The sequence below is a fragment of the Symbiopectobacterium purcellii genome, from assembly GCF_019797845.1.
GTDB classification, from domain to species: Bacteria; Pseudomonadota; Gammaproteobacteria; order Enterobacterales; family Enterobacteriaceae; genus Symbiopectobacterium; species Symbiopectobacterium purcellii.
Genome location: NZ_CP081864.1, coordinates 3,567,508 through 3,682,850, shown reverse-complemented (window position 1 = coordinate 3,682,850; position 115,343 = coordinate 3,567,508). Strand labels below are relative to the sequence as shown.

Below are 115,343 nucleotides of genomic sequence, written 5' to 3'. Positions count from 1 at the left end.
TGACCGGTATAGATAAGCGTAAGCACACCATTGTCATTCACGGCGCAACCGGAAAAACAACCGTCTCTGTCGAAAGCGTCCCCAGGTACCAACGCAATGGGTTGATGCTGCCAGTGCACCAGATCGTGGCTTGTCATGTGCCCCCAATGCATGGGGCCCCAGTGTTCATCATAAGGATGGTGTTGATAAAACACATGATAACGGCCATCACAGTACGCCAACCCGTTTGGATCGTTCATCCAGCCCGTGGGGGGCGCGAGATGGAAAGCCGGGTAAAAACGCGCTTTTCGCTGCTTTTCCAGCAGGCGCTGGGCCTGACTCGCATCGTGAAGCGTTTGGTTTTTTATCATGGCATGCACCTGTCATCGCTGCTGAACAACGGTTCCGCTGGAGAGAGACGCCCGGATTGGATGATAAAAATTGTCGACGTTGACGCTGAGACTGGCAAACAGTCGTGTCGGGTAACTGAGAGATATATCACGATTATTGGCGCTAACTCGTTAATAATACGTTATTTGTATTGTTTTTTGTAAGTTTGGTTTCCCAAAAGCGGCGCAGACGCCCATGACTAAACGGTGAGGGAATGCCTTGCGCTTATTAACAGGGGTAAGTATACTGACGCGTCATTTTTTCAGCCGCATACACACACGTTCCTTGCTTCCATGGGCCGCGGCTGACCCTGACAGGAGGCTGAAAAATCCGTAAGGAGCTATTCGATGCGTCATTACGAAATCGTATTTATGGTCCATCCTGACCAAAGCGAACAGGTTCCGGGCATGATCGAGCGCTACACTGGTGCTATCACTGGTGCAGAAGGCAAGATCCACCGTCTGGAAGACTGGGGCCGCCGTCAGCTGGCTTACCCGATCAACAAACTGCACAAGGCTCACTACGTTCTGCTGAACGTTGAAGCACCGCAGGAAGTGATCGATGAGCTGGAAACTAACTTCCGCTTCAACGATGCCGTTATCCGCAGCATGGTTATGCGTACCAAACACGCTGTAACTGAAGCATCTCCGATGGTGAAAGCGAAAGACGAACGCCGTGAGCGTCGTGATGAATACGCTGAAGCCGGTGATGATGCTGAAGCTGGGGATTCTGAAGAGTAATTGCCGTGGCGACCGCTAATCGTCTGGAACTGTCTGGCATGATATGCAAGGCACCGGTACGAAAGGTCAGCCCGTCGGGCATTCCTCACTGCCAGTTTGTGCTTGAGCACCGCTCGGTACAGGAGGAAGCCGGACTTCGTCGGCAAGCATGGTGCCGTATGCCCGTGATTGTCAGCGGACGTGAGTCGCAAGCAATTACCCACAGTATAACGGTCGGTATGCACATCAGAGTTCAGGGCTTTATTTGCAGCCATCAAGGGCGCAATGGGCTGAACAAACTGGTGTTACATGCCGAGCAGATTGAATTGATAGATTCTGGAGACTAGCCAAATGGCACGTTATTTCCGTCGTCGCAAGTTCTGCCGTTTCACCGCGGAAGGCGTTCAAGAGATCGACTATAAAGATATCGCAACGCTGAAAAACTACATCACTGAAAGTGGTAAAATTGTACCGAGCCGTATCACCGGTACTCGTGCCAAGTATCAGCGTCAACTGGCCCGTGCTATCAAGCGCGCGCGCTACCTGTCTTTGTTGCCGTACACTGATCGTCATCAGTAATCGGCCACAGTCCACTAACGAGACTTTGAGAGGATAAGGTAATGCAAGTTATTCTGCTTGATAAAGTAGCAAACCTGGGCAGCCTGGGTGATCAGGTAAACGTTAAAGCGGGCTATGCTCGTAACTTCCTGGTTCCGCAGGGCAAAGCTGTGCCGGCAACCAAGAAAAACGTTGAGTTCTTCGAAGCGCGTCGCGCAGAACTGGAAGCCAAACTGGCTGACGTTCTGGCTGCTGCTCAAGCGCGTGCTGCGCAACTGACTGAACTGGGCACCGTTACCCTGGCGTCCAAAGCGGGCGACGAAGGCAAACTGTTCGGTTCTATCGGTACGCGTGACATCGCTGATGCTGTCACTGCTGCTGGCGTTGCTATCGCAAAAAGCGAAGTTCGCCTGCCGAACGGCGTACTGCGTACGCTGGGCGACCACGAAGTGAGCTTCCAGGTTCACAGCGATGTGTTCGCTACGCTGAACGTGCTGGTTGTTGCTGAATAAGCAATGCCACGGTGCCTTCGGGCGCTGAGCGTTATGCGTGAAACGCCGACCTTAGGGTCGGCGTTTTGCGTTTTAGGGGCGATCAGTCAGCACGGCAAAGGGAATTGGGCGTATGCTAACCCGGTTTATGACGGGAGGTTCTCGCTATGTCCGCAGCCATTGATGCACCGCGTATTCATTTACAGCGGGTTTATGATGTGCACTCGCCTTTTGCTCACCCCACGTTTCTGGTGGATCGGCTTTGGCCACGCGGTGTTCGAAAAGTGCGACTGGAAGGCGCTCAGTGGCTTAAAGCAGTTGCGCCCAGCACGGCACTGCGTCAGGCATTCCACGCAGCGCCAGACGCGTGGGACACTTTTGTTACGCAGTATTGCACCGAACTGGCACAACAACGGCATTGGCAAGTCATTACGTCGGCGTTAACGTGCTCGGGTGAAGTCACATTGCTCTATGCCAGCAAAGAGCTGCAGTGTAATCATGCGCAGGTACTGCGGGATTTTCTGCTCGCACAGTGTAGCGCCTGAACCAACCTTAACGCGTGCGAAGAAATACGCCATCGGATTGGCGGGTGAAATGCACCTGCTGGCCATCCGCAGTTTCAATCTCCAGTTCAGACACCATTCCCTGTGGATTGAGCCGCAGTTTGACTTGTTGCCCGGCACGCAGGTTGCTCAGCGGCTTGTCTCTTCCTTCCACCTGAGCCATTGCAAAAACATCGTTGACGGGCAGGTTATTATCCCTGAACAACTGCGCCAGCGTTTGTCCTGCGGCAATCGGATACGTCTGCCAGGCCGGCGCAGCGTGCTCTACCGGCGCGGACGTGCTATCAGCGAGGTTGGCGTGCATCGGGGCTGATTCATTAAGGGTGATGGGGGTCGCTGATGGCGGAGTGCGCGACGTTGACGGCGAATAGGGCCACAGCAGTGCGATCAGCAGCAGTGCGAAGGCAATCAGAATCGCACGGCGGTGGAAGGCAGGCAACGGATCCATCCAGTGGTAGCTGTCAGGGTGATGCCACAGCCCTCTCAAGGCGTCACGCACGCGCTCACGCAGTGCTGACAGGGGGAGAGAGGACGCATTACGCTGTTTTTCAGCCCGAGCCAAAGGCAAACGCGGAAGAACGCGTAGAACGCTGCGAATCAGCGCTTGATAATCCCTTGCGGGGGCTACTCGTTTCCTGGGCGCGATTCTGCCCATGGTGACCTCTCTTGCAACGATAGCAACCTGTAAAGCTGCCCAGTATATAGGTAACGCGCCAACGAAAGTAATACAAGAGTCATAATCGCTAACGTGTTGATGCTTAAGGTAACAAATTTGAGAGAAAGTGGAACCCTTAGTATAGAATAGGGCATGGTATTCGCTCGCCTTTCATACTGACAGGGCCGATTTTTTTGGCTGTGCTCCGATTTTCACAGTCCTGCGCCCTGCCAACGCCTCGGTAACGTGCAAGTATGACGGGTATAACGATCGCACAGAAGATTTTACCCTGCCGTCCAGCGCTGTTATGCTGCGTTTTCATTTTTTTACACAATGAGGAACATCCATGAGTACCCCTTCTTATGAGAGCGTTGAGGCGCAGGCCAGTTACGGTATTGGTTTGCAGGTTGGCCAACAGTTGCAAGAATCTGGCCTGGAAGGGCTGATCCCTGAAGCCCTGGTGGCAGGTCTGCGTGATGCACTGGCAGGTAATGCGCCCGCCGTTCCTGTGGATGTTGTACATCGCGCGCTGCGTGAAATTCATGAACGTGCTGACGCAGTGCGCCGTGAAAACCAGCAAGCGTTGGCTGTTGAAGGGCAAAATTTCCTGGCAGACAATGCCGGTAAAAACGGCGTTAACCAGACGGAGTCCGGTTTGCAATTCCGCGTGCTGACCCAAGGTGAAGGGGCGATCCCCGCACGTCAAGATCGTGTGCGTGTACACTACACGGGTCGCCTGATCGATGGCAGCGTGTTCGACAGCTCCGTGCAGCGCGGACAACCGGCAGAATTTCCGGTGAGCGGCGTTATTCCTGGCTGGATTGAAGCGCTGACGCTGATGCCGGTCGGTTCCAAATGGGAACTTTATATTCCGCATAACCTGGCATATGGCGAACGCGGTGCCGGTGCATCCATTCCGCCGTTCAGCGCGCTGATTTTTGAAGTCGAACTGCTGGAAATCCTCTAATGCAGGCGCAGGGGGCGTTGCATAATGCTCCCTGCGCATCCTGAGAAAGCCTGTTCAACTGGACGGGGTCAACGCCCACTGTGACACGATATCGCTTACGGCTTCGTCAACGGTGCTTTCATTGATGATGTGGATGACAGGGCAGGGGAGCTTCTCCAACCACTGTTGGTGCCGGAGTGCGTTTCGACTGACATCCATCGTAGTTTCGTAACCCGCTGCCCATTTAATAAACGCCTGATACCGCTCATGCTGCTTGCCTCCGGGCAAAATATCGTCCCCAAATCGCATTAGTTCTCTTCGCTTGAGCCGTTCAAGGCGTTTTTCATTGTTAACATAGACATACATAGATAACGAGTTCAAAACTCGGGATAAAGATATCACCCCAGCCACACAGTGAGCCGCTAAGAATCCATTGTTCGTGTGCTTTTAGTGTGTCAGCGAGTTGTAACTGCCTTTCTTGTGGTTGGTTTGCCACCGTATAGGGAGGGAATGTGTCGCGCCAATAAAAATCATCGGTATCGAGATGTTGATAACCCACCCGCTCGGCTAGGCATTTGGCAATGGACGTAGCGCCGGCGCCTGAGGCGCCTAAGATATGAATTCTGTTTTTTGGCGACATTTGATCTCCTTCGAAGGAGAAAGAGGAGCGAATACTTTACGCCGGTACTGAGCAAAGGGAAGAGGTCAATAACAATTCGACAAGATGGTTGCAGGATAGCCTGTTTTATCCTGCAACCTGCGGTGCTATTCGCCGCGTAGCGCGCGGGGGAACAGGATGTTGTTCTCCAGATGGATATGCTCCATCAGATCGCTGATAAAAACATTGATACCGGCGTACAGCGCGCGCCAGGTGTTGCAGGCGTTTTCCGGTGGTGTCACGTTGTTGGTCAGACTTTTCACCACTTCCAGTTGTTGTCCTGCGTCATCATGCTCATGTTCCATGACTGAGATCGGACCCGAGGCTTGTGCGCCCATACCCGCTTGGATCATGGGGAACAGAATGCGTTCTTCTTTCATCATGTGTTGGGACAAATCGTCAAGGATCAATGCTAACTGCGCGGCCAGTCCTTGTGGGCATGCCGATTTTTCATGATGAACACGCTCCACTTTTTCAGCCATCAGGATCAATTCCGGCAACTGCTCGCGGTGACGATCGTGATAACGCTGGATGATGTGGGGAATGATGTCGCCCAATGGGGCTGAAGGCCAGTGGGTTTCCGTTGAAGGCTGCTCCGCCAGCGCGCTCAGGCGTGCTTCCAGTGCCTCGATATTCAGTTCCAGCTTGTTGGCAGCACGCAGCAGCGTTTGTTTGCCGCCACAGCAAAAATCGAGATTACATTCACGGAAAAGTACAGTAGCGCCAGGAATGGCGATAGCCAATTCCCCCAGTGTGCGTTCGCGGTATTGCATGATAAGGCCCTCAGCGATAAACATTATAAGATTTATTTTAAATGCATCTTATTGTAATGGATATACTTAAAAAGAGGTACGCTGAGGGGGGCACTCAGGTTTGAATTTAACCGGGTGATACCCAGACCAGCGTTGCTGCTTTTCCGGTTCCTTCGGTCGCGTTTTTCGCACAGAACTCCTGCCCGTATTGGTCAGTAAGCGGTTCAGGTCAATGGGGGTATTGCCATCGCTTTTGAACGCGTGGTTAAACTTTTTTTCTTCAATCGATTCTGGACATAACGAATCGACATAACCAGAAAACGCTTTTGTCTCCCGTTTAAACGCGTTGGCAATTTGCTGACCCAAAGGGTTCGATCCGTCGGCCGAGCAACAAGAAATGACTCTGATGTACTGATAACGCGCCAGAGTTTCTGCTCGATAATGATAGTCATACATGTACTTTAGATCTGCACCATCAACCTTATCCGGTTTTCCCTCGAGCAACAGACTCATTTCTCCCTTGCCGCTGGCATTAATGCTGCCATGGCCAAGGATGTTTAATCGCTTAGTGCCTTTGTAGGTATCGTCGAACCAATAAAGGTGAAGTTCATTTGGATTGGTTTTTAAGTCACGAAAATCATGGCCCCAGCGGACATAGCGATCGTCCGACTTATCAGGGCTGAGCAGCGTAATGCCCGAGTCATGAGCAATGGCGGTTAACTTTTGCAAAAAAGGAGATGTAACGCGTTCTTTGGTCGCTGATGGACGCATGCCAGAGGGCTTGTTCGTTGGCTGCGTGGGGGGGAATGACGTAATCGGCATCGTTGGTCAATGGTAATCACCTGATGTAAACATGTGTACATTTTGACAGGAGGGCCGTTAGTTGATCATTCATAAACAGATTGCTGGGCGACCGCGCCGCACTTCCTTGTCGTCACGGGTCAGCAATCTGATCGCTGACGTTGTCAGCAGGTTGAGAACGCCGCATTGAGCGGCGTTCTGTAGCCGATTACTGTTTTTGCAGGTCGAGGCGGTATAACGCAAAGCCCACGTCATCATGGCCGAGGGATGTCATTGGATATTGCGCTTTCTCTTTGATAAACGCCGCGGCCTTAGCCGAAGGTGCCGTTTCCACGCGGATATCCAGTGGCGTGTCGCTCTTGATCGGCGCCAAACGCCAATTGTTGTCCGCTTGAGGTTTCACCTCGCCCTGTTTTTGCGTTTCCGCGCTGATATAGGCGGCCAGCACTGAACGGTTTTCATCCGGCGAGGCAAAGGCGACGTACTTTTCTCCGGTACCGGCAAATTTCTCGCCGTAGGCGCGGTAGTTGTTGGTGGCTATCAGGAACGTCATCTTGGGATCGATGGGTTTGCCCTGGTAGGTCAAATTAACGATACGCTCGGCGGTGGGGTTACGCGGTGCGCACTCCCCGTCGTAACGGGCAGGCTGCGTCACATCGATCTGGTAGCTAACACCGTCAATCACATCAAAGTTATAGGTGCGGAAACCGTCCCAGTTGATCAGGGATTGCGGTGCCTTGCTGTGTATATCGATTTGATTGAACTGGCCCGCAGAGCACTCCAGCCACTCTTTCACCTGCTGCCCGTTCACCTTCACCACCACCAGAGTGTTGGGGTAGAAATAGAGATCGGCGGCGTTACGGAATGTCAGCTCACCCTTTTCCACTTCCACATAGCTGTTGGGATCGTTCTTTCGACCGCCCGCTTTAAACGGTGCGGCGGCGGAAAGCACCGGAATATCCGCCAGATCGGGGTCGCCTTGAATAAAGTGCTGCACATAGGCGCGCTGCGCGTTATTGACGATCTGTACGGTGGGGTCATCCTGCACCAGTGACAAATAGCTGTACATGTTGTCAGCGGCTTTACCGATGGGTTTGCCGACAAAGGTGCGCGTTTGCTGATGCGCGTCGGACAGCACGTTCACCAACTCTTTATCCGCGTCGGCACGCGATTGTTTTTGCGCCTTGTCGAAAATGGGGCGTGCTTGTGCTTTCCCCTGCGTCACCTGCCATTGGCCATTATCATTGTTGACCACTAAATCGACGATGCCGAGATGATCACCCCATTGGCCGGGCATCACAGCGGGAACACCGTTCAAGGTGCCCTGCGCGATATCCGTGCCAGGAATGGCGGCAAAATCTTTGCTAGGGAAAACGGCGTGAGCATGGCCGAACAGAATGGCATTAATGCCTGGTATTTGGCTCAGGTAGTACACTGAGTTCTCTGCCATGGCCTTATACGGCTCGCCAGAAAGACCGGAGTGGGGAATGGCAACCACAATATCCGCCCCTTTCTGCCGCATTTCAGGCACCCACTTCTTGGCGGTTTCGGTGATGTCGGCCACGGTGACCTTGCCACTCAGGTTGGCCTTATCCCACACCATGATCTGCGGCGGTACAAAACCGATATAGCCGATGCGTAATGTGTGGGTCTTGCCATCGCGATCTTTTACCGGCGTGTCCTTGATCAGATAAGGCGTGAACAGCGGTTTGCCGGTTTTCGCATCGATCACGTTGGCGTTTACGTATGGGAAAGCGGCACCAGACAGCGCTTTGTGCAGATAATCCAGACCGTAGTTGAATTCATGGTTACCGATGTTGCCCACCGCATAGTCGAGCCGGTTCATGGCGAGATAAACCGGGTGTACCTCGCCCTGTTGCAGCCCCTTGGCCGCCATGTAATCGCCCAGCGGGCTACCCTGAATCAGGTCGCCGTTATCCACCAGAACGCTGTTGGTGGCCTCCTGACGCGCGCCGTGAATCAAGCTGGCGGTGCGTACCAGACCGAATTTATCGGTGGGGGTATCTTTGTAATAATCAAAATCCATCATATTGCTGTGCAGATCGGTCGTTTCCAAAATGCGCAGATCGACGGTGGCAGCGTGCAGTGTGGTGGTAACAAACAGGGCCACTAAACCTGGCGCGAGCGCGTGCTTCATATTGCCTGACTCCTTCATGTTGGCGTTGCACTTTGATTTGATACTCGTAAAGTATCCTACCAAAGGAAGTAAATTGGCATAGAATCATGACAGGTCAGTGGCGCATCTCACTCTTTTGACAAAGAATAGGTCCGTTACTGCGTTGTATTGTATACATAGCGGGCACCAGAAGGACGAGGTTCATTATGTTGGAACAAATTTGTCAGTTGGCGCGCGACGCCGGTGCCGCCATCATGCAGGTGTATGATGGTGAACGCCCTGTCGATGTCGCGCATAAAAAAGATGCGTCTCCGGTGACCGCCGCGGATTTGGCGGCGCATCACATCATCAAGCAGGGGCTGGCCCAGATGTTTGCCGATATTCCCCTGTTGTCGGAAGAAGATCCGCCTGCCTGGGAGGTTCGCCAGCACTGGCAGCGCTACTGGCTGGTGGATCCGCTGGATGGCACCAAAGAGTTTCTTAACCGTAACGGCGAGTTCACCGTCAATATCGCGCTGATTGAAAATGGCGCGCCGGTGTTAGGCGTAGTGTATGTGCCGGTTACCGGTGTCATGTACGCGGCATCGGGGGGGAAAGCGTGGAAAGAGGTGGACGGTGTGCGTCGTTTGATTCGTGTTAACCATGCGCATCCACCGCTGGTGGTGGTGAGCCGTTCTCATCTGGACGCAGAGTTAAAAGACTATTTACTTCAACTGGGTGAACACCAAACGGTAGCGATTGGGTCTTCGCTTAAATTTTGTCTGGTAGCGGAAGGCAAGGCCCAACTGTATCCACGTTTCGGGCCGACTAACGTGTGGGACACCGCCGCCGGGCACGCTGTCGCTGCGGCTGCCGGTGCACAGGTGCATGACTGGCAGGGCAAAACCCTCAATTATGTACCGCGTGAATCCTTTCTCAATCCCGGGTTCCGTGTGTCGTTGTTTTGATGTGTGCAGCGGTGTGAGCGAGACAGGCGTGGTGAGACGATCGTCCACGCCAGTTCTTTGCTGGGAATTACTCTTTCAACAACAGTGGCAGCAGGTTCATCACTTGCTGCACGTCTTGCGCATTGAGCGCCCCGTCTTTGACATAGCGCACCTGACCGCGCTTATCCAGCACCACAATCGCTGAACTTTTCTGTTCTAGCTGCCAGGCTTTGCGGACGTTGCCGTTGCTGTCGACAATAAACTGCGACCAGGGAAAGGTTTTTTTACTCTCTTCAAGGCTGCTGCGAACAAACGGGCCTGTGCCGATGATGGCGTCGTCGGTATTGACGATTGTCGTCGTTTGGTAATATTCACGCGCTAGATTAGCGGCCTTGATGGCACTGATCAGCGGATCGTTCATCGCTTTGGCCGATGTCCTACCGGCAATATGCTGGATGACGCGCACCTTTCCTACGAGCTGTGCGCTGTTCCAGTTCTGGTAGCTAAACTGTTGGTTTTGATACATCAGCTCCCCTTTATCGGCAACGCCGGTCGGGGGCAGGGTGCTGTTTAGCGTAAGGTTGTGTGCCATGCAGGGTAACGTCAACAGGGTGCACAGGCTAAACAGGGTTATTCGCAGACGCAGCGTCGAGGTGTGGCAGGCGGTCATAACGTGTCCTCTGGTAGAAAGCGGCGAAGGTAACGCGAAACCGTTGCTTAAGCGTAGAGGAAGTTATCTGGTCTGTCCTGTTTGAAATGTGATCGATCTTCACAATTTTTGTTACGCAAAGGTAAAAATAAAACTATGCTGATCGATAACGGAACTATCTTATAACAGTCTGAAAACCCCGTGAATTGTGCTGCTTTTTTGTGTGGAACTAAATGCCATCTGGCGACACTAATAGTTAGGCGTTCTATTAACGCGTGATTTTATACCCCAGCGTGGGGCCAAAGAGAAAAATGAAAACGGGAGGAGAGATACAATGCGGATCTTCGAACGTTACAACCCGTTAAAAGTCGCGAAGTACGTGAAAACGCTGTTTCGCGGCAGGTTGTATATCAGAGGCATCGGTGCTTTCGAGTTTGATTACGGCAAAATATTATTGCCGAAAACCCAAGACAAACAGCATTTGCTGGTAATGTCTGAGGTGAACCGTCAAGTGCTGCGGCTGCAAGCCGACATGGGTTAACGGTTCAAGAGGAACGCTGCTGCCGCCAATGATGGGCAGCAGCAATGGGCCAGCGGTTCAAGCTGGCACAGGTTGAAGACTAGCTTTTGGGTTCTGCCGTGGATGCTGCATAAGCAATGGCCGTTGACGCGGGGTTCTTCTCTTCAAGGCGCGTGACCAGCAACTGGTCAATCTTGTAGCTATCAATATCCACCACTTCAAATTTATAGCCTGCAAAGCGGACATAATCGGTGCGTTTCGGGATCTTACGCAGCGTATACATCATAAAGCCGCCGATGGTTTCGTAATTGTCCGAATGGGGGAAATCGTCGATATCCAGCGCCCGCATCACATCTTCAATCGGCGTGCCGCCATCGATGAGCCACGAGTTTTCATCACGCGCCACAATCTGTTCTTCCATGCCCTGACCAACCAGATCGCCCATCAGCGTGGTCATCACGTCGTTCAGGGTGATAATGCCTACCACCAGCGCATATTCGTTCAGGATCACCGCGAAATCTTCGCCCGCCGCTTTAAAGCTTTCCAGCGCTTCCGAGAGTGTCAGCGTATCGGGCACAATCAGTGCAGTACGGATTTGAATGCCGCCATTGAGCGCCAGACTCTGGTTGCCCAAAACGCGGTTGAGCAGATCCTTGGAGTCAACATAACCGACGACCTGGTCGATGTTGCCGTTGCACACCAGAAACTTGGAATGCGGCTGCTGGGCAATCTTCTCTTTGATTTGCGCTTCGTCTTCGTGCAGATCGAAAAACACCACGCTTTCTCGCGATGTCATCGACGAGGGCACTGTGCGTGATTCCAGCTCAAAGACGTTTTCAATCAATTCATGTTCCTGCTTACGCAGCACGCCCGCCAGCGCCCCGGCTTCCACCACGGCATAAATATCATCGGAGGTGATGTCGTCGTTGCGTACCATAGGCAGTTTGAGTAAACGAAAGATCACATTCGACAGGCCATTAAAAAACCACACCAACGGACGGAAAAAAAACAAGCAGAAGCGCATGGGATTGATAATCCGGATAGCAACGGCTTCCGGCGTCGTCATGCCAATGCGTTTCGGCGTCAAATCGCCTAACAGAATAAACAGGCTGGTCACCAGCACAAAGGAACAGGCAAAGCTGACGGTATCGGCCATTTCTGGCGTCATAAAACGTTGGAAAAATACGGTGAAATAGGGGGAGAACGCTTGATCGCCGATAATACCGGCCAGAATGGCCACGGCGTTAATGCCGATTTGAATAACAGTAAAAAAGATACCGGGCGTTTCTTGGAGTTTTAGCACCATGGCGGCGTTGAGATTGCCCTCATCGGCCATCTGTTTAAGTTTTATTTTGCGTGAAGCGGCCAGCGATATCTCGGACAACGAGAAAAACGCACTGAGCGCGATCAGAAGAACTATCAGTAATAAACTGTTTAACATATGTTTTCCAGCCGTCGTGGCCGGATCCTCTGGAAGGTCATGAATGCATGAATAGTAATAGCCGCATTATATCCTAAATATTTCGCGTTGCAGGAAGACGGAAAGTGAAGGACAAATCTGTCTGGAACAGATTTGAACAGCGCTTGCGCTGGCCCGTAGGGTGAATCTCAGGGATGAGATTCATTAATCCCGATGAACTTACTCAAGTAAGTGATTCGGGTGACTGAGCGCAGCCAACACACCTGCAACGTGAAGTATGACGGGTATAGATAACAAAATGAATAACGCCGCCATGACGGATGTCAGGCGGCGCAAGCATTATAACGGTGTTGATGGGTCATTTGGCAAGCATGGCGTAAAATATGAGCAATTTATCAGGTGTTGGGTGGTAAACACAGGCCGATGCCCGCCAATCCGCAATAGCCGCCGGGATTCTTGTGCAGGTATTGCTGGTGTTCATCTTCCGCGTAATAAAAGGGGCCCGCCTGGACGATTTCTGTGCTGATGGTGCGTGCATCACCGCTGGTATGCATGGCTTGCTGGAAACGTACCAGACTTGCTTGTGCCAACGTCATCTGTTCTGCGGTGAGCGTGTAGATGGCTGAACGATACTGCGTGCCGAGATCGTTACCCTTTCGCATGCCTTGTGCCGGATCGTGATTTTCCCAAAACAGTTGTAGCAGGCGTTCGTAGCTGATGACGGCAGGATCGTAGACGATGCGTACCGCTTCGGCGTGATCGGTAAGCCCACTACAGACTTCACGGTAGGTTGGATTGGGCGTAAAGCCGCCGGTGTAGCCTGCTGCGGTGCTGTATACGCCTGCCTGCTGCCAGAACAAACGCTCCACGCCCCAAAAACAGCCCATGGCGAACAGCGCAACGTCCATATTGTCAGGAACGTGAGTCATGGAATGTTGGCTGACAACGTTCAGGCGTGCCAGCGGCATTGGCGTGCCTCGTCCTGGCAGCGCTTCTGATTGACGGATACGTTGGTTTTTATCACTGTGCTGTACCACGTTGTTACTCCCGCGATAACCCATGTTATTCATAGGTAACAGAATAACTAAGAAAGTTCACGCTGTCTTTATCGTTCAAGGCCGTTTAAGGTTAAGGCGTTGCGCAACCTGCATTTTTGAAATTATTCATTACACTTTAGAGTGAGTGTAGATGAGGATGTTAAGTGGGATTGTTTTTGACATGATTTTCAAAACACGCCTGTGTAGAACAATATAAACGAACGTGGGGAGTTGTCGTGTCACGATACCGTACTTGGCTTTTTGTGTGCCTGCTTGCAACTGCATCGTCCTATGCAGAGAACGTGCGTTTGCAAGTGGTAGGATTGGAAGGGGAATTACAGCGCAACGTGCGTGCGCGCTTGTCTACCATTGGCCCTGATGAAATCAGCGCCGACGGGCGCTTTCGTGCCCGGGTTGATGATGCGATCCGGCGCGGGTTACGGGCGCTGGGGTATTACGATCCGCAAATCAATTTTGAGTACCGCCCGGCAGAAAACGGCGGACGTCCGCTGCTGTTGGTGACGGTGACGCCGGGTGAGCCGGTCAACATCGCGGGTACCGATGTTCTGCTGCGGGGCGATGCCAGCAGCGACAGTGATTTCCTCCAACTGCGGCGCCGCAGCCTGCCTGCAATAGGCAGCGTGCTGAACCACGGGGACTATGATGATTTTAAGCGTTCATTAAATAACCTGGCGCTGCGTAAAGGGTACTTTGATGCGCACTACAACAAAAGCCAGTTGGGCGTGATCCGCGAAACGCGGGAAGCCTTCTGGGATATCGATTATGACGGCGGTACCCGTTACCGTTTCGGTGATGTGCACTTCCAGGGCAGTCAAATTGATGAAGCCTATCTGCGCAATTTGATCCCGTTTGAACGGGGCGATGAGTATACCAGCGAAGATCTGGGCGAATTAAACCGGCGTTTGTCCGCCACTGGATGGTTCACCTCGGCAGTGGTCTCCCCCAATTTCGCGGCGGGAAAAACCGATAAAATGCTGCCGCTGGATGCGGTGGTTACACCGCGTGCGCGCAATTTACTGGAAACCGGGGTGGGATACTCCACTGACGTGGGGCCGCGCTTTCAGACCACGTGGCGCAGGCCGTGGATCAACGAGCGTGGGCACAGTCTGGAAAGCAGTCTGAGAGTCTCGGCACCGGAACAGTCGTTGGATTTCAGTTACAAAATCCCCTTGCTGAGAAGCCCGCTGGAGCAGTTCTACTTGCTGCAAGCCGGTTTTAAACGCGAAGACCTGAATGACACCAAATCAGACGGCACCATGCTCAACGTGGCGCGCTTCTGGACGCTTAATCGCGGTTGGCAGCGCTCGATTAACCTGCGCTGGAGTCTCGATCACTTTACCCAGGGCAGTGTCACCGATACCACCATGCTGCTCTATCCCGGCCTGACGCTGAATCGCACGCGACAGCGCGGCGGGACCATGCCCACCTGGGGGGATTCACAGCGTTATTCGCTGGATATCTCGGATACCACTTGGGGTTCGTATATTGATTTTGCGGTGATACAGGCGCAGAACGTCTGGATCCGCACGTTGGAGGATAAGCACCGTTTTGTCGCACGTGGCAACGTCGGTTGGATTGAAACCAACAGCTTCTCTCGCGTGCCGCCGTCTCTGCGTTTCTTTGCCGGGGGCGATCGCAGCATTCGCGGCTATAAGTTCCGTTCTATCTCACCGCGTGATGACGAAGGCAAACTGACCGGTGCGTCAAAATTGCTGACCGGTTCTTTGGAATACCAGTACAACTTTACCGGACGCTGGTGGGGGGCGGTGTTTGTCGATACCGGTGATGCGGTAAACGATCTCAAGATCAACGACCTGAAAACCGGTGCCGGTGTCGGGATCCGCTGGGCCTCGCCGGTGGGGCCGGTCAAATTTGATTTTGCCGTCCCGGTCAATGATTCCGAGAGGCGTAACGATCTCCAGTTCTATATTGGTTTGGGGCCTGAGCTATGAGCCTGATAAAGAAAATAGCCATTGGGGCCATCGCATTTTTGTTGCTGTTGCTCATCACGCTGGCGGGATTACTGTTTACCACGCCGGGGTTGCATCTGCTGCTTAATGGCGCGGCGCGCTGGGTGCCAGGGTTGGAGATCGCCGAGGTGCAAGGCGGTTGGCGCGATCTGACTCTGCGCGGTGTCGGTTATCAAACGCCGGGTATCACGCTCAACGCCGGTGAACTCCACCTTTCGCTGGCGCTGGGCTGCCTGACGCGTAGCCAGATTTGCATCGATGATATTGCGCTACGCGATCTTGATGTCGTCATCGACAGCAGCGCCATGCCGCCGCCTGCGCAGACGCCTGCCCCCAGTGCACCGGTGGGCGAGTTGACGGCGCCGTTCCCGATACGTCTTAGCCAGCTGACACTCAACAATATCCGCGTCACGCTGGATGATACCGCTGTCTCGTTGGGTGAACTGCACACTGGCATGCACTGGGAAGGACGCGCGTTGACCTTGCTGCCAACGCAAATCAATGCACTGCTGGTGGCACTGCCGAAAACCAAACCGACAGCGACTGTCGCGGAAAGTACGCTGGCGGCCACCGAAGATGGCAAGGTCACCGCGTCGGAAGTGGGTGATATCGCCTCCGCCACGGCGCAGGCTGCTGTTACACCGCAACCTGAAGCAATGCCACCCGCAGCGGAAAACGTGGCGATGCCACCTGCGTTGGGCGAGCAGCTACAGGCGCTGTTTGCCAAGCCGCTGCTGCCGGCGTTGCCCGCGTTCACGCTGCCACTTGATATAAACATCAGCGATTTGCGCGGCGAACAACTGCGGCTGACCGGCGATCAAGACATCACGCTCACCACGTTGCAATTGAAAGCCGCTACCCAACAACAACATATTCAGTTGGAAAAACTCGCGATCCAGTCGCCGCAAGGTGCCCTGCATGCGGCGGGCGAGGCTACGCTGAGCGATAACTGGCCGCTGTCTTTTGTTCTGAACGGGGTGGTAAATACCGCGCCGTTGAAAGGCGAGAAGGTCAAACTGACGGTGGAGGGCAGCCTGCATGACTGGCTGAACACCACGCTTAACCTGTCCGGGCCGCAGCGTGCGCTGCTCACCCTGAAAGCGCAGTTGGCCCAGCCTGAACTGCCGTTGGCGCTGACCGTGCAGTCTGAGCGTCTTGCCTGGCCGCTAACGGGAGACGCCGAGTATCAGGTTAATAATCTGGCGTTAAGCCTCAACGGGAAGGCCACGGATTATACCTTGAAGGTCAATGGTGATATTCGCGGTAGCGCCGTGCCGCCTGCAACGCTGGCGTTGGAAGGCAAAGGCAATCTGCAGCAGTTTGATATAAGCCCACTACGGCTCTCTGCGTTGCAAGGCTACGCTGAGTTGCGCGCACTGGTGGACTGGAGTAAAGCCATCAGTTGGCGCAGCGAACTGGTGCTCGATGGCATTAACACGGCGAAGCAATGGCCGGAATGGCCTGCGCGTATCGATGGCAAAATCAGTACGCGCGGCAGCCTGTACGGTGGTAACTGGCAGGTGGCGGTGACTGAACTGCGCCTGAACGGCAATATCAAGCAAAACAAACTGACGGCGCAAGGTTCGCTGAACGGCAATGCGGCAGGCCAGTGGCATATTCCCGGCATCAACCTGGCGTTGGGGCGTAATCAGATTGATGTCAAAGGCGATTTGGGTCAGCAATGGAAACTGGACGGCGTCATTGATGCGCCTGCGTTAAACGGCGCCTTGCCGGGACTGGCAGGGCGCGTCACTGGCACGGTGCGGCTGCGCGGTAACCACACCGCACCGCAGCTGTTGGCGGATCTCAATGGCACAGGGCTGCGCTGGCAGGGGTTATCAGTCAATCGCCTGACGTTGGAAAGCGATGTGCGCTCGGATGCGCAAGTGAATGGCCGAATGGCGTTGCGCGTTGAGCAATTGCAACAGGAAGGCGTGAAGGTTTCTCTGCTGACACTGAATGCGCAAGGCAATGAACAGCAGCATCAGCTGCGCTTGAACGTAGAAGGAGAACCGGTCGCCGGACAACTGACCCTGACCGGGCACTTCGACAGAGCACAGCAGCGTTGGCGCGGTACGCTCGATCAAACTCAGTTCACTACTCCGGTGGGGGAATGGCGTTTGTCGCCTTCCCTGTCGCTGGATTATCAGCAAGCGCTGGCGCGCATCACACTCGGTGCGCACTGTTGGCAAAACCCGAATGCGGAGCTGTGCGTGCCGCGTGCCGTCGACATTGGCCCGAGCGGCCAAGCCAGCGTGGTGTTGAACCGCTTTGATTTGAAGATGCTGGAACCGTTTTTGGGCGCAGATACTGCGCTGAGCGGCGTCTTTACCGGGCGTGCTGACGTCGCCTGGCAGCCGGGGGGTGGGTTGCCGCAGGCAAAAATCGCGCTTACCGGGAACAAGGTTGCACTGCGTCAGCAGATGAACGGCAACACGCTGCCTGTCGATTTTGACACTTTTACGCTGAATGCGGGTGTCGATCGCGGCCGCGCGACGCTGGGGTGGCTCGTCGCTATTCACAATAATGGCCAGTTCCGCGGTGATATCCAGGTGAAGGATCCGCAGGGACGACGCAAACTGGGGGGGGATATTGCCATCGACAAAATCTCCCTTGCGCTGCTGAATCCGGCGTTAAGCCGGGGTGAGAAAGCGGCGGGTATGCTGAACGGCGCGTTGCGCGTTGGCGGTAATGTGCGTCAGCCGCAGTTGAACGGACAACTGGCGCTGGAAGGGCTGGATATCGACGGTCACTGGATGCCTGTCGATCTGACCGATGGTCGGTTGGCGGTGAGCTTCAATGGCATGAGTTCTACGCTACAGGGTTTTCTGAAAACCACGCAAGGCCAGCTTAATCTTAACGGGGATGCGGATTGGCATCAGCCGGAAGCATGGCGGGCGCGTATTGCGGCGAAGGGGGACCGCGTTCGTGTCACGCTGCCGCCGACGGTGCGGCTCGATGTTTCCCCGGATATTGAGTTTGTCGCTACGCCGCAGCTCTTTACCCTCAATGGGGCGGTCAGGGTGCCATGGGCGCGTATTACCGTACAACAGATGCCGGAAAATGCGGTGGATGTTTCCTCGGATGAAGTGCTGTTGGACGAACAACGCCAGCCGCTAGCGCGTAACAACGCTGCGATACCGATCAACAGTAACCTGACCATTCGCGTGGGTGACGATGTGCGCCTTGATGCCTTTGGCCTGCGTGCCAGTTTGCAAGGCGACCTGAAAATGGTGCAGGACGAGCGCGGTTTGGGACTGAACGGCCAGATCAACATCCCTACCGGGTGTTTCAAGGCTTACGGGCAGGATTTGATCGTGCAAAAAGGGATTCTGGTGTTCTCTGGGCCACCCGCCGAGCCGAATCTGAACATCGAAGCGGTGCGCAATCCTGATAATACGGCGGATGGTGTGACGGCGGGGGTGCGCATCACTGGCGCGGCCAGCGCGCCCCATATCGAGGTGTTTTCCACACCGACATTATCGCAGCAAGAAGCATTATCTTACCTGTTACGGGGTCAAGGACTGGACAGCACCGGTTCAGACAGTAATATGATGACCTCGGCCTTAGTAGGGTTAGGGGTTGCGCAAAGTGGTCAAGTTGTGGGTAGAATCGGCGAGGCCTTTGGCGTAAGTGATTTAGCTCTGGATACACAGGGCGCTGGCGACGACTCTCAGGTTGTGGTCAGCGGTTACGTCCTCCCAGGCCTTCAGGTCAGATACGGCATTGGCATATTTGACTCTTTAGCAACGTTGACGTTGCGTTATCGGTTAATGCCAAGACTCTATTTGGAAGCGGTGTCTGGTCTCGATCAGGCACTGAATGTGCTCTATCAGTTCGAGTTTTAGCGATGCGAATTATTGTTTATGGCAGTTTACGACGCAAACAGGGAAACAGTCACTGGATGACGAACGCACAGTGGCTAGGGGATTGTCAGCTCGGTGGTTACGAGATGTATGACCTTGGCCATTATCCTGCGGTGGTAGTCGGGGAAGGGGAAATTCTTTGCGAAGTTTATCGCATAAGCTCATCTATCCTGACAGAACTCGATGCGCTAAAGCGTGATGGTCACGAATACAAGCGCGAGTTAATCAACACCCCGCTCGGGAGTGCGTGGATCTATCTGTATCAACACTCGGTAACAGGGTTGCCGCGTATCGACGATGGCGATTGGCTGACGCGCGAGCAGTAATGATACTGGGTAGTTGGTAAATAACAGCGTAACCGGCGCGGTGTCGGTTACGATTCATCTCTCTTTTCCTTGCCCCTCCTATACCACACCGTTCTGTTATCCTTTCATTAACAATAATGTTTCTCATTATCAATCACGAGTGCTAAGGTGAACGCCCCTTTGGGCCCGATGTGGGGCCATTCTGGCTGCCCCTGCGGGATAAGATGAGAAAGGTCATGGCAGAAAAACAGAAATACCGCATTTTTAACGTTGTGCTGGCGCATAAAACTTACCTGACGCCTTCCCTGATGCGCTGTGTGTTCTCCGGTGAGTCGGTACGCCAGATGAAAATGGACGCACCGGACCAACGCATCAAGCTGCTGCTTCCTCCCGCCGATGGCGTTTTCCCCGAATTGCCTGACAGTGATGAGTGGTATCGTCAGTGGCTGGCGCTGCCCAAGGCGCAGCGGCCGGTGATGCGCACCTACACCCTGCGCGATGTGGATGTGGCTAACGCTGAAATGGCGGTAGAGTTTGTGGTTCATGGCACTGAAGGGCCAGCGTCTGCCTGGGCAATACAGGCGCAACCGGGGGAGGCATTGCGCATTGTTGCGCCGTGCGCCGGTGATTATGAAGGCGATAGCGGTGGCTATGAGTGGCTGCCGCCAGCGGAAATGGCCCATGCCTTGCTAATTGGTGATGAAACTGCGCTGCCTGCTATCAAGGGTATTCTGGAACAGCTGGCGCAGCAGTCGAGCATCGTACAGGTGCAGGCGTTTATCGAAGTGCCGCTGGAAGCCGACTGCGTGGATATGAGCGCCTTTGCCTTTGCCGAGGTACACTGGCTACCGCGTAAGCCGCAGGGTGCCTCTTACGGTGAACGACTGTTGCATAGCGTGCGAGCGCATGTGCGTTTGCCGGAGATACGTGCGGAAGCAGAAGCCACCGAATTGCATGAAGTTGCAGAAGGTGAGTTGCTGTGGGAGTCGGCCAGTCAGACGCACGGCCAATTCTTTGGCTGGGTGGCGGCGGAGTCTTCGGTGGTGAAAAACCTGCGGCGTTACTTATCCGGTGAACGTCAGGTGCCACGCGATATCATCACGTTTATGGCTTACTGGAGCCGCGAACGGCAGCGCGATCTTTAACCGCGCGCGGAAAAGAAAACGGCGAGGAAATCCTCGCCGTAACATAGGTTGCGCAGTGCGCTACACGCTTATTTTTTCGCGCGTTCGAAGGAGGCAACGATCTCGGCTTTGGCCGCTTCCACGTCTTCCCAACCTTCAACTTTCACCCATTTGCCTTTTTCCAGCGCTTTGTATTGCTCGAAGAAGTGGGCGATTTGGCCACGCAGCAGTTCCGGCAGATCGTTCACGTCTTTGATGTGATCGTATTCTTTGCTCAGTTTGGTGTGCGGCACGGCAACCACTTTGGCATCTTCACCGGATTCGTCGGTCATTTTCAGCACGCCAACCGGACGGCAACGGATCACTGAACCGGGTTGCAGCGGATACGGCGTCGGTACCAGTACGTCAACCGGGTCACCGTCCAGAGACAGCGTGTTGTTGATGTAGCCGTAGTTGCACGGGTAGAACATCGCCGTTGCCATGAAACGGTCTACAAACAGGGCGCCAGTCTCTTTATCGACTTCGTACTTGATGGGGTCAGCGTTGGCCGGGATCTCAATAACTACATAGATATCATCTGGCAGTGATTTGCCCGCCGGGACGTTAATCAAACTCATGTCTGTTTCCTTTTTTCTAACGTCAGAAATGGAGTGGCGGCCATTATAGCCAACCCATTGGTAAAGTGCTGTGGTTTTTCACTCTCAGTGGCGTTTAGTCAGCATCATCGTTCGGCGGGGTTTCTTCTTTGCTACGGCGCTTCCAAATCTTGCTTTCCTGCCCGCGCCACAGACGTTGAATATTGTCGTGATGCCGCATCAGGATCAGGCAAGAGAGCATGGCCACCGGAAAGGTGAATTGCGGTTTGAACCACCACACATAAAAGGGCGCAATCAGTGCGCTTACAATGGCACCGAGGGAGGAATAGCCGCTCAGCAGTACGGTAAGCAGCCAGGTGACGGTCATGACACCGGTCAGATCCCAGCCGACAGGCGCGATAGCACCAAACGCGGTTGCCACGCCTTTCCCGCCGCGAAAACGGAAAAATACTGGGTAGATATGGCCCAAACAGGCGGCAATCGCGGTAATACCAAGATAAAGCGGTGTAACGCCGAGCGCGTAAGCGCCCCAAACCGGTAACATGCCTTTCAGCACGTCAAACACCAACACCGTAGCGGCGGCGGTTTTGCCTCCGATACGCAATACGTTAGTCGCGCCGGGGTTTCCTGAGCCATGCTGACGTGGATCGGGCAGACCCGCGATGCGGCACACCAGAATAGCACTGGAGATGGAGCCGCACAGATACGCGAAAATTATCATGCCAAGCGCGGTAGCACTCATAACGCGGTTCCGTTGAATAAAGGTCGTTTTACAGTTGCCATCCGTGGATAATACGCATATTCCGGCGGAAGTGATACCAAACAGCGCCAAAATCAGAGAACGACGTGATGGATATTGTATTTATAGAAGAACTTACCGTGATTGCCACTATCGGCGTTTACGACTGGGAACAAACTATTTCGCAAAAGCTGGTGCTCGATATCGAAATGGGCTGGGATAACCGTAAGGCCGCCGCAAGCGACGATGTCAACGACTGCCTCAGCTATGCCGATGTCAGCGACGCGGTGATTGCCCATGTCTCCAGTCAGCCGTTTGCGCTGGTCGAGCGCGTGGCGGAAGAGGTGGCGCAATTGCTGATGCAGAGCTTTGCCATCCCCTGGCTGCGGATCAAAGTGAGCAAGCCGGGGGCGGTCGCGCAAGCGCGTCAGGTGGGCGTTGTGATTGAGCGTGGCACCCGATAACCGAATTTTTTTATGAATCTTTTTTGTCAGTGAAACTAACACCCCGTTTTTTAGTCTATTGTGGTGGTGTTTAAAGTGGCGCACGCGGACAGCGTAGCCACTTTTTTTATGGGTGCTTCTTTTATTTCGGTTCGGAAAGGCAGGGCGCGAGCATGGCAGATCTCCACACGTTGGTGGTGGCATTTATTCTTGGGGTTGTTGAAGGGTTGACGGAGTTTTTGCCCGTGTCATCGACGGGGCACATGATTATCGTTGGCAGTTGGTTGGGGTTTGATGATGAGAAGGCGAAAACCTTTGAAGTCATTATCCAACTGGGCTCTATTTTGGCGGTCGTTGTGATGTTTTGGCGTCGTCTGTTTGGGCTGATCGGTATCCATTTTGGTGCCGTTCCTCATGAAGGGCGCGGTAAAGATCGTCTGAAGCTGGGGCATATTCTGCTGGCGATGATCCCGGCGGTGGTGTTGGGGCTGGTGTTTCACAGCACCATCAAATCACTGTTTACACCGCAGAATGTGATGTTTGCTCTGATTGTTGGTGGTTTCCTGCTGCTGGCCGCAGAGTGGCTGAAGCCGAAGACGCCGCGTGCCAACGGGCTGGATGATATCACTTATCGCCAGGCATTTATGATTGGCTGTTTTCAATGTCTGGCGCTGTGGCCGGGGTTCTCCCGTTCGGGCGCGACCATTTCCGGCGGGATGCTGATGGGCGTCAGCCGCTACGCCGCCTCTGAGTTCTCCTTTATTTTGGCGGTGCCGATGATGATGGGCGCAACGGTGCTGGACCTGTATAAAAGCTGGCATTTTCTGTCGCTGGCCGATGTACCGATGTTCGCCGTGGGCTTTATCACCGCGTTTCTGGTTGCGCTGGTCGCTATCAAAACCTTCCTGAAACTGATCAAACGCATTTCGTTTGTCCCGTTTGCGATTTACCGCTTCTTCGTGGCGGGCGTCGTCTATCTGGTATTCTTCTAACTCAGAAGGGGCGCTGTGCCTGCGCGGCCAGCGCGCGCAGGTAGTCCAGATGGCATAACGTGATGTAACTGGCACGGCAGGTGATGTAACCCTGCCGCTGCCACTCCGCCATCAGACGGCTCAAGGTCTCTGGGCGAATACCCAACTGTGTGGCCAACTGTCCGCGATTGAGCGGTAGCCGAACCTGCGCGTTTGGCTGGGTGTCTTGCTGGGAGCGGTGCAGGCGCAGCAGGTAATCCGCCAGCCGTTCCCCCGCCAAACTGGAGGTGAGCCAGTCGATCTGGTTGATGGTGGCGTAAAGCTTTTGACTGAGGTTGCCCAGCAGTTGCAGCGCCAGCGTCGGGCGTTGCAGACAAAATTGGTGCAGTGTCTCCCGTGGGATCAACATTGCTTGTCCTGCGCTGAGTGCCCGAATGTTCATCGGGAAGCGGCCGTGCTCCATAAACACGGCGGCGAGTGCTACCCATTCGCCGCGTACAAACTGCCCGAAGACCTTGTCATCCCCCTGATAGGTGTGACGAAACGCCTGTAGTTCACCCTGTTCCACCAGCGGACAGTAACGCATCTTATCCCCTTCGCGAAACAGCGTTTCCCCTGCCTGAAAGCGGATACGACAGCATGCTCGCTGTAAGGCGAGCACCACGTTTTCAGGCTCGTTGCGTAGCCACTGATGGGAAAACAGCACCTCGCAATGTTCCTCTGTCGGTAGGGGTATTTTGACAAACGTCATTGGCGTCTCACTCACGGGGTTCTACAGTGTGTGGCAATCAAAAAGAAATAATAATCATTTGCTTGTTTTCGGCAAGCACCTGAGCACGGTAATCGCGAAGAGGATGCAAGCATGTCAGAGAAACTGGCGGGACATAAATTTCTGGCGCGGTTGGGAAAAAAACGCCTGCGCCCGGGTGGGCGTGCGGCTACCGAGTGGTTGATACAGCAGGGCGCGTTGACGCCATCGACCCGTGTTCTGGAGGTGGCGTGCAATATGGGCACCACCGCCATTGAGATGGCGCAGCGTTACGGATGCGCCATCGTCGGGGTGGATATGGACAAGGTGGCATTACAGCAAGCACGGCACAACATTCTGGCTGCGGGTGTTGAGGGGCGGGTGACGGTGATGGAAGCGAACGCATTGGCGTTACCGTTTCCCGATAATCACTTCGATGTGGTGATTAACGAAGCGATGCTCACCATGTACGCCGACAAAGCCAAGCGTCCACTGATTCAGGAATACTTGCGCGTGCTAAAACCCGGAGGGCGGCTGCTGACCCATGACATTATGCTGTTGCCGCAGGCGTCGGATGACGTCACGGCGCAGATGCGCGCGGCCATCAATGTCAACGTTCAGCCGTTAACGCTGGCGGGATGGCGCAGCCTGTTTCTTGACAGCGGTTTCAGCCAGGTGGAGAACGCCCAAGGGGCAATGACGTTGATGACGCCGTCTGGCATGATTTACGATGAAGGCTGGGGCGGCGCGGCAAAGATTGTGCGCAATGCGTTGAAGGCGGAAAACCGCGCAACCTTCCTTCAGCTGTTTCGCACTTTCCGCCGCTACCGGCACCAGCTTAACTATATTGCGGTTTGTAGTACTAAATAAGCGGCTTACAGGGTTGAGGCGGGAATTTTCTGCGCTTTCCACGCGGTAAGCGCAGCAATACGTCGCTGGTGCAGCTCATCGCGCACGCCAATACCCTGAAAACCGTCGGCCACGACGGCGCTACTGGTGACCGCACTGGCAACGGTAAATGCCTCGCGCAGGTAGTCGCCTTGCGGATAGGGCGATTCCTCGAAACCGGTGCGGCCACGGGCATCCGCTTCACTGGTGAGCACCAGCTTCTCCAGTCGTTCCGGCTTGCGCCATACGTCCAGCGCATCAAACAGTTTCATCAACGTTTTGGGCTGCAAAACCGTTACGGTATGCGCCAGGTCATGATATTCCGCCACCAGCTTAGCCAGGTCGCGCAGCGCATTAGGCACGTGCAAGCGCTGGCACAGTTGCTCCACCAGTTTCACCCCCGCCGGGCCGTGTCCGTGGTGGCGCGGCCAGAGCGCCGGCGGCGTCAGCGCTTTTCCCACATCGTGGCACAGCGTGGCAAAACGCACATCAATCTCGGGGGTGAGGCGAGCGGCAATCATCAGTGTCATCAGCGTGTGAACGCCGCTGTCGATTTCTGGGTGCCACTGTGCCGGGGCGGGTACGCCGTACAGATTGTCGATTTCAGGAAACAGCACCGCCAGCGCACCGCAGTCGCGCAGTACCTGAAAATAGACGTGAGGTGAGCGGGTTGCCAGCGCCTTTTCCGTCTCTTTCCACACCCGTTCGGGCGTCAGAAAAGCCAACTCGCCCTCGCGCGTCATAAATTGCATCAGCGCCAGCGTTTCCTCCGCGATGTGAAAACCGAGATGGGCAAAACGCGCGGCAAAGCGCGCCACGCGCAGTACGCGTAGCGGATCTTCCTGAAAGGCCGGAGAAACGTGGCGCAGCAAACGCTGTTGCAGATCGTACCGACCGTGGTAGGGATCAACCAGCTCACCCTCTGCGGTTTGGGCGATGGCGTTGATGGTCAGATCGCGCCGCAGCAGATCCGCTTCCAGCGTAACATCGGGTGCCGCATGGCAAATAAAGCCGGTGTAGCCGTTTCCGGATTTGCGTTCAGTACGCGTCAGCGCATACTCTTCTTTGCTTTCCGGGTGCAAAAAGACGGGGAAATCCCGCCCGACCTGCTGGTAGCCAAGCGCTAACATTTGTCCCGGCGTGGCCCCCACCACTACCCAGTCACGCTCTGACACCGGAAGATCGAGTAAGGAGTCCCGCACTGCGCCGCCAACCAGATAACTCTTCAATACAAACTCCAGGCCGTCAAAGATGACTGACATTCTTTACTCATCCAACCATTCCTGCGTCGACGGGGATCGCTTACCGGTCAAATGCATGCCTTTGGCAAGAGATCCTCTGCCTGCGTCGAGGATGGTGGAAACACGACGTTAACATAAGGTTAATAGTTACATACCTATCGGCCTGCCGCAATCTATGCTGCAGGCCAATGTGATGCGTTATGTGGCCTACGCCTCAACGCATCCAGCGATCGTTTTTCTTTCTGCTGGGTATCAGGTGCGGTAGCAGCAAACCGATCAGCAAGCCGATACCCGCCACGCCGCCGCCGTACAGGAACCATTGCAAAATGATTTCCCGTTGCTTGTCATCCAGTTGCACATTGGCTGCATCGACCTTCTTTTGCGCGACAATCAGCTGATTTTTTAAATCCTGATTTTCGTTACGCAGCGCGGTGATGATATTGTCGCTGGCAGACACTTTTTGCTGCATATCGGCGGTACGCTGGTTCCATTCCTGATCGATATTGCCTAATCGCGCGGTGAGATCGGAAACCTGCTTTTCCAGTTCCGGCACGCGCAGGCGCAGGCTCGGCGTTTGGCTCAGTTGATTGAGCGGCAACCAACTGGTGCGATCTTTGCTATCGCGAATTTGGGCATAGCCGGCATTTTCATTCACGCTGAGTACGGTGACTTCCTCACCCGCATTGAGCGTGCCAATGATTCGATATTGGGTGCCAGGGCCGGTATGAATATAGGTCGACAGCTCATCGGAGATGTAGCGTTTATCTTCTGCATGACTCGCCCAACTCAGTGTGAGGCTGACAAAGGTGAAACAAACGAGGCCTAATTTCTTCATAATTTCATCATGTTGCGCGAATGGTTGGGTGATAGTAGAGGCATAAGTCTGACGAGGCAATGGGTAAACCGAAATGAGAACACTCCTATTACCCACGCCGCGTGACCTGTTATTGCCACCCGTTCGGTGTTTTTCTACCGCAGATGTTAGGGGTAAGGTGGTGTAATATAGCAAACATCCCTATTTTTCGTCGCTGATGAATGGCTGTCAGCATCCTGAATACAATGTGCCGCTGGCGAATGCCACTTTGGATATCCGCTTGCTACCCGCAGACGTCTGGCCGCCAGAGTGCGATGTCGACGCGCTTGCGCAGGCGCTACATCCGCTGTTTAGCACTCATTTTCAGCGTGAGCAATGGGTTATCGCTTATCACCAAAGCTTGATTGAAATTGCTTTCGATCAGGGAGAGGTGGCTGCCGGTGAATTGAGCGAGCCTATTCTGGAATTGGAGATGGAACTGAAAGCCGGGCAAACCGATGATTTGCTGGCACTGTCGCAAGAACTGGCGGAGTGGGGCGGAATTGCGCTCCGTATTCAGTCACCCGCTGGATGCGGATCACTATCAACAACAGTTGGCGCGTTTGCAACGTAACATCAATGCGTTCCTGCTGCTCTCCAGTGCCTATCCAGAAGCTGCCGTCGAGTCCTTTATCGCGCAGTGGCGTGCAGTAGAGCACGCTATCAAACACCTTCCCGCTTCGGGCGTGGACAGCGTGGTGGAAAGTGCGCGCCGCCAGGCAGTAGATCAAACGCCGTACTGGTTAAGCAGCGCCAGCGTGTAACGTATTATTGTTCCCCGGCGCGCCGGGATTCTCAGGGAGTTGCCATGTCGAATTCGCCATTCTCCACTGCGTTGCCGCCGCTGCTGGCGGAGCAGGCGCAGCGTGTGTTATCCCGCTTGCAAGAGAGCATGACGCTCCCTGCGTCCATCGCACCCGAGGATCTGGCGGTGCTGGCCTCCAGTGACTTTGTCAGTGAGGCGCTGGCGCGCTATCCCGAGTGGTGGGAGACATTGCATCAGCAGCCACCTCAGCCGGAGGAGTGGCAGCACTACGGGATCTGGTTGGCGCAGGCGCTGGAAGCGGTAAGCGATGAGGCGGCGCTGATGCGCGTGCTGCGTGAGTTTCGCCGTCGGATGCTGGTGCGTATTGCCTGGTCGCAATCACTTGCCACCAGCACTACGCCGCAAACGTTGCGTCAACTCAGCGAATTGGCTGAGACACTGATTGTGGCGGCGCGCGGCTGGCTGTATGACGCCTGCTGCCGCGAGTGGGGCACGCCGAGTAATGCGCAAGGGGAGCCGCAGCCATTGCTGATATTGGGCATGGGCAAACTGGGGGGTGGAGAACTGAATTTCTCCTCTGATATCGACCTGATTTTCGTCTATCCGGAAAACGGCCAAACCCGCGGGGGACGGCGCGAATTGGATAATGCGCAATTCTTTACCCGACTGGGGCAGCGCCTGATTAAAGCGCTGGATCAGATGACGGTGGACGGCTTTGTCTACCGTGTCGATATGCGTTTACGCCCGTTTGGTGATAGCGGTCCGTTGGTGCTCAGCTTTGCTGCGATGGAAGAGTATTATCAGGAGCAGGGGCGCGATTGGGAACGCTACGCGATGGTGAAAGCGCGTCTGATGGGCGGTATGGAGGATGCCTACAGTCAGGAACTGCGCGCGCTGTTGCGTCCGTTTGTGTTCCGCCGCTATATCGATTTCAGTGTGATCCAATCGCTGCGTAACATGAAGGGCATGATTGCCCGTGAAGTACGGCGGCGCGATCTGCGTAACAACATCAAGCTGGGCGCAGGCGGTATTCGCGAAATTGAGTTTATCACCCAGGTTTTTCAACTGATTCGCGGTGGACGTGAACCGGGGTTACAAGGCCGGGAACTGCTGCCGACGTTGCAGCACACCGGTAGCCTGGGCCTGCTCTCGCCGCAGCAAGTGGACGAACTGAGCAATGCCTATCTGTTTTTGCGGCGGCTGGAAAACCTGTTGCAGGCGATTGCTGATGAGCAGACGCAAACTCTGCCGCAAGAGGCGTTGAATCAGCAGCGTCTGGCGTGGGGCATGGGGTTTGACGGCTGGGAGGCGTTGAATGACGCCTTACAAAACCATATGCTGGCGGTGCGCCGGGTGTTTAATGACCTGATTGGCGATGATGCGCAAGACGGGCAGGATGCGCCGGAGTGCAGCGGTTACAACAGCGTATGGCTGGATGCGCCCGACGAAGTGGATATGGGGGCGTTGATGCCCCACCTCAGCGAAGACGCACGTAACGCATTGCTGCGCGCCATCACCGATTTTCGTCATGATTTGGTCAAACGCACCATTGGTCCCCGCGGGCGTGACGTGCTCGATCACCTTATGCCACTGCTGCTGGCCGAAGTGTGTGCTCACCAGCAGGCTGAGCTTATTTTGCCGCGCCTGACGCCGTTATTGCTCGGTATCGTGACGCGCACCACCTATCTGGAACTGCTGCTGGAATCGCGCCCGGCGTTGATTCAACTGGTGCGACTGTGCGCAGCCTCGCCGATGGTGGCAAGTCAGTTGGCGCGTTATCCGCTGCTGTTGGATGAACTGCTCGATCCGGCGACGCTCTATCATCCGCTGGCACCGGAAGCCTATCACGATGAACTGCGCCAATACCTGATGCGCGTGCCTGAGGACGATGAAGAGCAGCAACTGGAAGCGGTGCGGCAGTTCAAACAGGCGCAGCAGTTGCGCATTGCCGCAGGTGACATCGCGGGCGTGCTACCGGTAATGAAAGTGAGCGATCACTTAACCTATCTGGCGGAAGCCATTATCTCGGCCGTAGTGCAGCAGGCCTGGACGCAAATGGCGGCGCGCTATGGGCAACCGACACACCTGCAACAGCGCGAAGGACGCGGCTTTGCGGTAATTGGTTATGGCAAGCTGGGCGGCTGGGAACTGGGCTACAGTTCGGATCTCGATCTGGTGTTCCTGCTGGACTGCCCGGATGAAGTAGTAACCGACGGTGAGCGCAGTATTGATGGTCGCCAGTTCTATCTCCGTCTGGCGCAGCGTGTGATGCACCTGTTCAGCACGCGTACCTCATCGGGCATCCTTTACGAGGTCGATGCCCGCCTGCGCCCGTCCGGGGCGGCGGGAATGCTGGTCAGTACCGTCGGGGCTTTTGGCGACTATCAACAACATGAAGCCTGGACCTGGGAACATCAGGCGCTGGTGCGTGCGCGCATGGTCTACGGTGAGCAAGGCGTGCAGTCGCAGTTTGAGGCGATACGGCGTCAGATTTTATGTCAGGAACGCGAGCCTGAGACGCTGCGTGCACAAGTGCGCGAAATGCGCGAGAAAATGCGCCAGCATCTGGCCAATAAAGACCCTGCGCTGTTCGATCTCAAAACCGATGAGGGCGGTATCACCGATATCGAATTTATCGTGCAATATCTGGTGCTGCGTTATGCGGCACAGGAACCGCGCCTGACGCGCTGGTCTGATAACGTGCGCATTCTGGAACTGATGGCCCAATGTGGCGTGATGGACGAGGACGAAGCGCGGGCGCTGACGCTCGCTTACATCACCCTGCGCGATGAGTTGCATCATTTGGCGTTGCAGGAACAGTCGGCACGTGTCAATGCTGAACGCTTTTTGACCGAGCGCCAACAGGTGAAAACCAGCTGGGAAAAATGGCTGGGGGCCGGGGCGCAGTAGGCAAAGAATGTTGTTTCGAAGGGCTGCGGAGGCTGTGCTATTATCGCGGCCAACTGTATGACAAAAAACATCTTGGAGTGGGTGCATGAAAGTTTCATTACCTGATTTTCGTCAGGCTGGCGTGCTGGTGGTAGGGGATGTGATGCTGGATCGCTACTGGTACGGTCCTACCAGCCGTATTTCGCCAGAAGCGCCTGTGCCGGTCGTCACAGTCGATACCATTGAAGAACGTCCCGGCGGTGCAGCCAACGTGGCCATGAACATTGCGGCGCTGGGTGCCAACTCCCGCCTGGTCGGGCTGACGGGCATCGATGACGCTGCGCGTGCGCTGAGCGCCAAACTGAGCGATGTGAACGTCAAGTGCGATTTTGTTTCCGTCCCGACGCACCCCACTATCACCAAGCTGCGCGTGTTGTCGCGCAACCAGCAGTTGATTCGCCTGGATTTTGAAGAAGGTTTTGACGGGGTTGATCCGCAGCCTATGTTGGAGCGCATCGCGCAGGCGCTGCCGAAAATCGGCGCATTGGTGCTGTCAGACTACGCGAAAGGTGCTCTGGCGCATGTGCAGGCGATGATCCAAACCGCCAATGCGGCGGGGGTGCCGGTGCTGATTGATCCGAAAGGGACCGATTTCGCTCGCTATCGCGGTGCCACCTTGCTGACCCCGAACCTGTCTGAGTTCGAAGCGGTTGCCGGGCGCAGCAAAACCGAAGAGGAGCTGGTCGCGCGCGGTGAGAAAATGATTGCCGATTTTGACCTGTCCGCTCTGCTGATCACCCGTTCCGAGCAGGGCATGACGCTGCTTCAGCCGGGCAAAGCGCCGCTGAATCTGCCGACACAGGCGCAGGAAGTCTACGATGTGACCGGCGCGGGCGATACCGTGATTGGCGTATTGGCAGCAGCACTGGCGGCGGGAAACTCACTGGAAGATGCCTGTTTCTTAGCGAACGCCGCAGCCGGTGTGGTGGTGGGCAAGCTGGGAACCTCGACCGTCACGCCTATCGAACTGGAAAATGCCATTCGCGGTCGCGCTGACAGCTGTTTTGGCGCGATGGATGAAGCGCAACTGAAAGCGGCCGTGGCGCAGGCGCGTCTGCGCGGTGAAAAAATTGTTATGACCAACGGGGTGTTCGATATTTTGCACGCCGGTCACGTTTCTTATCTGGCGAACGCGCGCAAGCTGGGCGATCGCTTGATTGTAGCGGTGAACAGCGATGATTCCACCAGCCGCTTAAAGGGCCCTACGCGTCCGGTCAATGCTCTGGCACAACGTATGGCGGTGTTAAGCGCTCTCGGCGCGGTGGACTGGGTGGTACCGTTTGAAGAAGACACGCCGCAGCGCCTGATTGCTGGCATTCTGCCGGATATTCTGGTCAAAGGCGGTGACTACAAGCCGGAAGATATCGCAGGCAGTAAAGAGGTGTGGGCCAACGGCGGTGACGTACAGGTGCTGAACTTTGAAGATGGCTGTTCTACCACTAACATTATTAATGCCATCAAAGCGAATACGCCGCGATAAACCAAAAGAGTACGGGTAACCTCCAGTGACAGTTGAACATCTGACATCGCGTGTGGCTGAGCTGCACGCGCAATTGCGTCACCACGAATATAAATATCACGTTGAAGATGCGCCTGAAATTCCTGACGTGGAATATGACCGCCTGATGAATGAGCTTAAGGCGATCGAAGCGGAGCATCCTGAACTGATCACGCCGGATTCGCCCACCCAGCGCGTTGGTGCGGCACCCCTGTCGGCGTTTGAGTCCGTGCGCCATGAAGTGCCGATGCTGTCGCTGGATAACGTGTTTGATGATGAAAGCTATCTGGCGTTCTACAAACGCGTGCAGGATCGCTTGAAAAGCGGTGAAGAACTGACCTTCTGCTGTGAGCTGAAGCTCGATGGTTTGGCGGTAAGCCTGCTGTATGAAAACGGTCTGTTAGTGCAGGCCGCTACGCGCGGCGATGGCTCGACGGGGGAAAACATTACCGCCAATATCCGCACCATCGGTGCCATTCCGCTGCGCTTGCAGGGGGATAACATTCCTGCGCGCGTGGAAGTGCGCGGCGAAGTGTTTATGAAGCACCGTGGCTTTGAAAAGATGAATGACGACGCGCGACGTACCGGTGGCAAGATATTTGCCAATCCGCGCAATGCGGCGGCGGGGTCGTTACGCCAGCTTGATCCGCGTATTACGGCCAAACGCCCCCTGACCTTTTTTTGCTACGGCGTTGGTCTGTTGGAAGGCGGCACCTTGCCAGCCAGCCATTTGGCGCGCCTGAAGCAGTTTAAAGCCTGGGGATTGCCGGTCAGCGATCGTATTCGTTTATGTACTGGCAGTGCAGATGTGCTGGCATTTTATCGGCAGGTGGAGCAGGAACGCGCTACGCTCGGCTTCGATATAGACGGCGTGGTGGTCAAAGTTGACGACCTGGCATTGCAAGAGCGACTCGGGTTTGTGGCGCGCGCGCCGCGCTGGGCAGTGGCCTTTAAATTCCCGGCGCAGGAACAGCTGACCTGGCTGCACGGCGTTGATTTTCAGGTAGGCCGCACCGGGGCTATTACGCCGGTGGCACGCCTCGAGCCGGTTGCCGTTGCGGGCGTGATGGTGAGCAATGCCACCTTGCACAATCGCGATGAAATTGAACGTCTCGGCATACAGATAGGCGATCGCGTTATCGTGCGTCGCGCAGGCGATGTCATTCCGCAGATCGTTGGCGTAGTGGAAGCGGAGCGCCCTGCGGATGCCCGTGCTATCGATTTTCCGGAACAGTGTCCGGTATGCGGTTCCGAGGTGGAGCGCATTGAGGGTGAGGCCGTGACGCGTTGTACTGGCGGGTTGATCTGCGGCGCACAGCGTAAGGAAGCGTTAAAACACTTTGTCTCGCGCCGTGCGCTGGACGTGGAAGGCATGGGCGACAAGGTTATCGATCAACTGGTGGAAAAAGAGTACGTTAAAACCCCTGCCGACCTGTTTACCCTTACCGCAGGTATCCTGACCGGGCTTGATCGTATGGGACCGAAATCGGCGCAGAATCTGGTCAATGCGCTGGAAAAAGCCAAATTCACCACCTTTGCCCGCTTCTTGTTTGCGCTGGGTATCCGTGACGTGGGCGAAGCGACCGCAAGCAACCTGGCGCAGCATTTTGCCACGCTGGATAACCTGCTGGCGGCGGATGAAGATGCGCTGCTGGAAGTGGCGGATGTGGGGCCTATCGTGGCGAAGCACGTGCGCCATTTCCTGCAAGAAGCGCACAATCAGCAAGTGATTCGCGAGCTTATCGATCCTGAAGGCATCAATATCCATTGGCCGGAAATCGAAAGGGTGGATGTCGCCACGCTGGATAACCCGTTTGCCGGCAAGACCATTGTGCTGACCGGTTCGTTGAGCCAGCTATCCCGTGATGAAGCCAAGGATCGCCTGACGGCACTGGGTGCGAAAGTGAGCGGCAGCGTGTCCAAGAAAACCGATATGGTGATTGCAGGGGAAGCGGCGGGCTCCAAGTTGGCCAAAGCACAAGAACTGAACATCCCGGTGATTGATGAAGCCGAGATGATCCGCCTGCTCGGAGCCTAATCGATGGAAAAAGAGGATTTGATCGCCATCGCTACCCAGCAGATGCCGTTTGGCAAGTATCAGGGTCGTGTGCTGATCGATTTGCCCGAGGAGTATTTGCTGTGGTTTGCCCGCAAGGATTCATTTCCCAAAGGGCGACTGGGTGATTTGATGCAACTGACGCTGACCATCAAGATAGAAGGGCTGCAAGGGTTGGTGACGCCGCTCAAGCAGCGTTAGAAGCAGCACCGCGTTTGCGGTGCTGCGCGTGTGACTCAACGGCTACACGTAGATGTTAATTTTATTCTCTTCAGTTGGCTTGTTAACGCCTTCCTCTTGTGCAGTAGACGTGGATGCCGCCTGCTGCTGTTTACTCTCCGATGACTCGTTCTGCAACCGGGCGATTTGGGCCTGAAGCGCTTGAATCTGCGCCTGAATTAACTGCTGTTGCTCCTGAATACTGGCCTTTTCTTCATCCGTGGTGGCTTTCTCCAGAGAGGAGGTGAGCGATTTGTTCTGTTGCGTTAGCGTTTTAATCTGCTGATTAAGACGAGCAATTTGCTGCTCATTGCTGGTCCCTGAGCTCGCGCTGCTGCCTGAAGAAGACGTCACTGCGCTGATGCTGGTCATTTTTTCTCCTTTTCATTACGGCACTGGTTGTGCTTATAGAGTATCGACGTTTATTCCCTCTCGCTTGACAGGGATTTTGTTGGGATACAGAACGATAGAATCAGGTTTCTTACAGTAGATGTAACAATATGTGTCATTTGCCAATGCGAGGAGAAAACAGAGGAAATTTCGCGGGGCACACGGCGAGGGAATTATCCTTATTCCCAGCCGTATCGTGCGTTGAAAGGGGGGTTAATCAACTGCCATACACGTTGATGGCACTCGTGAGTCGTTGAGCCTGCCGGTTTAAACTTTCAGCCGTATCGGTTGATTGCACCACCATTTCGGTATTGCTTTGGGTCATGATCTCGATTTGGGCGATGGATTGGTTAATCAATCCCAATGCCTGCGTCTGCTCTTGTGTGGCGTTGCTGATCTCTTTGATCATGGTCGAGACTTGCAGCACTTCGCTGACGATATCCGCGATGTGTTTACCCGCATTTTCCACCATTTTACCGCCTGACTCCACGCTTGCGACGTTGGCGTCGATCAGCGTTTTAATCTCTTTGGCGGCAGAGGCCGAGTGCTGGGCCAGGTTACGTACTTCAGCAGCGACCACGGCAAAACCGCGCCCTTGCAAACCCGCTCTGGCGGCTTCTACCGCAGCGTTGAGTGCGAGGATGTTGGTTTGAAACGCAATGCTATCGATCACGCCGATAATATCGACGATCTTATCGCTCGCCTTGGAGATGGATTCCATCATACCAATGGTCTCCCCCATGATATCTCCACCTTTTTGCGCCGTCTGGCTGGCGGCTTCCGCCGTGCTGGTGGCCTGAATCGCGGTTTCAGAACTTTGCTGTACCGCAACGGTGATTTCTTCGATGGCGGCGGCAGTTTGTTGCAGGTTGGCTGAGGTTTCTTCAGTACGGGCATTGAGCGACGTATTGTTCTCCGTCAGACGCTGACTCACGTCAGTCATGCCTTGCACCTGAGCGCCGACGTCATCCACCAACGAGTGGAGATTCAGGCCAAACTGGTTGATGGAGCGCATCAGCAAGCCTATCTCATCCACACGGTTAAAGTGAACATGTGACGTTTTGCGTCCTGAAACCACGCTCTGTGCGTGTTTTTGCATGGTTTTCAGCGGGCGACTGATTTGGCTTTGCAAAAAGGTATCCAGCAAAAGAAACAGGATGACCGCTGCCAGAGCTGACCAGACCGGATCGAGGCCGAAATAGGTAAGCAGAACGGGGGCCAGCGCAGCGATAAACAGCGGACAACGGATACGCCAGCGCACGGAGATTTTTTGCAGCACAGAAAGCGGTGCAAATAACCCGGTGCGAACCACCAATCCTTTATAGAAAGCGCGGCTGCCTGCCTGTTTTTGTTGTACGGCTTCGTACAGGGGTTCGACAAATTTGATCTCTTCCGCACTCGGCGTATTGCGCACGGAAATATAGCCGCTCAACTGATCGTTATGATAAACCGGCGTGACGTTGGCGCGGACCCAGTAATGGTCGCCATTTTTACGTCGATTTTTTACCAGCCCTGTCCAGCTATCACCTTGTTGCAGGGTGTACCACATATCTGCAAACGCTTCGACGGGCATATCAGGATGGCGCACCACGTTGTGGGGCTGAGTGATAAGTTCATCTTCGGCGTAGCCGCTGACGCGGATGAAAGCGGAGTTGGCGTAGGTAATGTAACTTTGAGTATCGGTGGTGGACATCAAGGTTGTGTCCACGTCCAACAGATACTCCTGTTGCGTAACAGGCGTATTGACCCTCATTTGTAACCCCTGGTGCAATTATGGTGCGGTGTTAATAAATTCATGCCCGGTTAAAGGCATGCAAAATTAAAGGTTATTAATTTATGTCACTGCTCTAATGAGCATAAAAATGTAATAACTTCACACTGATGACGTTTGCCACGTCACTGTGGGCACGGGGTGCAACAATCCCGCGTTCGAATTTGAACACGCAGACATCAGAGCGTGTAAATTTATGATGTTGCTAAGGATGCTGTCAATTAATTCGTTTTTAAATAGCACTTTTTAAAATATAAAACCCAGTGAATATAATGAGTTAAAACATCCAGTTATAATAATTTCATGTGAAACTACAGGATGGAATGAAACGCTCAATTGTTACTGCGGTTTGCAAGTTTGTTCAAATTTGTAAATAAAATGAGGGGCGTTATTCGTGGGAAAAATCTTATAATCCCAACAAAGGGTTACGGGATAAACAGAAAATATTAATCGGTAATAGAATAAAAAAATAAACGCCAGCCAACGAGACGTTGGCTGGCGAAATATAAAAAAGGTTTATTTATCAAGTTACAGGCGCAGGGTTGAATACCGCCAGTGCGTTATGCAGGCCCCATTGATCTGACCAGGTTTTCTTCCTTCCGCTGGCAATATCAAGGATAAAATGGAACAGCTCCCAGCCTACCTGTTCGATGGTGGCATCGCCGGTGGCAATTGTGCCAGCATTGATGTCCATCAAATCGTGCCATCTTTCTGCTAATGCGGTGCGGGTCGCCATTTTGATCACGGGCACGGCTAACAGACCATAAGGGGTGCCGCGACCGGTAGTGAAGACCTGTACGGTAATCCCCGAGGCTAACTGCTGGGTGCCACACACAAAATCGCTGGCGGGCGTTGCCGCATAAATCAACCCACGTTTGGTCGGACGCTGCCCCGGAGAGAGCACTTCGGAAATGGCGCTTTGGCCTGATTTGGCAATCGAGCCGAGCGCCTTTTCTACCACGTTCGCCAGCCCACCCTTTTTATTGCCGGGAGACGGGTTAGCGCTGCGATCGGTTTTTCCGGTATCCAGATAGTTGTCATACCAGGCCATCTCTTCGAGCAGGCGGCGACCCACTTCTTCGGTCGCGGCGCGCGGCGTGAGAAGATGGATGGCATCACGCACTTCGGTGACCTCCGAGAACATCACGGTTGCGCCGCAGCGCACCAGCAAATCTGAGGCATACCCCACTGCCGGGTTGGCCGTCACCCCGGAGAAAGCATCGCTGCCCCCGCATTGCATCCCTACCACCAACTCAGAAGCCGGGCAGGTTTCGCGACGGCGTAGGTTAAGACGTTGCAGGTGGCGATCCGCCATGGTGAGAATGTCATCGACCATCGATTGGAACCCCACATGGTGCTCATCTTGCAAACGCACAATGCTAGTGTCGTCCAGCGAGATGGCGTGTACATCAGGGGTACCTTCCAGCAGGCGTTCAGGTTGCAGTTTTTCACAACCCAGGCCGACAACCAGCACTTCTCCACCAAAATTGGGGTTCAATGCCAGGTTGTGAATGGTACGAATGGGAACCACGGCAGCAGGCGCGTTAATAGCAACGCCGCAGCCGTAGAGGTGGTTCAGCGCCACCACGCCATCGACATTCGGATAACGGGGCAGCAGATCGCGTTCGATCAGTTTCACCACGTAATCCACCACGCCTGCAACACAGTGCACGCTGGTAGTAATACCGAGCAGGTTTTTGCTGCCCACGCTGCCGTCTGGATTGCGATAGCCTTCGAAGGTATAGCCTTCCAGCGGGGGTAACGGCGCGGGCACTTTGGTTGCCAGCGGCAGGGTGTCCAGCGGTGGCGCATCCGGTAATTCAACCAGAGACTCATCGATCCAACTGCCACGGGCAATCGGTCTTACCGCATAACCAATAATTTCGCCGTAACGAATAATGGCCTCTGCGACATTAATGTCACTCAGCGCAACTTTATGCCCTTGAGGGACATGTTCAATTAATTCAAGCCCGTCCGAAAAACGGGTGCCAGCACGCAATCCATTATTATTGACGACAATAGCAACATTATCGGATTCGTGGACTTTAATATAAAGCGGTTTTTCCAGTGTGGAATCTGTCACTTTTTTTTCTGACATGATGTAAGCCTTTATTCTCGATCTGTAAAATAACGTTCGTTACTATCGTTGTCGGCTAATTCTTCATTGCTCGTGGACGAGTATAAAGCCCAGACTCTGTGGGTGCATTATGCAAGTGACCTATTTTTTGCTGTTAATCCCGTTTTTTCTGTGGCGTTAGGACAATGAGAGGTGAGTGCTATCACACATCGCCCGGTGTGGGTTATCGGGGGGGCGCGAGGGGGTTATCAGCGATGTGACGCACCGCGCGAATCGCTGATTTTCGTGAAATACCTCCCAGTCGATAGGGCAACTGCACCAACATATTTAAAAATCGATTTTCAATGTTGTGCCTTTCGCTAGTGAGCCCGCAATTGACGGAATTTATAATCTTCTGGCGAGTGAATGATTCGGGTAACTATTTCAAAGTGACAACACTGAAGCGTTCGCAATATAAAGCTTAATAGCTAAACAATTAGTGATTTACCACACTTTCATTCTGATAACCCTACGGCATTCTGTTTCCAGGAATGTGTTATTGAGAATGAATGAACTAACCGTGATCGACAGCAGGAGTTCATCATGAATACAGTAAGCTCAGCAGCTGGCGCTATACAAAAGAGAACAAACGCCCGCTACTGGATTGTCGTGATGTTATTTATAGTCACGTCATTTAACTATGGCGACCGCGCCACCATCTCGATTGCTGGCTCCGCCATGTCAAAGGAAATTGGCCTGGACGCCGTGGGGATGGGGTATATTTTCTCTGCATTCTCTTGGGCCTATGTGATCGGCCAGATCCCGGGCTGTTGGCTGCTTGACCGTTTTGGTTCCAAACGCGTTTACTTCTGGAGTATTTTCACCTGGTCATTGTTCACCTTGCTGCAAGGCTTTGTTGACTTGTTCCAGGGCTCGGCCATCGTGGTGTCCTTGTTTGCACTGCGCTTTATGGTTGGTCTGTGCGAATCGCCCTCTTTCCCCGGTAACAGTCGTATCGTTGCTGCCTGGTTCCCGGCGCAAGAGCGTGGCACTGCCGTGGCGATCTTTAACTCTGCGCAGTACTTTGCAACCGTGATCTTCGCCCCCATTATGGGCTGGCTGGTGCATGCGGTGGGCTGGGCGCACGTGTTCTGGTTCATGGGCGGTTTCGGTATTCTGATAAGCTTCCTGTGGCTGAAAGTGATCCACGATCCGAAAGATCACCCCAGTATGAATCAGGCCGAACTGGATTACATCGAAGCCGGTGGTGCGCTGATCAATATGGATGCGGCGGCCAACAAAGCTAAAGTGCCAGGTAAAGAGAAGTGGTTCCAGATCAAACAGTTGCTGACTTCGCGTATGATGATGGGGGTCTATCTCGGCCAATACTGCATTAACGCATTGACCTACTTCTTTATCACCTGGTTCCCAGTGTATTTGGTACAGGCCAGGGGCATGTCCATCCTCAAAGCCGGTTTTGTTGCCTCGGTGCCAGCCATTTGTGGTTTCATCGGCGGGGTATTAGGCGGTGTGATTTCCGACTACCTGATGCGTCGTACCCAAAACCTGACGCTGGCGCGTAAAACGCCTATCGTATTGGGGATGTTGCTCTCTATGTCGATGGTTATCTGTAACTACGTGTCGACGGAATGGGTGGTTATCGCGGTGATGGCGTTGGCGTTCTTCGGTAAAGGCATCGGTGCGCTGGGTTGGGCAGTGATGGCGGATACGGCACCGAAAGAGATCAGCGGTTTGAGCGGCGGTCTGTTTAATATGTTTGGTAATATTTCCGGTATCGTTACCCCGATTGCCATTGGCTATATTATTGGCATGACCGGTTCCTTTAACGCTGGCTTGATTTATGTGGGTATCCATGCGGCAGTGGCTATTATCAGCTACCTGTTTATTGTACAAGATATCAAACGTATCGAATTAAAACCTTTCAAAGGGTAATAGCATCAACAGGTCAGGCGGATAACGCCTGACCTGTACCCGTTCAGGCGCAATGCCCACTCCCCGCACTTTTATCACGCGTCGTATGCTCGGCAGGGTCATGTACATTCCCCTATTCCTGTTATCATTTTTGTTATTTTCACGCCTCGCTTTTGTTTCCTCTGGTTTCACTGTTTTTTGTTTTAGAAAAAATGAAATAATAACGATGGCAGCCATTGATATATTCACTCGCGCTATTTTTTATGCGCGTTGATCATCGGCTGCGTGCCATTTTTCATTTCCACTTCACATAAACGCTAATTTCGTGAATGACTTCGCAATACGTTGTGCCGAGTTACCATTTAATCATTATCCTGAGACAAAATGTTGTGCACTCGCCCAATGAGCCAGCGCATGTCAGTCATTATAATTTGATGCAGTAGAGCAACGAAGGTACGCGGAGATACGTTGCCCTGTAGTAAGAATCTGTCTCTTCCGCGCTGACACTGACCTCGGCTGGAATATACGATGATAAATAATACCCAGAGTACCCCGGTCATTACCGACATGAAGGTTATCCCGGTTGCCGGCTATGACAGTATGCTGTTGAACATTGGCGGTGCACACGGCGCCTACTTCACGCGCAATCTGGTGGTGTTAACCGACAGCGCAGGCCACACCGGTGTGGGCGAAGCCCCGGGTGGCGAGGTGATTTATCGCACGCTGGTCGATGCGATCCCCCGTGTGAAAGGTGAACAGATTGCGCGAATGAACCGTCTGGTGCATGACGTGCATACCGGTAACCAATCCTCCGATTTTGACGCCTTCGGCAAAGGGGCCTGGACGTTTGAACTGCGGGTTAACGCCGTGGCGGCGCTGGAAGCCGCGTTGCTGGATTTACAGGGCCAGTTCCTGGGCGTACCGGTTGCCGAACTGCTCGGGCCGGGCAAACAGCGTGATGAAGTCACGGTGCTGGGCTACCTGTTTTACATCGGCGATCGCACCAAAACGGATCTGCCGTATCTGCCGGGGGAAACCGGCAAGCACGAGTGGTATCACCTGCGTCATCAGGCAGCCATGGACAGCGACGCCGTCGTGCGGTTGGCTGAAGCCTCTGCCGATCGTTACGGTTTCAAAGATTTCAAACTGAAAGGTGGGGTACTGCCGGGCGAACAAGAGATTGAATCGGTGAAAGCGTTGAAGAAACGTTTTCCGGATGCCCGCATCACCGTCGATCCCAACGGGGCCTGGTTGCTGGATGAGGCCATCCGTTTGTGCAAAGGCATGAACGGCATTCTGACCTATGCCGAAGACCCCTGTGGGGCAGAACAAGGCTTCTCGGGTCGTGAGGTCATGGCGGAGTTCCGTCGTGCCACGGGCCTGCCGGTGGCAACCAATATGATCGCTACCAACTGGCGTGAAATGAACCATGCCGTGATGTTGCAATCCGTCGATATCCCGTTGGCGGACCCACATTTTTGGACCATGCACGGCGCGGTGCGCGTCGCACAACTGTGCAACGACTGGGGCCTGACCTGGGGCTGCCACTCCAATAACCATTTTGATGTGTCACTGGCCATGTTCACCCATGTGGGCGCGGCGGCGCCGGGCAATCCTACTGCGATTGATACCCACTGGATCTGGCAGGAAGGGCAGCACCTGACCAAAGAACCGTTACAGATCGTCAACGGCAAGATTGCCGTACCCGATCGTCCGGGGTTGGGGGTTGAGCTGGACATGGCGCAAGTGATGAAGGCCCATGAGTTACACAAAAAACTGCCCAGCGGCGCGCGTAATGACGCCGCGGCCATGCAGTACCTGATTCCCGGCTGGACATTCGATCGCAAGCGTCCCGTTTTCGGTCGTCAATAAACGGGCAGGCAAACGCTTTAGTAAAGCAAGCGTCATAACGACAGCTACCGAAAGACAGACTAAAAGGATAACAACATGACCCTACAACAATCCACACCGGTTATTACCCACATGCAAGTCATTCCCGTCGCGGGATACGACAGCATGCTGTTGAACCTGAGCGGGGCGCATGCGCCTTACTTCACACGTAATATCGTGATTCTGAAAGATAACTCAGGTCATACCGGTGTGGGTGAAATCCCTGGTGGCGAGAAAATTCGCCAAACGCTGGAAGATGCATCGGTGTTGGTGATCGGTAAAACGCTGGGCGAATATAAGAACGTGATGAATGCCGTGCGTAACCAGTTTGCCGATCGCGATGCCTCCGGGCGTGGGCTGCAAACCTTCGATCTGCGTACCACCATCCACGTAGTGACGGGCATCTAAGCCGCGATGCTGGACCTGCTGGGCCAGTTCCTCAACGTGCCGGTTGCTGCCCTGCTGGGTGATGGTCAACAGCGTGACGCCGTGGAAATGCTCGGTTATCTGTTCTATGTCGGCGATCGTACCAAAACGGACCTGCCGTATCAGAGCCAACCGGATGAGAAATGCGACTGGTATCGTCTGCGTCATGAAGAGGCACTGACGTCCGAATCGGTAGTGCGTTTGGCAGAAGCCGCCTATGAAAAATACGGTTTTAACGATTTCAAACTGAAGGGCGGCGTGCTGGCGTATGCCGAAGATCCGTGCGGCGCAGAACAAGGATTCTCGGGCCGCGAAGTGATGGCAGAGTTCCGTCGTGCGACGGGCTTGCCGACCGCCACCAACATGATCGCCACTGACTGGCGTCAGATGGGCCACACCATTTCGCTACAATCGGTCGATATCCCGCTGGCCGACCCGCACTTCTGGACCATGCAGGGCTCGGTGCGCGTGGCGCAGATGTGCCACGAGTGGGGCTTAACCTGGGGTTCACACTCCAACAACCATTTCGACGTGTCGCTCGCCATGTTTACCCACGTTGGTGCTGCGGCGCCGGGCAAAATTGCCGCGCTTGATACGCACTGGATTTGGCAGGAAGGCAACCAACGCATTACCAAAGAGCCGCTGAAAATTGTCGGTGGTATGGTTGAAGTGCCGAAGAAACCGGGTCTGGGCATTGAGCTTGATATGGATCAGGTGATGAAAGCGCACGAGCTGTACAAAAATATGGGGCTGGGCGCACGTGATGATGCGGTTGGCATGCAGTATCTCATTCCTGGCTGGACGTTCGATAACAAACGCCCCTGCCTGGTTCGTTAATTCACGCTGTACGCCGCCTCATCCGGGGCGGCGCGATAAAGAGTAAGGATAAAACATGAAGACGCCATTGTTGCCAAATCAGTTTCGCCAGGAGTTGACTGAGGGAAAAAACCTGATCGGTTGCTGGTGTGCGTTGGCTAACCCCATTTCTACCGAAGTGCTGGGACTGGCCGGGTTTGACTGGTTGGTGCTGGACTGAGAGCATGCACCGAACGACATCAGCACCTTTATTCCTCAGCTGATGGCGCTTAAAGGCAGCCACAGCGCGCCGGTGGTGCGCCCGCCCTGCAATGAACCCGTCATCATCAAACGTCTGCTGGATATCGGTTTCTATAACTTCCTGATCCCGTTTGTGGAAACCGAAGAAGAAGCGGTGCGCGCAGTGGCGTCTACACGTTATCCCCCTGCCGGTATTCGCGGTGTCTCTGTCGGTCATCGCAGCAATGCGTTCGGTACCGAACCTAACTATTTCGCCACCATCAACGACAACATCACGGTGTTGGTGCAGATCGAAACCCAGGAAGGCGTCGACAACCTGGATGCTATCGCGGCGGTTGACGGTGTGGACGGTATTTTTGTTGGACCGGGCGATCTCTCTGCGGCACTGGGCTATCTGGGGCAACCGAATCACCCGGAAGTGCAGAAAGTCATCCGTCATATTTTTGAGCGTGCCGCCGCGCACGGCAAACCGAGCGGCATTTTGGCACCGGTTGAAGCGGATGCGCGTCGTTATCTGGAGTGGGGTGCCAGCTTTGTTGCCGTCGGCAGCGATCTGGGCGTGTTCCGCGGTGCCACAGCGGCACTGTGTGACAAATTCAAAAAGTCATTTGAATAAATCCGGGCCAGTCAGGCCATTACCGCATTTAACGATCGGACTACGGGGTTAACGTAATGAAAATTGGTTTTATTGGGCTGGGCATTATGGGTAAACCGATGAGTAAAAACCTGATTAAAGCAGGTTACTCATTGGTGGTTTCCGACAGAAACAGCGCAGTGGTAGCGGAAGTGAGCCGAAAGCCATCGACGGTACCCTGTCCGTGATGGTGGGCGGTGATAAGGCGGTATTCGATCGCTGTTACGACGTGATGAAAGCGATGGCGGGTTCGGTGGTACACACCGGCGACATCGGTGCGGGCAACGTGACCAAACTGGCGAATCAGGTGATCGTGGCGTTGAATATCGCCGCTATGTCTGAAGCGCTGGTGCTGGCAACCAAAGCAGGCGTAAACCCGGATCTGGTCTATCAGGCAATCCGCGGCGGGTTGGCGGGCAGCACGGTGCTGGATGCCAAAGCCCCGATGGTGATGGATCGTAATTTCAAACCGGGCTTCCGTATCGATCTGCACATCAAGGATCTGGCGAATGCGCTGGATACGTCACACGGCGTTGGCGCGCAGTTGCCGTTAACGGCGGCGGTGATGGAAATGATGCAGGCGCTGAAAGCGGACGAACTGGGAACGGCAGATCACTGTGCATTAGCACGGTACTACGAAAAGCTGGCCAAAGTTGAAGTGACGCGCTAAGGCAACAGGTCGGTACGACGACTATTCGATACCGACCTGACATACTGACCCGTAACGACTCCGCGGCCCGTTGATACTGGTGGATCGTTTATGAAATCGGATCGTTTATGAAAATAGTTATCGCACCGGATTCTTATAAAGAAAGCCTGTCAGCACAGGAAGTAGCTACACAGATTGAAGCCGGTTTTCGGGAAATTTTTCCTGACGCCAGCTACGTCAAGCTGCCCGTGGCGGATGGCGGCGAAGGTACGGTTGAAGCCATGGTGGCGGCCACGCAAGGGCGTATTGTCGAGGTTCAGGTTACCGGCCCGTTGGGAGACAAGATCGACGCCTTTTTCGGTCTGTCGGGTGATGAAAAAACCGCTTTTATCGAAATGGCGGCGGCCAGCGGGTTGGAGCGAGTGCCTCCCGCGCAGCGTAATCCGCTGCTGACCACCAGCTATGGCACAGGAGAGCTGATTCGTAGCGCCCTGGACCATGGCGTAAAACACTGCATTATCGGTATCGGCGGCAGCGCCACCAATGACGGCGGCGCGGGCATGGCGCAGGCGTTAGGGGCAAAACTGCTGGATGCGCAAGGCGAATCGATCGGTTTTGGCGGCGGCGCGCTGGATGCACTTAAACATGTTGATGTCAGCGAACTGGATCATCGTATCAAGACCTGCCGTTTTGAGGTGGCGTGCGATGTGACGAACCCGCTGACTGGTAAGCTGGGGGCTTCTGCTGTGTTCGGACCGCAAAAAGGCGCGACGCCGGCGATGATTGTGCAGTTAGACAATGCGCTCAAGCAGTACGCAGAAGTGATCCGTCACAGCCTGGATATCGATGTGGATCAGGTGCCGGGCTCCGGGGCGGCCGGTGGCATGGGCGCCGCGTTATTGGCGTTTTGCGGCGCGGAATTGCGTCAGGGCATTGAGATTGTCACCGAAGCGCTGGGATTGGATGAGCTGGTGCGGGACGCATCGCTGGTGATCACCGGTGAAGGGCGTATCGATAGCCAGACCGTGCACGGTAAAGTGCCGATTGGCGTGGCGCGTGTGGCGAAGCGTTACAACAAACCGGTGATCGGGATTGCAGGCAGCCTGACAGCGGATGTCGGCGTGGTGCACCAACACGGCCTGGATGCAGTATTCAGCGTGCTTTACAACATCTGTTCTCTGGAGGAAGCGTTGGACAACGCGGCAGCCAACGTGCGCATGACGGCACGTAACGTTGCGGCAACCATCAAGCTGGCGCAAACGCTCCAATAATGCTCTCTTTGCCGATTTTTTCTGGCGGCTCCTTTCTTCGTCGTCCCCGCGCCGGTGCCGGGGGCGACGCGCCATCAAAGATCCAAAATCCATTCATTTTGCTATCACTGACGCTAACCCCCACGGCGCTATTGGACTCGAAGCACTAAGATTCAGGTCTATCGACAATATCTGACGTTACCGTCCGTTCAGTGAGGGTATATGAATAACTTCGTCGCACTACTCCTTTCGATGGCTGCCGCCTTGTCGGGCTGTGCCTCCCCGGTAAACACACAGCAACCCACTACGCACCTCTACATTGTTCACGGTTACGGCGCTTCACCGTCAGAGCATTGGTTCGCGTGGTTGAAAAGCGAGATGGAGAAAACGGGAGCCACGGTATCGATCATTAATTTACCCACCCCTGACGATCCCCAACCGCAGGCGTGGCAGCGAGCCCTCGAGACACAGGTAACATCGCTAGATAACCGCACCTATTTTGTTGCGCACAGTCTGGGCAGCATTACGTTGTTGAGATTTCTTGAGAAACACCTGACCAACGCGCCCATCGGTGGCTATATTCTGGTTTCCGGTTTCAATGAGCGTCTGCCGACGCTTCCGCAGCTCGACCGCTTCATAAAACCTGATATTGATTATGGCAAACTGGCGCAGAGGGCAAGCTCCCGCGTTGTCATTGCTGCGCCTGATGATGCGGTGGTTCCTTACCGATTCAGTCAGGCGTTGGCGAAATCCCTCGACGCCAGGTTCATTACGGTTGAGCAGGGTAACCACTTTCTGGCAAGTGACGGCTTCACCGAATTCCCTCTGGTGCTGGCCGAGCTACAAAAGGCCATCGCCGTATCAGGGCGGTGAGTCGCTAGCGTCAGCAAAGCGCCGGTCGCCACACCGCAAACGGATCACTGCAAGTGCGCCTGTGCCGCCCGTCGTACATTGGCGATTTCGTCGAGCAGTTCCAGCCATTCCGGCTCCAGTTCCAGCTCGTCCGTTCCCTTACGCAGTGCGGTTTCCAGCGTGTAACACAGTTGCTTTAAGAGTGGCACGCCGCTGTAGCCGCAACTGCCGTGCAGTTTATGAATCAGTGACAGTGTGTCTGCCACGGGGTGGCCCGCTAACAGCCTTTCGATGTGTTGCTGTACGTCCGGCAGGGAGTCCAGCAGCATTTGCAGCAAGTCGCGCGCCAGATCGGGTTTATTCGCTGCCTGACGCGTTGCCAGCGACCAGTCGAGTGAGAGCTGGCTGTCGTCATGTTCCGCCAGCAACTGCACTATGCTGCCGTTCTCGTGCTCAGCCTGTATCACCGGTTGTTGGGTATAACGCGCCAATACCGATGCCAGCATCTGCTCATCAATAGGCTTGGCCAGATAACCATCCATTCCCGCTTGCAGCAATGATTTGCGCTCGTCACTCAGTGAATGGGCACTGACCGCTATAATCGGCGTGGTGGCGTGGCGGGAAAGCTGGCGGATGTGCTCGCTGGCGCGAATGCCATCCATGCCGGGCATCTGGATATCCATCAGGATGACGTCGATATCCTGCATGGCCGCCTGCCCGATAGCGTCTTCACCGCTGTCGCACAGTAGGGTGTTTTCCACCTGCTCTTCCAGCAAGGTGCCGATCAGTTTCAGGTTGGCCGGATTGTCATCCACCGCCATTACACACAGCGGCAAGCGCGGTGTGGGCTGCGTTGTCGCGTGCGTCACTGGCAGTAGGGATAACTGCTGAATCAACAACCCTTCCTGTATTAAGGGCAGCAGGCGTACCGAGGACAGGGGTTTGCTCAGACAAGCGTGGATACCGAAGGATTTCAACTGTTCTGCATCCATTTGCGCCAGACTGGGCAAAGCTAAAATTACACAGTCTGCTTTACGGCCCATATCGCGCAACTGCGAGGTGTAATCCTGCAAGGTATTACGATGCCGGACCGGGACGCCGAGCAGCAAAATATCAAAATGTTGCGGCGGTAGCTGTTCAAGGGTAGGGCTAAAGTGCACCTGCAACGGTGTTTGCCCCAGAATATCGAGCCCGGCCTGTGCGGCGGAGGCGTTGGCTTCCACATAGGCAATGCTGTGTCCTTGCAGTACGGCGGGATTACTCTCTGCCACACTGCTGTGCGGATCGCAGGTTAGCGCGATGTGGAACCAAAAGGTGGAGCCTTGGTTTACCGTGCTTTGGAAGCGAATATCGCCGCCCATCTCCCGGTGCCGCCGTGGCGGCGGGAGATGCTGTTATCCGCCTGCCGAAATGCTTGGAACAACTGTGCCTGCTGCCCTTCGGCGATGCCAATACCGGTATCTCGGATCTGAATTTCCAACTCCAGCCGTTTATGGCTCTGGCGGTGACGTTCAACGCGGATATCAATATTGCCCTTTTCGGTGAATTTGATGGCATTGCCCAGCAGGTTGGTGATCACCTGTTGCAGACGCATCGGGTCGCCGATAAAACGCTCGGGCACGCCGGGTTGAATGTTGAGCGTCAGCTCTAACCCTTTCTCATGGGCGGTGTGCGCTAACAGCGTGATGACATCATCCAGCGTGTTATGCAGTGAGAACGGGATGTTTTCCAACACCAGCTTGCCCGCTTCGAGCTTGGAGAAATCCAGCACGTCATTGATGATGGTCAGCAAGTTGTTGGCAGAACGCTCGATGGTGCGCAAATAGTCGGTCTGGGTGGCGGTTAGTGTGGTTTTCAGCGTTTGACGGGTGAAACCGATCACGCCGTTAAGCGGGGTGCGCAGCTCATGCGACATGTTGGCCAAAAACTCGGATTTGATGCGCGCGGCCTCTTGCGCCCGCTTTTTCGCCAAATCCAACTCGACGTTCTGGATCTCCATTTGTTCCAGCGTTTCTCTGAGATCGTAAGTGGCCTGATCGATATTTTGCTGCATCTCTTCGTGGTAGGCCGTCAGGGACATCGCCATGGCGTTGATGCCGTTTTTCAGCATATCCAGTTCGCCCAGCATGCACCCTTCCGCACGGCTGTCCAATTGACCGCGCCGGATACGATCGACGGTATCCACCATATTGCGTATCGGCATGGTGACATCGCGCACCAGACGATAGGCGAACAGACCAGCAATCCCCATACACAGCAGCATCAACAGCGTGGCGATAAAGCTGTTGCAGCATGACGGAGTCGGTATCCAGCTCCAGCAACACATACCCTATGGTCGCGCCGGGACGATCGACCTTGCCCGCATGACGGGTAAATTCCGGGCCGATGGTGATAGGCATATGCAATAACAGCATGTTATCAACCTGGTGAGAATGAAGCCCTGACGGCATCTGCTGCTGTTTTACCGCATCAATCAGTTGGGTGATATGGCGCGAATCGGTGCTGAACAACACCTGATGTTGTGCGTTAGTGATGATAATGGCGCGTACAATGTCGGAATGACGCCGATGCAGCATATTGATCAGCGGCTGAATCATCTCCTGCTGGTTCGATACCATCGAAAAGGCGGAAACGGCGGAAAGCGGCTCAATAATACTGGCCCCCGCGCTGGCAAGCTGGTCTTGCAACTGATTGCTGCGGTGAATAACGAAGAACGTACTGAGCAGCAATCCGATAATCAATGTCGGGGCCAGAATCAGTATCATCATGCGAGCACGCAGACTGTATTTGGTCATGAGGTTCCAATGTGGGAGAATTAGGCCCAGACGTTCAGCTTAAAGACACAATAGCAAACTATGGCGCAATTCTACTCTCCAAACCGGCGTGTGACGACCCGGCAAACCATTAACGTGAACGTGACCGATCTCGATCCCTTCGGGCAGGGTGTCGCGCGTCATCAAGGCAAAACCGTTTTCGTGCCCGGCGTGCTGCCGGAGGAGCAGGCGGAAGTCCGGCTGACCGAGGATAAACGCCAGTATGCGCGTGCTGAACTTAAACGGCTGCTGACGCGCAGTGCGCAGCGTGTGGAACCGCGCTGTCCGCACTTTGGCGTGTGCGGCGGTTGCCAGCAGCAGCATGCCGATGTTGCGTTGCAACAGCGCAGTAAATCGGCCGCGCTGCAAAAGCTGATGACGCGAGAAACCGGACAAACGCTGACGGATATCGGACTGATTGCGGGACCGGCCTATGGTTACCGTCGGCGTGCGCGTCTTGCGTTATACTTTTTGACGGGAGACAAACCTGCCTCGGTGGGCGGGAAGGCGTCAGCCCACGCTAAATCAGAGCTTCAACCTGCGCCGGGTTTACGCATGGGATACCGCCAGGGGCAATCGCACGATGTGGTGGATATCGCGACCTGCCCGGTGTTGGTGCCGGAACTGGATGCCCTGTTAGCGCCGTTGCGTCAGTGCCTCAGCCAGTTGCAAGGGGTGAAACGGCTTGGTCATGTGGAACTGGTGCTGGCGGATAACGGTCCGCTGCTGGTGTTGCGCCATCTTGATGCCCTGAGTGCCGCGGACACCGATGCGTTGCGCGCGTTTTCCGTCGCGCAGCAGGTGGCTATCTATCTGGCACCGGAGGCCGATGTCGTCACCTCCCTGACGGGCGATACGCCGGTTTATCGCGTGAGCGACATGACGCTTGCCTTCAGCCCGCGCGACTTTATTCAGGTCAATGATGCGGTAAATCAGCTGATGGTGGCACAGGCGTTGGCGTGGCTGGATGTGCAGCCGCAAGACCGCATTCTCGATCTGTTTTGCGGCATGGGCAATTTCACGCTGCCGCTGGCCACGCGTGCGGCAGAGGTGGTCGGCGTTGGTGGAGAAGGGGCGAGAGAATGCGCGCCGTAACGGCTTGTCTAACGTCACATTTTCTCACCAAAATCTCGACGAGGATGTTGCGCAACAGTCCTGGAGCGCCCAGGGATTTGATAAGATACTGCTAGACCCGGCACGCGCCGGGGCGGCGGAAGTGATGCCTCAAATTGTTAAACTTGCACCACAGCGTGTGGTCTATGTTTCGTGTAACCCCACGACATTGGCGCGGGACAGTAAAGTGCTGTTGGCCGCAGGTTACACGTTGGCGCAGGTCGCCATGTTGGATATGTTTCCTCACACCGGCCACCTTGAATCGATGGCACTGTTTTTGCAGCGTTCTGGTAAGGCGGCACGCTCTGGCAAAGCGGCATTGTAGGGAGAATTTATGGTTGCGGTAAGAAGTGCGCATTTGAATACGGACGGCGAGTTTGTGCCAGATGCCTGGATTGCATCGTTGGGCATCAATAATCAGCAGTCGTGTGAACGCTTAGCCGAGACCTGGCGCTATTGTGAACAGCATACGCAGGGCCATCCCGATGCGATGTTGCTGTTATGGCGCGGTATTGAAATGGTGGAGATCCTCTCCACCCTCAGCATGGATAACGACAGCATGCGCGCGGCGATGCTGTTCCCGCTGGCAGACTCCGGTGTGGTGGATGAAGACACGCTGCGCGAAGCCTTTGGCAAGAATATCGTCGATTTGGTGCACGGCGTGCGCGATATGGATGCGATTCGTCAACTGAAGGCGACGCAACACGATTCTGTCGCCTCCGAGCAGGTGGACAATATTCGCCGTATGCTGTTGGCGATGGTGGAAGATTTCCGCTGCGTGGTGATCAAACTGGCGGAGCGCATTGCACACCTGCGTGAAGTGAAAGACGCGCCGGAAGAAGAGCGCGTGCTGGCGGCCAAAGAGTGTACCAATATCTACGCGCCCTTAGCGAACCGCCTCGGCATCGGCCAGCTCAAATGGGAGCTGGAAGATTTCTGCTTCCGGTATCTGCACCCGGATGAATACAAAAAAATCGCCAAACTGTTGCACGAGCGCCGTATTGATCGTGAACAGTACATTGACGATTTTGTCAAAACGCTGCGCACCGCGATGGCGGGCGAGGGCGTTAAGGCCGATATCTATGGCCGGCCCAAGCATATCTACAGCATCTGGCGCAAGATGCAGAAAAAATCCCTGTCGTTCGATGAGCTGTTTGATGTGCGCGCCGTGCGCATCGTGGTTGAACGCTTGCAGGATTGCTATGCGGCGCTCGGTATCGTTCACACGCACTATCGTCATCTGCCTGACGAGTTCGACGACTACGTGGCGAACCCCAAACCCAACGGCTATCAGTCCATCCACACGGTGGTGTTGGGGCCGAGGGGCAAAACCCTTGAAATCCAGATTCGCACCAAACAGATGCATGAAGATGCCGAACTGGGTGTGGCAGCGCACTGGAAATACAAGGAGGGTGCTGTCGCCGGGGGGCGTTCCGGTTACGAAGGGCGCATTGCCTGGCTGCGTAAGTTGCTCACCTGGCAAGAGGAAATGGCCGATTCAGACGAAATGCTGGACGAAGTGCGCAGCCAGGTCTTCGACGATCGCGTCTATGTGTTTACACCAAAAGGCGACGTGGTCGATCTGCCGACCGGCTCCACGCCGCTGGATTTCGCCTACCACATTCACAGCGATATCGGGCATCGTTGCATCGGGGCCAAAATTGGCGGGCGCATTGTGCCCTTTACCTACCAGTTGCAGATGGGCGATCAGATTGAAATCATCACGCAGAAGCAGCCGAACCCGAGTCGTGATTGGCTAAACCCGAACCTGGGCTATATCACCACCAGCCGTGGCCGCTCCAAGATCCATAACTGGTTCCGCAAGCAAGATCGTGACAAGAATATTCTGGCCGGGCGCCAGATTCTGGATAACGAGCTGGAACATTTGGGGATCAGCCTCAAAGCTGCAGAGAAGCTGCTGCTGCCGCGCTATAACATCAACTCGCTTGATGAACTGCTGGCCGGTATTGGCGGCGGGGATATCCGCCTTAACCAGATGGTGAACTTCCTTCAGGCCCAGCTCAATCAGCCCAGTGCTGAGGAGCAGGATCGCGAAGCGCTGCGTCAGCTCACCCAGCAGAAAGCGCCGCCGCAGAACAGCCGCAAAGACAGCGGCCGCATTGTGGTAGAAGGGGTTGGCAATCTGATGCATCATATCGCGCGGTGCTGCCTGCCGATCCCGGGCGATGAGATCATCGGTTTCATCACGCGCGGACGCGGTATCTCTATCCATCGCGCCGACTGTGAGCAGTTAGACGATCTGCGCAGCCATGCGCCGGAGCGGATTGTCGATGCCGTCTGGGGCGAAAGCTATTCCAGCGGCTACTCGCTGACGGTGCGCGTAACCGCCAACGATCGCAGTGGGTTGCTGCGCGATATTACCACCATTCTGGCGAACGAAAAGGTGAACGTGCTGGGCGTGTCCAGCCGCAGTGATACCAAGCAGCAGATCGCGGTGATCGACATGGAGATCGAGATCTACAACCTTCAGGTATTAGGACGGGTGCTGGCGAAGCTTAACCAACTGCCGGATGTCATTGACGCACGTCGCCAGCAAGGGGCGTAATCGCGAAAAAGGCGTCGTTTCCGGTCAGCGCAGGGAGCGGCGCTTTTTTATCATCTACTTTAGGAATCAGGCATGACAGCAGCGGCTATTGAACGTCTTCTTTCCATTATGAACACACTGCGCGATCCGGAAAACGGTTGCCCGTGGGATCGCAAGCAAACCTTTGACACCATCGCGCCCTACACGTTGGAAGAGACCTACGAAGTGCTGGATGCGATTGCACGCCAGGATTTCGACGATCTGCGCAGCGAATTGGGCGATCTGCTGTTTCAGGTGGTGTTTTACGCCCAGATGGCGCAAGAGCAGGGATTGTTTGATTTTTCTGCGGTGTGCGATGCGATAAGCGACAAGCTTGAACGGCGACATCCGCATATCTTTGGCGATGCAACGCTCACCGACAGTGACGCGGTGCTTGCCAACTGGGAGCAAACTAAAGCCCAGGAGCGCGCTGAAAAAGCCCATTATTCGGCGTTGGATGATATCCCTGATGCCTTGCCCGCCTTAATGAAAGCGCACAAAATCCAGCAGCGCTGCGCGTCGGTAGGTTTCGACTGGAACAGCCTGGGACCTGTCGTTGATAAAGTGTATGAAGAGATTGATGAAGTGATGCACGAAGCCCGACAGGCGGTGGTGGATGAAGAGAAGCTGGCTGAAGAAGTGGGCGATTTATTATTCGCTACGGTCAATCTTTCGCGCCACCTTGGCCAGAAAGCCGAAAACGCGCTTCAGGCAGCAAACCGCAAATTCAGCCGCCGTTTCCGTCAGGTAGAACAGATTGTTATCGCCTCGGGAAAAACAGTCGAACAGGCGACGCTTGAGGAAATGGACGCGGCCTGGGAACAGGTAAAACGTCAAGAAAAGGACGATTAAGCGATTTTAATCGTACTGCTGCACTTTTCTATCTGTTTCGTTATTTATCTTTATGATTTTTAATACGATGTTTCATGCCATTTGTGCGTGATACATCGGTTTAGTCGCACCCTTACGATCGCCACAATGATGAAAAGCAACATTTGTAGCCTTCATCAGGTTCAGGTATACTACTTTCCCGTCCTGGTACTCCACATCGTTTTAAACCTAAACTCTCAGGTTCAGCATGACAACTAATTATATTTTTGTGACCGGCGGGGTCGTATCCTCTCTGGGTAAAGGCATTGCCGCAGCCTCTCTGGCGGCTATTCTCGAAGCCCGTGGCCTCAACGTTACCATCATGAAACTGGACCCGTACATCAACGTGGATCCGGGCACGATGAGCCCGACGCAGCACGGTGAAGTCTTTGTCACCGAAGACGGCGCGGAAACCGATCTCGACTTAGGCCACTACGAGCGCTTTATTCGCACCAAAATGACGCGCCGCAACAACTTCACCACTGGCCGTATCTACTCCGATGTGCTGCGCAAAGAGCGTCGCGGCGACTATCTGGGGGCGACCATTCAGGTGATTCCGCACATTACCAATGCCATCAAAGAACGCATCATTGAAGGCGGCGAAGGCCATGACGTGGTGTTGGTGGAAATTGGCGGCACCGTTGGTGATATCGAGTCTCTGCCGTTCCTTGAAGCGATTCGGCAGATGGCGGTGCAAGTCGGTCGTGAGCATACCCTGTTTATGCACCTGACGCTGGTGCCATACCTGGCGGCAGCGGGCGAAGTGAAAACCAAGCCGACTCAGCACTCGGTAAAAGAGCTGCTTTCTATCGGTATTCAGCCGGACGTGCTGATTTGCCGTTCTGACCGCACCGTGCCTGCCAACGAGCGTGCGAAGATTGCTTTATTCTGTAATGTGCCGGAAAAAGCAGTAATCTCCTTAAAAGATATTGATTCGATTTATAAAATCCCGGCGCTCTTGAAATCGCAGGGATTAGACGATTATATTTGTAAACGATTCAGCTTGAATTGCGCCGAGGCAGACCTGTCCGAATGGGAACAGGTTGTCTATCAGGAAGCCAATCCGGGTGGCGAAGTTACCATCGGCATGGTGGGTAAATATGTCGCACTGCCAGATGCCTACAAATCGGTGATCGAAGCCCTGAAGCACGGCGGGTTGAAAAATCGCCTGACCGTCAACATCAAGCTGATCGATTCGCAGGATGTAGAAACGAGCGGCGTTGAAGTTCTCAAAGATCTTGATGCTATCTTGATCCCAGGGGGGTTCGGCTACCGGGGTGTTGAGGGTAAAATCATGGCGGCGCGTTATGCCCGTGAGAATAACATCCCTTATCTGGGCATTTGCCTGGGAATGCAGGTCGCATTGATGGAATTTGCCCGTAACGTTGTGGGCATGGAAGCGGCAAACTCAACGGAATTTGTGCCAGACTGTAAGTACCCGGTCGTTGCGCTGATCACCGAATGGCGTGATGAAGAGGGTAACCTCGAAGTGCGTAGCGAAGAGAGCGATCTGGGTGGCACCATGCGCGTGGGCGGTCAACCGTGCCACCTGGCGGAAGGTAGCCTGGTGCGCGGGATGTACGGTGAAGCGACCATTATTGAACGTCACCGTCACCGCTATGAAGTGAACAACATGCTGTTGAAACAAATTGAAGCGGCGGGATTGCGTGTTGCTGGTCTCTCCGCCGACCGCAAACTGGTGGAGATTGTTGAACTCCCTGAGCATCCGTGGTTCGTGGCCTGTCAGTTCCATCCGGAATTTACATCGACACCGCGAGATGGGCATCCCCTGTTTGCCGGTTTCGTTAAAGCCGCTGGCGCTTATCAAAAGCGTCAGGTGAAGTAAGGGTTTTTCAGCAACGCGCGGTCCAGTACCGCGCGTTGTTCGTCTAAGGTTTTAGTTTAACTTGTACTGAGGAAAATCTAATGTCCAAAATCGTTAAAGTCATCGGCCGTGAAATCATCGACTCACGCGGAAACCCGACCGTTGAAGCCGAAGTTCACCTGGAAGGGGGCTTTGTAGGTCTGGCCGCTGCACCGTCAGGCGCATCTACTGGTTCTCGCGAAGCGCTGGAACTGCGTGATGGCGACAAATCCCGCTTCCTGGGCAAAGGCGTGACCAAGGCTGTTGGCGCGGTGAATGGCCCGCTGGCGCAGGCTATTCTGGGCAAAGATGCCAAAGATCAGGCTGCCATCGACCAGATCATGATCGACCTGGACGGTACTGACAACAAATCCAACTTTGGTGCTAACGCCATTCTGGCGGTGTCTCTGGCTAACGCCAAAGCAGCAGCAGCATCCAAAGGCCAACCGCTGTACGAACACATTGCTGAACTGAACGGTACCCCGGGCAAATTCTCTATGCCTTTGCCGATGATGAACATCATCAACGGTGGCGAACATGCTGACAACAACGTTGATATTCAAGAGTTCATGATTCAGCCGGTTGGCGCGAAAACGGTGAAAGAAGCGATCCGTATCGGTTCTGAAGTGTTCCATCACCTGGCGAAAGTGCTGAAAGGCAAAGGCCTGAACACTGCCGTTGGCGACGAAGGCGGCTACGCGCCGAACCTGGGTTCCAACGCAGAAGCACTGGCTGTTATCGCTGAAGCGGTAAAAAATGCCGGTTATGTGCTGGGCAAAGACGTTACGCTGGCGATGGACTGTGCGGCTTCTGAGTTCTACAACAAAGAAACTGGCAACTACGAACTGAAAGGCGAAGGCAAAACTTTCACTTCTCAAGAGTTCACCCACTATCTGGAAGGCCTGACCAAAGAATACCCGATCGTTTCTATCGAAGACGGTCTGGACGAATCTGATTGGGACGGTTTTGCTTACCAGACCAAAGTGCTGGGCGACAAAATCCAGCTGGTGGGCGACGACCTGTTCGTTACCAACACCAAGATCCTGAAAGAAGGCATTGAGAAAGGTATCGCTAACTCCATCCTGATCAAATTCAACCAGATCGGCTCTCTGTCCGAAACCCTGGCTGCTATCAAGATGGCGAAAGATGCGGGCTACACTGCCGTTATCTCTCACCGTTCTGGCGAAACCGAAGATGCTACTATCGCCGATCTGGCGGTAGGTACTGCTGCTGGTCAGATCAAAACCGGTTCCATGAGCCGCTCTGATCGCGTTGCCAAGTACAACCAACTGATCCGTATCGAAGAAGCACTGGCTGGCCGTGCTGCATTCAACGGTCTGAAAGAAGTGAAAGGCCAGGCCTAATCGCCTGTCTGCTGCCGGGCCTTTTCGCCCGGCTACCGAAGCCCGGAAACGCGTAAGCGTCTCTGGGTTTTTTTATTTTTGTTCCCTGATTATCCCTTCCACGTCCGTATCCCCCTCCACTCCTGTGCTTACCACCCTGTGATCGCCATAAACGAACCGCCGGTTTCATTGGTTTAAAATATCTTTTTATAAAAACCTTGAGGTCGATCGTCGCGTTCTTCCCTGGGATGCCAATCCCGTTCGGGGCGTGGCAACGGTGCAAAGGTTTTCCCAACGTCCCGGCAGTAGTTTAGCTATCACGGCAGTAAAGGGGTTGTACCCTGCCGCATTACCTTCATAAAAACAATGACACAGGAAGGATGGCAAATGAAAACGCGTAAAATTGGGCTGGCCAACTATTTGGCTTACGGCTCAGGTGATTTTCTCGGTGCGGGCACCACGGCGCTAACGGCGGCGTGGTTGCTCTATTTTTACACCACGTTTTGTGGTCTGACGCCCATTGAAGCCACGTTTATTTTCGCGATGGCCAGAGTACTGGATGCTGTCGTCAGCCCACTGATGGGGTTCCTGACGGACAACTTTGGTTCTACCCGATTGGGTAAACGCTTTGGTCGCCGTAAATTCTTTATTTTGCTGGGTATTCCCTGTGTGTTCAGCTACAGCTTTATGTGGGTGGGCGATATGGGGTACTGGTACTATCTGCTGACCTATCTGGTATTTGACGTCGTCTACACCATGATTCTGGTACCGTATGAAACGCTGGTACCGGAAATGACCGATGATTTTAAACAGAAAACCAAATTCTCCGGCGCGCGTATCGCGCTGGCGCAGCTTTCTGCCATTCTGGCGGCGTTCCTGCCGGGTATTCTGCTCAGCCACTTTGGCAAAGACAACTCGATTTCTTTCTTCTATTCAAGCCTGGTGTTCTCGGTGATTTGCGCCGCGGTGTTGACGCTGGTCTATTTCTTTACCTGGGAACGGCAGGTGGGTGCCCGCCACCAGATAACCTTCACTGGCAGCCTGAGCAAACAGGGTTTCACGCGTTTTGGTGGCCTGATCCATATCTGAATCGAAGCTGATGGTCGTTTCCGGTATCGGCATTTGCACTGCTTCGGCGTGTACGATATCGCCCCATGCCAGCAATTTATGGCCGTCACTGACGATGCTATAGGCGGTATGCTCCGGCGTGTGGCCGGGTGCAAACACCGGCGTAATACCCGGCAGCAGCGCAGCATCTCCGGTGAATGTTTTTACTTTATTTGCCGCTGCCAGGATCTTAAAGACATCCTGAACCCGTTGGAAGGCGGGCTTGCGTTCAGGGGCCGCTTGCGCCAGGTGCTGCGGATCCAACCAGAAATCATACTCTTTTTGCGAAACGTAAACGGTCGCATTCGGGTAGGCGAGCTTACCGTTTTGCACCAGACCGCCAAAATGGTCACCGTGCAGGTGGGTCATCAGGATGGTATCGACCTGTTCGGGGCGATAGCCCGCCGCCAATAGGTTTTTCTGCACTTTTCCGACGTTGCTGTTGGCTTGGGTGCCGTTGCCGGTATCAATCAACACCAGATTTTTCCCCGTGTTGACCAGAAATGCATTGATGGAGGTTTCAACGGTGGGGGTCAAGGATTTCTCGGCCAGCAACTGGCGAATGGTGTTGGGATCGGTGCGCGTGAGCAGCTTATCCATCGGCATGGCGTTGGTGCCATCTGAAAGCGCGGTGATTTCATATTGACCCAGTAACTGCCGGTAGTGGCCGGGTTGGGTTTTGACTTGCGTCGTGGCTTCGGCCACGGCGACATCGGGGAGGCCGAAGGCTGTCATCGCTATCAGGCACGCCGCTTTCAGAGGTTTCATCGTATCGTTCCTTGTCGTAAACACCGTGAAAAATAAATGGGCAATCCCTTTGATTATTAACCGAACTGCAACATTCCTCAAATGTTATCACCCCCTATCGTAACGTTGTCGTGCATCTGTTATCTGGCGCTGTCGCGCAATGTGGGGTTTGGCGCACCGCAGGCAATCTGCGATAATGGGGGTTTACCAGCCTGACCGGGCTGGCACCCGATAGTTAAGTGATAGGATGTTATGCTGTACCCGATAAATGAGATGTTTCAAACCCTGCAAGGCGAAGGCTTTTTTACCGGTGTTCCGGCGATTTTTGTACGCCTGCAAGGGTGTCCGGTGGGTTGCAGTTGGTGCGATACCAAACACACCTGGGATAAGTTTGCTGAGCGTGAAACTACGCTGGAGCATATTCTGGTAAAGACGCAGGAGAGCGATGCCTGGGCACCCGCCAGCCCGCCAGCGATTCTGGCGCGCATCCAGCAAGAGGGGTATAGCGCCAGGCATATCGTTATCACCGGGGGGGAGCCTTGTATCCACGACTTGACGCCGTTGACCGCCTATCTCGAGCACAACGGCTATCGCTGCCAGATAGAAACCAGCGGCACCCATGAGGTGCGCTGTTCGCCGCAAACCTGGGTCACGGTCTCACCCAAAGTGAATATGCGCGGCGGCATGGTGGTGCTCGATCAGGCATTAGTGCGCGCTGATGAAATCAAGCATCCGGTGGCGCGAGAGAAAGATATTGAGGCGTTGGATACCCTGCTGGCGCGTTTACACGATGACAAAGCACGGATTATCGCTTTGCAGCCCATTAGCCAGAAAGATGCGGCGACCAAACTCTGCATCGAAACCTGTATCGCGCGTAACTGGCGTCTGTCGATGCAGACGCACAAGTATCTGAATATCGCCTGATAGCAGGCCGATCCTTTTACTCCCCGCGATAAACGCAGCCCGCCGTGCAGGTTTCTTTCACCATCACGGCGCTCAGCAGAGGCAATGTGGGTTTTAACTGCTGCCAGATCCAATGTGCCAGCACCTCGCTGGTGGGATTTTCCAAGCCGGGGATTTCATTGAGGTAGTGGTGATCCAACTGCTGCCAGACCGGATTGAATACCGCTTTCAAGTCTGCGAAATCCATCACCCAGCCGGTATGCGGGTCGACTTCACCGGTGATCTCCAGTCTCACCATAAAGGAATGCCCGTGCAAACGACCGCATTTGTGCCCTTCCGGCACGTGCGGCAGGTGGTGGGCGGCTTCAAACTGAAAATCTTTAAATAGGGTAGTGACCATAACAACGTTCCTGAAGGGATAACCGAGCGTAAACAAAAGCCGTCGCATACTACCGGAAAGTCGTCCTTGAAGCACGTTTGGTCGAAGAATAATCTGAATGATCGGGGGGTACCTGATCGGGCGACCTATAACGCTTTAAGCGTTAAGGGTTATCAGAAAAACCATTTAGGCATTTTGGTTATTAAATATTGCCATCGCGTCTTTAATTGTTGCGCGCTAGATAGGTAACCTTATATTTCATACAACTTTGTATTGTAGAAATATCGCTATACCTTAAATAATTCGAGTTGCAGGACAAAACGTTTACGTTTTGAACAGCGCTTGCGCTGGCCCTTTAGGGCGAGGCTCATTTATGCGTCTCGTAACGCGGCAAGGGAGAGAATCCCAATGAGCTTACATAAGTAAGTGATTCGGGTGAACGAGTGCAGCCAACGCACCAGCAACGTGAAGTATGACGGGTATATCTGGCGGGACGACTTAAAAGGACACTGAAATCACGATGACCACTCCGGTTTCGTTGCTGCCGCTTAGTGCCGAGCAGCTCGCGCGTTTGCAAAGCGCCACGGGGGATTTCTCTCCAGCGCAGTTGGCCTGGCTGTCAGGCTATTTTTGGGGCGTCGCGCAGGGCAATGGGGCTCAGAGCGGTGCCGTGTCGGCCGTGTCGCTCCCGGTCAGTGCCGCTGCGCCAGCCCAAAGCATCACCCTTATCTCCGCGTCGCAAACGGGCAATGCCCGCCGTGTCGCGGAACAATTACGCGACGATTTGTTGGCTGCCAAGCTTGCGGTCACGCTGGTGAATGCAGGCGATTATAAATTTAAGCAAATCGCGCAGGAAACGCTGCTGCTGCTGCTGGTGACCTCCACGCAAGGGGAGGGGGAACCGCCGGAAGAGGCCGTGGCGCTGCATAAGTTCCTGTTCTCCAAGAAAGCCCCCGCGCTAAAAACCACGTCGTTTGCGGTGTTCGGATTGGGGGATACTTCTTACGAATTCTTCTGCAAAGCCGGTAAAGATGTTGATGGTCGATTGGCCGAACTGGGCGCAGAGCGCCTGCTCGATCGCGTGGATGCCGATGTTGACTATCAGGCGGCCGCTGAGCAGTGGCGTCGGCAGATTGTTGATATCCTTCAGGCGCGCGTACCGGCACAAGGCGCAGCAACAGTTCAGGCGAGCGCCAGCGGCGCGCGGGATGAAATTTCCAGCAGTCCGTACAGTAAAACCGCCCCTTACACGGCAAGTTTCGCCGTGAATCAGAAAATTACGGGGCGTGCGTCCGACAAAGATGTACGCCATATTGAGATCGACCTCGGGGATTCCGGGTTGCGCTATCAGCCGGGTGATTCGCTCGGCGTGTGGTATCACAACGATCCGGCGCTGGTGCAAGAGTTGCTGGAACTGCTGTGGCTGAAAGGGGATGAACCTGTGACCGTAGCGGGTGATACACAACCTTTGTCACAGGCGCTGCAACGGCATTTTGAACTGACGCAAAACACGGCGCCGCTGGTGGAGAAGTACGCCGCGTTGTCACGTAATGAGACATTGTTGGGGTTGGTGGCCGAAAAACCTGCGCTGCAACAGTTTGCCCAGCGCACGCCGCTGGTGGATATGGTGCGCCAGGCACCGACGGAACTGACGCCGGAGCAGCTGATTGGCTGGTTGCGCCCGTTGACGCCGCGCCTCTATTCCATTGCCTCTTCTCAGGCTGACGCTGAAAGCGAGGTGCATATTACCGTTGGTGTGGTGCGCTACGACTATGAGGGACGTGCGCGAACGGGCGGTGCATCAGGTTATCTGGCGGATCGTTTGCAGGAAGACGATGAGATCCAGGTCTTTATCGAACATAACGATCACTTCCGCCTGCCTGCCGATCCTTCGACGTCCGTCATCATGATCGGACCGGGTACCGGTATTGCCCCGTTCCGTGCCTTTATGCAACAGCGCGAAGCGGACGGTGCCGAAGGCAAAAACTGGCTGTTTTTCGGCAACCCGCACTTTACCGAAGATTTTCTCTATCAGGTGGAATGGCAGCGCTACGTGAAAGACGGGCTGCTGACGCATATCGATCTGGCCTGGTCGCGCGATCAGGCACACAAGATCTATGTGCAGGACAAACTGCGCGAGAAGGGTGAACAGGTGTGGCGCTGGATCCAGGATGGCGCCCATCTTTACGTGTGTGGCGATGCCAACCGTATGGCGAAAGATGTGGAGCAGGCGCTGCTGGACATCATCGTTACTCACGGCGGTCTGGATGCAGAACAGGCCGATGAATTTTTAAGCGAACTGCGCCTTGAGCGCCGTTATCAGCGCGATGTGTACTAGCGAGATCACTATCCATGAGCGAAAAATTACCAATCGATGAACGCTATCCCGGCCCGTTAGTGGTAGAGGGGAAACTCGCTGATGCGGAGCGCCTGAAGCGGGAGAGTAACTACCTGCGCGGCACCATCGCTGAAGATTTGCAGGAAGGGCTGACGGGCGGTTTTAACGGCGACAACTTTTTGCTGATCCGTTTTCACGGCATGTATCAGCAGGATGACCGCGATATTCGCGCTGAGCGTGCCGAGCAAAAGCTGGGGCCACGTCATGCCATGATGCTGCGCTGCCGCTTGCCCGGCGGCGTGATGACGCCGGAGCAGTGGTTAGGAATCGATAAATTTGCCGCCGAGAGCACGCTCTATGGCAGCATCCGTATTACCAACCGCCAAACCTTCCAGTTTCACGGTATCCTCAAGCCGAACGTGAAACCTGCACACCAACTGCTGAACCACCTGGGGCTGGATGCGCTGGCGACTGCCAACGATGTGAACCGTAACGTGCTTTGTACCTCTAACCCGGTGGAATCCGAGTTACATCAGCAGGCCTATGACTGGGCGAAGAAGATTTCCGAGCACCTGCTGCCGCGTACTCGCGCCTACGCCGAGATCTGGCTGGATCAGGAGAAAGTCGTTACGACCGATGAAGAGCCGATCCTCGGGGCGACCTATCTACCGCGCAAGTTCAAAACTACGGTGGTGATCCCGCCGCAAAACGATGTGGATCTGCACGCCAACGACCTTAATTTTATTGCCATTGCTGATAATGGCCGTCTGGTCGGCTTCAACGTGCTGGTAGGCGGGGGGCTTTCTATCGCCCACGGCGATAAGGCAACCTATCCGCGCACTGCCAGTGAGCTGGGCTATATTCCGATTGAGCATACGCTGGCCGTGGCCGAAGCGGTGGTGACTACGCAACGTGATTGGGGTAATCACACCAACCGCAAAAATGCCAAAACCAAATATACGCTGGAACGCGTTGGCGTTGACACTTTCAAACGCGAAGTGGAAAAGCGCGCAGGTGTGACTTTTGAATCGGTGCGCCCGTATGAATTCACGGGCCGTGGCGATCGCATTGGCTGGGTGAAAGGCATCGATAGCAAATGGCACCTGACGCTGTTTATCGAAAATGGCCGTATTCTCGATTACCCAGGCCGTCCGCTAAAAACCGGGTTGGCCGAAATAGCCAAAATCCACAAAGGGGATTTCCGTCTGACGGCGAACCAGAACCTGATTGTGGCAGGCGTGAGTACACGCAATAAAGCGAAGATTGACGCGCTGGCACGCGAGCACGGTTTGATTGACGACAGTGTCAGCGAGCAGCGTAAAAACTCGATGGCTTGCGTATCCTTCCCAACCTGTCCGCTGGCGATGGCCGAAGCCGAGCGTTTTCTGCCGGAGTTTGTCACCGAGGTGGAAGGCATTATGCAGCGCCACGGTGTGGGCGACGAGCATATCGTTCTGCGGGTAACCGGCTGTCCGAACGGCTGTGGGCGCGCCATGCTGGCGGAAATTGGTCTGGTCGGGAAAGCCATTGGGCGCTATAACCTGCATCTGGGCGGTAACCGTGAAGGCACACGCATTCCGCGCATGTACCGCGAAAATATCACGCAGGCGGAGATCCTGAGCGAACTGGACGGTTTGATTGGTCGTTGGGCGCTGGAACGCCAGCAGAGTGAAGGGTTCGGTGACTTCGCCATCCGTAGCGGCATTATCAAGCCGGTACTGGATCCGGCGCGCGATTTTTACGATTAACCGGGAGGCATGATGTCGGTATTCTCTCTTGAAGCGCTCAATGCGCTACCCAAACCGGAGCAGGCGCAAGCGCTGGCAGAAACCAACGCCCAGTTGGAAACGCTCTCCGCCGAGGCGCGCGTAGCCTGGGCGCTGGAGCACTTGCCGGGAGAGTATGTGCTCTCTTCAAGTTTCGGCATTCAGGCGGCGGTAAGCCTGCATCTGGTCACGCAACTGCGCCCTGATATTCCGGTGATCCTGACCGATACCGGCTACCTGTTCCCAGAAACCTACCAGTTTATCGATGCGCTGGTCGAGCAGTTGAAACTTAATCTCAAGGTGTATCGCGCCGAGCACTCCCCGGCCTGGCAGGAGGCACGCTATGGCAAGCTGTGGGAACAGGGCGTTGAAGGCATTGAGCATTACAACCAGCTAAATAAAGTGGAACCGATGAACCGTGGGCTGAGTGAGTTACGGGCTCAGACCTGGTTTGCCGGATTACGGCGCGAGCAGTCCGGCAGTCGTGGACATTTGCCGGTACTGGCTATCCAACGCGGCGTCTTCAAAGTGTTGCCGATCATTGATTGGGATAACAAGCAGGTGTATCAATACCTCAAGCAGCACGGCTTGTCCTATCATCCGCTGTGGGAGCAGGGTTACCTGTCGGTCGGGGATACGCATACCACACGTAAATGGGAACCGGGAATGAGCGAAGAAGAAACGCGCTTCTTTGGTTTAAAACGGGAATGTGGGTTGCATGAGGGGTAAGTGACATCGTACTGGAAGGGAAAAGGCCGTTGGTAAACGGCCTTTTTTGTGCACTGGGCTGGCTCAGTCATCAGTAGTCCAGCACCGCCCACCAGAACACGCGGCCAATAATATCGACGTCGCTGAGCGATTTCTCTTCGACAGGGTGTTCTGCACTGTTATAGCTGCGGATGCTTACCGTGTCCGGTCCGACCTGATACAGCAGTTTGATGCGGTTCCACCCGTTTTGGCTGATGGCGTAAATCTTGCCATCAATAATGCGCTTATCGTTGGTGTTGACGGCGACGGTGGTGCCATCAGGAATAAACGGCTCCATGCTGTCGCCCTTGGCCGGGAAACAGAGTACGCCGGAGCCATCCGAATTCGCACCGACGCGGCGTAGGGTCGATTTGGAAAACCGCAGCTTAAACCCGTTATGATCTTCATTCATGATGCGCCCAGTTCCGCAGGCGAATTCAATATCTTTCAGAAACGGCACTTCCACTTCATCATCCCGCAAGGGGGTGTGGCTGTCCCACACGTCAACCGTTCCCCACTGGGATTCCGGCGGAATGTTGGAGCGAGAATCGTAAGGTGCTACCACTGGCGCACGCATGGGTTCATCACCATTTGCCAGCCATTCAGGACGGACTCCCAGCGCATTGGCGATATCAATCATACGCGATGTTCCTTTCGCCTGACCGGAGGTCAAGCGCCAGATGGTCGGCTGAGCCATGTTAACGGCGCGTGCCAGTTGCCCCTGAGTCGTTCCCGTCAGCGACATCGCATGGTTAAGCCGTTCTGCCAAAGTGTTCATCGTTTTCATGTCAGTAACTTTATAGCACTCGCTATTGCTTTTCAAGTGAAAAGGCAATGCCTTTTGCTATTATCGATAGCTAAAGGTATTGTTACACTAACAACACCGACTACGCGTGAGTAATGGACGTTAGTGCTTAATTAAATCAATTGCTTTTCGGTGGCAGTCTATGACTGCCGCTCTTTTGTTACTCCAGGGGGGATGGTGCGGCAAGAACCTACTGGTCTTGCCAGATAACGGTATATACCCGTCATACTTCACGTTGCAGGTGCGTTGGCTGCGTTCACTCACCCGAATCACTTACCTAAGTAAGCTCATCGGGATGAATGAACCTCATTCATGAGGTTCACCCAACGGGCCAGCGCAGGCGCTGTTCAAATTTGTTTCAAACAAATTTGTCATTCACTTGCCGCCTTCCTGCAACTCGAATTATTTAGGGTATACAAACAACAAAGGTGGCGAGATGATTCGTGATATCCAAAAGGTGCTCGAGCGCTATGGCGCATGGGCCTCTCATACCGAACACGGACTGTATTACTCTTCGGTGGCGGCGGGCTTCCGCGGGTTGCTGCCCTCCAGCCAGCGCTCGCGCCCGTCGTGTTGCGATGACGATGGGTTGATTGTCAATGGGGCGATGGCGTGTCTGAAAAAACGCGACCCGTACCTGCATGTGCTATTGGAATGGCACTATGTGCTCGGCCTGCCAGTGAGGGTAATTGGTACCAAATTGGGCATTTCACATACGTTGGTGCTAAAACAGTTACAAATGGCAGAAGGATTTATTGATGGCTGTCTGAGCATGATGGATATCAAACTGGATATCGATCTTGAATGTCAGAAAGAGCTGGTTTATACGCCGAAAATAAAAAAGGTGGTGGAATTCCAAAAGGCAATGTAGTCTGATAAAAATGATTATTTCATCCTATTCCTAATGCGAAATTCATTCCTTATGACAAGCATTTTTTTTCGAATGGCTCATTGTCCTCATTAACGGATAGGGGAAGGGATGTACATATATATTTTGATTTTTCGCAAAGAAAGGTGTATTTGTGCGTGTAGTATCGTTCACTATTGAACGCATGACAGAGGAGTGCATTGCCTTCGTAATCACCAACCCAAACAGTAAATCAGGAATATTCCAGATTAGTCTTATCGCAAAAATTGAAAGTCATGTTGCCACTTCGTCCTTTAACGAGGCCTATGATGTAGACGCTGCTGTTATTCATGTTGGTTCCTGTGTTGCTTTCTGGGTGTTCGACGCGGTGGGTGAAAATTCGCGATAACCCGACTGATCATGTTACTTCAAGATCCCTATGCCGGGTTAGCGCTGAACAGCGATTCCCGGTTCGCAATGAAGTGATCAACCGCACCAACTACCGCACTGTCACTGAGCCTTGTAATTATAAACGGTGGTGCGGTGGGAAAAAGTATAGAACTTATGACGTTGAGGAATTACAGAGCTATGTCACGGATGTTAACGACGGCAGTCGTAACAGTTCCTATCACGACTGCATGTGGGACAATGGCTGGCAGCAACAAACTAAATCAAATTGGGAGTGGGATAGAACACCCATTACGCTGCAATATACGGGGCCTGCGAAATAATTACCGGGCGTGAATGTATTGCCACGTATAAACAGAATGGCGATATCATTTTTTATCGTGTGCGTTTAGAAAATGGTTGTGGAATTCCAAAAAGACATTTATTCTACAAAAAATGCTTATTTGGTTCGATATCATAAAAAGCCATCCTCTGATTAAAACAGATATTAAAAATGTTGTGGAATTCCAAATGACAAGTTAGTCTGTTAAAAATCGTTAATTTACAGAAACCATAAAAAAGGCTTCGCTTGCGCGAGGCCTTTTTGTTTTTACGAATGTATGATGTTAATAGTCGTGTGGCTTGTTTAACTTTTTTTAAATTTATTCTGCATACCGGTGTAGCGCCTCTCTCATTACTTCGACATCACGGCAATTGAGATGCCGGAGCGTTATTAATAACCACTTTCCGCTTTTTATTCTTATCACTGTAGGCACCCCGTACGACGGCGGTGAGGTTATGCGTATGTATAAATTGACGACGGGCATCTCCTATGGTGCTTCGGGGGCTACCGGCAGCTACTGGATGCTTCAGTTACTGGATGCCGTTTCTCCTAACCAGTGGACAGCCATTGGTGTGATGGGGAGTTTGTTGTTTGGTCTGCTGACTTTTCTGGTGAATTTGTTTTTCAAAATCAGGGAAGACCGGCGCAGAGAAGAGGGAATGCATAATGAGTAGACGCAAGATAGTCACTGCTGCGTTTTGCTCTGTTAGCGTGATCATCGCCATGGTGCTGAATAATAGCGATAGCTATCACTCCCAACAGGGCAATACCTTGCGCTTCAGCCAGGCTGCGATGGAGGTGATGGGGAATGCTGAGGGATGCCGACGGGATGTTTACCAGTGCCCAGCCCGCATCAGCACTCAGGGCATTGGCCATACGCGACGTGTTACAGGGGGGGGACACGCTGGCCGATGATCGACAGATTGCCCGCTGGTTCGCGGAAGATCAGCTGGATGCGCAAAACTGCCTTGAGCAGAACGTTGAGCGCAAATTGGGCGCGCGCTTGCCGCAGAATGTTTTTGATGGTGTCGGCAGCTTCGTGTTCAACGTTGGCTGTTCGAATTTTCTGGCCTCCACGTTGTACCGCTATTTGACGACGGGATCTTACCTTGCTGCCTGTCATCAACTTAGCCGTTGGGTCTATGTCGGGCAGGAGGTGCTTCCGGGGTTGGTGGCGCGACGCGCTAAAGAGCAGGCGCTGTGCCTGGCTGAGTAGAAATAGCCCGATGATGAAAATCTACGTATTACTGATCGCGGGGGCCCTCGTGGCTGCCTTTGGTGCCGGTTGGTCTCTACAAGGGATTCGTTGGGAGGCTGATATTGCCGCTCGTGACAAACAATCCAGCGAGCTGCGCCAGACGCAGCAACAATCGATTATCGCGCAGCAGGCGTTTACGTTTCAGCGCGTGAACCAGATAGCTGCCGATGCTTATCAGCACAGTCTCTCTATCAAGGCCGACTCGGATGAAAAACAGATTATTTACCGCACGACAGTCAAGCGCGATCCCGTGGGGCGTCAGTGCGTGCCTGATGCTGTGTCTGGGCGGTTGCTCGACGACGCGCACCGTTTACGTGCCAGCGTCGTGCACAGCGTTGCCCCAGACGCTAACGCAGCCGGTCGTGGTGCCGCTACCGCCGATTGCCGATTGACCTATGCCCAGGCCGTTTACTGGATTGAGCCACTGTTGGCGGCATTGGAACAGGCCAACAACCAGCTTGATGCAATACGTACGGCACAGGCCGACAGAAAGTAATTCGCTGTCCGCTGAGTGCCAGTACGTCTCTCCCTGACAAACAACTACGGATGACATGCCAATCATGATCAAGCACATGCAGCTACGTGCTGCCGTTTTGGCTGCGCTGCGCGCCGCCATCACCGAACACACCACTTTTCTTGACGGACGTCCCGTCGCCTTAGCGTCAGACAGCTTGCCCGCCATCGCGGTCTACATCAGTGATGCACAACCGGTGGAAAACGCACTGGATGAGGCGCTGTGGCAAGCCAATCTGCACGTTGCGCTTTTCGAACAGGCGGGAAGCCCGGATTCGACGCTGGATGAAAAGATGGCGCAGAAAATTTCCCCTGTGCTGATGTCAGTATCAGCGCTTAAGGAGAGCACGGAAACCTTCTCAACGCAGCGATATGACTATCGACTCGATGAAGAAGGGAGCATTTGGAGGTCTGCAGACCTCTAATTTTCAATAACTTATTATCAGTGAGGCCATTATGTCTACAACAGAAGCCATTAAAGGTGCAGGAACCACGCTTTGGGTTTTTACCGGCACCGGTGACCCGTATGCCAACCCAACGGGCGACAGCGGTTGGACCCGTCTGGCGCAGGTCAAAGAGTTGACGCCGGGCGAGATGACGGCGGAATCCTTCGATAACACCTATCTGGACGGTGAAAACGCCGGATGGAGCGATACCGCGCAGGGTATCAAATCCGCCGGAGACACCAGTTTCACCCTGGCATGGAAAGCCGGCGATCTGGGGCAACAGGAACTGGTGGATTGGTTTACCTCCGGTGCCGTGCGCGGCTACAAGATCAAGTATGCCAACGGCGTGGTTGATGTGTTTAAGGGCTGGGTCAGTGCGTTAGGGAAATCGATTCCTGTTAAGGAAGTGATCACCCGCACCGCGAAGGTCACCAATACCGGTAAGCCGGTGCTGGCGGAAGACGCACCGGCGGCGGTAACGCCTTAAGGCAGCCGATGCTGCTTTTTTTATGCCCCGCGCACGCGGGGCTTAATCGGTAAACATCCTATCAAGGAGAACACATGTACCTGAAAACCGAGCCTTTTGGCCCCAATCAGGTGGTGCTGTCTGAGCTGTCAGGGTTGCAGCGCATCGAGTATCTCGAAGCGATTGTTGAACACATGAGTGCGTTGGAGAACATTCCTGACGCTATCCCTGAGGCCAATAAAATGGCCATTTTTGGCAGTCTGACCATCAAACTGCACGCCTGGCTGGTATCCCGCTCGCTGTGGCAACAGGATCGGGAACGCGCCCTGGATGACATTTTCAATCAGGTGCTCAACGACTGGCCACCGCGCTTGATCAATGAGGCCGCTTTGCTGGTTCAGCAACTCAGCGGCATCGTGCCTGAAAGTGCCAGTGAGGAACCCGCCGATGAGAGTACTTCCAGTACGCCGGGAAAGTCTTAGCCGCACAGGTGCGTTTTGCGATGCGTCTGGCTCGGTAGTTCCGGCGTCATGACTGGCGCACGATGCTGTCTGAGCTCTCTTCCAGCGAGTTATCCGAATGGTTTGCGTTCTATCAGGAGCACTACTTTTCCGATGTGCTGCTGGATGCGGAGTGCTGCGCTCTGCGTGCCACCATGCTGGCGTTAACGGGTCATCAAGACATCCCGTTACAGCAACTCAGCCTGTTACAGCCAACGGTTGAGCCTGAAACGATGAGTGATGATGAACTGATGGTAATAGGCGAAGGATTATTTGGAGGGGTTCGTTATGGCCCAGACAATCGATGAACAGGCATTAAATTTTAACGCTGTGTTGTTAAACAGCAGCGTGCTGCGCGTGCAGCAGGATTTGCTGTCGCTGGGAAGTGTCGTTACCCAGGCGACGCAGCGTTTTTCTCAATTGGTCGCTCAGCAGAGTGCGGCGTTGAAAGCGAGCGATGTGCGAGCTCAGCCGGGCACCTGGTCGGCACAACGGGTAATGGCGCAAGGGCGCGCTGATTTTAACGATACCAGTGGCTATATGCTGGCAGGGCTGAATGGCATTGGCACCGATCAATCCAAAGATGAAACGAAGGTGAAAACCTGGCGGGAGGGCCTGATTGAGTCATGGAGCGACTATGCCAAAGTGGCTTCAGATACTTATACCCAGGTGAAAACCGGCGGCGAGGCAGCATTTAAAACGCTGGACGCGGGATTAACGCGCTTTGTGAAAACCGGCAAACTGAATCTCTCGAATTTTGCCGAATCCATGTTGAGTATGTTAGCGAACGTAGCGTTAAGGGCATCAATGGTCGAAGGCGTTAACGCTATTCTTGGTTTTTTCGATATTTCGACAACCACCAAGGATAACGATAAGGATAAAGACCAGGGTAAAAATAAGCAGAGCGCCTCTTCAAATCCGGCAACCACCGCGGCGCAGCGTAACGATGTCCAGAGGAGCATTAACGGGCAGGACGACGGAACCTCGAATAAAAATAGCGGCAAAACCTGGGTCGATGGCCTGAGTGAATCCTGGGGGAAATATTCCGAGAGCGCGCTGGACTCCTATTCCATTATTCAGGCCGGAGGCGACGCGGCATTCCAACAGTTGGATAATAGCGTGATGAATTTTGTGCGGACCGGAAAACTCAATTTCTCCTCTTTCGCTGAATCGGTATTGGGCATGTTGGCGGAAATCGCCGTGAAGTCGGCGCTGGTGCAGGGGATGAATGCGTTAATGGGCGCGTTTGGTTTCACCGCCAAAGCCAATGCCAAAGGGGGGGTGTATACCTCATCCAGTCTGTCGGCCTATTCGGGGCAGGTGGTCGATCGCCCCACGCTGTTTGCCTTCGCCAAAGGGGCGGGATTGATGGGTGAGGCCGGACCGGAAGCCATTATGCCGCTGACACGCAACGCCAATGGGGTTCTGGGCGTACGAGCCGTGGGCGGCGTGAGTGGCAATACGGCGCCGCAGGTCAGTATCAATATTGCCAGCGATGGCCGCATCTCTCAGACCTCATCGGCCGGGTTGGCGCAATTTGGCAGTGAGATCGGCAGCTTTGTCGATCAACGCTTTAAATCGCTGCTGACCCGGGAAATGGGGCAGGGACGCATGTTGAGCACGGCAATGAAAGGGCGGAGAAGCTAATGGCAATTGAAACATTTCACTGGCCGCTGCAAATCGGCAATCAGCCCGAGGTGCAATACAACGAAACGGTACGCAAAGTGCAGTTTGGCGATGGCTATACGCAACTGTCCGGCACGGGGTTAAACGGGGAAACCATCACCTTTCCCTATGCGTTTCGCGGCTAGCTCGACACCGCTGTCGAGATTCGCGATTTCTTGCGGCGTCATCGCAAGAAATCATTCCAATGGACTCCCCCGCATGAAAAGCCGGGGCTTTATCGGGTGGTGGAGGACTCGATAAAGTTTGCTCCGGCCGGTAATGTTCAAGGGGTGATCACCGCCACCTTCGTCCAGTGGTATGGCGTGTAATTAGCGCCGCTTTCATCATCCTTCCCCAGCCTGCGCGCTGGTTTTTTTGTCTCTGGAGACCCGATGTCTATCAATCTCGACGCCCAACAGTTGGCGCCGGGCGATCGCGTGCGCTTGTTTGAAGTGGATTGCACCGCATTCGATGGCCCGGAACTCTATTTTCACAACCATCCTATCCCGCACAGCGCCGACGAGATTGCCGCCGCTGCGGGGGAGGAAAGTAAACTTCCGGCAAAATCCCTCTGGTGGCAGGGAAAAGAGTACAAGGCGTGGCCGACGCATATTGAGGGGCTGGAAATGACCAGCGATGGCAGCGCTCCCACGCCCACGCTGGCGGTCGGCAATATCGATGGCACCATCACCGCGTTGTGTCTGGTCTACCAAAATCTGGCGCAGGCCACGGTGCGGATTCATACCACCTTTGCCCACTATCTGGATGCGCGCAATTTCCCTGATGGCAACAACAGCGCTGACCCGACGCAAGAGCGGCTGGAGGTCTGGTACATCGACAGCAAGGCAAACGAGGATAGCGAATCGGTGACGTTCAATCTCTCCTCGCCCGCTGATTTGCAGGGAGTCATGATCCCCACCCGGCAGATTCACAGCCTGTGTACCTGGTGCGCTCGCGGACAGTATCGCGGCGCATCCTGTGGTTACACCGGATCGCGCTATTTCGATATTGACGGCAATCCGGTCGATGATCCGGCAAAGGATGAGTGCTCCGGGCTGCTTTCCACTGGCTGCAAACCGCGATTTGGCGAGGCGGCCGAATTGCCGTTCGGCGGCTTTCCGGGGTCGGCACTGATTAAGAGGTAATAACGTGAAACTGGGAAATTTGATCGTCAGCGAGATCCTCGCCCACGCAGAGCAAGAATATCCGCGCGAAGCGTGCGGGGTGGTCGTGCACAATCAACGGCGGCAACGCTACCTGCCTTGCCGCAATCTGGCACAGGCACCGCAGGATCATTTTATCATGAGCCCCGAGGACTATGCGCAGGCGGAGGACAGCGGCACGCTGGTGGCGATCGTGCACAGCCATCCCGATGCCACCACCACGCCCAGCGCCGTCGATCTTGCCCAGTGCGATCAATCGCAACTGCCCTGGGTGATCGTCAGTTGGCCGGAAGGTGATGTGCGCACCCTGATGCCGCAGCAGGGGATTAAACCCCTGCTGGCGCGCCCTTTTGTGCACGGCATTTGGGATTGCTATGCCATTGTGCGCGACTGGTATCAACTGGAGCGCAACATCCAACTGCCGAATTTTGCGCGCACGGACGACTGGTGGAACCGTGGCGAAAACCTGTATATGACACACTACCGTGACGCAGGCTTTACGCCGGTGACCGATGATATTGCGCCGGGTGACGTGATCATTATGCAAGTGCGCGCCAGCGAGCCGAATCATGCTGGCGTCTACGTTGGCAACGGTGAAATGTTGCACCATATGTACGGTCAGCTCAGCCAGAAAGTGCCCTACGGCGGCTACTGGCTGGACAGAACCATTATCCGACTGCGTTATACCGGAGGAAATCATGACGCTAGCCATTGAGTATCAGCCGTTAAAAACCATTCGGCTTTACGGCGTATTGGGTGCAACCTTTGGCCGCGTGCATCGCCTGGCGGTGGAAACCCGGCAGGAAGCCATTAAAGCGCTGGGGGTGATTATTCCCGGTTTTGAAAAGTTTCTGCTGACGAGTAAATCCCGTGGGCTGACCTATGCGGTTTTTGATGGTCAGCATAATTTGTCTAAAGATGAGCTGGATTTTAACGTTAGCCATTAGATTCGCATCGCTCCCATTGTTGTCGGAAGTAAAAATGCAGGGATATTACAAACGATATTAGGGGCTGTTTTGGTTGTTGTTGGCGCGTTTGGATCCTTCACCCCTTGGGGACAAGCGTTAGGCGGGGGGGCATGGGGTTCCGCGTTAATGAAAATGGGTGGCGTACTGATGCTAGGTGGCGTGGTGCAAATGCTCACTCCGGTTCAAGGCGGCATTTCCATGCGCCAGTCCCCCGATAATAATCCTTCCTATGCATTTGGTGGGCCGGTTAACTCCATTGCGCAGGGTAACCCGGTGCCGATTCTTTATGGCCGCCGTCGTATTGGCGGCGCGATTATTTCTGCCGGAATTTACGCCGAAGACCAGCAGTAATTTTGCCTTCATCACCGTTTTACCGCGGCTGTCGTGCTTTATTTACCATTATCTGTACACAGCAAGCATCTGCACACAGCCAAGGTAAAAAAAAATGAAAGCACTCTTATTATTGCCACTGCAATTAGTGTTTCTGCCAACCCTGTTTTTCTCCGTATTGTTATTGCCGGAAGTTGCTATCGCCAAAGCGCAGCCCGTCAATAACGATCAAATAAAACAAGCCATCATCGATGAGTCTATTGCTGCGTATTCGGGAAATTGCCCGTGTCCCTATCATTCCGCACGTAACGGTAGCAGCTGTGGAAAACGCAGCGCATGGAGCCGACCTGGGGGCTATTCGCCGATCTGTTATAAGAATGAAGTGACGCAAGAGATGATAGATACCTGGAAGAAACGACACAAATCCTGATGCCGATAAACCCGCCTTGAGCGGGTTTTCTTTTTAATGGAGTACCCATGACAGCGATCAAAGGCAGCAAAGGCGGCAGCGCGAACGCGCGCGTTCCCGTTGAGTCGCCAGATTCTATTCAATCCACCTCCTACGCCAAAATACTGTTGGCGCTGGGGGAAGGAGAATTTGCCGGGAATCTGGATGGCTCGCGTATTTTTCTTGACGGTACGCCGCTTAACGACAGCAACGGCAACGCCAATTTTTCCGGCGTGTCGTGGGCGTTTCGTCCCGGTACGCCCGACCAAAGTTATATTCCCGGTTTTCCCGGCGTTGAAAATGAGATCGCGGTAAGCACCGAACTGACCAGTAAAACGCCGTGGACGCGTTTGTTGCCCAATATCAACCTCTCAGCGGTGCGCTTACGCTTCTCCTGGGCGGCACTGCAACAGCAGCATGATAACGGTGACGTGGGCGGCTATCGTATTGAATATGCCATTGATATCGCCACGGACGGCGGCAGCTACCGTGAAGTGCTGAAAACGGAGATTGATGGCAAAACCACCACGTCATATGAACGCAGCCACCGTATCGATCTGCCCACAGCATCCACCGGTTGGCAGATCCGCGTGCGCCGCATCACGCCCAATTCCACCAGCAATCGTATTGCCGATAAGATGGCGATCGAAGCCATTACCGAAGTGATTGATGCCAAGCTGCGCTACCCGGAAACGGCGCTACTGCTGATGCAGTTTGACGCGCAGCAGTTTCAAAATATTCCGGTCGTCTCCTGCGAGCCGGACGGGCGAATTATCCGCGTTCCCACCAACTATGATGTGCAAACGCGGCGCTACTCGGGCAGTTGGGATGGCACCTTCAAGTGGGCATTCTCCAACAACCCAGCCTGGGTGTACTACGACATTCAGCTTTCCGAACGTTTTGGCCTGGGCGAGCGTATCAAAGCCACCCATCTGGTGCTGTCGAAATGGACGTTGTACCAGATTGCTCAGTACTGCGATCAGCTCGTGCCGGATGGTCATGGCGGCAGCGGCACGGAACCGCGCTTTTTGTGCGATGTGTACATCCAATCGCAAGAAGAGGCATGGACGGTGCTCAACGATCTGGCGGCGATCTTTCGTGGCTCCTCGTTCTGGGCCAATAATCAGATGAACGTGCTGTCCGATATGCCGCGCGAGATGGATTACGTGGTCACCCGTGCCAATGTGCGCGACGGGCGCTTTACCTACAGCAACGCCAGCAGCAAAACGCACTACAGCACGGCGATGGTGGCCTGGTCCGATCCCGATAACGCCTATCAGGACGCGGTGGAAGCCGTTGCGGATAACAAACTGGTGCGGCGCTACGGCATTAAACAGGCCGATGTGACCGCAATTGGCTGTACGCGCCAGACCGAAGCGATTCGGCGCGGTAAATGGATATTGCACACCAACGATGCCGATCGCACCGTCTCTTATACTATGGGGCTGGACGGGGATATTCCGGTCCCCGGCACGGTTGTCGGTATCGCTGATGCTTTGCTGGCTGGGCGTCCGTTAGGCGGGCGTATCAGTGCAGTAGACGGACGTAACATTATGCTTGACCGTGTCTCTTCCGCAGCCATCGGTGAACGCCTGATTCCCAACCTGCCGAGTGGCAAAGCAGAGGGGCGCACTATTGAGGCGGTGAACGACGAGGTGGTCACCGTTACCACGGCGTATAGCGAAACGCCGGTGCCCGAGTCGGTATGGGCTGTCGATGCTAGCGACCTGGCGCTGCAACTGTATCGCATCATTGGTGTGAAAGAGGGCGAGGACAGCGCTTCCTTTGATATCACGGCCATCGAATTCGATCAGGATAAATTCGCCAAAATTGATACCGGCGCGCGCATTGAATCTCGCCCCATCAGTCTGGTTCCACCTTCGGTACAGCCTGCGCCGGACAACGTGGTGATCACTAGCGATAACCGCATCGAGCAAGGTATCAATATCACTACCCTGCGCATTACCTGGGACAAGGCGGACAGTGCCATTGCCTATGAAGTGCAATGGCGGCGTGATAACGGCAACTGGATCAGCGCGGCGCGCACCTCGGCACAGGGCGTTGAGGTATCGGGTATTTACGCCGGGCGTTATCAAGCGCGCGTGCGCGCCATCAATGCCACGGAGATCTCCAGCCTGTGGGCCAACGCGCAGGAAACCACGCTAACAGGGAAAGTGGGTAATCCGCCGGCACTGGCCAGTTTTACCACCACCTCGCTGGTGTTCGGTGTCCAACTCGACTGGCAATTCCCTGCCGACACCGACGATACCCTGAAAACCGAGATTCAGTATTCCCCGACCCGCGACGGCCAGAACGTGTTGCTGCTGACCGATGTGGTGTACCCCACTCGCACGTATCAGCAAATGGGGCTCAGCGTCGGTCAGGCGTTCTTTTACCGCGCCCGTATCGTTGACAAGTCTGGCAATCAGGGGCCGTGGACGGGGTGGATTGTTGGGGAATCGAGTACTGACGTTAGTGATATTACCGATGTGATTGTGGATGAAATCACTGAAACCGATGCTTGGAAATCGCTGGTCGGTGGGATTGATAATCATACCCAGCAAATCTCAGACGGTCTGCTGAACAGCATTGAACAGGCGAAAGCGATTATTCGTAACAGCCTGGCTAACGATGCTGAAACACGGCGCTGGCGCACACAGAACGGCGACAGGGTGGCAGAAATAACAGAAACGCGTACTGCAATCGCCAATGAAGTTGAGGCCAGAACGATTGCGATGCTGGAAATGCAATCGAATATTGGCACAACTAACAGCAATCTGACGCAGTTGCAGCAGACGGTGGCAACGCAAAACGAAACCACGTCTCTGCAGATTACCACGCTAAATAGCCAAATGACTGAGGCTCAGTCAGGCATTTCAGCCAATACAACTGCCATTGATGGGCTCACCACCTCTGTGACGCAGCACGGGAATACCATCACTTCGCAAGGTCAGTCTATCACGCAGATCACCGCGTCAGTGGGGGCGGCGCAGCAAACCGCTGATACTGCGCAATCAACCGCTAATGGTGCGGTGCAGAGTGTGAATGCGGTGACTGCAACAGCTACACAGCAGGGGAATGCCATTACAGCCCAGGGAACGCAAATCAGTCAATTAACGGCAACGGTAAATGGTGTCTCAACTGAAATTAGTGATATCAGCAGCGTTGTTAATGATATTGACGATAAATTGTCGGCATCACGAACGATCAAGGTTGGTGTTGATGCCAATGGGAAACAATATCTGGCAGGTATTGGTCTGGATGTTTCAAATTCAACTGCCGGGATGCAGTCAAATATTATTTTGTTAGCTGACAGAACGTCGATCATGACGAATGCAGGGGGGACGCCAACTCCTGTGTTTACGACGCAGGGAACGCAAGCGATATTAAATAGTGCGGTGATTGGGGATGCAACGATCACTAATGCTAAAATTAATGATGCAGCGATTACCAGAGCAAAAATATCAGATGGTCTGCAATCTGATAATTATCTAAAAGGTATTGAAGGGTTAAAAATAGACTTTGTTTCTGGTGGCGCTGAGTTTAACAATGTGACAGTTAGAGGTGCTGTTTATGCTACCGATGGCACATTTAATGGCACGGTTTATGCTGATAAGATAGAGGGTGATGTTGTTAAACTTCAGAATGCTGGAAATGGAAATAACACCGTAGGGATGAGCGGTTTTAAATTGCCACTTACCGTTCCACCAGAAGGATGGAAGGATATTATCGAGATAGAGCCAGCTTCCTATGATCGAATATTCATGTTTATGAATATTCGCTTGATGATTGGGGTTAGTAATAAAGGAGGGCAGAATGCCACTTTGGCTCTTATATCACCATCGGGGGATTTAACAACAATCTGTGGAGTGGTTGCTGGCCAGGGGCAAAGTAATCGCGTATATATCCCTCCTGTTTTTATTCCAGCAAACATTTCTGAAATAAAGCAAAAACTACAGGTTTATTGCTGGCGTGCTGGTGCAGGGCTTGTCTCTGACGATGATAGTGGTGGGTATATATTTGGTGTTAAAGCGTCATCAGTGACACCATTTGCGAATTATAAATCGTACTCTTGATTTATTTTCAGGTTTTTTATTTGCTTTTCATAAACACAATATAGTGTCTTGTTAAATGAATAATTGTTATGTGTGGAGGACTCATGTCTTGGTACAAAACCGGAACTATAGCTGCCACTAACGGCAGCAAAATCATTACGGGCACAGGAACCCAATTCACTAATTCATTAAACGGTGTATCAGCAGGGCGGATGTTATTATTGCCCGCTGCTGGCACTGTTCAGATTTATGAAATTGCGTCTGTGCAATCTGATACACAATTAACGTTGGCATCGGCATTTACTGGCACAACGGGAATGGGTAAAGCTTATGCCATTCCCACTTCACCGGCTGTTTCCATTGAACAGTTTGCCCATGACTTTGCATCAACGCTTGCCTATTACCAGCAGCAGTTATCTGGCTGGCAGCAGATATTAACCGGAACGGGAAACGTTACACTCACTACGCCTGATTGGCAGACCGTTACCGTTCGCTCTCAGCAGGCTTGGGATGCTGCGCTGGATGGGAAGGTGACAGGGGTTAAGCAGACAGGCCCATTCGATGTTACCGCAGGATCACTTTTGATAAACGGAGCCTGGGGGTGGGGCGGCAGCGGTAGAATCTCAGGAATAACTTCCGATGCTGATTTGCTGACTTTCCTGCGTGACGAAAATACCCCTGGGAGCGTGCTTCGGCTTAATTATAACAGCGCATACGGAAAGCTAAACGCCGCTGGAATTTATACCCGAGCCAATGATATGTGGTCACTAATTACTGTCGGGCCACATAGTGGTGGAGGGAATACAGCTCATGGTGTGAGGATGTCTGCCGGTACAACGTCGGGGGTGCAAACAGTTGTTTATGACGTTTGGACAGATAAGAACCTTGTTAAACAATCATCGCAGGACGACACAACCGCTGGCTCCGTAGTCCTTAATGGCGGTCATGGCCTTGGCGCAAATGCTCGCCCTCGGGCTGCGGGTGCCACCGGTGGCGCTGCTGGCTGTGGGTTCTTTAGTTATACAGCTAATCATGCAGACAACCCCTTTGGAGGCACAGGTGCATCGGGGCTTCATGTGCAGGAGGCCGGGACCTACGGTTGGGATTTGCTCGGACGCGATGGTGGCGGTATTGATTTCAGGTTACGGCAGATTTCTGCTGGTGTCGCCAGCCCTTGGTCTACGCTATGGACTAGCGCAAATTTAGTTAAACAAACTACCCAATTCGATCAAACCACAGGTTCATTGATGCTTAATGGCGCATATGGTTGGGGCGGTAATGGTCAGATAGTTTCTTACGATGAGGCAACGCTTTTAGCCTGGTATAAGAACACGGCAATAGGAAGCAGAATTTATCGAAACGAGCAAGGCGGAAACCAATACGATAAACGCTATTCTCCAACACTCCTTTTGCGTTCAGGGGATACTTTCGCCTCTTTATCGATTGGTTTTTCCCCATCTATTGGCAGTGAATCATTCGGCGTTCGCGCTATGGCTGGCAATCAGACGGCGCAAGTGGTTCATAATTTTTGGACTGATAAAAACCTACCAAGCCCAGCAACAACATCTGCATCGCAATCATTTATCGGCAATCAGACATTTCAGTCAATTGCAGTCATAGCTGGTTCTGGTAATACCGGCGTTGAATTGGGGCGCGTAGATGCAGCCAGTTCGACTTTTATTGACTTTCACACTTCTGGTAACGGCTCAGGGCATGATTATGATTCACGAATTATTGCAACTGGCGGTTCGGCTGCGGTAGGTCAAGGCACCTTAAATATATTATCTTCGGCTCTCCAGTGGAATAGTTCACCAATTGTTTCCAGCAACACGGCGCAAACTATCAGCGCTATAAAAACGCACTCAGCCGCTGTAGTTACTGCGAATGCTGTCGCGTTCCGTGGCACAACAACGACCGGCACCGTATATAACCTTGCTCACATCAATGCAGCCAACATTGTTCACCTTGGAGACGGTGCCGCTCCGACAACAATCCACGGCAGTTCAATCCCGTTAGTCCAAATAGGGAGCGGAGCTAATAACCCATTGCTAGCAAGCGGTTATAACGCCGTTGCGGATTCCAACGGATTCTGGAAAACCGCATCACCCGTAGTGAAGCTGTTCGCAGACGGCACCAGCGAACTCACCAGCGAAGCCGAAGGCATCACCACTGAACGCCTGAGCGAAGGGGGGTATCGCATTTCCGGTTGTCTGGGCCTGAATGCCGATCGTGCCTGGGGCGGTGATGACGGGGGGATCGATGTGCCGATGTGCCGCAACAAGTTGCCTCGCCTGTGGGTGGACTACGGCGGTGATGAGGGCAGTAAGCAGATAAACCCGGATGGCTCTATCGTTATCCGCACCTATCATCGGCCACACCCGGATGCCCCGGCATTTGCACGCAATGAGATTGAAGGCTACGCCAATGGTGACCCGATCGATATTCCGCACGACACCTTTATCTCGGTACGGGTACAAATGCCAGAGGTTGAGGTGCAGCAGGATGTGGTTGAAACGGTGCCCAATCAGGCCGAAAACGACGTTGTTTTGGAAACTTCAACGCAAGCATAAGTAATACCCCAGGCCGGCCAGCAATGGCCGGCCTGACAGGGATGAGCACATAATCCCTCAACCTGAAATTTTTTCTCACAGCGGTGATCTCCACGCTGTTTGAGCCCAAAGATGTTTTTATAATCCCATCAAAATCAATCGATAAGCATTACGCTGTGCGTCCTGTTCCGCTGTTATTCCATTACGGAACTTATCATTCCAATTCGGCATTTCATAACCCTTCCTACAGCACCGTATAGTCTACTTATCCAATTTTTAACTTTGTTAAGGCGATTGTGAACTATCTCCCTTTGTTCGCTGACGTGAAGCAGCGTGTAGTGTTGGTGGTCGGCGGTGGTGAGGTAGCAACGCGCAAGATTGATTTGTTATTGCGCGCGGGCGCCGACGTGCATGTGGTCGCCAAATCCCTGGCAGAACCGCTGTTGTCCAAGCACCAGGCCGGTCAGGTGCACTGGTTGGCGCAGGAATTCTCCCCAGAACAGGTGGATAAAGTCTTTCTGGTGATCGCCGCAACCGATGATGTGGCGTTAAATGCGGCGGTGTCTAAAGCGGCGCAGCAGCGCTATCGCTTGGTTAACGTGGTGGACGATCAGCCCAAATGCTCATTTATTTTTCCGTCTATTGTCGATCGTTCGCCATTAGTGGTGGCGATTTCGTCGGGCGGACAAGCGCCGGTGTTGGCGCGTTTACTGCGCGAGAAGCTGGAAGCATTGCTGCCTGCCAGTTTGGGCGATATGGCCCGAGTGGCAGGGGAATGGCGCGATCGCGTCAAAGAGCGGTTTCATTCGATGCGTGCGCGCCGTCAGTTTTGGGAGCGGCTGTTTAATAGCCCTTTTGCTGACCAGATAGCCGCCGGGCAACAGACGGTGGCTGAGGAAACCCTGCGCCAGCAGTTGGATCAACCGCAGCAGGTGCAGGGGGATGTCGCGCTGGTGGGCGCCGGGCCGGGAGACGCCGGTTTGTTGACCCTGCGTGGTTTACAGCTGATCCAACTGGCGGATGTGGTGCTCTATGACCATCTGGTGAGCCCGGAAGTGCTGGAGTTGGTGCGCCGTGATGCGGAGAAAATCTGCGTCGGCAAGCGCGCCTCCGCACACTCATTGACCCAGGGGGAGATCAACCATCTGCTGTTTACGTTGGCATCGAGCGGTAAACGTGTGGTGCGACTGAAAGGCGGCGATCCGTTCATCTTTGGGCGCGGCGGTGAGGAAGTGCAATACCTGGCAAAAGCCGGGATTCCCTTCCAAATCGTACCGGGGATCACGGCGGCGGCGGGCGTTACCGCTTATGCCGGTATCCCGCTTACCCACCGAGATTACGCACAAAGCGTGCTGTTTATTACCGGGCACTGCCGTCCCGACGGCGAAGCGATCGATTGGTCCACGCTGGCGCGTGGGCGTCAGACGCTCGCTATCTATATGGGCACCGTGAAAGCGGCGGAAATCAGCCAGCAATTGATCGCCCATGGGCGTGCACCGGATACGCCAGTGGCGGTGATTAGCCGCGGAACGCGAGCGGATCAGTCCGTGAACATCGGCACGCTGGCACAGTTGGAGGCCTTGGCGCATCAGGCGCCGACGCCGGCATTATTGGTGATTGGCGAGGTGGTTGCACTGCACCATCAGCTCGCCTGGTTTGGTCTACAGGCGCAGGAGACCGGGCAAACCGGACGTTCTGCGCTTGTGAATTTGGCTTGAGGAAGGGTTATGGACGAGAAACGTGCGACAGCTTGAAGCGGAAAGCATACATATCATTCGCGAAGTGGCGGCAGAATTCAGTAATCCGGTGATGATGTACTCCATTGGCAAAGATTCTTCCGTCATGCTGCATCTGGCGCGCAAGGCATTCTACCCCGGCACGTTGCCGTTTCCGCTGCTGCATGTGGATACCGGGTGGAAGTTTCGTGAGATGTATACCTTCCGCGATCGCACCGCGAAAGCCTATGGTTGCGAACTGCTGGTGCACCGTAACCCCCAGGGCGAAGCGTTAGGGATTAACCCGTTTGTGCACGGCAGCGCCAAACACACCGATATCATGAAAACCGAAGGGTTGAAGCAGGCGCTGGATAAATACGGCTTTGATGCTGCATTCGGCGGTGCGCGGCGTGATGAGGAGAAATCCCGCGCCAAAGAGCGTATCTACTCCTTCCGTGACCGGTTTCATCGCTGGGACCCGAAAAATCAGCGCCCAGAGCTGTGGCATAACTACAACGGCCAGATTAACAAAGGGGAAAGCATTCGCGTGTTTCCGCTCTCCAACTGGACGGAACTGGATATCTGGCAATACATCTATCTGGAAAATATCGACATTGTGCCGCTCTATCTGGCCGCCCCGCGTCCGGTGCTGGAGCGTGATGGCATGTTGCTGATGGTGGATGACGATCGTATCGATCTGCAACCGGGCGAAGTGATTGAGCAACGTATGGTGCGCTTCCGTACCCTCGGCTGCTGGCCGTTGACCGGCGCGGTGGAATCACACGCGCAGACGCTACCGGAAATTATTGAAGAGATGCTGATCTCGACCACCAGCGAACGGCAAGGGCGCGTCATTGACCGGGATCAGGCCGGTTCGATGGAACTAAAAAAGCGTCAAGGGTATTTCTAAGGAATCGTCAAATGAACCAAAGCATTGCACAACAGATTGCCGAACAGGGTGGCGTCGAAGCCTATTTGCACGCGCAGCAGCATAAAAGTTTACTGCGTTTTCTGACCTGCGGCAGCGTGGATGACGGAAAAAGTACCTTGATTGGCCGTTTGCTGCATGACACGCGTCAGATATACGAAGATCAGCTTTCCACGTTACACAACGACAGCAAGCGGTTAGGCACACAAGGGGAGAAGCTGGATCTGGCGTTGCTGGTGGACGGCTTGCAGGCCGAGCGTGAGCAGGGCATTACCATTGATGTCGCTTACCGCTATTTCTCCACGGAAAGACGCAAATTCATTATTGCCGATACCCCCGGTCATGAGCAGTACACCCGCAATATGGCGACCGGGGCCTCGAACTGTGATCTGGCGATCCTGTTGATCGACGCGCGCAAAGGGGTACTGGATCAAACCCGTCGCCATAGCTTTATTGCCACGTTGCTCGGCATCCGCCATCTGGTGGTGGCGGTGAACAAAATGGATCTGGTGGACTACCAGCAAACGGTCTTTGAGCAGTTCAAGCAGGATTACCTCGATTTTGCTCAGCAGCTTCCGTCTTCGTTGCAAGTGACCTTCGTGCCGATCTCTGCGCTGGATGGCGATAACGTGGCGACGCCGAGCACCACCATGCCGTGGTACAGCGGCCCGACGCTGCTGGACGTGCTGGAAACGGTCGACGTTACGCGCGACAGCGATGCGCAGCCGATGCGTTTCCCGGTGCAATATGTAAATCGGCCCAACCTGGATTTTCGCGGTTATGCCGGAACGCTGGCCTCCGGCGTGGTGCAGGTCGGGCAGCGCGTGAGGGTGTTGCCCTCTGGCGTGACCTCTTCCGTGGCACGCATCGTGACCTTTGATGGCGATCTGCAACAGGCGCATGCGCAGGAGGCGATCACGCTAGTGCTGGCCGATGAAGTGGATATCAGCCGTGGCGATCTGTTGGTGCCGGAGGCAGATGAGCTGCGCGCGGTGCAGCATGCGCAGATCAATGTGGTGTGGATGGCGGAACAACCCTTGGTGCCGGGACACAGCTATGACATCAAGGTGGCGGGCAAGAAAACCCGCGCGCGGGTGGACAATATTCAGTATCAGGTTGAGATCAATTCGCTGACGCAGCGCGTCACAGAGAGTTTGCCGTTGAACGGCATTGGCCTGGTGGATGTGACCTTTGATGAGCCGCTGCTGCTGGAGCCCTATCAGCAAAATGCCACCACGGGCGGTATGATTTTTATCGACAGACTGAGCAACGTGACCGTCGGTGCCGGGCTGGTACGCGAGGCGATCGCTCAGGTGACGCAGGAACCGTCTGCCTACAGTGCGTTTGAGCTGGAGTTGAATGCGCTGGTGCGCCGCCACTTCCCACATTGGGGTTCGCGCGATTTGCTGGGAGGGAAGTAGCATGGCGTTGCCTTCAGAAGAGAAGCATCACGCCGTTGATGGCCATCATGATGACAACAGTAGTCGTGATGAAAACAGTAGCCGTGATGAAAATATTGTCTGGCACGATCACCCGGTGGCACGCCGCGATCGGGAGCGATTGCACCGCCACCAAGGGGCGGTTATCTGGTTCACTGGCCTGTCAGGATCGGGAAAGTCCACGCTGGCAGGGCAACTGGAACAGCGCTTACACCAACGCGGTGTCAGCACCTATTTGCTTGATGGTGACAATGTGCGCCACGGGCTATGCCGCGATCTGGGTTTTTCTGATGCCGATCGGCGCGAAAATATTCGGCGCGTGGGCGAGGTGGCCAGCCTGATGGTGGATGCCGGGCTGGTGGTGCTGACAGCGTTTATTTCCCCCCACCGCGCAGAGCGCCAGATGGTGCGTGAATCGCTGCCGGAAGGAAAGTTTATCGAAGTGTTTGTCGATACCCCATTGGCCGTATGCGAAGCGCGCGATCCTAAAGGATTGTATAAGAAAGCACGTGCCGGCACGCTTACCAATTTTACCGGTATCGATGCTGTCTATGAGCCGCCACACGCGCCTGAGCTGCGTTTGGAAGGAGAACAATTGGTAACAAATTTGACCGATCAGTTATTAGATCTACTGCACAGTCGAGCTATTATCAAAGTCTGATTGGCTCTGTCAGGTGTCACTGCCTTTCGCGGTGGGGCGGAGTGTTACAGGGTAGACTATGCAGAACGTAACGCAGTTATCTGTCAGTAAGCGGCCAAGGGGGCGTGAAGATGACCGCACCTACCCGTTTATGGGCGCCATCGCCGGTTTTTCTTTCTACTGGTTGGCGTTTGTGGTGCCGATTTGGGTCTATGGCTCGAACACCACGCTGTTTTTTATGCTCTACACCTGGCCGTTTTTTTTGGCGCTGATGCCAGCTTCCGTGCTAATCGGCGTGTTTTTCAGTGTGATTTTCAAAGGCAATATGACGCTGATGGTGTTGTGCAGCGGTGCTGTGATTGTCTGTCTGTTCTGGTTGGTGTTTTCACTGATCACCGGGTGGTGAGGTGCGGCGTAAATCGCCGCTATTTGTTACCGACGTTTAACAAATGTGACTGATATCTCCTCGCGCGCACCGTTCCTCGTGTTTCTTCTCTCGCTCTGCAACAACGCCTTTATGGCTCGGGTTACCCGCGTTACACCAAATGAACCGTACTCAGGTGCGTTAATCCGCCCTGATAATATGGAGTCGAAGGCAAAGTTATGGGATGATTAGGCGGTTTTTCAGGGGGCGGGATGGGAAAGCTAACGCTGTTATTATTGATTTTGCTCGGTTGGCTGCAATATTCGCTGTGGCTGGGTAAAAATGGCATTCATGACTATGTTCGGGTTAAAGACGACGTGGCTGTCCAACAGGGCAACAACGGCAAGCTCAAAGCCCGGAACGAACAGCTGTTTGCGGAAATCGACGATCTTAACGGTGGGCAAGAGGCCATTGAAGAGCGTGCACGCAATGAACTGGGCATGATCAAACCGGGTGAGAGCTTCTATCGTCTGGTGCCGGATCAATCCGGTCGTCGTGCGGCGACGGCGCCTTCCTCTGCGAATTCTGGCGCATCTAATGCCCTGTCATCTTCTAACCCTATGACGTCACGTTAACCCATGTCTGAACCGCTGGTCTCCTTACCTGAGGTTGTCGCCGTCCTGCCCGCGGCCGGAAACGGCAGCAGAATGGAGTGCGACTGTCCAAAACAATATCTCACCCTCCATGGAAAAACGCTGCTGGAACACACGCTGGCTGCGTTGTTTCAGCATCCGCACATTCAGCGTGCCGTGGTGGTTATCAGCCCTGACGACTGGCGCTTTGCCACCTTGCCGTTGGCTCAAGATCCGCGCATTAGCGTGGTGTTCGGCGGTACACAGCGGGCTGATTCGGTGCTGGCCGGCTTGCGCGCGGTCAGTGATGCGCCTTGGGTGTTGGTACATGACGCCGCACGCCCGTGTTTACATCTTCAGGATCTGGATCGCTTGTTACAGCTTATCCGGCACTGCGACGTGGGCGGTATTCTTGCTGCACCGGTGCGAGATACCATGAAACGTAGCCAGGGTGAGGCGATTGAGCACACGGTTGATCGCCGCGATTTATGGCATGCCTTGACGCCGCAACTGTTTCCACGGTTATTATTGCAAAATTGCCTGGAGCGCGCGTTACAACAAGGGGCTGTCGTGACCGATGAAGCGTCTGCGCTGGAGTTTTGCGGCTATCATCCACAGATTGTTGCAGGGCGCGCTGATAATATTAAAGTAACGCGTCCAGAGGATTTGGCGCTGGCCGAGTTCTACCTGGCGCGATTGGCACCGCCAAGCGTGTGAAGTGCCCTTCCGCGGTATCATGTTTCACAACCATTCGCTAATTAAGGAGAATAACCCCATGCGTATTGGTCACGGTTTTGATGTCCACAAACTGGGCGGCGAAGGCCCATTGGTGATCGGTGGGGTTCGCATTCCTTACCCTCAGGGATTGTTGGCGCATTCTGATGGGGATGTGTTGCTGCATGCGGTAACTGATGCGCTGCTCGGTGCGGCGGCGCTCGGCGATATCGGTAAACTGTTTCCCGATACCGATCCCGCCTACAAAGGCGCGGATAGCCGCGAACTGCTGCGCCAGGCGTGGCAGCGGATACAAGAAAAAGGGTATCGACTGGGCAATCTGGATGTCACTATCATTGCGCAAGCGCCGAAAATGGCCCCGCACATTCCGCAAATGCGGGTGAATCTGGCAGAAGATCTTCACTGCCATATGGATGATGTCAACGTAAAAGCCACCACCACTGAGCAGCTCGGGTTTACCGGGCGTGGCGAAGGAATTGCCTGCGAAGCGGTGGCGCTGTTGGTGAAAGATGAACGGAGTGAAGTGGTCGCATGGTAATGCAGCAAGAACCCGCTACGCTCAACATGGAAAGCCTGTTCTGGCTGCACGGTGAACCGCTGGCGACAGGGACGCTCAAAGCAAGCGCCGATGATTTCCGTGTGGTGGAAGATTTGGGGTTTGCGCCGGACGGCGATGGCGAACATCTGCTGGTTCAGGTGCGTAAACGTGGCTGCAACACCGCGTTTGTGGCGGAAGCGTTGGCGAAATTCGCCCGCATTCCCGCGCGTGCCGTGAGTTATGCTGGCTTGAAAGACCGGCATGCGGTGACGGAGCAGTGGTTTTGCCTGCATGTGCCGGGCAAAGTGTTACCCGATTTCTCCGCGTTTGCGCTTGAAGGGTGTGAAATTCTTAACAGTGCCCGTCATCGGCGTAAGCTGCGTATTGGTGCGTTGCGTGGCAATCAGTTTACGTTGACGCTGCGTAATATCAGCGACCGTGCAGCCGTCGAAGCGCGGCTAGCGGCGATTGCTGAACAGGGCGTGCCGAACTATTTTGGCAGTCAGCGCTTCGGTCGCGGTGGCAACAACCTGATTCAGGCGGCACGTTGGGCCAGAGAAGAGATTCGCGTCAGTGAGCGCAGCAAGCGTAGCTTCTATCTGTCGGCCAGTCGTAGCGCGCTGTTCAATCTCATTGTGAGCCAACGTTTGAGTCAGGGGTTGGCAACGCAGGTGTTGGCAGGTGATGCGCTGCAACTTGCCGGGCGTGGTAGTTGGTTTGTGGCAAACGAAGATGAAGTGACGGTACTTCAATCGCGCGTTGATAAGTTCGAGCTGTGCGTGACGGCTCCGCTGCCCGGCGATGGCGATCCTGGCACTCATGGTGACGCGTTGGCGTTTGAACAGCGCTGCCTGGCGGGGCACGAGACGCTGCTTGGATTACTGCGTCGCGAACGGGTCGAGGTTGCGCGCCGTGCTGCACTGCTGTATCCGCAGCAAATGCGCTGGTCCTGGTTGGATGAAACGTCGGTCACGCTGGATTTCTGGCTACCGGCGGGCAGCTTTGCCACAAGCGTAGTGCGCGAACTCATCACGCCGCTGGAGCAGATGGATATCGCTGATTGAGATGCTGTAATTTGATGCAGTACTGATGTAGTACCTATGCAACAAGGATGCGAACTCACGGCAAGGCATTGCCGTTATTGAGTAAAGGGATGAAGACGTTAATCACGACTGAGGCTGACGGGATAGGGTGAACAAGCGCATGCAAACGATGCTGACATTGTTGCGTCAGCAGGGCATTCATGACGAGCGATTGCTTAAGGCTATCGAGGCTGTGCCGCGTGAGCGTTTTGTCGACGAAGCCTTTGAGCATAAGGCTTATGAAAATACCGCGCTGCCGATAGGCTCCGGTCAAACCATCTCTCAGCCTTATATGGTTGCTCGCATGACGGACCTGCTGCAATTGACGCCCGCGTCTCGCGTGCTTGAAATTGGCACCGGTTCCGGCTACCAAACGGCGGTTTTGGCGCATTTGGTAAAGCAGGTTTTTTCCGTTGAGCGTATCAAAGGGTTGCAGTGGCAGGCTAAACGGCGGTTGAAGCAACTGGATCTGCACAATGTTTCCACCCGGCACGGTGATGGCTGGCAAGGCTGGCCGTCACGCGGTCCGTTTGATGCCATTATTGTGACGGCAGCGGCGCCTGAAATTCCGAATGCGCTGATAGCGCAATTGGATGAAGGGGGCATTATGGTGCTCCCAGTGGGAGAACATGCTCAAACGTTACAACGCATACAACGCCACGGTGGCGAATTTGTAGTGAATACCATTGAAACGGTTAAATTTGTTCCACTGGTCAAAGGCGAACTAGCCTGATACCTTTGCAAACACGTTTTGGGTATCGGTCATTTACGATTTATTTCAATAGAACGTAGTTCAATACAACCCTGTCATAGTGAGAACATGTTGATATTGTTAGCATTGAGCGGGTGCTACTGCGGTGATGACATGGCGGACCTCGAGTGGTCTCATTAAGGTATTGAATTAGTGTTACGGTTATAGGGGAGCAAGGCGCATGGGAAGCCAAACGAGAACACTGCGTCAGATAGCGGCGTGCACGGCAATTATTCTGGGGTTGGCGGGGTGTACCAATAACGACAGTAAACCCGCCCCAATCAGCAGCGTAGGCGGTCAGGGCAATAGCAGCAGTCGCGGTGGAATGCTCGCGACTGCGCCTTCTACTATATCATCTTCCGGCGATGCGCCGATCACCACGCGCGATGGCCGTATTGTCTACAACCGTAGCTATAACGCCATTCCTAAAGGCAGCTATGGCGGCAGCACCTATACGGTAAAACGCGGCGATACGTTGTTCTATATCGCCTGGATAACCGGCAGTGATTATCGCGAGCTGGCCCAGCGCAATAATGTCGCTGAGCCTTATAGCCTGAACGTCGGACAGGTGCTTCAGGTGAGTGACGGTTCTTCCGCGCCGGTAAGCAGCGGATCGACCGGAGGAGGAGGCATGCTGGCAGGCAGCGCGGGCAGCAGCAGCGGTGGTATGCTGGCACCTTCCGATGCCACGCGTGGCGGCGTGCCTCAGCCGCCGTCAATGACGCAAATTCAAACAACGCAGGTTGATTCTCAGTCAACTAATGCGTATTCTGGAAATTCGGGTAAACAGAATGTAGGTAAGATGTTGCCTTCCACCGGAGCTGCCGTGACGGCTCCTGTGACCGCCCCCGCGGCTGTTGAAAGCAGTGCTCCTGCTGTCGGCAGCTGGCGTTGGCCTACTGAGGGGAAAGTCATAGATAGTTTCTCCGCATCGGAGGGGGGAAACAAAGGGATTGATATCGCTGGCACTCGTGGGCAACCGATCATGGCGACCGCTTCAGGGCGTGTCGTTTATGCGGGCAACGCTTTGCGCGGGTACGGTAATCTGATCATCATCAAGCACGACGATGATTACCTGAGCGCCTATGCCCATAATGAAACTATGCTGGTCCGGGAACAACAAGAGGTCAAGGCGGGTCAACAGATCGCTACCATGGGTAGCACCGGAACCAGTTCAGTACGCTTGCATTTTGAAATTCGTTACAAGGGGAAATCCGTAAACCCGCTGCGTTACCTTCCGCAGCGATAAATCGGGCAGAGTATTTCGGTATTCTGCCAAGGGATCACGGGTAGGAGCCACTTATGAGCCAAAGCACGCTGAAAGTTAACGAGTTACATGATGATGCCGAGTTCGAGGAAAATGGACTTGATGTTTTTGACGAAAAGGCGTTAGCGGGGGATAATGAGGCATCCGACGATGAGTTGTTATCCCAAAGTGCAGCCCAGCGTGTGCTGGATGCTACCCAACTCTATTTAGGAGAGATCGGTTACTCTCCGCTTCTGACCGCTGAAGAAGAAGTCTTTTTTGCCCGTAGAGCGCTGCGCGGTGATGTATCATCGCGACGCCGTATGATTGAAAGTAACCTGCGGCTTGTGGTGAAAATTGCCCGTCGCTACAACAATCGCGGTCTGGCGCTGTTGGATCTCATCGAAGAAGGTAATCTTGGTTTGATCCGTGCGGTTGAGAAGTTCGATCCTGAAAGGGGTTTCCGCTTTTCAACCTATGCCACATGGTGGATTCGCCAAACGATTGAACGGGCTATCATGAACCAAACCCGTACCATTCGTTTGCCTATCCATATCGTTAAAGAATTGAACGTTTATCTGCGTACCGCACGTGAGCTTTCGCATAAGCTGGATCACGAGCCCAGTGCGGAAGAGATTGCCGAGCAGCTCGACAAACCTGTTGATGACGTAAACCGCATGTTGCGCTTGAATGAGCGTATCACATCGGTAGATACGCCATTGGGCGGGGACTCTGATAAAGCGCTGCTGGATATTCTGGCGGATGAAAAAAACAACGGACCAGAAGACACCACGCAAGACAACGATATGAAACAGAATATCGTTAAATGGTTGTTTGAACTGAACGCTAAACAGCGTGAAGTGCTGGCTCGTCGTTTTGGGCTGCTGGGGTATGAAGCGGCAACGCTTGAAGACGTTGGTCGTGAAATTGGCTTAACCCGTGAACGCGTGCGCCAAATCCAGGTGGAAGGGCTGCGCCGTCTGCGTGAAATTTTGCAAGTACAGGGGCTGGATATTGAAGAGCTGTTCCGTGAATAACGAAGCAGAAACAATCGCCGTATTTGCACGTTGAGTCGACTCGCAGTCAAATAAAAAAGGTGGGGAAAACCCCACCTTTTTTTATACTTTATTGCTGCGTATTAACGAACGGTATTGGCCGATAAAAAATCAACGATCTCACCAACCTTGATCATCTTTTTCTCACCGTCGCGACGATATTTATATTCAATCTCGTCGTTATCCAGATTGCGATCGCCAATGACGATAGTGTGCGGCACGCCGATCAATTCCATATCCGCAAACATCACACCCGGACGCTCTTTACGATCGTCGAGCAGCACATCGATGCCTTTGGCGCGCAGTTGCTGATAAATGTCTTCAGCCAGCTCTTTCACGCGGAACGACTTGTGCATGTTCATCGGCAGGATCGCCACCTGGAAGGGGGCAATGGCGTCATGCCAGATAATGCCACGATCGTCGTGATTCTGTTCGATAGCCGCCGCCACCACGCGCGTCACCCCAATACCGTAACAGCCCATGGTCAGGATCTGGTTGCGACCATCTTCACCCTGCACGCTGGCTTGCAGTGCCTGAGAATATTTGGTGCCCAACTGGAAGATATGACCCACTTCGATGCCGCGTTTGATTAACAGCGTGCCTTTCCCGTCCGGGCTGGCATCGCCTTCAACCACATTGCGGATATCAGCCACTTGCGGCAGTGCAACGTCACGTTCCCAGTTAACACCGAAGAAGTGTTTGCCGTCCTGGTTTGCTCCAGCGCCAAAATCGCTCATTGCGGCGACGGTGCGATCGATAATCACTGGTATCGGCATATTGACCGGGCCGAGTGAGCCCGGACCCGCGCCAACGATATCGCGAATTTCCGCCTCGGTTGCGAAGGTCAGCGGGCTGGCAACCTGCTCCAGTTTCTCCGCTTTCACTTCATTCAGTTCGTGATCGCCGCGCACCAGCAGAGCAATCAGCGTGTGGCCGCTCTCTTGTGTCGCTTTCACCAGCAGCGTTTTGACGGTTTTTTCGATCGGCAGGTTAAACTGCTCAACCAGCTCGGCGATAGTTTTGGCGTTCGGCGTATCAACCAGACGCATTTCTTCTTTCGCTTCTGCACGTCCCAGCGTGGGGGCAACGGCTTCAGCAAATTCGATATTGGCGGCGTACTCGGAGTCGGTAGAGAAAACGATGTCGTCTTCGCCGCTCTGCGCCAGCACTTGGAATTCGTGTGATGCGCTGCCACCGATGGAGCCGGTGTCTGCCTGAACCGCGCGGAAGTTCAACCCCATGCGACTAAATGCGCGGCTATAGGCGTCGTACATCGCGTCATAGGTGACCTGCAACGATTCCTGCGAGGTATGGAACGAGTAGGCGTCTTTCATGATGAATTCGCGAGAACGCATCACGCCGAAACGCGGGCGCACTTCATCGCGAAATTTGGTCTGGATCTGGAACAGATTCAGCGGCAGCTGCTTATAAGAGCTCAGTTCGTTGCGCACCAGATCGGTAATCACTTCTTCATGCGTTGGGCCGAGAACAAACGGGCGGTCACCGCGATCGACAAAGCGCAGCAATTCCGGGCCATATTGTTCCCAGCGGCCACTCTCCTGCCACAGATCGGCGGGTTGTACCACGGGCATGGAAATCTCGATAGCACCGGCGTTGTTCATCTCTTCACGCACGATGTTTTCGACTTTCTTCAGAACCCGGTAGCCGGTCGGCAACCAGGTGTATAACCCGGAGGCCAGCTTGCGGATCATCCCGGCGCGCAGCATCAACTGATGGCTGATGACTTCCGCGTCGGCTGGCGTCTCCTTCAGGGTGGAGAGCAGATATTGGCTAGTACGCATGGTGTTTTAGTTCCGTCAGAACGCAAAGTAATGGGCACCGATGTGCCCCAAAACGAGATGCAAAGGGCCGTATGGGCCCTTAAACACGGTAAAGTGGCTTAGTGTAACAGTGACTTTCCTTCGTCAAAAGTGTGCGACGTGAATTTTATGGCGCGCAGGTCATGGATAACGATTCAATGTGCGCTTAGCGCGGTGCTGGCTCAAGGCTAAGCACTTCTGTCTGCATGGCTGTTACGCGCCAGCGTACGTTGAATTCGAGCAGCAGGGCGGCGTAATCGCGCGAGACTTCCCCCTTGCGGTACGCCGGGCGCGGATCCTGATTCAATACCTGGGTGATAAAACGGCGCAGGTGCGGGTAAGTGGATTGATGTTGCGCCAGTTGTTGCTCTGCCAGTGCAGAAAAATGCACGGGCATCGCGGTGTCTGGTGCCTGTTGCGCGAAGCCGCCGATGGCATCAGGCACGCTCTCCGCAAAGGGCAAATAGGGTTTGATATCAACCACTGGCGTACCATCGACCAGATCGAGGCTGCCCAACTGTAAGATAACGCTGTCGCCTGTGGTCTTTATCCCTTTCAGTCTGACCAGCGACATACCGATAGGATTCGGGCGAAACGTGGAACGTGTGGCGAAAACCCCCATACGCACATTCCCGCCCAAACGGGGAGGGCGCACCGTTGGGCGCCAGCCCTGCTCCATGGTGTGGTGAAAAACAAACAGTACCCAAATATGGCTGAACGCATCCAGCCCACGCACCGCTTCTGGCTGGTGGTAGGGCGGCAGAAGATGCAGTTCTCCGTCGCCATCTTCAATCAGGCCGGGTTGCCGTGGCACGGCGAATTTTTCTTTATAAGGCGAACGGATAACGCCAATCTGATCGAAATGATAGGTGGTCATTGCCCGGCTTTATTGAGAAGAAATTTTCAGTGCAGTGCCTTCACAAATGGCCTGCCGATAGCAGCCTGCAACACCGCTGACTACCTGGCAGTTGTGCACCAGAACCGCATTAGCGCGCATCGCTGTTGCTCGCGTTTGCATACGGCGGCGGGCATTGGCAACCGTCGCCGGCGTATCTTGCATGCTTGCCTGACATACAGAGCCGGACACTTCGCCCATATCGCGGAACGTTTTACCCACCAGCTCTTCCGCACTGTTATACAGCACGGCGGTTGCCGGACGCGGAGCCGGTTTTGCTTTCGCCGGGGCTTTGACAGCCGGTTCGATAACCGGTTGCGGTGCAGGTGCCGTTTTGGGTTGCAGCAGGGAACATCCTGTTAGTGACAGCGCTAAAAACACGAGCGGTATAGCACGCATAGCATTTCCTCTTTACTCTTCATCTTTTTTGAAGTGCGCTTATTGAAGCAAGCTACGACACAAATAACAAGACGGGCACCGAGGCCCGCCTTGAAATAATTGTCACTCGCGTATTGGGTGATATTACCAGCCTTTCACCGCGCCGCCGTTGAAAATCTTGTTGGCCGCTTCATAAACTTCGTCTGACTGGTAGGCCTGAACGAATTTCTTCACGTTAGCCGCGTCTTTGTTGTCTTCACGCGACACAATCAGGTTGACGTACGGAGAGTCTTTCTCTTCCACGAACAGACCGTCTTTGGTCGGTGTCAGGTTAATCTGGCTGGCATAGGTGGTGTTGATGATAGCCAGTGCGATTTGATCGTCATCCAGAGAGCGCGGCAGTTGCGGTGCTTCCAGCTCGACCAGTTTCAGGTTTTTCGGGTTTTCAACCACGTCCAGCACGGTCGGCAGCAGGCCAACGTTATCTTTCAGTTTGATCAAACCCTGTTTTTGCAGCAGCAGCAGAGAGCGCCCCAGGTTGGTCGGATCGTTAGGCAGTGCGATTTGTGCCCCGTTTTGCAGCTCGTCTAATGATTTGATTTTTTTGGAATAGCCAGCGATCGGGTAGACAAAACTATTGCCAACAGCAACCAGTTTGTAACCACGGTCTTTGATCTGTTGATCCAGATAAGGCTTGTGCTGGAAGGCATTCAGGTCGATATCCCCTTTGCTCAGCGCTTCGTTCGGCAACACGTAATCGTTAAAGGACACCAGTTCCACGGTCAGGCCATATTTGTCTTTAGCCACTTTTTGTGCAACTTCAGCAACTTGCTGTTCAGCACCCACAATAACACCGACTTTGATGTGGTTCGGGTCTTTTTCTTCTTGTCCGCAGCCTGCCAGCGCCAGTGCACCCAGTAGCGTACCCAGTGCGGCGACGGTTTTAAATTTGATTGTCATTTCCTTAACCTCTGCATATTTAACGTTTTGCGGCTTGCCATCAGCGGCATAGTCCGACGTGTAGTAAAACTTATTTATGAGTCACTGCCCGTACCGTGCGATCGCCTACGAATTGGATCAGGTAGACCAGAACAACCAGTAATATTAATACCGTATTCATGACTGTCGCGTTATAACCAATGTATCCATACTGATAACCAATTTGACCTAATCCACCGGCACCGACTGCGCCCCCCATAGCAGAATAGCCTACCAGGGTGATAAGTGTGATGGTGGCGGCATTGATAAGACCGGGAAGTGCTTCTGGCAGCAGAATCTTACGAATGATCTGTAGCGGTGTCGCGCCCATCGCGCGCGCCGCCTCGATCAATCCGCTGGAGATTTCCAGCAGGGCGTTCTCTACCATACGTGCGATAAATGGCGCCGCGCCGACGGTCAATGGCACAATGGCGGCCTTCAACCCGATAGAGGTGCCGACGATGGCGCGTGTGAACGGAATCATCCACACCAGCAAAATAATGAACGGAATAGAACGGAAAATATTCACCAACGCTGACAGTGTGCGATACAGCGGCGGATTGGCAACGATTTGACCCGGACGGGTAATATAAAGCATCACGCCAACCGGCAATCCCAGCACAAAGCCAAAGAAGCCGGAAACAAATGTCATCACTACGGTTTCCCAAACGCCTTTCACCATCAACCACATCATTGCTTCAGACATAGCCCAGCACCTCAACTTTCACATGGTGTTCCTGTAAAAACGCGATGGCGGCCACCGTGTCCTGTTCTTCGCCGTGCATCTCGGCCAACATGATGCCGAATTTAACGCCACCTGCGTAATCCATCTGCGCACTGATGATATTGTTATTGATGTTAAAGCGGCGTGCGATAGTGGAGAGTAACGGCGCATCGACGGATTGACCGGTAAACTCCAACCGTAGCAGCGGGGTGTTCTGGTCGTTGTGCGGTGCGGCGATGAGCCGAGTCTGGTAATCCTCGGGGATATCCAGATGCAGCGTAGACTGAATAAAGGTTTGTGCCAGAGGCGTTTTAGGGTGAGAGAACACTTCGCTGACCGTGTCCTGCTCAATCAATTGACCACCACTGATAACCGCTACCTGATCGCAGATGCGCTTTACTACATCCATTTCATGAGTGATCAACAGGATGGTTATCCCTAAACGGCGGTTAATGTCTTTGAGCAGTTCGAGAATGGAACGCGTCGTGGCCGGATCGAGCGCGCTGGTGGCCTCGTCACACAGCAGCACCTTGGGGTTGCTGGCCAGCGCGCGAGCAATCGCAACGCGCTGCTTTTGCCCACCGGACAGATTTGCCGGGTAAGCATCGTGCTTGTCCGATAACCCCACCAGTTCTAGCAGCTCGTTGACGCGGCGGGTAATTTCGCTTTTCGGCGTGGTGTCCAACTCAAGAGGCAGAGCCACGTTACCAAACACGGTGCGGGACGCCAAAAGGTTAAAGTGCTGGAAGATCATGCCAATCTGGCGGCGTGCCTTGGTCAACTGCGCTTCGGACAGTGCCATCAAATCCTGGTCACCGACCAATACCTCGCCGTGTGTCGGGCGCTCCAGCAGATTGACGCAGCGAATCAACGTACTTTTACCTGCACCGGATGCACCGATAACCCCATAGATTTGCCCCGCAGGGACATGCAGACTGACATTGTCCAGTGCTGTGATGGTCCGGCCTTTCTGCTGGAAAATTTTTGTAATGTTAGAAAGTTTAATCATCTTTATTTATCGTAAGTGCCTATCGTGGGATAGATCAACGTCTGCCGTATGCAGAATATTGTACGGATGTTAGGGCGTCTAGACGTCTAAGTCAATTTACTTTGTCGTTATGACGCATTCTCGCCAAGGACAAAAACATGCGATACTAACCTGCAAATAACGCCATCAGGAGCACATAGCAGTGGCACAACCCATTCCAGCCGTTTTTCTCGATCGCGACGGCACGATTAATGTCGATCACGGTTACGTTCATGAGATCGATCAGTTTGAGTTCATAGATGGCGTTATCGACGCGATGAGTGAACTAAAGAAGAAAGGATTTGCACTGGTGCTGGTGACTAACCAGTCCGGTATTGCGCGTGGCATGTTCAGTGAAGATGATTTCATGCACCTGACCGAGTGGATGGATTGGTCGCTGGCCGATCGCGGGGTCGATTTGGATGGCATCTATTTCTGTCCCCACCACGCAGAACAGGGGCAAGGGGAATATCGTCAGGAGTGTGACTGCCGTAAACCCAAACCAGGCATGTTCCTCTCAGCGCAGAGCTTCCTCAATATCGATATGGCCGCTTCTTATATGGTGGGTGATAAAGAAGAAGATATGCAGGCTGCCATTGCGGCGGGTGTTGGAACCAAAGTGCTGGTGCGTACTGGCAAGGCGATTACCGAGCAAGGCGAAGCGCTGGCGGATATTGTGATTGATAGTCTGGCCGATTTGCCGCGCGTTATCGAACAGCGTAAATGAGTAAAATCGGGCTTATCGGGCGGAATTTGAACAAACGAAAAAAAAGATGAAAAAAAAGGGGTTGTGTAAATTATTGGGATCCCTATAATGCGCCTCCGTTGACACGACACGAAGCGATTCAAAGCGAGGTCAGCAAGAGAAAAACGATTCACTTTCAAATGAAAATAATCGTTGACTCTGAAAGAGGAAAGCGTAGTATACGCCACCTCGCGACAGCAGGCTGTAAGCCGCGTCGCAACGCTCTTTAACAATTAATCAGACAATCTGTGTGGGCACTCACAGGACTTTATCGTAAAGCCTACGGGCTTAAAAAATAAAAGTCTTGAAGAGTGAACAACAGTTAATTCATTACGAACTAACAGTAATAATTCTTTGAGCATCGCTTCTCTTGCAGAAGCAAATCAAACTTTAAATTGAAGAGTTTGATCATGGCTCAGATTGAACGCTGGCGGCAGGCCTAACACATGCAAGTCGAGCGGTAGCACAGGAGAGCTTGCTCTTTGGGTGACGAGCGGCGGACGGGTGAGTAATGTCTGGGAAACTGCCTGATGGAGGGGGATAACTACTGGAAACGGTAGCTAATACCGCATAACGTCGCAAGACCAAAGCGGGGGACCTTCGGGCCTCGCGCCATCAGATGTGCCCAGATGGGATTAGCTAGTAGGTGGGGTAATGGCTCACCTAGGCGACGATCCCTAGCTGGTCTGAGAGGATGACCAGCCACACTGGAACTGAGACACGGTCCAGACTCCTACGGGAGGCAGCAGTGGGGAATATTGCACAATGGGCGCAAGCCTGATGCAGCCATGCCGCGTGTGTGAAGAAGGCCTTCGGGTTGTAAAGCACTTTCAGCGAGGAGGAAGGCAGTAAGGTTAATAACCTTGCTTATTGACGTTACTCGCAGAAGAAGCACCGGCTAACTCCGTGCCAGCAGCCGCGGTAATACGGAGGGTGCAAGCGTTAATCGGAATGACTGGGCGTAAAGCGCACGCAGGCGGTTTGTTAAGTTGGATGTGAAATCCCCGGGCTTAACCTGGGAACTGCATTCAAAACTGGCAAGCTAGAGTCTCGTAGAGGGGGGTAGAATTCCAGGTGTAGCGGTGAAATGCGTAGAGATCTGGAGGAATACCGGTGGCGAAGGCGGCCCCCTGGACGAAGACTGACGCTCAGGTGCGAAAGCGTGGGGAGCAAACAGGATTAGATACCCTGGTAGTCCACGCTGTAAACGATGTCGATTTGGAGGTTGTGCCCTTGAGGCGTGGCTTCCGGAGCTAACGCGTTAAATCGACCGCCTGGGGAGTACGGCCGCAAGGTTAAAACTCAAATGAATTGACGGGGGCCCGCACAAGCGGTGGAGCATGTGGTTTAATTCGATGCAACGCGAAGAACCTTACCTACTCTTGACATCCAGAGAATTTAGCAGAGATGCTTTAGTGCCTTCGGGAACTCTGAGACAGGTGCTGCATGGCTGTCGTCAGCTCGTGTTGTGAAATGTTGGGTTAAGTCCCGCAACGAGCGCAACCCTTATCCTTTGTTGCCAGCGGTTCGGCCGGGAACTCAAAGGAGACTGCCAGTGATAAACTGGAGGAAGGTGGGGATGACGTCAAGTCATCATGGCCCTTACGAGTAGGGCTACACACGTGCTACAATGGCGTATACAAAGAGAAGCGACCTCGCGAGAGCAAGCGGACCTCATAAAGTACGTCGTAGTCCGGATTGGAGTCTGCAACTCGACTCCATGAAGTCGGAATCGCTAGTAATCGTAGATCAGAATGCTACGGTGAATACGTTCCCGGGCCTTGTACACACCGCCCGTCACACCATGGGAGTGGGTTGCAAAAGAAGTAGGTAGCTTAACCTTCGGGAGGGCGCTTACCACTTTGTGATTCATGACTGGGGTGAAGTCGTAACAAGGTAACCGTAGGGGAACCTGCGGTTGGATCACCTCCTTACCTAATGATACTGATCTTGTGAAGTGTTCACACAGATTGTCTGATGAAAGAAATCGAGCGGTTAGAAGACCTTATAGGCTTGTAGCTCAGGTGGTTAGAGCGCACCCCTGATAAGGGTGAGGTCGGTGGTTCAAGTCCACTCAGGCCTACCAAAATCGTTCTTGTGCTGCGTTGTGAAACAACTCGCATACTGGTGTATGCGTCGTCATTTCACGCCTTGCTCAAAAACGATTTGGCAAAGGTCTAACATTCGATGGGGCTATAGCTCAGCTGGGAGAGCGCCTGCTTTGCACGCAGGAGGTCTGCGGTTCGATCCCGCATAGCTCCACCATTTACCGTATCGATACCCAATACTTCAGAGTGTACTGTTTGACAGTATGCTGCGAAGTATTTTGCTCTTTAACAATCTGGAACAAGCTGAAAATTGAAACGAGCAATAGTGGCTCACTACTACTATTGTGATTCTCTCAAGCTTTCACACCTGAAACATTTTCGGGTTGTGAGGTTAAGTGAATAAGCGTACACGGTGGATGCCTAGGCAGTCAGAGGCGATGAAGGGCGTGCTAATCTGCGAAAAGCGTCGGTAAGCTGATATGAAGCGTTACAACCGACGATACCCGAATGGGGAAACCCAGTGCAATTCGTTGCACTATCATGTCATGAATACATAGTGGCATGAGGCGAACCGGGGGAACTGAAACATCTCAGTACCCCGAGGAAAAGAAATCAACCGAGATTCCCCCAGTAGCGGCGAGCGAACGGGGAAAAGCCCAGAGTCTGAATCAGCTTGTGTGTCAGTGGAAGCGTCTGGAAAGTCGCACAGTAAAGGGTGATAGTCCCGTACACGAAGATGCACAGGTTGTGAGCTCGATGAGTAGGGCGGGACACGTGACATCCTGTCTGAATATGGGGGGACCATCCTCCAAGGCTAAATACTCCTGACTGACCGATAGTGAACCAGTACCGTGAGGGAAAGGCGAAAAGAACCCCGGCGAGGGGAGTGAAATAGAACCTGAAACCGTGTACGTACAAGCAGTGGGAGCACTCTTTATGGGTGTGACTGCGTACCTTTTGTATAATGGGTCAGCGACTTATATTCTGTAGCAAGGTTAACCGTATAGGGGAGCCGCAGGGAAACCGAGTCTTAACTGGGCGTTAAGTTGCAGGGTATAGACCCGAAACCCGGTGATCTAGCCATGGGCAGGTTGAAGGTTGGGTAACACTAACTGGAGGACCGAACCGACTAATGTTGAAAAATTAGCGGATGACTTGTGGCTGGGGGTGAAAGGCCAATCAAACCGGGAGATAGCTGGTTCTCCCCGAAAGCTATTTAGGTAGCGCCTCGTGAATTCATCTTCGGGGGTAGAGCACTGTTTCGGCTAGGGGGTCATCCCGACTTACCAACCCGATGCAAACTACGAATACCGAAGAATGTTATCACGGGAGACACACGGCGGGTGCTAACGTTCGTCGTGAAGAGGGAAACAACCCAGACCGCCAGCTAAGGTCCCAAAGTCATGGTTAAGTGGGAAACGATGTGGGAAGGCATAGACAGCCAGGATGTTGGCTTAGAAGCAGCCATCATTTAAAGAAAGCGTAATAGCTCACTGGTCGAGTCGGCCTGCGCGGAAGATGTAACGGGGCTAAACCATGCACCGAAGCTGCGGCAGCGACACTTAGGCGTTGTTGGGTAGGGGAGCGTTCTGTAAGCCGTTGAAGGTGAACTGTGAGGTTTGCTGGAGGTATCAGAAGTGCGAATGCTGACATAAGTAACGATAAAGCGGGTGAAAAGCCCGCTCGCCGGAAGACCAAGGGTTCCTGTCCAACGTTAATCGGGGCAGGGTGAGTCGACCCCTAAGGCGAGGCCGAAAGGCGTAGTCGATGGGAAACAGGTTAATATTCCTGTACTTGGTGTTACTGCGAAGGGGGGACGGAGAAGGCTATGTCATCCGGGCGACGGTTGTCCCGGTTTAAGCGTGTAGGTGGGTGACTTTGATAAATCCGGGTCACTGTTAACACTGAGGCGTGATGACGAGGTACTACGGTACTGAAGTGACAGATGCCCAGCTTCCAGGAAAAGCCTCTAAGCATCAGGTAACATTGAATCGTACCCCAAACCGACACAGGTGGTCAGGTAGAGAATACCAAGGCGCTTGAGAGAACTCGGGTGAAGGAACTAGGCAAAATGGTGCCGTAACTTCGGGAGAAGGCACGCTGTGCGAGGTGTAGGGATTTACTCCTGAAGCTTTGCGCAGTCGCAGATACCAGCTGGCTGCAACTGTTTAATAAAAACACAGCACTGTGCAAACACGAAAGTGGACGTATACGGTGTGACGCCTGCCCGGTGCTGGAAGGTTAATTGATGGGGTTATCCGCAAGGAGAAGCTCTTGATCGAAGCCCCAGTAAACGGCGGCCGTAACTATAACGGTCCTAAGGTAGCGAAATTCCTTGTCGGGTAAGTTCCGACCTGCACGAATGGCGTAATGATGGCCAGGCTGTCTCCACCCGAGACTCAGTGAAATTGAACTCGCTGTGAAGATGCAGTGTACCCGCGGCAAGACGGAAAGACCCCGTGAACCTTTACTATAGCTTGACACTGAACCTTGAGCCTTGATGTGTAGGATAGGTGGGAGGCTTTGAAGTGTGGACGCCAGTCTGCATGGAGCCAACCTTGAAATACCACCCTTTAATGTTTGATGTTCTAACCTGGGCCCATGATCTGGGCTGGGGACAGTGTCTGGTGGGTAGTTTGACTGGGGCGGTCTCCTCCCAAAGAGTAACGGAGGAGCACGAAGGTTAGCTAATCCTGGTCGGACATCAGGAGGTTAGTGCAAAGGCATAAGCTAGCTTGACTGCGAGAGTGACGGCTCGAGCAGGTACGAAAGTAGGTCTTAGTGATCCGGTGGTTCTGAATGGAAGGGCCATCGCTCAACGGATAAAAGGTACTCCGGGGATAACAGGCTGATACCGCCCAAGAGTTCATATCGACGGCGGTGTTTGGCACCTCGATGTCGGCTCATCACATCCTGGGGCTGAAGTAGGTCCCAAGGGTATGGCTGTTCGCCATTTAAAGTGGTACGCGAGCTGGGTTTAGAACGTCGTGAGACAGTTCGGTCCCTATCTGCCGTGGGCGTTGGAGAATTGAGGGGGGTTGCTCCTAGTACGAGAGGACCGGAGTGAACGCACCACTGGTGTTCGGGTTGTCATGCCAATGGCATTGCCCGGTAGCTACGTGCGGAAGAGATAAGTGCTGAAAGCATCTAAGCACGAAACTTGCCCCGAGATGAGTTCTCCCTTGTCCCTAGAGGACGCTAAAAGGCCGTTGAAGACGACGACGTAGATAGGCTGGGTGTGTAAGTGCAGCGATGCATTGAGCTAACCAGTACTAATGACCTGTGAGGCTTAACCTTACAACGCCGAAGATGTTTTGGTGGTTGTGAGTGGTGATGAAGAGAATCGTTACTCGTAATTCAGCTTGTTGACAGATTGGTCTTGCTGGCTCGAAAGGACGGGTGAGATGAAACAGAATATGCCTGGCGGCGATAGCGCGGTGGTCCCACCTGACCCCATGCCGAACTCAGAAGTGAAACGCCGTAGCGCCGATGGTAGTGTGGGGCTTCCCCATGTGAGAGTAGGGAACTGCCAGGTTTTTATATTGATTATCAGACGACGTCTGATGCTAAAGAGTAGCGAAGGGGCTGTCCGAAAGGACAGCCCTTTTTGCTGTGCGTGAAATAGAGGTTGTTATTCCAAGCCCTTTATTCCGTCATCCTCGATCCTACATGTTGTAATCCTCGACGCAATCTGGGGATCTCAGACAGAAAGAACAAGTAACTCCTCGCCTACGTGCTGAAGAATCCTCATAAATTTATGGTGCGGATACAGTGAATATTTCGTGCGCCTTAACTTACGCCGTTATTTGCACTGTACATCGCACGCGCCCGACACGGGGCGCTCAATCGCCCTCGCTCCGTGGCCCCTGGCTTTTCGCGAGAAATAACGCCGCTACGCGGTGCCTTCGGGGCACGAACCCACCGGCGGGCCGCCAGCGATGCGTTCCCGACGCGGCGCTGGCTTTCGCGGCGTCCTGCCGCTCACCCTGTGGTTTCGTTCCCCTCAGCGTTATTTTTTACGCGCTATAACGTCAAACAATGAAAACCATGTCGCTTTACGTCATTATTTCTGAGGGGGAGGGCTGCACCTGGAAAGCTCTGCGGTAAACACTCGCGAAAAAGATTGCCATATAGCAGATACAAAAACGCCCACGGTATTGATACCGTGGGCGTTAGTGGGACGAATGCGAGTCGCGTCGCGCCGACTAGCGCAGATCTTTCATCGCAATATGGTCCATATCGTCAAACGTCAGGTTTTCGCCGATCATACCCCAGATAAAGGCATAATTTTTGGTACCAACGCCGGTGTGAATCGACCAGCTCGGAGAGATCACCGCCTGCTCGTTGTGCATCACCAGGTGACGTGTTTCATGCGGCTCGCCCATCATATGGAAAATAATGGTGTCATCTGCCATGTCAAAATAGAAGTAAACTTCCATTCTGCGCTCATGGGTATGGGTCGGCATCGAGTTCCAGTTGCTACCTTCTGCCAAACGCGTCAATCCCATGCTTAACTGACAGGTTTCTACCACTTCCGGCACCAGATATTTGCAAATGGTACGCTTGTTACAGGTTGCGATATCACCCAGAGGTGCTTTAACCGCATCCTCTTGCGTAATTACACGCGTCGGGAACGTGGCATGCGCTGGCGCACTGTTGTAGTACAGTTTTGCCGGTTTAGCCTTATCTACGCTGCTGAATGCCAGCGCTTTCGCGCCTTTACCCACGTAGAGCGCTTCTTCGTTGCCTACCGCGTAGCTTTTGCCATCAATCACGATGTTTGCCGGTCCACCGATATTGATCAGGCCCAACTCGCGGCGTTCGAGAAAATAGTTCACACCAAATTGCTTGCCGATACCGTCATCAAAGGTGATCTCGCCGTCAACCGGCATAATCCCACCCACAACAATGCGGTCAATGTGGCTGTACACCATGGTGTATTGGTTTGGCGTAAAAATATGCTCAATGAGAAATTTCTTTCTCAGCTCGGTGGTATCGAGCGTTTTAGCATGTTCGCTGTGTACACTTTGTCGTACGTCCATATTGTTACCTTTTATGCGTTTTTAGGTGAAAATCGTTTTGCCCACAAGGCCGTAATGATGGGCACGAGTACTGAAGTCACTATAACACTGGTGGCAACCAGCGCCGTGGCTTGTTGAGCTACCGGGGCGAACTCCGGTGCCATGTTGGCGATTAAAAGCGGGGTTGCAACTGCGGCACCCGCACTACTGGATGCTGCCACACCGGCGGTACCGTTACCGCCACCGATAAATTTGTCAGCCAGGATCAATGGGATACCAGTAACCACGATCACCAATACGCCCAGGAAAATACCGGCAAAACCGGTTTTGAGGATAACGGCCAGGTTGATAGTGTTGCCCAAGGCGAAGGCGAAGAAAGGAATTAAGGTTTGGACAGAGTTACCAAACAGTTTTCTCAGGTCCGGATCCAGGTTGCCCAGTGCAAAACCAATCAGGAAAGGCAACACCGCGCCGACGAACAGTTGTGGTTCAAAGGTTGCGATACCGCTGGCACCGAGGATAACCATGGTCATCAGCGGACCGGACTCCAGAGACATTAACACGAAGGCACCGGCTTCTTCTTTAGAACCATATTGGTTCATCAGTGCGGCATACAGACCCCCGTTGGTCATATCCATCGCTGCGACCAGTGCGAGAACTGAGATGCCAGCAAGCATACCGTTTTGGATGCCATCGCCCGGCAAGAAGGTACCCGCAATCATTGCTACGACCCATGCGGTGGCAATTTTGGTGACAACCAACACGCCAGATTTCTTCAGCATGGTGCCCGTGGCTTTGAGCTCAATGGAGGCACCCATGCAGAAGAACCATACAGCCAGAATAGGAATGGTACCGGTGATTAGCCCGTTACTGAAGGATCCTAAATACTTTCCAGCGCCCGGCGTAAAGGTATTACAGAGTGCGCCCAAAAAGAGCGGAACCAGCATTAATCCCCCAGGGATTTTATCAATAGCTTGTTTGATTTTCATGAAAAGCCTCATCTATAAAAAATAAAAATGTGTCCCGCCGCTTTTAATAAAAGCAGATAGGTGATAGGTATAAAATTTAAAAATCAGGGGCGCGCAAGGCCCTGGGTGTTATTACCCACATTCACATAATGTTGAAGATGGCCATCCCCATTAAAGATTGATGATTAAATGTTTACTCATGCCTTACTGTTTTTGGTTTCTAGACGTTTTTTTAATTATAAGTTGCCTTTCCGTAATGTTTTTAAAGGCATTACAGATATTTCAACCATTACTTATCGCTACCTTGGTTGATGTCATTCATTGCCAGTTTCCGGTGAATGTTCAACGTTTCAGTAGTAAGCGATTACTTGTAATGTATCAGTGTAAAATAAAAGTTATTTTATTGACGCTCTAATCATTAACCTCTTAATTAACAATGCAGTATTCGAGTTTGCTTATTGGCATTATTCAGCACGATGGCTGTTAATATGGTCGGAGATCGCTTTACTGGTTTTAATCAGGCTTGCCAGGTGTTTCTCCTTCTTGCCATTGGCATACTGTGACTGCATGCCGTTGACGCCGATGGCGGCGATAACCTTGCCATCCTGATTAAAAATCGGTGCTGCCATACAGCAAATTTCCTCAATATCTTCACCGTCGTCAATCGCCCAGCCTTGTTCCTTGACGAGTTTCAGGTGTTCTAAAAAATCATCTTTATTGGTAATGGTACGTGGCGTAAAACGCTTAAACGTACAATCAGCAATCAGGGTTTCTATTCTTTCCTGTGGCAGCCAAGCCAATAATACTTTGCCCAACGACATGCGATTAAATACAATTTTCTTGCCTTCCCACGACGTTTTTACAATAGCCTTGGGCGATTCGACTTTACTCAGGAAAAAGCCGTTATCCCCTTCCAGAATACCAAGGTGGCAGGTTAACTCGGTTTCTTTCACCAATGTATGCATAAAGCCAATGGCATCTTTGCGCAGGTCGATATTCTTTATTGCCAAACCACCGAGCTCGAATAAACGTAGACCTAAAACATAACGCCCATCAGCGCGCTGACGTAATAGTTGGGATACCGTCAATACTTCAAGCAGGTGATGTACGCTACTTTTCGGTATCGACAGATCGGTACAGATCTCGGTAAAGCTGGCTTCATCACGATTGGCAATATAGTCAACGATCATCACAAGACGGACTGCCGCTGGTGCTTTGCTATGCTCAAGTTGTTGGAAGATGTTCATAATGGTTTTATATGTGAAACAGTGGTTTTTTATATAGAACAATAATAACGGAAGGGTAGTTTATTTACCTAGATGCAGATCACAAAACGAGCGCTGTGGTGTTGATTATTTCAATATAAATGGAACGTAGTTTCATTAGGAAAACGGAAAAGGCAGTTTTATGACAGTTTTAGGCTGAGAAGGGGGGTAAACAGGAAGTACGTCTGTGCAGATAATAAAAAACCCCGCGAACGGGGCTTTACGGTGTGGAATTACAGAATCCGACTGATCAACCTGTCGATCCTGATACGGCGCAAGCGGCGTATCAATTTGCGCACTTTCACCGGGTACTGTGCGATACCTTGCAAGTCGGTATAACTCTGAAGCGGCGTGGTGTAGGCACGAATCTGCTCCAACTCTTGCAACCGTTGTTCCAGCAGGACTTTTTCGGGATCGTGGATCAGGATGGCGTTTTCCAAATCCAAACGCCACGCGCGAGGATTCAGGTTATTGCCCGTCAGCAACTGCCAGGTATCGTCGGACCACAGTCCTTTGAGGTGGAAGCTGTTATCCCCATCCTTCCACAACCGCACGGTTAACTGCTGATTGTCGATATAACGCTGCAAGCGGCTGACGAAACGGCGCAGGTTTATCTCATACAGGTAGGGTAACGCACCGATGATCTTGAACGGCTGATCTTCAGGAATAAAGAAGTCGTTCGCTGTCTTGTCACCGATGATGATCTCCACCTGCTTGCCCTCTTTGAGCAGGCGCACCACGTTTTTGATCAGCAGTGCGGGCAGGTTGAAATAGGGTGTGCACATGACCAGTCGACGTTCGGTACAAAACATCAGGTGATGGATGGTGTTATTCAGTGGGCTTTGTTTACCTAACCCAACCAACGGTGTGACCGTCAGTTCCCCATTTACGCCATCGCTGCCGGGCGTCTTATAGCCGAGGGTGCGCAGCGTTTGGCGAAATTGACGAATATCCGCTTTGATTTCCAGATTTTTGGGCCGTGAACGGCTGTCCAGACGTTGTACCGCCGGATCGTTTAGCAGCGTAGTGATGTAGCCCGACATGGTGTCGGCCAGCGCCGCATTACGGATAAGCTGATAGCGATCGTAGCGATACTTATCATGCTGATGCAGATAGACGTCGTTTAGGCTGGCACCGCTATACAGCACGCAGTCATCAGCGATGAAGCCCTTCAGGTGCAAGACGCCGAGCGCTTCGCGCGTATTGACCGGAATGCCATAAATGGGAAACTTCACGTCGGCGTGTTTTTCAGCCATATCGCAATACCAATCCGCATTGGTACTCGCTGATTTGTCACCAATACGCCCGCGCTGGGCACGGTGCCAATCAACCAACACACGCACATCGAGATCGGGGTTGCTGCGCTTGGCGTTGTAAAGCGCAGAGAGTATGCCCTGTCCGCCGTCATCCTGCTCCAGATAGAGTGCGACCAGATAGACTCGCGTCTTGGCCTGTTGGATCAGGGTAATCAGCGCCGCGCGGAACTGTTCAGGGGAGTGTAACGTCTGAATGCCGTCCGCTGCTTGAGGGAGTTTGGGCAGTTGTGCAAGGTGTTGTTGGTATTTATTGCGTTTAAATTTAGACAACATCACAGTGCGTTTCTTCTCTTATTAGTCGGCGCAAGGCCGTCATGAATGATGTCAGGGGAATGCCGAATCGGGCGATGATACCACTACTTTTCGGACGTAGTGAGTAAGTTTTACCGTTCATTACCAGATTGACCGCCAAAATAAACGCTCTGTCACGCAACATCTTGTTCGTTCAACGGCAGCACCAGCGTGACAATCCCTTCGTCCAACTGTACGTCTACTGTGAAACCGAGTTTCTTCGCCAACGCTATCATGCCCTGGTTATGTGGCATGGTGATGCCGTTCAATTGCTTTAATCCGTGGCGACGGGTGTAATCAATCAACTTGCTGAGCAGACGCTTGCCAAGCCCCATCCCTTTACAGTCCGATCTCACCAGCACCGCAAATTCAGCGGCAATATTATCGGGATCGGAAATGGCGCGCGTCACGCCAATGATTTCATCACCGAACGCCGTTGAGCGCACCGCCACAAAAGCCATTTCCCGATCGTAGTCGATCTGCGTCATGTACGCCAAATCTTCATGGTTGAATTCGTTGATTTCACTGAAATAACGGTAGTAGAGATCTTCTTTGGTGACGTTGCCGATAAAGCGTTCGAGCAGAGGTTCATCCTTGGGCAGGATGGGGCGAAACAGGCAATGTTCCTGATTATTGAGCAGTACCTGTTCTTCCAGCTCTTGCGGATAAGGACGGATGGCCAACCGGGATTGTGGATCGCCAGAGAAAGGCGCGAGATGGAGCGTGACATCCAGTAGAGTGAATTCACTGCCCGATGCCAACAGCGGATGAATATCGAGGCGATGCACTTCCGGGCAGTCCAGGATCAGGTTGGAAACCTGTACCAGCAGCCGGCTGAGCCCTGGGATATCTAAGGGATGCAGGGCGCTGCGCCCGCGTATTTTTCCGCTTTTCAGCGCTTGCATTATCAGATAACGTGCCAGCGTCATATTGAGCGGCGGCAAGGCTACCGCCGCCTGTGAATCCTTGTTCCACTCAACGCTGCCATCGCCCAATAAAATCAGCGGACCGAAGATAGGGTCCTGTTCCACCGCGATACGCAGCTCTTGTGCGCCAGCGCGATTCGCCATGCCTTGTACTAACAGCCCGTGAATACGCGCCTGCGGATAGGCGCGTTTGACACGATCGATAATCGCATCGGCGGCTTGCTGGACTTCATGGGCGGTGCGCAGATAGAGCATCACCCCTGTACGTCGGATTTGTGCGGGATATCCGGCGAACGTAGCTTGATGGCGACCGGGTAACCAATCTGTTCGGCAATATGTACCGCTTCTGCGCTGTCACTGGCAATCCAGGTCGGCAAGGTGTGCAGCCCGTAGGCGTGTAAAATGGGCTGAACTTCGTGGGTATCCAACTGTGTTACCCCATCCGTCAACGCCTGATGAATCAGTTGGTGCGCCTGAGCGGCGTTGATACCAAGATCGTGCGGCAGGGCCGGCGTTTCCATCAGCTGCTTCTGGTTACGCCGGTATTCTACGATATGCATAAAGGCAGTGACCGCGCCTTCGGGCGTGCGGTAGGTGGGAATGCCCGCCTCGTTGAACAGACGGCGTACTTCCTGAGAGGAATATTCGCCACACCAGTTGGTCAATAAGGTGATACGTTTGCCGCGCGGATGTGCCTGACAGCAGGCAATCAGTTGCTGTGCGCTTTCGGTGCCGGGCGCGGCGGCGCTTGGTGCATGGATGATCAGCAGGGCATCGTAGTCATCGCTGTCCAGCAGCACCGAAAGCGTGCTGAGATAGCGCGCTGCGGTAGCGTCGTCGCGCAGATCGAGCGGGTTTCCGATGTGGACTTCCTCGGGCAATATGTCGCGCAGCTTCTGCTGGGTCTGTTCCGTTAAGGCCGCCAGTTTGCCTTGTCGGCTAAGCAGTTTATCGAGCGCTTGTGCGGCGGGCGATGCGCCGTTACTGACGATCAGTAAGCGCTCACCGCGCAGCGGACGCAGGTGGCTCAGGGTTTCCACTGCGGAGAACAGCTCGTGGGTGTCGCGTACACGCAGCAGACCAGCACGTTGGATGGCCGCATCGTAGGCAGCATTCAGCCCGAGTTGATGTCCGTGCAGTAACTGCTGAGCAAGCTGCGTTCTGCCGCTCTTGATAACCAGAATGGGCTTGTTTCTGGCAGCGCTACGCGCGGCGGAGAGAAAACGCCGCGCATCTTTAAGCTGTTCCAAATGCAATAGAATGGCGCTGGTTTTACCATCACGCGCCAGAAAATCGAGGACATCATCCACATCGATATCCAGGCTGTCACCCAGTGCGATGAAGTAGGAAAAACCGATGCCGCGCTGTTGCGCCCAATCGAGAATAGTATTGGACACCGCAGCGGACTGAGAAATAAACGCCAGCTTGCCTTTGACGATTGGGACGGGAGAGAAGCTGGCGTTGAAACCTTGCCACGGTGCCAGTATCCCCAGACTGTTTGGACCCAGCAGACGCATCGCATAGCGGTTGGCGCAGGCTTTAAGCGCTTCCGCCTGCGCGGGGGGCGAAGAGAGAATAATCGCGGTTTTACACCCGCGCTGACCCAACGCGTCTAGCAGCAGTAAATTGCGACTGGCATGGGTACAGAGAACCGCCAGGTCGGGGGGGATGGGCAAACGTGCCACATCGGGATAAGCCAGTACGCCACAGACGGCACGGTATTTGGGCGTGACGGGCAGGATCGGGCCGGTGAAGTGACCGCCCAGCAGGTTTTGCATCATGAGAAAACCGGCGCGCCCCGGTTTCTCCGATGCACCCAGCACGGCGATCGATTTTGGTCTTAATAACGCTTCTAGCCCGCGCTGACTCATGGCTCGCTCCCGACAGGACAGAGAGCTGAATCATAGCGGTTTTTATGCCGTTATGCTGTGACAGTCGATGAAATTTCCTGCACAGGGCGATGTGCTTTACCGGCCAGATAACGCTGACGGAAGCGGTCGAAGTGATTGAGCAGACCCTGGCTGGCATCCTTATCACCTGCTTGCTGCAACAGTGCGGCAGCAATTTCCGCCGTGCAATGTTGCCCCGCGCCACTGGCTTCGCGCAGTTGGTAGCGTGAGAGTGATTCAACCGCAAGCGACAAAATGGGCAGTGCATCCAGATAAGGACTTTTACGAAACATCTTGCGCGCTTCCGGCCAGGTGCCGTCCAGCAGCACAAACAGCGGCGGCTTGGAGTTATCCGGTAAACGGTGCAATACCTGACGTGACGGCTCGGCTTCATCCGCAAGAAAAACCAGATAGGGCTGATAGTCCGGGGTTTGCAGTGCCGCCAGCAACGCGGGGTCAGGCTCTGTGCGTGACCAGAGAAAGGCCTGGGTGTCGGGCAGGATATCGGCAATCAGGCGGCCGGTGTTGCTGGGCTTTAATGGCTCGGTATCGAACATGATCAAGCAGAAACGGCTGCGTGCCGAATGCGGGGTGATGGTGTCGCACAGACAGTTGGTTACCGGCAGCAGGCAGTGTTGACAACGTACCACACGGCAACCTCGGGCCCGAAAAGGGCGGGTGGAGCGTTCCAGCCGGTGCTGGCGCAAACGAAGAACAGCGTTATCGCGCATAGGGAGTCGCTAAAAAGCGCTATTCTACTTGACGCACTGGAGGACAGAAAGCCCCAGTGCGGTTTTTATTCGATGGCGCAACCGCTCAAATCGTTTCATCTAACCAGTTTTCAAACGGCGTTTTCGGCAGCGCACCGCTCATGATATCTACCGGTTTACCCTGCTTAAACACCATCAGTGTCGGAATGCTGCGAATGCGAAAACGGGCACTTAATTCCGGCTCAGCTTCGGTATTCACCTTGATAAAGCGAACATTACCCGCGCGCTCTTGCGCCACCGCCGTAAAGATCGGGGCAAAGGCGACGCAGGGGCCACACCAGGGCGCCCAAAAGTCGACGATCACTGGCAAATCGTCTTGCAACAGCTTGTCGAATGTGGCGCTGGTGGCATTGATCACCTCACCGGAAAACAGTTCGCTGCCGCAGCGGCCACAGGTTGGGCTGTCGTGAAGGCGTTCTTCAGGCAAACGGTTCGTGGTGTGGCAGGATTCGCATACCGTGTTCATAGGCGACCTCAAAT

Annotated in this window: 93 protein-coding genes, 2 tRNA genes, 3 rRNA genes and 10 pseudogenes (1 of these 108 running past the window's edge); 72 read left to right on the top strand and 36 right to left on the bottom strand. The window is 53.9% G+C overall.

Annotated features, from left to right (window positions below):
- Positions 1-350, bottom strand: partial view of a glycoside hydrolase family 32 protein gene (locus K6K13_RS17260; RefSeq protein WP_222158075.1) — the 5' portion only. 1,129 nt of this gene lie to the left of the window's left edge; 350 of the gene's 1,479 nt are visible here — the first part of the coding sequence; the start codon lies at positions 348-350; the stop codon falls past the left edge of the window.
- A 366-nt stretch (positions 351-716) separates the two neighbouring features.
- Here K6K13_RS17260 and rpsF point away from each other — a divergent pair, with 366 nt between their 5' ends.
- From rpsF to K6K13_RS17235, 5 genes are all read left to right on the top strand, one after another.
- Positions 717-1,109, top strand: coding sequence for a 30S ribosomal protein S6 (gene rpsF / locus K6K13_RS17255; RefSeq protein WP_195312177.1), 393 nt, complete (start codon positions 717-719; stop codon positions 1,107-1,109).
- Positions 1,110-1,147: 38 nt separating this feature from the next.
- A complete protein-coding gene (gene priB, locus K6K13_RS17250; RefSeq protein ID WP_252120538.1) occupies positions 1,148-1,435 on the top strand; it encodes a primosomal replication protein N in 288 nt (95 codons plus the stop codon).
- A gap of 4 nt (positions 1,436-1,439) precedes the next feature.
- Positions 1,440-1,667, top strand: coding sequence for a 30S ribosomal protein S18 (gene rpsR / locus K6K13_RS17245; protein WP_000135199.1), 228 nt, complete (start codon positions 1,440-1,442; stop codon positions 1,665-1,667).
- Between the two features lie 41 nt (positions 1,668-1,708).
- Positions 1,709-2,158, top strand: coding sequence for a 50S ribosomal protein L9 (gene rplI, locus K6K13_RS17240; RefSeq protein ID WP_196907796.1), 450 nt, complete (start codon positions 1,709-1,711; stop codon positions 2,156-2,158).
- 146 nt (positions 2,159-2,304) lie between these two features.
- Entirely contained in the window at positions 2,305-2,682 is a 378-nt protein-coding gene (locus K6K13_RS17235) for a DUF488 domain-containing protein (protein ID WP_222158073.1), read from the top strand.
- Positions 2,683-2,689: 7 nt separating this feature from the next.
- On the opposite strand, the gene K6K13_RS17230 is transcribed toward K6K13_RS17235, so the two are convergent.
- Positions 2,690-3,355 carry a LysM-like peptidoglycan-binding domain-containing protein gene (locus tag K6K13_RS17230; RefSeq protein WP_222158072.1) on the bottom strand — a complete coding sequence of 222 codons (666 nt, stop codon included), beginning with the start codon at positions 3,353-3,355 and terminating at the stop codon, positions 2,690-2,692.
- A gap of 346 nt (positions 3,356-3,701) precedes the next feature.
- Between K6K13_RS17230 and bamJ the strand changes: the two genes are divergently transcribed.
- Positions 3,702-4,322, top strand: a complete 621-nt coding sequence (gene bamJ / locus K6K13_RS17225) for a BamJ family beta-barrel-assembly machinery protein (RefSeq protein WP_222158071.1) — start codon at positions 3,702-3,704, stop codon at positions 4,320-4,322.
- A 54-nt stretch (positions 4,323-4,376) separates the two neighbouring features.
- Here the strand turns inward: bamJ and K6K13_RS17220 are convergent, their stop codons facing one another.
- The 5 genes from K6K13_RS17220 to K6K13_RS17200 form a co-directional block, all read right to left on the bottom strand.
- Positions 4,377-4,610, bottom strand: coding sequence for a P-loop NTPase family protein (locus K6K13_RS17220; RefSeq protein ID WP_222158070.1), 234 nt, complete (start codon positions 4,608-4,610; stop codon positions 4,377-4,379).
- A 40-nt stretch (positions 4,611-4,650) separates the two neighbouring features.
- On the bottom strand, positions 4,651-4,941 hold the full coding sequence (locus K6K13_RS17215) for a P-loop NTPase family protein (protein ID WP_222158069.1): 291 nt from the start codon (positions 4,939-4,941) through the stop codon (positions 4,651-4,653).
- A gap of 125 nt (positions 4,942-5,066) precedes the next feature.
- A complete protein-coding gene (ytfE, locus tag K6K13_RS17210) occupies positions 5,067-5,732 on the bottom strand; it encodes an iron-sulfur cluster repair protein YtfE (protein WP_222158068.1) in 666 nt (221 codons plus the stop codon).
- A 66-nt stretch (positions 5,733-5,798) separates the two neighbouring features.
- Entirely contained in the window at positions 5,799-6,533 is a 735-nt protein-coding gene (locus K6K13_RS17205) for a hypothetical protein (protein ID WP_222158067.1), read from the bottom strand.
- Positions 6,534-6,720: 187 nt separating this feature from the next.
- Positions 6,721-8,670, bottom strand: a complete 1,950-nt coding sequence (locus tag K6K13_RS17200; protein ID WP_222158066.1) for a bifunctional 2',3'-cyclic-nucleotide 2'-phosphodiesterase/3'-nucleotidase — start codon at positions 8,668-8,670, stop codon at positions 6,721-6,723.
- A gap of 185 nt (positions 8,671-8,855) precedes the next feature.
- Here K6K13_RS17200 and cysQ point away from each other — a divergent pair, with 185 nt between their 5' ends.
- Entirely contained in the window at positions 8,856-9,596 is a 741-nt protein-coding gene (gene cysQ / locus K6K13_RS17195; RefSeq protein ID WP_222158065.1) for a 3'(2'),5'-bisphosphate nucleotidase CysQ, read from the top strand.
- 67 nt (positions 9,597-9,663) lie between these two features.
- Here the strand turns inward: cysQ and K6K13_RS17190 are convergent, their stop codons facing one another.
- Positions 9,664-10,245: a YtfJ family protein gene (locus K6K13_RS17190; protein ID WP_222158064.1), complete on the bottom strand. Its 582-nt coding sequence runs from the start codon at positions 10,243-10,245 to the stop codon at positions 9,664-9,666.
- Between the two features lie 313 nt (positions 10,246-10,558).
- Between K6K13_RS17190 and K6K13_RS17185 the strand changes: the two genes are divergently transcribed.
- Positions 10,559-10,765, top strand: coding sequence for a DUF1107 domain-containing protein (locus K6K13_RS17185; protein WP_222158063.1), 207 nt, complete (start codon positions 10,559-10,561; stop codon positions 10,763-10,765).
- A 79-nt stretch (positions 10,766-10,844) separates the two neighbouring features.
- On the opposite strand, the gene paeA is transcribed toward K6K13_RS17185, so the two are convergent.
- Together paeA and msrA are read right to left on the bottom strand one after the other, a co-directional pair.
- Positions 10,845-12,185, bottom strand: a complete 1,341-nt coding sequence (paeA, locus tag K6K13_RS17180; protein ID WP_222158062.1) for a polyamine export protein PaeA — start codon at positions 12,183-12,185, stop codon at positions 10,845-10,847.
- 374 nt (positions 12,186-12,559) lie between these two features.
- On the bottom strand, positions 12,560-13,201 hold the full coding sequence (msrA, locus tag K6K13_RS17175) for a peptide-methionine (S)-S-oxide reductase MsrA (protein ID WP_252120338.1): 642 nt from the start codon (positions 13,199-13,201) through the stop codon (positions 12,560-12,562).
- Between the two features lie 236 nt (positions 13,202-13,437).
- On the opposite strand from msrA, the gene tamA reads away from it, so the two are divergent.
- From tamA to K6K13_RS17155, 4 genes are all read left to right on the top strand, one after another.
- A complete protein-coding gene (tamA, locus tag K6K13_RS17170; protein ID WP_222158060.1) occupies positions 13,438-15,174 on the top strand; it encodes an autotransporter assembly complex protein TamA in 1,737 nt (578 codons plus the stop codon).
- Positions 15,171-19,040 (top strand): autotransporter assembly complex protein TamB, encoded by a 3,870-nt coding sequence (gene tamB / locus K6K13_RS17165; protein WP_222158059.1) that lies wholly within the window; start codon positions 15,171-15,173, stop codon positions 19,038-19,040. The genes tamA and tamB overlap by 4 nt, the downstream gene beginning before the upstream one ends.
- Before the next feature lie 2 nt (positions 19,041-19,042).
- Positions 19,043-19,384 carry a gamma-glutamylcyclotransferase family protein gene (locus K6K13_RS17160; RefSeq protein WP_222158058.1) on the top strand — a complete coding sequence of 114 codons (342 nt, stop codon included), beginning with the start codon at positions 19,043-19,045 and terminating at the stop codon, positions 19,382-19,384.
- 215 nt (positions 19,385-19,599) lie between these two features.
- Entirely contained in the window at positions 19,600-20,508 is a 909-nt protein-coding gene (locus K6K13_RS17155; RefSeq protein WP_222158057.1) for a siderophore-interacting protein, read from the top strand.
- 68 nt (positions 20,509-20,576) lie between these two features.
- On the opposite strand, the gene ppa is transcribed toward K6K13_RS17155, so the two are convergent.
- Positions 20,577-21,104, bottom strand: coding sequence for an inorganic diphosphatase (gene ppa, locus K6K13_RS17150; RefSeq protein WP_222158056.1), 528 nt, complete (start codon positions 21,102-21,104; stop codon positions 20,577-20,579).
- Between the two features lie 94 nt (positions 21,105-21,198).
- Positions 21,199-21,825, bottom strand: coding sequence for a glycerol-3-phosphate 1-O-acyltransferase PlsY (gene plsY / locus K6K13_RS17145; RefSeq protein ID WP_222158055.1), 627 nt, complete (start codon positions 21,823-21,825; stop codon positions 21,199-21,201).
- A gap of 107 nt (positions 21,826-21,932) precedes the next feature.
- Between plsY and folB the strand changes: the two genes are divergently transcribed.
- Entirely contained in the window at positions 21,933-22,286 is a 354-nt protein-coding gene (gene folB, locus K6K13_RS17140) for a bifunctional dihydroneopterin aldolase/7,8-dihydroneopterin epimerase (protein WP_222158054.1), read from the top strand.
- A gap of 152 nt (positions 22,287-22,438) precedes the next feature.
- A complete protein-coding gene (gene bacA / locus K6K13_RS17135; RefSeq protein ID WP_222158053.1) occupies positions 22,439-23,257 on the top strand; it encodes an undecaprenyl-diphosphate phosphatase in 819 nt (272 codons plus the stop codon).
- A 1-nt stretch (position 23,258) separates the two neighbouring features.
- Here bacA and K6K13_RS17130 read toward each other — a convergent pair whose 3' ends face one another.
- Positions 23,259-23,987 (bottom strand): Crp/Fnr family transcriptional regulator, encoded by a 729-nt coding sequence (locus K6K13_RS17130; RefSeq protein WP_222158052.1) that lies wholly within the window; start codon positions 23,985-23,987, stop codon positions 23,259-23,261.
- A gap of 111 nt (positions 23,988-24,098) precedes the next feature.
- Between K6K13_RS17130 and K6K13_RS17125 the strand changes: the two genes are divergently transcribed.
- Positions 24,099-24,854 (top strand): SAM-dependent methyltransferase, encoded by a 756-nt coding sequence (locus K6K13_RS17125; RefSeq protein ID WP_222158051.1) that lies wholly within the window; start codon positions 24,099-24,101, stop codon positions 24,852-24,854.
- Between the two features lie 5 nt (positions 24,855-24,859).
- Here K6K13_RS17125 and K6K13_RS17120 read toward each other — a convergent pair whose 3' ends face one another.
- Both K6K13_RS17120 and K6K13_RS17115 read right to left on the bottom strand, forming a co-directional pair.
- Entirely contained in the window at positions 24,860-26,101 is a 1,242-nt protein-coding gene (locus tag K6K13_RS17120; protein WP_222161157.1) for a multifunctional CCA addition/repair protein, read from the bottom strand.
- 226 nt (positions 26,102-26,327) lie between these two features.
- On the bottom strand, positions 26,328-26,948 hold the full coding sequence (locus K6K13_RS17115) for a TIGR04211 family SH3 domain-containing protein (protein ID WP_222158050.1): 621 nt from the start codon (positions 26,946-26,948) through the stop codon (positions 26,328-26,330).
- Positions 26,949-27,144: 196 nt separating this feature from the next.
- On the opposite strand from K6K13_RS17115, the gene K6K13_RS17110 reads away from it, so the two are divergent.
- The 6 genes from K6K13_RS17110 to K6K13_RS17090 all read left to right on the top strand — a co-directional run bounded on the left by K6K13_RS17110 (position 27,145) and on the right by K6K13_RS17090 (position 34,436).
- Entirely contained in the window at positions 27,145-27,540 is a 396-nt protein-coding gene (locus K6K13_RS17110) for a CYTH domain-containing protein (protein ID WP_252120337.1), read from the top strand.
- Positions 27,530-27,730 (top strand): hypothetical protein, encoded by a 201-nt coding sequence (locus tag K6K13_RS23370; RefSeq protein WP_252120336.1) that lies wholly within the window; start codon positions 27,530-27,532, stop codon positions 27,728-27,730. Before K6K13_RS17110 ends, K6K13_RS23370 begins: the two co-directional genes overlap by 11 nt.
- 44 nt (positions 27,731-27,774) lie before the next feature.
- Positions 27,775-30,642, top strand: coding sequence for a bifunctional [glutamate--ammonia ligase]-adenylyl-L-tyrosine phosphorylase/[glutamate--ammonia-ligase] adenylyltransferase (gene glnE, locus K6K13_RS17105; RefSeq protein ID WP_222158049.1), 2,868 nt, complete (start codon positions 27,775-27,777; stop codon positions 30,640-30,642).
- A gap of 85 nt (positions 30,643-30,727) precedes the next feature.
- Positions 30,728-32,161: a bifunctional D-glycero-beta-D-manno-heptose-7-phosphate kinase/D-glycero-beta-D-manno-heptose 1-phosphate adenylyltransferase HldE gene (gene hldE, locus K6K13_RS17100; protein WP_222158048.1), complete on the top strand. Its 1,434-nt coding sequence runs from the start codon at positions 30,728-30,730 to the stop codon at positions 32,159-32,161.
- A 25-nt stretch (positions 32,162-32,186) separates the two neighbouring features.
- The gene (gene ligA / locus K6K13_RS17095) at positions 32,187-34,217 is read left to right on the top strand and encodes an NAD-dependent DNA ligase LigA (protein ID WP_222158047.1); all 2,031 of its coding nucleotides are present in this window, start codon (positions 32,187-32,189) and stop codon (positions 34,215-34,217) included.
- Positions 34,218-34,220: 3 nt separating this feature from the next.
- Complete coding sequence (locus K6K13_RS17090; RefSeq protein WP_222158046.1) at positions 34,221-34,436, top strand: DUF3820 family protein; 216 nt, start codon at positions 34,221-34,223, stop codon at positions 34,434-34,436.
- A 42-nt stretch (positions 34,437-34,478) separates the two neighbouring features.
- Here the strand turns inward: K6K13_RS17090 and K6K13_RS17085 are convergent, their stop codons facing one another.
- The 3 genes from K6K13_RS17085 to garD all read right to left on the bottom strand — a co-directional run bounded on the left by K6K13_RS17085 (position 34,479) and on the right by garD (position 38,713).
- Positions 34,479-34,826 carry a FlxA-like family protein gene (locus tag K6K13_RS17085; protein WP_222158045.1) on the bottom strand — a complete coding sequence of 116 codons (348 nt, stop codon included), beginning with the start codon at positions 34,824-34,826 and terminating at the stop codon, positions 34,479-34,481.
- A gap of 235 nt (positions 34,827-35,061) precedes the next feature.
- The gene (locus K6K13_RS17080) at positions 35,062-36,597 is read right to left on the bottom strand and encodes a methyl-accepting chemotaxis protein (protein ID WP_222158044.1); all 1,536 of its coding nucleotides are present in this window, start codon (positions 36,595-36,597) and stop codon (positions 35,062-35,064) included.
- A 541-nt stretch (positions 36,598-37,138) separates the two neighbouring features.
- The gene (garD, locus tag K6K13_RS17075) at positions 37,139-38,713 is read right to left on the bottom strand and encodes a galactarate dehydratase (protein ID WP_222158043.1); all 1,575 of its coding nucleotides are present in this window, start codon (positions 38,711-38,713) and stop codon (positions 37,139-37,141) included.
- Positions 38,714-39,274: 561 nt separating this feature from the next.
- On the opposite strand from garD, the gene K6K13_RS17070 reads away from it, so the two are divergent.
- Positions 39,275-40,624, top strand: a complete 1,350-nt coding sequence (locus K6K13_RS17070) for an MFS transporter (protein WP_222158042.1) — start codon at positions 39,275-39,277, stop codon at positions 40,622-40,624.
- On the opposite strand, the gene K6K13_RS17065 is transcribed toward K6K13_RS17070, so the two are convergent.
- The gene (locus tag K6K13_RS17065; protein ID WP_222158041.1) at positions 40,604-40,840 is read right to left on the bottom strand and encodes a hypothetical protein; all 237 of its coding nucleotides are present in this window, start codon (positions 40,838-40,840) and stop codon (positions 40,604-40,606) included. The two genes, K6K13_RS17070 and K6K13_RS17065, sit on opposite strands and share 21 nt — an antisense overlap.
- Positions 40,841-41,134: 294 nt before the next feature.
- Between K6K13_RS17065 and K6K13_RS17060 the strand changes: the two genes are divergently transcribed.
- The 6 genes and pseudogenes from K6K13_RS17060 to K6K13_RS17035 all read left to right on the top strand — a co-directional run bounded on the left by K6K13_RS17060 (position 41,135) and on the right by K6K13_RS17035 (position 47,381).
- Positions 41,135-42,475 (top strand): enolase C-terminal domain-like protein, encoded by a 1,341-nt coding sequence (locus K6K13_RS17060; RefSeq protein WP_222161156.1) that lies wholly within the window; start codon positions 41,135-41,137, stop codon positions 42,473-42,475.
- A 75-nt stretch (positions 42,476-42,550) separates the two neighbouring features.
- Positions 42,551-43,756: pseudogene (locus K6K13_RS17055) on the top strand (enolase C-terminal domain-like protein).
- Positions 43,757-43,811: 55 nt separating this feature from the next.
- Positions 43,812-44,591: pseudogene (gene garL, locus K6K13_RS17050) on the top strand (2-dehydro-3-deoxyglucarate aldolase).
- A gap of 56 nt (positions 44,592-44,647) precedes the next feature.
- Positions 44,648-45,279, top strand: a pseudogene (locus tag K6K13_RS17045) (NAD-binding protein).
- A 107-nt stretch (positions 45,280-45,386) separates the two neighbouring features.
- Positions 45,387-46,529, top strand: coding sequence for a glycerate kinase (locus tag K6K13_RS17040; protein ID WP_222158040.1), 1,143 nt, complete (start codon positions 45,387-45,389; stop codon positions 46,527-46,529).
- 201 nt (positions 46,530-46,730) lie between these two features.
- On the top strand, positions 46,731-47,381 hold the full coding sequence (locus K6K13_RS17035; protein WP_222158039.1) for an RBBP9/YdeN family alpha/beta hydrolase: 651 nt from the start codon (positions 46,731-46,733) through the stop codon (positions 47,379-47,381).
- Positions 47,382-47,425: 44 nt separating this feature from the next.
- Here K6K13_RS17035 and barA read toward each other — a convergent pair.
- A pseudogene (gene barA, locus K6K13_RS17030) lies at positions 47,426-50,155 on the bottom strand (two-component sensor histidine kinase BarA).
- 60 nt (positions 50,156-50,215) lie between these two features.
- Between barA and rlmD the strand changes: the two are divergent.
- The 6 genes and pseudogenes from rlmD to K6K13_RS17000 form a co-directional block, all read left to right on the top strand.
- Positions 50,216-51,611: pseudogene (gene rlmD / locus K6K13_RS17025) on the top strand (23S rRNA (uracil(1939)-C(5))-methyltransferase RlmD).
- 9 nt (positions 51,612-51,620) lie between these two features.
- Entirely contained in the window at positions 51,621-53,852 is a 2,232-nt protein-coding gene (relA, locus tag K6K13_RS17020) for a GTP diphosphokinase (protein WP_222158038.1), read from the top strand.
- 72 nt (positions 53,853-53,924) lie between these two features.
- Complete coding sequence (mazG, locus tag K6K13_RS17015) at positions 53,925-54,722, top strand: nucleoside triphosphate pyrophosphohydrolase (protein ID WP_222158037.1); 798 nt, start codon at positions 53,925-53,927, stop codon at positions 54,720-54,722.
- 226 nt (positions 54,723-54,948) lie between these two features.
- Positions 54,949-56,586: a glutamine hydrolyzing CTP synthase gene (pyrG, locus tag K6K13_RS17010; RefSeq protein ID WP_222158036.1), complete on the top strand. Its 1,638-nt coding sequence runs from the start codon at positions 54,949-54,951 to the stop codon at positions 56,584-56,586.
- Positions 56,587-56,666: 80 nt separating this feature from the next.
- On the top strand, positions 56,667-57,968 hold the full coding sequence (gene eno, locus K6K13_RS17005) for a phosphopyruvate hydratase (RefSeq protein WP_222158035.1): 1,302 nt from the start codon (positions 56,667-56,669) through the stop codon (positions 57,966-57,968).
- Positions 57,969-58,334: 366 nt separating this feature from the next.
- Positions 58,335-59,009 (top strand): annotated as a pseudogene (locus K6K13_RS17000) (MFS transporter); the annotation flags it as partial.
- Here K6K13_RS17000 and K6K13_RS16995 read toward each other — a convergent pair.
- A pseudogene (locus K6K13_RS16995) lies at positions 58,938-59,822 on the bottom strand (MBL fold metallo-hydrolase); the annotation flags it as partial. The pseudogenes K6K13_RS17000 and K6K13_RS16995 sit on opposite strands and share 72 nt — an antisense overlap.
- A 231-nt stretch (positions 59,823-60,053) precedes the next feature.
- Between K6K13_RS16995 and queE the strand changes: the two are divergent.
- Positions 60,054-60,725 carry a 7-carboxy-7-deazaguanine synthase QueE gene (gene queE / locus K6K13_RS16990; protein WP_222158033.1) on the top strand — a complete coding sequence of 224 codons (672 nt, stop codon included), beginning with the start codon at positions 60,054-60,056 and terminating at the stop codon, positions 60,723-60,725.
- Positions 60,726-60,741: 16 nt separating this feature from the next.
- Here queE and queD read toward each other — a convergent pair whose 3' ends face one another.
- A complete protein-coding gene (queD, locus tag K6K13_RS16985) occupies positions 60,742-61,104 on the bottom strand; it encodes a 6-carboxytetrahydropterin synthase QueD (protein ID WP_222158032.1) in 363 nt (120 codons plus the stop codon).
- Between the two features lie 499 nt (positions 61,105-61,603).
- On the opposite strand from queD, the gene cysJ reads away from it, so the two are divergent.
- The 3 genes from cysJ to cysH are packed head-to-tail and all read left to right on the top strand — an operon-like array spanning position 61,604 to position 65,916.
- Positions 61,604-63,421: an NADPH-dependent assimilatory sulfite reductase flavoprotein subunit gene (gene cysJ / locus K6K13_RS16980; RefSeq protein WP_222158031.1), complete on the top strand. Its 1,818-nt coding sequence runs from the start codon at positions 61,604-61,606 to the stop codon at positions 63,419-63,421.
- A 32-nt stretch (positions 63,422-63,453) separates the two neighbouring features.
- Positions 63,454-65,169 (top strand): assimilatory sulfite reductase (NADPH) hemoprotein subunit, encoded by a 1,716-nt coding sequence (gene cysI / locus K6K13_RS16975; protein WP_222161155.1) that lies wholly within the window; start codon positions 63,454-63,456, stop codon positions 65,167-65,169.
- Positions 65,170-65,181: 12 nt separating this feature from the next.
- On the top strand, positions 65,182-65,916 hold the full coding sequence (cysH, locus tag K6K13_RS16970) for a phosphoadenosine phosphosulfate reductase (protein WP_222161154.1): 735 nt from the start codon (positions 65,182-65,184) through the stop codon (positions 65,914-65,916).
- A 70-nt stretch (positions 65,917-65,986) separates the two neighbouring features.
- Here the strand turns inward: cysH and K6K13_RS16965 are convergent, their stop codons facing one another.
- Entirely contained in the window at positions 65,987-66,721 is a 735-nt protein-coding gene (locus K6K13_RS16965) for an XRE family transcriptional regulator (RefSeq protein WP_222158030.1), read from the bottom strand.
- A gap of 457 nt (positions 66,722-67,178) precedes the next feature.
- Here K6K13_RS16965 and K6K13_RS16960 point away from each other — a divergent pair, with 457 nt between their 5' ends.
- From K6K13_RS16960 to rpoS, 28 genes and pseudogenes are all read left to right on the top strand, one after another.
- A complete protein-coding gene (locus tag K6K13_RS16960) occupies positions 67,179-67,610 on the top strand; it encodes an antiterminator Q family protein (protein WP_222161153.1) in 432 nt (143 codons plus the stop codon).
- A 1,161-nt stretch (positions 67,611-68,771) separates the two neighbouring features.
- On the top strand, positions 68,772-68,990 hold the full coding sequence (locus K6K13_RS16955; protein ID WP_252120335.1) for a class II holin family protein: 219 nt from the start codon (positions 68,772-68,774) through the stop codon (positions 68,988-68,990).
- Between the two features lie 134 nt (positions 68,991-69,124).
- Positions 69,125-69,532, top strand: a complete 408-nt coding sequence (locus tag K6K13_RS16950) for a glycoside hydrolase family protein (RefSeq protein ID WP_252120334.1) — start codon at positions 69,125-69,127, stop codon at positions 69,530-69,532.
- Positions 69,533-69,542: 10 nt separating this feature from the next.
- Complete coding sequence (locus K6K13_RS16945; protein WP_222158028.1) at positions 69,543-70,070, top strand: hypothetical protein; 528 nt, start codon at positions 69,543-69,545, stop codon at positions 70,068-70,070.
- Between the two features lie 64 nt (positions 70,071-70,134).
- Complete coding sequence (gene gpU, locus K6K13_RS16940; protein ID WP_222158027.1) at positions 70,135-70,512, top strand: phage tail terminator protein; 378 nt, start codon at positions 70,135-70,137, stop codon at positions 70,510-70,512.
- A gap of 31 nt (positions 70,513-70,543) precedes the next feature.
- Positions 70,544-71,014, top strand: a pseudogene (locus tag K6K13_RS16935) (phage tail tube protein); the annotation flags it as partial.
- Positions 71,015-71,094: 80 nt separating this feature from the next.
- Complete coding sequence (gene gpG, locus K6K13_RS16930) at positions 71,095-71,481, top strand: phage tail assembly chaperone G (RefSeq protein WP_222158025.1); 387 nt, start codon at positions 71,095-71,097, stop codon at positions 71,479-71,481.
- Positions 71,482-71,543: 62 nt separating this feature from the next.
- Positions 71,544-71,807: a phage tail assembly protein T gene (locus K6K13_RS16925; RefSeq protein ID WP_252120333.1), complete on the top strand. Its 264-nt coding sequence runs from the start codon at positions 71,544-71,546 to the stop codon at positions 71,805-71,807.
- Positions 71,788-73,146, top strand: a complete 1,359-nt coding sequence (locus tag K6K13_RS23365; RefSeq protein WP_252120332.1) for a phage tail tape measure protein — start codon at positions 71,788-71,790, stop codon at positions 73,144-73,146. Before K6K13_RS16925 ends, K6K13_RS23365 begins: the two co-directional genes overlap by 20 nt.
- Entirely contained in the window at positions 73,146-73,310 is a 165-nt protein-coding gene (locus K6K13_RS23360) for a phage tail protein (RefSeq protein WP_252120331.1), read from the top strand. The genes K6K13_RS23365 and K6K13_RS23360 overlap by 1 nt, the downstream gene beginning before the upstream one ends.
- Positions 73,311-73,556: 246 nt before the next feature.
- Positions 73,557-74,309 carry a phage minor tail protein L gene (locus tag K6K13_RS16910; RefSeq protein ID WP_222158024.1) on the top strand — a complete coding sequence of 251 codons (753 nt, stop codon included), beginning with the start codon at positions 73,557-73,559 and terminating at the stop codon, positions 74,307-74,309.
- A 4-nt stretch (positions 74,310-74,313) separates the two neighbouring features.
- A complete protein-coding gene (locus K6K13_RS16905) occupies positions 74,314-75,042 on the top strand; it encodes a C40 family peptidase (RefSeq protein ID WP_434064583.1) in 729 nt (242 codons plus the stop codon).
- A pseudogene (locus K6K13_RS16900) lies at positions 75,026-75,646 on the top strand (tail assembly protein). Before K6K13_RS16905 ends, K6K13_RS16900 begins: the two are co-directional and overlap by 17 nt.
- A gap of 94 nt (positions 75,647-75,740) precedes the next feature.
- Positions 75,741-76,055: a hypothetical protein gene (locus K6K13_RS16895; protein ID WP_222158023.1), complete on the top strand. Its 315-nt coding sequence runs from the start codon at positions 75,741-75,743 to the stop codon at positions 76,053-76,055.
- A 47-nt stretch (positions 76,056-76,102) separates the two neighbouring features.
- Complete coding sequence (locus tag K6K13_RS23775) at positions 76,103-80,149, top strand: TipJ family phage tail tip protein (protein ID WP_222158022.1); 4,047 nt, start codon at positions 76,103-76,105, stop codon at positions 80,147-80,149.
- 83 nt (positions 80,150-80,232) lie between these two features.
- Complete coding sequence (locus tag K6K13_RS16885; protein ID WP_222158021.1) at positions 80,233-82,698, top strand: phage tail fiber protein; 2,466 nt, start codon at positions 80,233-80,235, stop codon at positions 82,696-82,698.
- A gap of 275 nt (positions 82,699-82,973) precedes the next feature.
- Positions 82,974-84,395 (top strand): siroheme synthase CysG, encoded by a 1,422-nt coding sequence (gene cysG / locus K6K13_RS16880; protein ID WP_222158020.1) that lies wholly within the window; start codon positions 82,974-82,976, stop codon positions 84,393-84,395.
- Entirely contained in the window at positions 84,385-85,302 is a 918-nt protein-coding gene (gene cysD, locus K6K13_RS16875) for a sulfate adenylyltransferase subunit CysD (RefSeq protein WP_222161150.1), read from the top strand. The genes cysG and cysD overlap by 11 nt, the downstream gene beginning before the upstream one ends.
- An 11-nt stretch (positions 85,303-85,313) precedes the next feature.
- Positions 85,314-86,741: a sulfate adenylyltransferase subunit CysN gene (gene cysN, locus K6K13_RS16870; protein WP_222158019.1), complete on the top strand. Its 1,428-nt coding sequence runs from the start codon at positions 85,314-85,316 to the stop codon at positions 86,739-86,741.
- Positions 86,680-87,420, top strand: a complete 741-nt coding sequence (gene cysC, locus K6K13_RS16865; protein ID WP_222158018.1) for an adenylyl-sulfate kinase — start codon at positions 86,680-86,682, stop codon at positions 87,418-87,420. The genes cysN and cysC overlap by 62 nt, the downstream gene beginning before the upstream one ends.
- Before the next feature lie 58 nt (positions 87,421-87,478).
- A complete protein-coding gene (locus K6K13_RS16860) occupies positions 87,479-87,805 on the top strand; it encodes a DUF3561 family protein (protein ID WP_222158017.1) in 327 nt (108 codons plus the stop codon).
- A 230-nt stretch (positions 87,806-88,035) separates the two neighbouring features.
- The gene (gene ftsB / locus K6K13_RS16855) at positions 88,036-88,398 is read left to right on the top strand and encodes a cell division protein FtsB (RefSeq protein ID WP_222158016.1); all 363 of its coding nucleotides are present in this window, start codon (positions 88,036-88,038) and stop codon (positions 88,396-88,398) included.
- Positions 88,399-88,401: 3 nt separating this feature from the next.
- Positions 88,402-89,112 carry a 2-C-methyl-D-erythritol 4-phosphate cytidylyltransferase gene (ispD, locus tag K6K13_RS16850; protein WP_222158015.1) on the top strand — a complete coding sequence of 237 codons (711 nt, stop codon included), beginning with the start codon at positions 88,402-88,404 and terminating at the stop codon, positions 89,110-89,112.
- Between the two features lie 58 nt (positions 89,113-89,170).
- Positions 89,171-89,668: a 2-C-methyl-D-erythritol 2,4-cyclodiphosphate synthase gene (ispF, locus tag K6K13_RS16845; RefSeq protein WP_222158014.1), complete on the top strand. Its 498-nt coding sequence runs from the start codon at positions 89,171-89,173 to the stop codon at positions 89,666-89,668.
- A 26-nt stretch (positions 89,669-89,694) separates the two neighbouring features.
- On the top strand, positions 89,695-90,732 hold the full coding sequence (gene truD / locus K6K13_RS16840) for a tRNA pseudouridine(13) synthase TruD (RefSeq protein ID WP_222161149.1): 1,038 nt from the start codon (positions 89,695-89,697) through the stop codon (positions 90,730-90,732).
- 139 nt (positions 90,733-90,871) lie between these two features.
- A complete protein-coding gene (locus K6K13_RS16835) occupies positions 90,872-91,483 on the top strand; it encodes a protein-L-isoaspartate(D-aspartate) O-methyltransferase (protein ID WP_222158013.1) in 612 nt (203 codons plus the stop codon).
- 199 nt (positions 91,484-91,682) lie between these two features.
- Positions 91,683-92,750: a murein hydrolase activator NlpD gene (nlpD, locus tag K6K13_RS16830; RefSeq protein WP_222158012.1), complete on the top strand. Its 1,068-nt coding sequence runs from the start codon at positions 91,683-91,685 to the stop codon at positions 92,748-92,750.
- Positions 92,751-92,803: 53 nt separating this feature from the next.
- The gene (rpoS, locus tag K6K13_RS16825; protein WP_222158011.1) at positions 92,804-93,784 is read left to right on the top strand and encodes an RNA polymerase sigma factor RpoS; all 981 of its coding nucleotides are present in this window, start codon (positions 92,804-92,806) and stop codon (positions 93,782-93,784) included.
- Between the two features lie 101 nt (positions 93,785-93,885).
- Here the strand turns inward: rpoS and proS are convergent, their stop codons facing one another.
- From proS to metN, 6 genes are all read right to left on the bottom strand, one after another.
- The gene (gene proS, locus K6K13_RS16820) at positions 93,886-95,604 is read right to left on the bottom strand and encodes a proline--tRNA ligase (protein WP_222158010.1); all 1,719 of its coding nucleotides are present in this window, start codon (positions 95,602-95,604) and stop codon (positions 93,886-93,888) included.
- Between the two features lie 184 nt (positions 95,605-95,788).
- Entirely contained in the window at positions 95,789-96,499 is a 711-nt protein-coding gene (gene tsaA / locus K6K13_RS16815; RefSeq protein ID WP_222158009.1) for a tRNA (N6-threonylcarbamoyladenosine(37)-N6)-methyltransferase TrmO, read from the bottom strand.
- 9 nt (positions 96,500-96,508) lie between these two features.
- A complete protein-coding gene (gene rcsF, locus K6K13_RS16810) occupies positions 96,509-96,916 on the bottom strand; it encodes an envelope stress sensor lipoprotein RcsF (protein ID WP_222158008.1) in 408 nt (135 codons plus the stop codon).
- A gap of 123 nt (positions 96,917-97,039) precedes the next feature.
- Positions 97,040-97,855, bottom strand: coding sequence for a MetQ/NlpA family lipoprotein (locus K6K13_RS16805; RefSeq protein ID WP_222158007.1), 816 nt, complete (start codon positions 97,853-97,855; stop codon positions 97,040-97,042).
- Positions 97,856-97,925: 70 nt separating this feature from the next.
- The gene (locus tag K6K13_RS16800) at positions 97,926-98,579 is read right to left on the bottom strand and encodes a methionine ABC transporter permease MetI (RefSeq protein ID WP_222158006.1); all 654 of its coding nucleotides are present in this window, start codon (positions 98,577-98,579) and stop codon (positions 97,926-97,928) included.
- Complete coding sequence (metN, locus tag K6K13_RS16795; protein WP_222158005.1) at positions 98,572-99,606, bottom strand: methionine ABC transporter ATP-binding protein MetN; 1,035 nt, start codon at positions 99,604-99,606, stop codon at positions 98,572-98,574. Before metN ends, K6K13_RS16800 begins: the two co-directional genes overlap by 8 nt.
- Before the next feature lie 181 nt (positions 99,607-99,787).
- Here metN and gmhB point away from each other — a divergent pair, with 181 nt between their 5' ends.
- The 6 genes from gmhB to rrf all read left to right on the top strand — a co-directional run bounded on the left by gmhB (position 99,788) and on the right by rrf (position 105,952).
- The gene (gene gmhB / locus K6K13_RS16790) at positions 99,788-100,351 is read left to right on the top strand and encodes a D-glycero-beta-D-manno-heptose 1,7-bisphosphate 7-phosphatase (RefSeq protein WP_222158004.1); all 564 of its coding nucleotides are present in this window, start codon (positions 99,788-99,790) and stop codon (positions 100,349-100,351) included.
- A 410-nt stretch (positions 100,352-100,761) separates the two neighbouring features.
- Positions 100,762-102,303: ribosomal RNA gene (locus tag K6K13_RS16785) — 16S ribosomal RNA — on the top strand.
- A 75-nt stretch (positions 102,304-102,378) separates the two neighbouring features.
- Positions 102,379-102,455, top strand: a tRNA-Ile gene (locus K6K13_RS16780).
- A gap of 103 nt (positions 102,456-102,558) precedes the next feature.
- Positions 102,559-102,634, top strand: a tRNA-Ala gene (locus K6K13_RS16775).
- A 172-nt stretch (positions 102,635-102,806) separates the two neighbouring features.
- Positions 102,807-105,714: ribosomal RNA gene (locus tag K6K13_RS16770) — 23S ribosomal RNA — on the top strand.
- 122 nt (positions 105,715-105,836) lie between these two features.
- A 5S ribosomal RNA gene (gene rrf / locus K6K13_RS16765) occupies positions 105,837-105,952 on the top strand.
- Together the 16S, 23S and 5S rRNA genes with 2 tRNA genes alongside form the textbook arrangement of a ribosomal RNA operon.
- Before the next feature lie 670 nt (positions 105,953-106,622).
- Here the strand turns inward: rrf and kduI are convergent.
- The 7 genes and pseudogenes from kduI to trxC all read right to left on the bottom strand — a co-directional run bounded on the left by kduI (position 106,623) and on the right by trxC (position 115,329).
- Positions 106,623-107,459, bottom strand: coding sequence for a 5-dehydro-4-deoxy-D-glucuronate isomerase (gene kduI, locus K6K13_RS16760; RefSeq protein ID WP_222158003.1), 837 nt, complete (start codon positions 107,457-107,459; stop codon positions 106,623-106,625).
- 11 nt (positions 107,460-107,470) lie between these two features.
- Entirely contained in the window at positions 107,471-108,427 is a 957-nt protein-coding gene (gene kdgT / locus K6K13_RS16755) for a 2-keto-3-deoxygluconate transporter (protein ID WP_222158002.1), read from the bottom strand.
- A 443-nt stretch (positions 108,428-108,870) separates the two neighbouring features.
- On the bottom strand, positions 108,871-109,653 hold the full coding sequence (locus K6K13_RS16750; RefSeq protein ID WP_222158001.1) for an IclR family transcriptional regulator: 783 nt from the start codon (positions 109,651-109,653) through the stop codon (positions 108,871-108,873).
- A gap of 251 nt (positions 109,654-109,904) precedes the next feature.
- Positions 109,905-111,260, bottom strand: a complete 1,356-nt coding sequence (pssA, locus tag K6K13_RS16745; protein WP_222158000.1) for a CDP-diacylglycerol--serine O-phosphatidyltransferase — start codon at positions 111,258-111,260, stop codon at positions 109,905-109,907.
- 152 nt (positions 111,261-111,412) lie between these two features.
- Positions 111,413-114,075 (bottom strand): annotated as a pseudogene (locus tag K6K13_RS16740) (bifunctional acetate--CoA ligase family protein/GNAT family N-acetyltransferase).
- A 50-nt stretch (positions 114,076-114,125) separates the two neighbouring features.
- Complete coding sequence (locus tag K6K13_RS16735) at positions 114,126-114,824, bottom strand: tRNA-uridine aminocarboxypropyltransferase (RefSeq protein ID WP_222157999.1); 699 nt, start codon at positions 114,822-114,824, stop codon at positions 114,126-114,128.
- An 85-nt stretch (positions 114,825-114,909) separates the two neighbouring features.
- A complete protein-coding gene (gene trxC / locus K6K13_RS16730; protein ID WP_222157998.1) occupies positions 114,910-115,329 on the bottom strand; it encodes a thioredoxin TrxC in 420 nt (139 codons plus the stop codon).
- Positions 115,330-115,343: the final 14 nt, after the last annotated feature.

Coding starts and splice junctions, on each gene's coding strand:
- rpsF (WP_195312177.1), top strand. CDS start 717: ATGCGTCATTACGAAATCGTATTTATGGTCCATCCTGACCAAAGCGAA.
- priB (WP_252120538.1), top strand. CDS start 1,148: ATGATATGCAAGGCACCGGTACGAAAGGTCAGCCCGTCGGGCATTCCT.
- rpsR (WP_000135199.1), top strand. CDS start 1,440: ATGGCACGTTATTTCCGTCGTCGCAAGTTCTGCCGTTTCACCGCGGAA.
- rplI (WP_196907796.1), top strand. CDS start 1,709: ATGCAAGTTATTCTGCTTGATAAAGTAGCAAACCTGGGCAGCCTGGGT.
- K6K13_RS17235 (WP_222158073.1), top strand. CDS start 2,305: ATGTCCGCAGCCATTGATGCACCGCGTATTCATTTACAGCGGGTTTAT.
- K6K13_RS17230 (WP_222158072.1), bottom strand. CDS start 3,355: ATGGGCAGAATCGCGCCCAGGAAACGAGTAGCCCCCGCAAGGGATTAT.
- bamJ (WP_222158071.1), top strand. CDS start 3,702: ATGAGTACCCCTTCTTATGAGAGCGTTGAGGCGCAGGCCAGTTACGGT.
- K6K13_RS17220 (WP_222158070.1), bottom strand. CDS start 4,610: ATGCGATTTGGGGACGATATTTTGCCCGGAGGCAAGCAGCATGAGCGG.
- K6K13_RS17215 (WP_222158069.1), bottom strand. CDS start 4,941: ATGTCGCCAAAAAACAGAATTCATATCTTAGGCGCCTCAGGCGCCGGC.
- ytfE (WP_222158068.1), bottom strand. CDS start 5,732: ATGCAATACCGCGAACGCACACTGGGGGAATTGGCTATCGCCATTCCT.
- K6K13_RS17205 (WP_222158067.1), bottom strand. CDS start 6,533: ATGCCGATTACGTCATTCCCCCCCACGCAGCCAACGAACAAGCCCTCT.
- K6K13_RS17200 (WP_222158066.1), bottom strand. CDS start 8,670: ATGAAGCACGCGCTCGCGCCAGGTTTAGTGGCCCTGTTTGTTACCACC.
- cysQ (WP_222158065.1), top strand. CDS start 8,856: ATGTTGGAACAAATTTGTCAGTTGGCGCGCGACGCCGGTGCCGCCATC.
- K6K13_RS17190 (WP_222158064.1), bottom strand. CDS start 10,245: ATGACCGCCTGCCACACCTCGACGCTGCGTCTGCGAATAACCCTGTTT.
- K6K13_RS17185 (WP_222158063.1), top strand. CDS start 10,559: ATGCGGATCTTCGAACGTTACAACCCGTTAAAAGTCGCGAAGTACGTG.
- paeA (WP_222158062.1), bottom strand. CDS start 12,185: ATGTTAAACAGTTTATTACTGATAGTTCTTCTGATCGCGCTCAGTGCG.
- tamB (WP_222158059.1), top strand. CDS start 15,171: ATGAGCCTGATAAAGAAAATAGCCATTGGGGCCATCGCATTTTTGTTG.
- K6K13_RS17160 (WP_222158058.1), top strand. CDS start 19,043: ATGCGAATTATTGTTTATGGCAGTTTACGACGCAAACAGGGAAACAGT.
- K6K13_RS17155 (WP_222158057.1), top strand. CDS start 19,600: ATGGCAGAAAAACAGAAATACCGCATTTTTAACGTTGTGCTGGCGCAT.
- ppa (WP_222158056.1), bottom strand. CDS start 21,104: ATGAGTTTGATTAACGTCCCGGCGGGCAAATCACTGCCAGATGATATC.
- plsY (WP_222158055.1), bottom strand. CDS start 21,825: ATGAGTGCTACCGCGCTTGGCATGATAATTTTCGCGTATCTGTGCGGC.
- folB (WP_222158054.1), top strand. CDS start 21,933: ATGGATATTGTATTTATAGAAGAACTTACCGTGATTGCCACTATCGGC.
- bacA (WP_222158053.1), top strand. CDS start 22,439: ATGGCAGATCTCCACACGTTGGTGGTGGCATTTATTCTTGGGGTTGTT.
- K6K13_RS17130 (WP_222158052.1), bottom strand. CDS start 23,987: ATGACGTTTGTCAAAATACCCCTACCGACAGAGGAACATTGCGAGGTG.
- K6K13_RS17125 (WP_222158051.1), top strand. CDS start 24,099: ATGTCAGAGAAACTGGCGGGACATAAATTTCTGGCGCGGTTGGGAAAA.
- K6K13_RS17115 (WP_222158050.1), bottom strand. CDS start 26,948: ATGAAGAAATTAGGCCTCGTTTGTTTCACCTTTGTCAGCCTCACACTG.
- K6K13_RS17110 (WP_252120337.1), top strand. CDS start 27,145: ATGAATGGCTGTCAGCATCCTGAATACAATGTGCCGCTGGCGAATGCC.
- glnE (WP_222158049.1), top strand. CDS start 27,775: ATGTCGAATTCGCCATTCTCCACTGCGTTGCCGCCGCTGCTGGCGGAG.
- hldE (WP_222158048.1), top strand. CDS start 30,728: ATGAAAGTTTCATTACCTGATTTTCGTCAGGCTGGCGTGCTGGTGGTA.
- K6K13_RS17090 (WP_222158046.1), top strand. CDS start 34,221: ATGGAAAAAGAGGATTTGATCGCCATCGCTACCCAGCAGATGCCGTTT.
- K6K13_RS17085 (WP_222158045.1), bottom strand. CDS start 34,826: ATGACCAGCATCAGCGCAGTGACGTCTTCTTCAGGCAGCAGCGCGAGC.
- K6K13_RS17080 (WP_222158044.1), bottom strand. CDS start 36,597: ATGAGGGTCAATACGCCTGTTACGCAACAGGAGTATCTGTTGGACGTG.
- garD (WP_222158043.1), bottom strand. CDS start 38,713: ATGTCAGAAAAAAAAGTGACAGATTCCACACTGGAAAAACCGCTTTAT.
- K6K13_RS17070 (WP_222158042.1), top strand. CDS start 39,275: ATGAATACAGTAAGCTCAGCAGCTGGCGCTATACAAAAGAGAACAAAC.
- K6K13_RS17065 (WP_222158041.1), bottom strand. CDS start 40,840: ATGGCTGCCATCGTTATTATTTCATTTTTTCTAAAACAAAAAACAGTG.
- K6K13_RS17040 (WP_222158040.1), top strand. CDS start 45,387: ATGAAAATAGTTATCGCACCGGATTCTTATAAAGAAAGCCTGTCAGCA.
- K6K13_RS17035 (WP_222158039.1), top strand. CDS start 46,731: ATGAATAACTTCGTCGCACTACTCCTTTCGATGGCTGCCGCCTTGTCG.
- relA (WP_222158038.1), top strand. CDS start 51,621: ATGGTTGCGGTAAGAAGTGCGCATTTGAATACGGACGGCGAGTTTGTG.
- mazG (WP_222158037.1), top strand. CDS start 53,925: ATGACAGCAGCGGCTATTGAACGTCTTCTTTCCATTATGAACACACTG.
- pyrG (WP_222158036.1), top strand. CDS start 54,949: ATGACAACTAATTATATTTTTGTGACCGGCGGGGTCGTATCCTCTCTG.
- eno (WP_222158035.1), top strand. CDS start 56,667: ATGTCCAAAATCGTTAAAGTCATCGGCCGTGAAATCATCGACTCACGC.
- queE (WP_222158033.1), top strand. CDS start 60,054: ATGCTGTACCCGATAAATGAGATGTTTCAAACCCTGCAAGGCGAAGGC.
- queD (WP_222158032.1), bottom strand. CDS start 61,104: ATGGTCACTACCCTATTTAAAGATTTTCAGTTTGAAGCCGCCCACCAC.
- cysJ (WP_222158031.1), top strand. CDS start 61,604: ATGACCACTCCGGTTTCGTTGCTGCCGCTTAGTGCCGAGCAGCTCGCG.
- cysH (WP_222161154.1), top strand. CDS start 65,182: ATGTCGGTATTCTCTCTTGAAGCGCTCAATGCGCTACCCAAACCGGAG.
- K6K13_RS16965 (WP_222158030.1), bottom strand. CDS start 66,721: ATGAAAACGATGAACACTTTGGCAGAACGGCTTAACCATGCGATGTCG.
- K6K13_RS16955 (WP_252120335.1), top strand. CDS start 68,772: ATGCGTATGTATAAATTGACGACGGGCATCTCCTATGGTGCTTCGGGG.
- K6K13_RS16950 (WP_252120334.1), top strand. CDS start 69,125: ATGCTGAGGGATGCCGACGGGATGTTTACCAGTGCCCAGCCCGCATCA.
- K6K13_RS16945 (WP_222158028.1), top strand. CDS start 69,543: ATGATGAAAATCTACGTATTACTGATCGCGGGGGCCCTCGTGGCTGCC.
- gpU (WP_222158027.1), top strand. CDS start 70,135: ATGATCAAGCACATGCAGCTACGTGCTGCCGTTTTGGCTGCGCTGCGC.
- gpG (WP_222158025.1), top strand. CDS start 71,095: ATGTACCTGAAAACCGAGCCTTTTGGCCCCAATCAGGTGGTGCTGTCT.
- K6K13_RS16925 (WP_252120333.1), top strand. CDS start 71,544: ATGCTGTCTGAGCTCTCTTCCAGCGAGTTATCCGAATGGTTTGCGTTC.
- K6K13_RS23365 (WP_252120332.1), top strand. CDS start 71,788: ATGGCCCAGACAATCGATGAACAGGCATTAAATTTTAACGCTGTGTTG.
- K6K13_RS23360 (WP_252120331.1), top strand. CDS start 73,146: ATGGCAATTGAAACATTTCACTGGCCGCTGCAAATCGGCAATCAGCCC.
- K6K13_RS16910 (WP_222158024.1), top strand. CDS start 73,557: ATGTCTATCAATCTCGACGCCCAACAGTTGGCGCCGGGCGATCGCGTG.
- K6K13_RS16895 (WP_222158023.1), top strand. CDS start 75,741: ATGAAAGCACTCTTATTATTGCCACTGCAATTAGTGTTTCTGCCAACC.
- K6K13_RS23775 (WP_222158022.1), top strand. CDS start 76,103: ATGACAGCGATCAAAGGCAGCAAAGGCGGCAGCGCGAACGCGCGCGTT.
- K6K13_RS16885 (WP_222158021.1), top strand. CDS start 80,233: ATGTCTTGGTACAAAACCGGAACTATAGCTGCCACTAACGGCAGCAAA.
- cysN (WP_222158019.1), top strand. CDS start 85,314: ATGAACCAAAGCATTGCACAACAGATTGCCGAACAGGGTGGCGTCGAA.
- cysC (WP_222158018.1), top strand. CDS start 86,680: ATGCGCTGGTGCGCCGCCACTTCCCACATTGGGGTTCGCGCGATTTGC.
- K6K13_RS16860 (WP_222158017.1), top strand. CDS start 87,479: ATGCAGAACGTAACGCAGTTATCTGTCAGTAAGCGGCCAAGGGGGCGT.
- ftsB (WP_222158016.1), top strand. CDS start 88,036: ATGGGAAAGCTAACGCTGTTATTATTGATTTTGCTCGGTTGGCTGCAA.
- ispD (WP_222158015.1), top strand. CDS start 88,402: ATGTCTGAACCGCTGGTCTCCTTACCTGAGGTTGTCGCCGTCCTGCCC.
- ispF (WP_222158014.1), top strand. CDS start 89,171: ATGCGTATTGGTCACGGTTTTGATGTCCACAAACTGGGCGGCGAAGGC.
- truD (WP_222161149.1), top strand. CDS start 89,695: ATGGAAAGCCTGTTCTGGCTGCACGGTGAACCGCTGGCGACAGGGACG.
- K6K13_RS16835 (WP_222158013.1), top strand. CDS start 90,872: ATGCAAACGATGCTGACATTGTTGCGTCAGCAGGGCATTCATGACGAG.
- nlpD (WP_222158012.1), top strand. CDS start 91,683: ATGGGAAGCCAAACGAGAACACTGCGTCAGATAGCGGCGTGCACGGCA.
- rpoS (WP_222158011.1), top strand. CDS start 92,804: ATGAGCCAAAGCACGCTGAAAGTTAACGAGTTACATGATGATGCCGAG.
- proS (WP_222158010.1), bottom strand. CDS start 95,604: ATGCGTACTAGCCAATATCTGCTCTCCACCCTGAAGGAGACGCCAGCC.
- tsaA (WP_222158009.1), bottom strand. CDS start 96,499: ATGACCACCTATCATTTCGATCAGATTGGCGTTATCCGTTCGCCTTAT.
- rcsF (WP_222158008.1), bottom strand. CDS start 96,916: ATGCGTGCTATACCGCTCGTGTTTTTAGCGCTGTCACTAACAGGATGT.
- K6K13_RS16805 (WP_222158007.1), bottom strand. CDS start 97,855: ATGACAATCAAATTTAAAACCGTCGCCGCACTGGGTACGCTACTGGGT.
- K6K13_RS16800 (WP_222158006.1), bottom strand. CDS start 98,579: ATGTCTGAAGCAATGATGTGGTTGATGGTGAAAGGCGTTTGGGAAACC.
- metN (WP_222158005.1), bottom strand. CDS start 99,606: ATGATTAAACTTTCTAACATTACAAAAATTTTCCAGCAGAAAGGCCGG.
- kduI (WP_222158003.1), bottom strand. CDS start 107,459: ATGGACGTACGACAAAGTGTACACAGCGAACATGCTAAAACGCTCGAT.
- kdgT (WP_222158002.1), bottom strand. CDS start 108,427: ATGAAAATCAAACAAGCTATTGATAAAATCCCTGGGGGATTAATGCTG.
- K6K13_RS16750 (WP_222158001.1), bottom strand. CDS start 109,653: ATGAACATCTTCCAACAACTTGAGCATAGCAAAGCACCAGCGGCAGTC.
- pssA (WP_222158000.1), bottom strand. CDS start 111,260: ATGTTGTCTAAATTTAAACGCAATAAATACCAACAACACCTTGCACAA.
- K6K13_RS16735 (WP_222157999.1), bottom strand. CDS start 114,824: ATGCGCGATAACGCTGTTCTTCGTTTGCGCCAGCACCGGCTGGAACGC.
- trxC (WP_222157998.1), bottom strand. CDS start 115,329: ATGAACACGGTATGCGAATCCTGCCACACCACGAACCGTTTGCCTGAA.